This is a genomic window from Sediminibacterium goheungense (assembly GCF_004361915.1).
GTDB lineage: Bacteria > Bacteroidota > Bacteroidia > Chitinophagales > Chitinophagaceae > Sediminibacterium > Sediminibacterium goheungense.
Window position 1 is genome coordinate 1 of the sequence record NZ_SNWP01000011.1, and the last position, 115,343, is coordinate 115,343.

Annotated in this window: 98 protein-coding genes and 1 tRNA gene (1 of these 99 running past the window's edge); 83 read left to right on the plus strand and 16 right to left on the minus strand. The window is 40.9% G+C overall.

Annotation, left to right across the window (positions count from 1 at the left end; genetic code table 11):
* Nucleotides 1-285: 285 nt before the first annotated feature.
* The 6 genes from BC659_RS07535 to BC659_RS07560 all read left to right on the plus strand — a co-directional run bounded on the left by BC659_RS07535 (nucleotide 286) and on the right by BC659_RS07560 (nucleotide 4,936).
* Nucleotides 286-867, plus strand: a complete 582-nt coding sequence (locus tag BC659_RS07535) for a PhnA domain-containing protein (RefSeq protein ID WP_133474110.1) — start codon at nucleotides 286-288, stop codon at nucleotides 865-867.
* Nucleotides 868-1,184: 317 nt separating this feature from the next.
* Nucleotides 1,185-1,258: transfer RNA gene (locus BC659_RS07540), tRNA-Ile, on the plus strand.
* A gap of 260 nt (nucleotides 1,259-1,518) precedes the next feature.
* Nucleotides 1,519-1,896, plus strand: a complete 378-nt coding sequence (locus BC659_RS07545; RefSeq protein WP_133474111.1) for a VOC family protein — start codon at nucleotides 1,519-1,521, stop codon at nucleotides 1,894-1,896.
* Nucleotides 1,889-2,740 (plus strand): helix-hairpin-helix domain-containing protein, encoded by an 852-nt coding sequence (locus BC659_RS07550; RefSeq protein WP_133474112.1) that lies wholly within the window; start codon nucleotides 1,889-1,891, stop codon nucleotides 2,738-2,740. Before BC659_RS07545 ends, BC659_RS07550 begins: the two co-directional genes overlap by 8 nt.
* 201 nt (nucleotides 2,741-2,941) lie before the next feature.
* On the plus strand, nucleotides 2,942-3,595 hold the full coding sequence (locus tag BC659_RS07555) for a hypothetical protein (RefSeq protein WP_133474113.1): 654 nt from the start codon (nucleotides 2,942-2,944) through the stop codon (nucleotides 3,593-3,595).
* A 378-nt stretch (nucleotides 3,596-3,973) separates the two neighbouring features.
* Nucleotides 3,974-4,936, plus strand: a complete 963-nt coding sequence (locus BC659_RS07560; protein WP_133474114.1) for a sodium-dependent bicarbonate transport family permease — start codon at nucleotides 3,974-3,976, stop codon at nucleotides 4,934-4,936.
* Between the two features lie 512 nt (nucleotides 4,937-5,448).
* On the opposite strand, the gene bglX is transcribed toward BC659_RS07560, so the two are convergent.
* The 3 genes from bglX to BC659_RS07575 form a co-directional block, all read right to left on the minus strand.
* Nucleotides 5,449-7,725 carry a beta-glucosidase BglX gene (gene bglX, locus BC659_RS07565; RefSeq protein ID WP_133474115.1) on the minus strand — a complete coding sequence of 759 codons (2,277 nt, stop codon included), beginning with the start codon at nucleotides 7,723-7,725 and terminating at the stop codon, nucleotides 5,449-5,451.
* A 167-nt stretch (nucleotides 7,726-7,892) separates the two neighbouring features.
* Nucleotides 7,893-9,143: a S41 family peptidase gene (locus BC659_RS07570; protein WP_133474116.1), complete on the minus strand. Its 1,251-nt coding sequence runs from the start codon at nucleotides 9,141-9,143 to the stop codon at nucleotides 7,893-7,895.
* Between the two features lie 184 nt (nucleotides 9,144-9,327).
* Complete coding sequence (locus tag BC659_RS07575; RefSeq protein WP_133474117.1) at nucleotides 9,328-10,368, minus strand: LacI family DNA-binding transcriptional regulator; 1,041 nt, start codon at nucleotides 10,366-10,368, stop codon at nucleotides 9,328-9,330.
* Nucleotides 10,369-10,567: 199 nt separating this feature from the next.
* Here BC659_RS07575 and BC659_RS07580 point away from each other — a divergent pair, with 199 nt between their 5' ends.
* From BC659_RS07580 to BC659_RS07660, 17 genes are all read left to right on the plus strand, one after another.
* Nucleotides 10,568-10,753, plus strand: coding sequence for a hypothetical protein (locus BC659_RS07580; RefSeq protein WP_133474118.1), 186 nt, complete (start codon nucleotides 10,568-10,570; stop codon nucleotides 10,751-10,753).
* Nucleotides 10,754-11,106: 353 nt separating this feature from the next.
* Complete coding sequence (locus tag BC659_RS07585) at nucleotides 11,107-11,295, plus strand: hypothetical protein (protein WP_133474119.1); 189 nt, start codon at nucleotides 11,107-11,109, stop codon at nucleotides 11,293-11,295.
* A gap of 114 nt (nucleotides 11,296-11,409) precedes the next feature.
* A complete protein-coding gene (locus BC659_RS07590; RefSeq protein ID WP_211340749.1) occupies nucleotides 11,410-14,511 on the plus strand; it encodes a SusC/RagA family TonB-linked outer membrane protein in 3,102 nt (1,033 codons plus the stop codon).
* An 18-nt stretch (nucleotides 14,512-14,529) separates the two neighbouring features.
* Complete coding sequence (locus BC659_RS07595) at nucleotides 14,530-16,317, plus strand: RagB/SusD family nutrient uptake outer membrane protein (protein WP_133474121.1); 1,788 nt, start codon at nucleotides 14,530-14,532, stop codon at nucleotides 16,315-16,317.
* Nucleotides 16,318-16,806: 489 nt separating this feature from the next.
* Entirely contained in the window at nucleotides 16,807-18,297 is a 1,491-nt protein-coding gene (locus BC659_RS07600) for a vanadium-dependent haloperoxidase (protein WP_211340750.1), read from the plus strand.
* 18 nt (nucleotides 18,298-18,315) lie between these two features.
* Nucleotides 18,316-21,657, plus strand: a complete 3,342-nt coding sequence (locus BC659_RS07605) for a VCBS repeat-containing protein (protein ID WP_162847388.1) — start codon at nucleotides 18,316-18,318, stop codon at nucleotides 21,655-21,657.
* Between the two features lie 18 nt (nucleotides 21,658-21,675).
* On the plus strand, nucleotides 21,676-23,790 hold the full coding sequence (locus BC659_RS07610) for a thioredoxin domain-containing protein (protein WP_133474123.1): 2,115 nt from the start codon (nucleotides 21,676-21,678) through the stop codon (nucleotides 23,788-23,790).
* Nucleotides 23,791-23,796: 6 nt separating this feature from the next.
* A complete protein-coding gene (locus BC659_RS07615) occupies nucleotides 23,797-25,737 on the plus strand; it encodes a glycoside hydrolase family 97 protein (RefSeq protein WP_133474124.1) in 1,941 nt (646 codons plus the stop codon).
* Between the two features lie 41 nt (nucleotides 25,738-25,778).
* Nucleotides 25,779-26,672 carry an alpha/beta hydrolase gene (locus BC659_RS07620; protein WP_133474125.1) on the plus strand — a complete coding sequence of 298 codons (894 nt, stop codon included), beginning with the start codon at nucleotides 25,779-25,781 and terminating at the stop codon, nucleotides 26,670-26,672.
* Between the two features lie 29 nt (nucleotides 26,673-26,701).
* A complete protein-coding gene (locus tag BC659_RS07625; RefSeq protein WP_133474126.1) occupies nucleotides 26,702-28,621 on the plus strand; it encodes an alpha/beta hydrolase-fold protein in 1,920 nt (639 codons plus the stop codon).
* A gap of 30 nt (nucleotides 28,622-28,651) precedes the next feature.
* Nucleotides 28,652-29,497: a sialate O-acetylesterase gene (locus BC659_RS07630; RefSeq protein WP_211340751.1), complete on the plus strand. Its 846-nt coding sequence runs from the start codon at nucleotides 28,652-28,654 to the stop codon at nucleotides 29,495-29,497.
* 11 nt (nucleotides 29,498-29,508) lie between these two features.
* Nucleotides 29,509-31,923: a glycoside hydrolase family 127 protein gene (locus BC659_RS07635; protein ID WP_133474127.1), complete on the plus strand. Its 2,415-nt coding sequence runs from the start codon at nucleotides 29,509-29,511 to the stop codon at nucleotides 31,921-31,923.
* A gap of 7 nt (nucleotides 31,924-31,930) precedes the next feature.
* On the plus strand, nucleotides 31,931-34,387 hold the full coding sequence (locus tag BC659_RS07640) for a glycoside hydrolase family 95 protein (RefSeq protein WP_133474128.1): 2,457 nt from the start codon (nucleotides 31,931-31,933) through the stop codon (nucleotides 34,385-34,387).
* A 50-nt stretch (nucleotides 34,388-34,437) separates the two neighbouring features.
* The gene (locus tag BC659_RS07645; RefSeq protein WP_133474129.1) at nucleotides 34,438-35,394 is read left to right on the plus strand and encodes a glycoside hydrolase family 43 protein; all 957 of its coding nucleotides are present in this window, start codon (nucleotides 34,438-34,440) and stop codon (nucleotides 35,392-35,394) included.
* A gap of 31 nt (nucleotides 35,395-35,425) precedes the next feature.
* Nucleotides 35,426-36,997, plus strand: coding sequence for a glycoside hydrolase family 43 protein (locus BC659_RS07650; RefSeq protein ID WP_133474130.1), 1,572 nt, complete (start codon nucleotides 35,426-35,428; stop codon nucleotides 36,995-36,997).
* A 1-nt stretch (nucleotide 36,998) separates the two neighbouring features.
* Nucleotides 36,999-38,363, plus strand: a complete 1,365-nt coding sequence (locus BC659_RS07655) for a family 43 glycosylhydrolase (protein WP_246027096.1) — start codon at nucleotides 36,999-37,001, stop codon at nucleotides 38,361-38,363.
* Between the two features lie 206 nt (nucleotides 38,364-38,569).
* A complete protein-coding gene (locus BC659_RS07660) occupies nucleotides 38,570-39,448 on the plus strand; it encodes a PfkB family carbohydrate kinase (protein WP_133474131.1) in 879 nt (292 codons plus the stop codon).
* 117 nt (nucleotides 39,449-39,565) lie between these two features.
* Here the strand turns inward: BC659_RS07660 and BC659_RS07665 are convergent, their stop codons facing one another.
* Nucleotides 39,566-40,960 carry a DUF6055 domain-containing protein gene (locus BC659_RS07665; protein WP_133474132.1) on the minus strand — a complete coding sequence of 465 codons (1,395 nt, stop codon included), beginning with the start codon at nucleotides 40,958-40,960 and terminating at the stop codon, nucleotides 39,566-39,568.
* 408 nt (nucleotides 40,961-41,368) lie between these two features.
* Here BC659_RS07665 and BC659_RS07670 point away from each other — a divergent pair, with 408 nt between their 5' ends.
* On the plus strand, nucleotides 41,369-42,574 hold the full coding sequence (locus tag BC659_RS07670; RefSeq protein ID WP_162847389.1) for an erythromycin esterase family protein: 1,206 nt from the start codon (nucleotides 41,369-41,371) through the stop codon (nucleotides 42,572-42,574).
* A 23-nt stretch (nucleotides 42,575-42,597) separates the two neighbouring features.
* Nucleotides 42,598-43,218, plus strand: coding sequence for an HAD family hydrolase (locus tag BC659_RS07675; protein WP_133474134.1), 621 nt, complete (start codon nucleotides 42,598-42,600; stop codon nucleotides 43,216-43,218).
* Between the two features lie 51 nt (nucleotides 43,219-43,269).
* Here BC659_RS07675 and BC659_RS07680 read toward each other — a convergent pair whose 3' ends face one another.
* Nucleotides 43,270-43,506 (minus strand): hypothetical protein, encoded by a 237-nt coding sequence (locus BC659_RS07680; RefSeq protein ID WP_133474135.1) that lies wholly within the window; start codon nucleotides 43,504-43,506, stop codon nucleotides 43,270-43,272.
* Between the two features lie 170 nt (nucleotides 43,507-43,676).
* Between BC659_RS07680 and BC659_RS07685 the strand changes: the two genes are divergently transcribed.
* The 35 genes from BC659_RS07685 to BC659_RS07850 all read left to right on the plus strand — a co-directional run bounded on the left by BC659_RS07685 (nucleotide 43,677) and on the right by BC659_RS07850 (nucleotide 79,304).
* A complete protein-coding gene (locus BC659_RS07685) occupies nucleotides 43,677-44,147 on the plus strand; it encodes an LSm family protein (RefSeq protein WP_133474136.1) in 471 nt (156 codons plus the stop codon).
* A gap of 68 nt (nucleotides 44,148-44,215) precedes the next feature.
* On the plus strand, nucleotides 44,216-45,466 hold the full coding sequence (nusA, locus tag BC659_RS07690; protein ID WP_133474137.1) for a transcription termination factor NusA: 1,251 nt from the start codon (nucleotides 44,216-44,218) through the stop codon (nucleotides 45,464-45,466).
* A gap of 135 nt (nucleotides 45,467-45,601) precedes the next feature.
* Nucleotides 45,602-48,517: a translation initiation factor IF-2 gene (infB, locus tag BC659_RS07695; protein WP_133474138.1), complete on the plus strand. Its 2,916-nt coding sequence runs from the start codon at nucleotides 45,602-45,604 to the stop codon at nucleotides 48,515-48,517.
* Between the two features lie 197 nt (nucleotides 48,518-48,714).
* Nucleotides 48,715-50,106 carry a peptidylprolyl isomerase gene (locus tag BC659_RS07700; RefSeq protein WP_133474139.1) on the plus strand — a complete coding sequence of 464 codons (1,392 nt, stop codon included), beginning with the start codon at nucleotides 48,715-48,717 and terminating at the stop codon, nucleotides 50,104-50,106.
* Nucleotides 50,107-50,655: 549 nt separating this feature from the next.
* Nucleotides 50,656-51,114 carry a MarR family winged helix-turn-helix transcriptional regulator gene (locus tag BC659_RS07705; RefSeq protein ID WP_133474140.1) on the plus strand — a complete coding sequence of 153 codons (459 nt, stop codon included), beginning with the start codon at nucleotides 50,656-50,658 and terminating at the stop codon, nucleotides 51,112-51,114.
* A 51-nt stretch (nucleotides 51,115-51,165) separates the two neighbouring features.
* Nucleotides 51,166-51,882: a pirin family protein gene (locus BC659_RS07710; protein WP_133474141.1), complete on the plus strand. Its 717-nt coding sequence runs from the start codon at nucleotides 51,166-51,168 to the stop codon at nucleotides 51,880-51,882.
* A 1-nt stretch (nucleotide 51,883) separates the two neighbouring features.
* Entirely contained in the window at nucleotides 51,884-52,756 is an 873-nt protein-coding gene (locus BC659_RS07715; protein ID WP_133474142.1) for a pirin family protein, read from the plus strand.
* Between the two features lie 128 nt (nucleotides 52,757-52,884).
* On the plus strand, nucleotides 52,885-53,412 hold the full coding sequence (locus tag BC659_RS07720; protein WP_133474143.1) for a YceI family protein: 528 nt from the start codon (nucleotides 52,885-52,887) through the stop codon (nucleotides 53,410-53,412).
* A 147-nt stretch (nucleotides 53,413-53,559) separates the two neighbouring features.
* Nucleotides 53,560-53,943, plus strand: coding sequence for an OsmC family protein (locus BC659_RS07725; RefSeq protein ID WP_133474144.1), 384 nt, complete (start codon nucleotides 53,560-53,562; stop codon nucleotides 53,941-53,943).
* Nucleotides 53,944-54,286: 343 nt separating this feature from the next.
* Nucleotides 54,287-54,850, plus strand: a complete 564-nt coding sequence (locus tag BC659_RS07730; protein WP_133474145.1) for an NADPH-dependent FMN reductase — start codon at nucleotides 54,287-54,289, stop codon at nucleotides 54,848-54,850.
* Between the two features lie 54 nt (nucleotides 54,851-54,904).
* Nucleotides 54,905-56,752, plus strand: coding sequence for an amidophosphoribosyltransferase (locus tag BC659_RS07735; protein ID WP_133474146.1), 1,848 nt, complete (start codon nucleotides 54,905-54,907; stop codon nucleotides 56,750-56,752).
* Nucleotides 56,753-56,933: 181 nt separating this feature from the next.
* The gene (locus BC659_RS07740) at nucleotides 56,934-57,500 is read left to right on the plus strand and encodes a Crp/Fnr family transcriptional regulator (protein WP_133474147.1); all 567 of its coding nucleotides are present in this window, start codon (nucleotides 56,934-56,936) and stop codon (nucleotides 57,498-57,500) included.
* A 67-nt stretch (nucleotides 57,501-57,567) separates the two neighbouring features.
* On the plus strand, nucleotides 57,568-57,993 hold the full coding sequence (locus BC659_RS07745) for a DUF2141 domain-containing protein (protein WP_133474148.1): 426 nt from the start codon (nucleotides 57,568-57,570) through the stop codon (nucleotides 57,991-57,993).
* Between the two features lie 4 nt (nucleotides 57,994-57,997).
* Nucleotides 57,998-58,450 carry a DoxX family protein gene (locus BC659_RS07750; protein ID WP_133474149.1) on the plus strand — a complete coding sequence of 151 codons (453 nt, stop codon included), beginning with the start codon at nucleotides 57,998-58,000 and terminating at the stop codon, nucleotides 58,448-58,450.
* Between the two features lie 250 nt (nucleotides 58,451-58,700).
* Nucleotides 58,701-58,898, plus strand: coding sequence for an alpha/beta fold hydrolase (locus tag BC659_RS16835; protein WP_162847386.1), 198 nt, complete (start codon nucleotides 58,701-58,703; stop codon nucleotides 58,896-58,898).
* A 376-nt stretch (nucleotides 58,899-59,274) separates the two neighbouring features.
* Entirely contained in the window at nucleotides 59,275-60,399 is a 1,125-nt protein-coding gene (locus BC659_RS07755; protein WP_133474150.1) for a Fic family protein, read from the plus strand.
* 158 nt (nucleotides 60,400-60,557) lie between these two features.
* Nucleotides 60,558-60,977 (plus strand): hypothetical protein, encoded by a 420-nt coding sequence (locus BC659_RS07760; RefSeq protein ID WP_133474151.1) that lies wholly within the window; start codon nucleotides 60,558-60,560, stop codon nucleotides 60,975-60,977.
* A gap of 268 nt (nucleotides 60,978-61,245) precedes the next feature.
* Complete coding sequence (locus BC659_RS07765; RefSeq protein ID WP_133474152.1) at nucleotides 61,246-61,878, plus strand: hypothetical protein; 633 nt, start codon at nucleotides 61,246-61,248, stop codon at nucleotides 61,876-61,878.
* A 179-nt stretch (nucleotides 61,879-62,057) separates the two neighbouring features.
* Complete coding sequence (locus BC659_RS07770; protein ID WP_133474153.1) at nucleotides 62,058-62,387, plus strand: nucleotide pyrophosphohydrolase; 330 nt, start codon at nucleotides 62,058-62,060, stop codon at nucleotides 62,385-62,387.
* A gap of 2 nt (nucleotides 62,388-62,389) precedes the next feature.
* The gene (locus tag BC659_RS07775; protein ID WP_211340752.1) at nucleotides 62,390-64,594 is read left to right on the plus strand and encodes a DNA/RNA helicase domain-containing protein; all 2,205 of its coding nucleotides are present in this window, start codon (nucleotides 62,390-62,392) and stop codon (nucleotides 64,592-64,594) included.
* Between the two features lie 906 nt (nucleotides 64,595-65,500).
* Nucleotides 65,501-66,445, plus strand: a complete 945-nt coding sequence (locus BC659_RS07780; protein WP_133474155.1) for an alpha/beta hydrolase — start codon at nucleotides 65,501-65,503, stop codon at nucleotides 66,443-66,445.
* A 237-nt stretch (nucleotides 66,446-66,682) separates the two neighbouring features.
* Nucleotides 66,683-67,216, plus strand: a complete 534-nt coding sequence (locus BC659_RS07785) for a GrpB family protein (protein WP_133474156.1) — start codon at nucleotides 66,683-66,685, stop codon at nucleotides 67,214-67,216.
* Nucleotides 67,213-67,683, plus strand: coding sequence for a hypothetical protein (locus tag BC659_RS07790; protein ID WP_133474157.1), 471 nt, complete (start codon nucleotides 67,213-67,215; stop codon nucleotides 67,681-67,683). The genes BC659_RS07785 and BC659_RS07790 overlap by 4 nt, the downstream gene beginning before the upstream one ends.
* A 167-nt stretch (nucleotides 67,684-67,850) precedes the next feature.
* A complete protein-coding gene (locus tag BC659_RS07795) occupies nucleotides 67,851-68,390 on the plus strand; it encodes a helix-turn-helix domain-containing protein (RefSeq protein ID WP_133474158.1) in 540 nt (179 codons plus the stop codon).
* A gap of 97 nt (nucleotides 68,391-68,487) precedes the next feature.
* The gene (locus tag BC659_RS07800; protein WP_133474159.1) at nucleotides 68,488-69,960 is read left to right on the plus strand and encodes a serine hydrolase domain-containing protein; all 1,473 of its coding nucleotides are present in this window, start codon (nucleotides 68,488-68,490) and stop codon (nucleotides 69,958-69,960) included.
* Between the two features lie 149 nt (nucleotides 69,961-70,109).
* Nucleotides 70,110-70,964, plus strand: coding sequence for a methylated-DNA--[protein]-cysteine S-methyltransferase (locus BC659_RS07805; protein ID WP_133474160.1), 855 nt, complete (start codon nucleotides 70,110-70,112; stop codon nucleotides 70,962-70,964).
* A gap of 152 nt (nucleotides 70,965-71,116) precedes the next feature.
* The gene (locus BC659_RS07810; protein ID WP_133474161.1) at nucleotides 71,117-71,839 is read left to right on the plus strand and encodes an alpha/beta fold hydrolase; all 723 of its coding nucleotides are present in this window, start codon (nucleotides 71,117-71,119) and stop codon (nucleotides 71,837-71,839) included.
* Between the two features lie 51 nt (nucleotides 71,840-71,890).
* On the plus strand, nucleotides 71,891-72,379 hold the full coding sequence (locus BC659_RS17085) for a response regulator transcription factor (protein ID WP_133474162.1): 489 nt from the start codon (nucleotides 71,891-71,893) through the stop codon (nucleotides 72,377-72,379).
* Nucleotides 72,380-72,581: 202 nt separating this feature from the next.
* Nucleotides 72,582-73,118 (plus strand): DUF4199 domain-containing protein, encoded by a 537-nt coding sequence (locus tag BC659_RS07820; protein WP_133474163.1) that lies wholly within the window; start codon nucleotides 72,582-72,584, stop codon nucleotides 73,116-73,118.
* A 2-nt stretch (nucleotides 73,119-73,120) separates the two neighbouring features.
* Nucleotides 73,121-73,510 (plus strand): DUF1801 domain-containing protein, encoded by a 390-nt coding sequence (locus BC659_RS07825; protein WP_133474164.1) that lies wholly within the window; start codon nucleotides 73,121-73,123, stop codon nucleotides 73,508-73,510.
* An 87-nt stretch (nucleotides 73,511-73,597) separates the two neighbouring features.
* A complete protein-coding gene (locus tag BC659_RS07830; RefSeq protein WP_133474165.1) occupies nucleotides 73,598-74,842 on the plus strand; it encodes a voltage-gated chloride channel family protein in 1,245 nt (414 codons plus the stop codon).
* Nucleotides 74,843-74,885: 43 nt separating this feature from the next.
* Nucleotides 74,886-76,181 carry an amidohydrolase family protein gene (locus BC659_RS07835; protein ID WP_133474166.1) on the plus strand — a complete coding sequence of 432 codons (1,296 nt, stop codon included), beginning with the start codon at nucleotides 74,886-74,888 and terminating at the stop codon, nucleotides 76,179-76,181.
* A gap of 86 nt (nucleotides 76,182-76,267) precedes the next feature.
* Nucleotides 76,268-77,146 (plus strand): TolB-like translocation protein, encoded by an 879-nt coding sequence (locus BC659_RS07840; RefSeq protein ID WP_133474167.1) that lies wholly within the window; start codon nucleotides 76,268-76,270, stop codon nucleotides 77,144-77,146.
* A 47-nt stretch (nucleotides 77,147-77,193) separates the two neighbouring features.
* Nucleotides 77,194-78,015, plus strand: a complete 822-nt coding sequence (locus BC659_RS07845) for a LytR/AlgR family response regulator transcription factor (RefSeq protein WP_133474168.1) — start codon at nucleotides 77,194-77,196, stop codon at nucleotides 78,013-78,015.
* A 77-nt stretch (nucleotides 78,016-78,092) separates the two neighbouring features.
* Complete coding sequence (locus BC659_RS07850; RefSeq protein WP_133474169.1) at nucleotides 78,093-79,304, plus strand: dioxygenase family protein; 1,212 nt, start codon at nucleotides 78,093-78,095, stop codon at nucleotides 79,302-79,304.
* 15 nt (nucleotides 79,305-79,319) lie between these two features.
* On the opposite strand, the gene BC659_RS07855 is transcribed toward BC659_RS07850, so the two are convergent.
* The 3 genes from BC659_RS07855 to BC659_RS07865 form a co-directional block, all read right to left on the minus strand.
* On the minus strand, nucleotides 79,320-80,390 hold the full coding sequence (locus BC659_RS07855) for a 3-oxoacyl-ACP synthase III family protein (RefSeq protein WP_133474170.1): 1,071 nt from the start codon (nucleotides 80,388-80,390) through the stop codon (nucleotides 79,320-79,322).
* Between the two features lie 130 nt (nucleotides 80,391-80,520).
* The gene (locus tag BC659_RS07860; protein WP_133474171.1) at nucleotides 80,521-81,603 is read right to left on the minus strand and encodes a mannose-1-phosphate guanylyltransferase; all 1,083 of its coding nucleotides are present in this window, start codon (nucleotides 81,601-81,603) and stop codon (nucleotides 80,521-80,523) included.
* Between the two features lie 122 nt (nucleotides 81,604-81,725).
* Nucleotides 81,726-82,688, minus strand: coding sequence for a KpsF/GutQ family sugar-phosphate isomerase (locus BC659_RS07865; RefSeq protein ID WP_133474172.1), 963 nt, complete (start codon nucleotides 82,686-82,688; stop codon nucleotides 81,726-81,728).
* A 340-nt stretch (nucleotides 82,689-83,028) separates the two neighbouring features.
* Between BC659_RS07865 and recQ the strand changes: the two genes are divergently transcribed.
* The 5 genes from recQ to BC659_RS07890 all read left to right on the plus strand — a co-directional run bounded on the left by recQ (nucleotide 83,029) and on the right by BC659_RS07890 (nucleotide 87,737).
* On the plus strand, nucleotides 83,029-85,320 hold the full coding sequence (recQ, locus tag BC659_RS07870) for a DNA helicase RecQ (RefSeq protein WP_133474173.1): 2,292 nt from the start codon (nucleotides 83,029-83,031) through the stop codon (nucleotides 85,318-85,320).
* Nucleotides 85,321-85,452: 132 nt separating this feature from the next.
* A complete protein-coding gene (locus BC659_RS07875; protein ID WP_133474174.1) occupies nucleotides 85,453-86,181 on the plus strand; it encodes an endonuclease/exonuclease/phosphatase family protein in 729 nt (242 codons plus the stop codon).
* A 44-nt stretch (nucleotides 86,182-86,225) separates the two neighbouring features.
* Nucleotides 86,226-86,714, plus strand: coding sequence for an ExbD/TolR family protein (locus BC659_RS07880; RefSeq protein WP_162847390.1), 489 nt, complete (start codon nucleotides 86,226-86,228; stop codon nucleotides 86,712-86,714).
* Nucleotides 86,715-87,135: 421 nt separating this feature from the next.
* Nucleotides 87,136-87,342, plus strand: a complete 207-nt coding sequence (locus BC659_RS07885) for a hypothetical protein (protein ID WP_133474176.1) — start codon at nucleotides 87,136-87,138, stop codon at nucleotides 87,340-87,342.
* A 140-nt stretch (nucleotides 87,343-87,482) separates the two neighbouring features.
* On the plus strand, nucleotides 87,483-87,737 hold the full coding sequence (locus BC659_RS07890; RefSeq protein ID WP_133474177.1) for a hypothetical protein: 255 nt from the start codon (nucleotides 87,483-87,485) through the stop codon (nucleotides 87,735-87,737).
* A gap of 334 nt (nucleotides 87,738-88,071) precedes the next feature.
* Here BC659_RS07890 and BC659_RS07895 read toward each other — a convergent pair whose 3' ends face one another.
* The gene (locus BC659_RS07895) at nucleotides 88,072-89,109 is read right to left on the minus strand and encodes a DUF3089 domain-containing protein (RefSeq protein WP_133474178.1); all 1,038 of its coding nucleotides are present in this window, start codon (nucleotides 89,107-89,109) and stop codon (nucleotides 88,072-88,074) included.
* 126 nt (nucleotides 89,110-89,235) lie between these two features.
* On the opposite strand from BC659_RS07895, the gene BC659_RS07900 reads away from it, so the two are divergent.
* The 9 genes from BC659_RS07900 to pdxH all read left to right on the plus strand — a co-directional run bounded on the left by BC659_RS07900 (nucleotide 89,236) and on the right by pdxH (nucleotide 100,632).
* Nucleotides 89,236-90,180, plus strand: a complete 945-nt coding sequence (locus BC659_RS07900; RefSeq protein ID WP_133474179.1) for an isopenicillin N synthase family dioxygenase — start codon at nucleotides 89,236-89,238, stop codon at nucleotides 90,178-90,180.
* Between the two features lie 216 nt (nucleotides 90,181-90,396).
* On the plus strand, nucleotides 90,397-91,656 hold the full coding sequence (gene chrA / locus BC659_RS07905; protein ID WP_246027097.1) for a chromate efflux transporter: 1,260 nt from the start codon (nucleotides 90,397-90,399) through the stop codon (nucleotides 91,654-91,656).
* Nucleotides 91,657-91,869: 213 nt separating this feature from the next.
* On the plus strand, nucleotides 91,870-92,613 hold the full coding sequence (locus BC659_RS07910; protein ID WP_133474180.1) for a ParA family protein: 744 nt from the start codon (nucleotides 91,870-91,872) through the stop codon (nucleotides 92,611-92,613).
* 112 nt (nucleotides 92,614-92,725) lie between these two features.
* A complete protein-coding gene (locus BC659_RS07915; protein ID WP_133474181.1) occupies nucleotides 92,726-93,457 on the plus strand; it encodes an esterase family protein in 732 nt (243 codons plus the stop codon).
* A gap of 165 nt (nucleotides 93,458-93,622) precedes the next feature.
* A complete protein-coding gene (locus BC659_RS07920) occupies nucleotides 93,623-94,402 on the plus strand; it encodes a peptidase associated/transthyretin-like domain-containing protein (RefSeq protein ID WP_133474182.1) in 780 nt (259 codons plus the stop codon).
* A gap of 157 nt (nucleotides 94,403-94,559) precedes the next feature.
* Nucleotides 94,560-95,477 carry a hypothetical protein gene (locus BC659_RS07925; RefSeq protein ID WP_133474183.1) on the plus strand — a complete coding sequence of 306 codons (918 nt, stop codon included), beginning with the start codon at nucleotides 94,560-94,562 and terminating at the stop codon, nucleotides 95,475-95,477.
* Between the two features lie 233 nt (nucleotides 95,478-95,710).
* Nucleotides 95,711-96,760 (plus strand): efflux RND transporter periplasmic adaptor subunit, encoded by a 1,050-nt coding sequence (locus BC659_RS07930; RefSeq protein WP_133475103.1) that lies wholly within the window; start codon nucleotides 95,711-95,713, stop codon nucleotides 96,758-96,760.
* A gap of 51 nt (nucleotides 96,761-96,811) precedes the next feature.
* A complete protein-coding gene (locus tag BC659_RS07935; protein ID WP_133474184.1) occupies nucleotides 96,812-99,886 on the plus strand; it encodes an efflux RND transporter permease subunit in 3,075 nt (1,024 codons plus the stop codon).
* Between the two features lie 104 nt (nucleotides 99,887-99,990).
* A complete protein-coding gene (gene pdxH / locus BC659_RS07940; RefSeq protein WP_133474185.1) occupies nucleotides 99,991-100,632 on the plus strand; it encodes a pyridoxamine 5'-phosphate oxidase in 642 nt (213 codons plus the stop codon).
* Nucleotides 100,633-100,634: 2 nt separating this feature from the next.
* On the opposite strand, the gene BC659_RS07945 is transcribed toward pdxH, so the two are convergent.
* Nucleotides 100,635-101,198 (minus strand): hypothetical protein, encoded by a 564-nt coding sequence (locus BC659_RS07945; protein ID WP_133474186.1) that lies wholly within the window; start codon nucleotides 101,196-101,198, stop codon nucleotides 100,635-100,637.
* Nucleotides 101,199-101,380: 182 nt separating this feature from the next.
* On the opposite strand from BC659_RS07945, the gene BC659_RS07950 reads away from it, so the two are divergent.
* Nucleotides 101,381-101,980 (plus strand): Crp/Fnr family transcriptional regulator, encoded by a 600-nt coding sequence (locus BC659_RS07950; RefSeq protein ID WP_133474187.1) that lies wholly within the window; start codon nucleotides 101,381-101,383, stop codon nucleotides 101,978-101,980.
* On the opposite strand, the gene BC659_RS07955 is transcribed toward BC659_RS07950, so the two are convergent.
* On the minus strand, nucleotides 101,977-102,609 hold the full coding sequence (locus BC659_RS07955) for a hypothetical protein (RefSeq protein WP_133474188.1): 633 nt from the start codon (nucleotides 102,607-102,609) through the stop codon (nucleotides 101,977-101,979). The two genes, BC659_RS07950 and BC659_RS07955, sit on opposite strands and share 4 nt — an antisense overlap.
* Before the next feature lie 139 nt (nucleotides 102,610-102,748).
* Here BC659_RS07955 and BC659_RS07960 point away from each other — a divergent pair, with 139 nt between their 5' ends.
* A complete protein-coding gene (locus BC659_RS07960; protein WP_133474189.1) occupies nucleotides 102,749-103,210 on the plus strand; it encodes a DoxX family protein in 462 nt (153 codons plus the stop codon).
* 56 nt (nucleotides 103,211-103,266) lie between these two features.
* Here BC659_RS07960 and BC659_RS07965 read toward each other — a convergent pair whose 3' ends face one another.
* Nucleotides 103,267-104,229 (minus strand): transketolase family protein, encoded by a 963-nt coding sequence (locus BC659_RS07965; protein ID WP_133474190.1) that lies wholly within the window; start codon nucleotides 104,227-104,229, stop codon nucleotides 103,267-103,269.
* Between the two features lie 113 nt (nucleotides 104,230-104,342).
* On the minus strand, nucleotides 104,343-105,989 hold the full coding sequence (gene carB / locus BC659_RS07970) for a carbamoyl-phosphate synthase large subunit (protein WP_133474191.1): 1,647 nt from the start codon (nucleotides 105,987-105,989) through the stop codon (nucleotides 104,343-104,345).
* A gap of 170 nt (nucleotides 105,990-106,159) precedes the next feature.
* Between carB and bcp the strand changes: the two genes are divergently transcribed.
* Both bcp and BC659_RS07980 read left to right on the plus strand, forming a co-directional pair.
* Nucleotides 106,160-106,624: a thioredoxin-dependent thiol peroxidase gene (bcp, locus tag BC659_RS07975; RefSeq protein WP_133474192.1), complete on the plus strand. Its 465-nt coding sequence runs from the start codon at nucleotides 106,160-106,162 to the stop codon at nucleotides 106,622-106,624.
* A gap of 167 nt (nucleotides 106,625-106,791) precedes the next feature.
* Nucleotides 106,792-107,652: a serine hydrolase gene (locus BC659_RS07980; RefSeq protein ID WP_133474193.1), complete on the plus strand. Its 861-nt coding sequence runs from the start codon at nucleotides 106,792-106,794 to the stop codon at nucleotides 107,650-107,652.
* A 42-nt stretch (nucleotides 107,653-107,694) separates the two neighbouring features.
* Here the strand turns inward: BC659_RS07980 and feoB are convergent, their stop codons facing one another.
* On the minus strand, nucleotides 107,695-109,809 hold the full coding sequence (feoB, locus tag BC659_RS07985) for a ferrous iron transport protein B (protein WP_133474194.1): 2,115 nt from the start codon (nucleotides 109,807-109,809) through the stop codon (nucleotides 107,695-107,697).
* Nucleotides 109,810-109,975: 166 nt separating this feature from the next.
* Between feoB and BC659_RS07990 the strand changes: the two genes are divergently transcribed.
* The 4 genes from BC659_RS07990 to BC659_RS08005 all read left to right on the plus strand — a co-directional run bounded on the left by BC659_RS07990 (nucleotide 109,976) and on the right by BC659_RS08005 (nucleotide 113,292).
* The gene (locus BC659_RS07990; protein WP_133474195.1) at nucleotides 109,976-111,619 is read left to right on the plus strand and encodes a M28 family peptidase; all 1,644 of its coding nucleotides are present in this window, start codon (nucleotides 109,976-109,978) and stop codon (nucleotides 111,617-111,619) included.
* 40 nt (nucleotides 111,620-111,659) lie between these two features.
* Nucleotides 111,660-112,130: an IPExxxVDY family protein gene (locus BC659_RS07995; RefSeq protein WP_246027098.1), complete on the plus strand. Its 471-nt coding sequence runs from the start codon at nucleotides 111,660-111,662 to the stop codon at nucleotides 112,128-112,130.
* Nucleotides 112,131-112,208: 78 nt separating this feature from the next.
* Nucleotides 112,209-112,439 carry a 4a-hydroxytetrahydrobiopterin dehydratase gene (locus BC659_RS08000; RefSeq protein ID WP_133474196.1) on the plus strand — a complete coding sequence of 77 codons (231 nt, stop codon included), beginning with the start codon at nucleotides 112,209-112,211 and terminating at the stop codon, nucleotides 112,437-112,439.
* Nucleotide 112,440: 1 nt separating this feature from the next.
* Nucleotides 112,441-113,292 (plus strand): arginine deiminase-related protein, encoded by an 852-nt coding sequence (locus tag BC659_RS08005; RefSeq protein ID WP_133474197.1) that lies wholly within the window; start codon nucleotides 112,441-112,443, stop codon nucleotides 113,290-113,292.
* Between the two features lies 1 nt (nucleotide 113,293).
* Here BC659_RS08005 and selD read toward each other — a convergent pair whose 3' ends face one another.
* Both selD and BC659_RS08015 read right to left on the minus strand, forming a co-directional pair.
* Nucleotides 113,294-114,346 (minus strand): selenide, water dikinase SelD, encoded by a 1,053-nt coding sequence (gene selD, locus BC659_RS08010; protein ID WP_133474198.1) that lies wholly within the window; start codon nucleotides 114,344-114,346, stop codon nucleotides 113,294-113,296.
* A gap of 16 nt (nucleotides 114,347-114,362) precedes the next feature.
* Nucleotides 114,363-115,082, minus strand: a complete 720-nt coding sequence (locus BC659_RS08015) for a biotin--[acetyl-CoA-carboxylase] ligase (protein WP_281277239.1) — start codon at nucleotides 115,080-115,082, stop codon at nucleotides 114,363-114,365.
* A 149-nt stretch (nucleotides 115,083-115,231) separates the two neighbouring features.
* Here BC659_RS08015 and rsfS point away from each other — a divergent pair, with 149 nt between their 5' ends.
* Nucleotides 115,232-115,343, plus strand: partial view of a ribosome silencing factor gene (gene rsfS / locus BC659_RS08020; RefSeq protein WP_133474200.1) — the 5' portion only. The gene runs 290 nt beyond the window's last position; the window shows 112 of its 402 coding nt (coding positions 1-112); its start codon is at nucleotides 115,232-115,234; its stop codon lies beyond the right edge, outside the window.

A 115,343-nucleotide genomic window follows, 5' to 3' on the forward strand; every position in this document is an offset into this window, starting at 1 on the left:
TTGGACATAACTATCATGCGGGCAACTACTTTGCCGAACTGGTACAGGGTAACCGCAGAAAAACCATTCAGCTGATCAAAGTGCGATGAGTACATAGTCCGGGGGGATTACCAACGAATTGCACTTTTTAAACCCCCCAGCTGGATACAACCCGGACCCGCTTCACAAGGAAGCGGGTCTTTTTGTAATGATGAACAGAGAAATGTCGAATAATGAATTTTGAAGTTGGACATTCAACATTCTGCTGTTCAACATTTCTTTACCTTGCCGCCCTAACCCTATAACATGAAACTGGAAGAAATTGTATTGAACAGGTCTGGAAACAGCTGTGAATTATGCGGGGCAAAAGAGTCGTTACGAATGTACAAAGTACCGCCGCAGGAGCATGCCTATGAAGAGAACAGCTTGATGATCTGTTCTAAATGTGAGGCACAAATAGAAAAAAAGGAACCGCTGGATCAGGAACATTGGAAAAAACTTACTGAAACCATGTGGAGCGAAGTACCGGCTGTACAGGTAATGGCCTGGCGAATGCTGAACCGTTTGCGTAAAGAAAGCTGGGCGGTAGACCAGTTAGATATGTTATACCTCACCGATGAAAACCTGGCCTGGGCCAAAGCCACCGGCGACCATGAGTTTGATGGGGAGGCAGAACTGCATACCGATGCCAATGGCAATTTTCTGCAGGAAGGCGATACCGTGCTGCTGGTAAAAAACCTGGATGTAAAAGGTACCAGTTTTACCGCCCGTCAGGGAACCGTGGTAAAGAATATCAGGCTGGTAAAAGACAATACCGAACAGATAGAGGGGAAGATAGAGAACCAGATGATCGTGATATTAACGAAGTATGTGCGGAAGCAGGGGTAGTATTGGGCTATGAGCATTGAGCCATGAGCTTCGAGCCAGAAGCCGTGATATTATTTTTAGCATTGTTTCTGAGCCAATATTTTTAGAAAGAATCAATCTCCATTGGTTCTAAAATGCCCATAGCTCACAGCTCGCGGCTCAAAGCCCGTAAACTTCAATTAGCTTTCAAAAATTAGTTCTAATTCATTATTTTTGCCGCCCAAGAGTAATCCGAAAAGGGTTCTCTTGGCCTATAGCTTCCGCCTAAGGCGGAGTAAGAGCATCTTTTTGGTGTTTTTGATAGGTGAAATTTTTTGAGAACAACAATAGTTGTTTTCGGGCCTATAGCTCAGTTGGTTAGAGCACCTGACTCATAATCAGGGGGTCCCAGGATCATGCCCTGGTGGGCCCACAAAGCGAAGATGAAAGTCTTCGCTTTTTTATTTTGTTACGCTCAGTAGGTTATAGCATCCCGACTAAGGTCGGGAGGGTCCCAGGATCAAGTCCCGATTTTAATCGGGATGGGCCTACATCTTTACTTAAAAGGACTCCATTGATATGGAGTCCTTTTTTGTTTTTATTAGTTTCCTAGAAATGAATATTAGCAATTTCAGCACATTTACTCACTCGGCATTCATATAGTTTTGAGTGAATCAATTACGCATTCATTTTATGAAATCCATCTCACCAAACATTTTTGTCAAAGACATACATGCAACCATCAACTTTTATACTAAACTTGGCTTTACAGTATCTGATGAAGTAACAACCCCTGAAGGTGAAAAAATATTTGCCTTGATGACGAACGGAACTGTGGTCTTCATGTTTCAGACCTTTGCCAGTATTGAAGATAAGCTGCCGATGGTGAGCCGTGCCGATGGAGGCTCGCTTTTGATGTACATTAGTGTAGAAAACATTCGTCAGTATTACGATACTATCAAAGAACAGGTAACCCTGCTCACCGGTCTGGAAAAAACTTTTTATGGAGCAACTGAATTTTCGCTCTGCGACAATAATAATTACCTGCTAACTTTTGCAGAACATGACTAAAGAGGAACTCAATCCACTGGAAGTAACACCTGCAGAACTGAGAAAGCTGCGTGCACTGAAAATTAAAAAGAGTGAAATGCACCTACACAAAGTAGAAGTATTGCAGAAATTGCTTGATACATCCAGCATAAGGGCGATGGAACTGTTTGCGTTATCAGAGTTTCAAAGTATTCCCTCGGTCGGGATAAGGTTTGCACATGACCTGATCGGCATGGGCTATTATTCCCTGCAGGATCTAAAACGAAAAGACGGCGCAAAGCTCACCGATCAATACGAATTGCAAAAAGGGGTATGGGTAGATCCATGTGTTGAAGACCAGTTTCGGCTTGTGGTACATTTTGCTAACCACCCAAATAGTAAACTTAACTGGTGGAACTTTACACCCGAGCGCAAGGCATTCCGCGAAAAAAATGGCTATCCTTCTACGCGGCCAAAGAAGCCCTGGTTTGAGTCACCGCAATATCAAACAGCGAAACAAATACCAGCGGTACATGCAGCCACCCGGGAAGACCTGCATAAAAAACTGAAACTCGCATTGGCCTATATGAACAAGCATCTTGAAGAAAATATCACCATCGCTCAACTGGCTAATATAGCTCACCTCTCTCAATATCATTTCATACGATCCTTCCGCAGTGCTTATGAATTAACCCCATTGCAATACCTCACACGATTAAGATTAAAGCAAGCCTCTTTACTATTGAAGAAATCAGATGCCAGTGTTGGCAGTATTGTTCTGCAGTGTGGCTTTGAGAACGAAAGTTCTTTTATACGGTTGTTTAAAAAAGAATTCAGGATGACACCCGTTGCTTACCGAAAGGAGTTTGGGAAAAATCGTACATAACGCCGGTTGCAAACAATTCATGTCTTTTGTTGCAGTAAAAATTCCAATATTCAAGTTTGTCTGCGACAGTTTTGAGAATTTTTATGATGTAGGTATGGTAATCAATTGGTTATGTCAACTTTAATCCACTCATATTCAGGTGTAAGTGCCCCTAACAAAAAAACAAACTTTAATTTTAGTATTCACTATAAATGCTATATTATGTCAGAAGAGATAAATCTAGAACAAACCTTACTGGAGACAATTGAAAAGGCAGATATAAGAGATGAAATATTTGATTTAGCTGATAAGGGGTTTAATCAGTTTATCAAATCAAAAAGTATATTAGAAGAAATACCATTTGTAAGAAGCCTTTTTGCAATTGGAAGATCAACAATGGCTATAAGAGATTTTTTATTGATTAAAAAACTAATTCATTTTCTAAAAGCAATAAATACAATCAGTGACGACGATAAGACAGAAATATGGTGGGATCTTGAATATGATTATGATAAACGTAAAGTAATTGGAGAACATTTGTTAACTCTTTTAGATAGGGTGGAGAGTACAGAAAAAGCAGATTATTTAGGGCGATTAATGAAAGCGTACATCTTAAAAAAGATTAAATATTCAGAATTGCTCCGTTTAACATTAATTGTTACTAATTTATTTACTGAAGACCTAAAGGCACTTCCGATTTTCCACAAAGAGCAGAGATCTATATTTTATTCCCGTTCGTTACACACAATGGGATTATTGGTTAAAACTGCAACCTGTGATAATAGAGGTAATGATGTCGAAGACGATGGATATGAAATATCCTTACTAGGAAAGAAATTAGTTGATGCTCTCGAATTAACATATCCGTCTCTATAAAAAACTAAAGTTTTTTGTTATAAATAATTTAAGAAATCATTCTGTTGAGACCATCCCGACCAAGTCGGGAGGGCCCCTGGTTCAAGTCCCGATTTTAATCGGGATGGGTCCACAAAGCGAATATGAAGCTTTTTCTTTTTTCATATACTCCATCGCTATCAAATAAAAGTAAAAGGGTAGTGGTTTTATAACTCATAAAATTTGTTTATGTATTTTATTAAAAACATAAATAAATAATTATGAATGAAATATCCTCTATTTGCACCCGCTTACAGTAAAGGGAAAGAGTCTGTAAAAATCCGGATAACCAGAAATGTCTGTATGCCAGCATACCTAATAGAAGTAACCCTGTTTCCGGTACGATAATAACAACTGAACATGAATTTTAGCTTACTGATCGATAACCTTACCAATCCGGCACTGCTTTTTTTTGTGCTGGGCGTTGCGGCTGTGTATCTGAAGAGTGATTTACAGATACCGGATAACTCCTCGAAATTTATTTCCCTCTACCTGTTATTTGCCATTGGCTTTAAAGGCGGACAGGAACTATCGCACGAGTCCTTTACCATGGAAGTAACCTGGTCGATGGTATTCGGCTTTTTTCTTTCTGCCGCAATACCGCTGTATACTTTTTTTATCCTGAAGAAAAGGGTGGGCATATTTAATGCGGGTGCCATTGCCGCAGCTTATGGATCGGTAAGTGCGGTAACTTTTGTTACATCGGTAACCTATCTGGAATCGCAGCAATTAAATCTCCATGGTTATATGGTGGCTATAATGGCGCTGATGGAGTCGCCTGCCATCATCATGGGGCTCTTACTGATTTCCATCTTTAATAAAAACAGTGAGGAAAAAATAACAAAAAGAGTAGCCATTAAACATTCATTTACCAATGGCAGTGTGTTGTTAATCATCGGTAGCCTTATTATCGGTTACCTGGCCAATGCAAAACAGGCAGAAGGCATCAAACCCTTTACCAATGATTTATTCAAAGGCTTTCTGGCCATCTTTCTGCTCGATATGGGTATCACCAGCGGGCGAAAGTTGAAAGCTTTTTTCTCATTCGGATGGTTCCCGATTCTGTTTGCCATATTTATTCCGCTGATAAATGGCTCTGTGGTAGCATTGGTGAGTGGATTTGTAACGCATGATATTGCCAACCGTTTCATCTTTGCCATACTGGCTGCCAGTGCTTCTTATATTGCCGTGCCGGCTGCTATGAAAATTTCGGTACCGCAGTCCAACCCGGGCCTATTCCTGCCCATGGCGCTGGCGGTAACATTCCCCATTAACATCACTATTGGCATGCCGACCTATTTTCTCATTGTACAGAATACCTGAAAACTGTTATAGACTTCGCTATACTTATAGAAAATCTCCGGACCCAATAATACCGGAACCTGTCAATCAGACAGCACTCGCTGCTGCCCTTCGTTAACCGGTTACCAAAGTGCTTTGCCAGGGGTTTGGTTTTGGGTAACAACACAGGAACAACACAGTTTAACACTGTTTTTGTGTTGAAGACTGTTCGAGATGTGATAGCATAGTGTAGTTAAACCGAAGATATGCTGAGTAATATTGATGGTAAATGGGGTTATTAAAATAGAATGAATGACAGAATTACATAGCTTTAGAGAGGTGGTTCGCGGAATGAAATATTAGCGATTGTATTAAGTACATATGGTTGGATTTCTATTGAAGCTTAAGGTGAGTATGGCTTTACTTGGTTTAAGGAGATCATTTGGTAAGTTAGTGTTTAACGGACCAGTAATTATTATACAAAATAAAAAAGCGAAGAAAAAATCTTCGCTTTTATACTGCCAAAAAATTCACCATTCACCATTCACCATTCACTACTTCAATTCAAACTTCTTCTCCTTCACATTTTGTGAATCCGTTCCCACCATTACCATAAATTCACCCGGCTCATGCACCCATTGCAAATTGGCATTGTAAAACTTCAGGTCATCGGGAGTAATGACAAAACTTACGGTTTTGCTTTCACCTTTTTTCAGGAATATTTTCTGAAAAGCTTTCAGTTCTTTCACAGGGCGGGTAACAGAACCTACCATATCTCTGGTGTACAACTGTACGGTTTCTTCACCATCATAATTACCGCTATTGGTAACGGTGATGGTAGCCGTAATTTTTTCACCCTTACGAAGTGTTGTACTGCTAAGTGTAAGATCGCTGTATTGGAAACTGGTATAACTTAACCCATAACCAAAAGGAAAAAGAGGCTCATTTTCTACATCGAGATAATTCGATTTGAATTTGGCAAATGCTTCCTTATTAAAAGGACGACCCGTATTCTTATGACTGTAATACACAGGAATCTGTCCCACATTTTTAGGGAATGTCATACTGAGTTTGCCTGAGGGATTGTAATCACCCAGCAATACATCGGCAACGGCATTACCGGTTTCGGTACCACCAAACCATATATCGAGCAGGGCATCGGCATTGGCAGCTTCCCATTCCAGGGTAAGCGGACGCCCATTGAGTACTACGATTACGAGAGGCTTACCTGTTTTTTTCAGTGCGCGTAACAATGCCTGCTGGCTTTCCGGAATACCAATATATGAGCGGCTGGAGGCTTCTCCACTCATATCGGCAGCTTCACCTACCACAGCTACCACAATATCTGATTTAGCAGCAGCGGCAACGGCTTCTGCAATCAGTTCATCGGGTTTACGGCTGTCTTTCTCTATTTCAACACCCAACGCATTGGAACGCGCTACTTCAAAAGAATCGCTGCTGATATCGGCACCTTTGGCATAGTGAATGGTAGCGTTGCTACCCATGGCTGCTTTCAATCCTTCAAGAATACTAACAGATTGTTTCCAGTCGCCTGAAACAGACCAGGTGCCGAGCATGTTTCTTTTGTTATCTGCCAGCGGACCTACCAATGCAATCGAACGGTTCTTTTGCAAGGGCAGTGTCTGCGCATTGTTTTTTAATAAAACAAAAGAACGGGTAGCGGCTTCGCGCGCCTGCCGGCGGGTGGTGGCCGTCATGATTTCTGCTGCCGTGCGGGCCTCACTGGTATTGCGGTAAGGAGAAGTGAAGAGTCCGAGTTTGTATTTGGCTTCCAGTATTCTTCTGCAGGCGGCATCGATTACCTGCATGGTAATCTTTCCTTCCTGTAATGATTTTTTTAGTGTGGTAAGAAAACCTTCACCTACCATATCCATATCGAGACCTGCCTTCAATGATAAAGCAGAAACCGTTTGCAGATCGCCCATACCATGTGCGATCATTTCATTTACAGATGTATAATCCGATACTACAAAACCTTTGAAGCCCCATTCTTTGCGGAGCAGGTCGGTGAGTAACCATTTATTGGCCGATGCCGGAACGCCATCAATTTCATTAAAGGAACTCATTACACTGGCAGCACCTGCATTCACTGCGGCACGGTAGGGTGGCAGGTAATCCTGGTACATACGCAGGCGGCTCATATCAACGGTATTGTAATCGCGGCCGGCTTCTGAAGCACCATAAAGGGCAAAATGTTTTACGCAGGAGAGCACCGCATCTTCTTTGGCAAGATCATCACCCTGGTAACCCTGCACCATGGCAGCAGCAATCAGCGAACCGAGGAAGGGATCTTCACCCGATCCCTCTGCTACACGGCCCCAGCGCGGATCGCGGGCAATATCAACCATCGGAGAAAATACCCAGTTGAGTCCGTCAGCAGCCGCTTCCTTAGCGGCTGTACGGGCGAGTTTTTTAATCATGGCTGTATCCCAGCTGCAGGATAAAGCCAGCGGTATGGGGAAAGTGGTTTTATGTCCATGAATCACATCCGAACCCATTAACAGGGGAATACCCAGACGTGAACTTTTCAGTGCCAGTTCCTGTGCCTTACGTACTTTATCCTGACCCACCACACCAAATAAACCACCTACTTTTCCTTCTTTGATTTTTTGTTCTACATCCTTACTCACAACAGCACCGGTGGCCACACCACCGCCGGGAGTAAGGAGGTTGAGCTGACCAATTTTTTCCTCCAGCGTCATTTTTTTCATGAGCTGGTCTACAAAGCGGTTCATATCCGCATCCTGTTTTTGCGCAAACACAGTCTGAACCATTCCTAGTGCTGCAACAACTAAAAATTTCTTTACCATGATATTTGATTGATTAATATGGCTGGAAAGTTAGTTGTAAATAATGGTAGCTAAAGAGATTTTTGGAACGGAAGAACAGAGAAACAGAGGAACAGGGGAACAGAGGAACAGAGAAATGTCAACTTTCGAAGTTGGACATTTCTCTGTTTCTCTGTTCTTCCGTTTTCCTACCTCTCAGCATATTTTTTAAGAACAGCTTCCAGCAGGGGGTCGCGGTTGCCGAAATAATCTTTTGAGCTGATGGAAAGTCGGAGTGCTGGTTCTATCCATTTTCTTTTATCGCCGGGAAAGTTTTCATGGTAGCGGTTGGAGATGCTTCCTATGGCGCCGCTGAAGGGAAGTGTAAATCCGTTTTCTTCTCCTACAAAATTGGGAGAAGAACTGCTGGGTTCACCGGCAAATATTGCCTTTGTATCTCTGTTTACTTTTGTAATAAAAATCTGTGCCGCCGAAAAAGTATTTCTTCCGGTGAGTACTACTATTTGTCCTTTCTGGTTTTGTTCAAATGCTTTGATCACATGCAGTAAGGGACCGAGGAGGTCAGCATTACCACCATTATTATGCCGCACATCAATAATAAGGAGAGAAGCTTTTGTGAGCAATAAGGAATCTTCCAGCTTTTTGGCAAAGGCAGACAGACTTTCAGTAGGCGTATTCATTACCTGGTTAAACTGTAAATAGAGAGCATGATCAGATGGAATAGATTGTAACCAGTAAGGACTTTGTATATTTTGCAGATAGCGTACAGGCTTTGAACTGTGAAAGGGCGCAACCAGTTTGGGTATACCTCTCAAACGGGGTACCGGAACAAAATCAACCGATACTTCTTTTTCTTTTCCATCCACGTCCCTAAGGCTCAGACTAACAGAGGATGCATTTTTTGGGAGACCAAAAAATTCAAGCATGCCCCTGAAGCGGAGAAAAAAGGGTCCGATCCAGGTGGCACCCATGGTATTATCCTGGCTAACAAAGCTTACCATTTTCTGCATCATATCCTGAACCTCAAAACGATCTATTTTTTTTATGCGGGCGCCTATTAAATGCTGGTGTTTTTCATCAGCATCAATGATATACATACCATCTGAAAAAGCATAGAGTTGAACAGGCAGGTAATACACCGACCCCAATTGATAACCAAAAGGAAGCATATAGGTATGACCATCGCCAAGATGATAGAGGAGTTGCTGTAATTCAATCAATATTCTTTCATCAGAATAAGAGCCAATATGCTGCTTAATAGAACTGAGTTGTTGCTGAAAGGAAGAGGGAAATTCCCTGTTTTTATAGATATAATGTTCCTGCTGAATTTTATGAACGAGCCAGTTAATATCACTCAGCCAGCGTTGGCTTTTATCATCCTGGCCATCGCACATACAGAAACTGCATGTGAGCAAAAGCAGATAGCATATTTTTTTCATACCACAGATTTACATGATAAGTAAATAGAATACTTCTGATAAGAAGCTTGTGGCTGAAGTGGGAAAAACCAAATGGAAATACTAATATACGAAGAGTTTCGGTTGTCTGCAAATAGAGCTTGTATATAATTTGTTAAAGCCGATGCGTAATTCTTCAGATGTCCGGGGCTCGCTTCACAGCGAGCTAATTTTTTTTGTTTCCTTTCTTCAACGACGATTTCCTGATCAGCAATTCAGACCTCACCACAATGGTTTGTGTGTGTTTGAGGTTAGAAATACCTTTCAGGTGATTGATCAGGTTGCGTGCAGCAATTTCACCCACATCAATACCTGGGTAATGAACAGTGGTGAGCTGGGGTTCTACAATCTTACTGATGGCATCATTGTTAAAACCTACGATGGCGATATCTTCCGGAATGCGAACGCCATGTTCCTTAAGTGTTTTCATACATACGGCTGCAGAGAAATCGTTCGTGATGAAAGCACCATCAGGTAAAGGTTTCATTTTTAAGATTTCCATGGCCGCTTCCCGTCCGCCCTGCTCACTCAGGTCTTTTATCAGTACCAGACTTTTATCGTAAGGAATATGGTTATCGCGTAAAGCATCCAGGTATCCTTTGTTACGTTGAGCATATACGTTACGTTGCAGGTTACCGGTAACCATCACGATTCTTTTGCAACCTTGTTGAATCAGGTGCTGCGTGGCTTCGTATCCGCATTTGTGGTTATCGATGATTACTTTGGTGTTCTCACTTTTTTCTTCCACACGGTCAAAGAACACAACGGGTATTCCTTTGTCGTTGAAAGGCTCAAAATGTTCCAGGTTTTTGGTATTAAAGGAGAGAGAGGCAATCAGTCCGTCGACCCTTTTATGAAAAAGGTTCAGGGCATTGGCTGCTTCTTTCTCATAGCTTTCAGAAGAGTGGGCAATAATAATATCGTAACCGGCTTCTGTGGTAATCTTTTCTATACCAGCCAGTACCGACGACATGAAGTTACTGTTGAGTTCATGCATCATGATACCAATGGTATTGGTTTTCTGTTTGCGCAGGTTACTGGCAAAATTGTTATGCCGGTATCCGAGTTCTTTGGCGGCAGTCTGTATTTTCTTTTTGGTATTCTTGTTGATGGCAGGGTGGTCCTGTAACCCACGGCTTACGGTGGCAGAAGAAAGATTCAGGTACGCTGCAATATCATAGATGGTCGTCTCTTTTTTGGGCTTCATTTGCAATCGGTTGCGATGGAAGTTGATATAAAATACAAGTTACAAAGTTTTCAATGAAAGAAATACCGCTTTCTTTTCAGGCAAAGCGCTTGAACAGCAAATGCCTTGCAGCACTGGATGGAGCTACTTGAAAGCACCTGCTGAAATCCTGTCGGCATATTTTTACTGCAATTGTTTTTGGGTTGAAAAGGAAGCTTGCATGAGTAAAAAAAACAGTGCAACGGCCGTTCAGGTTAGAATCTGTATAGGTAGGGTTAAGTTTTGTATAGCTGCCGGTGGGTATAAGCCGTTGCGAAAGCCCTCACTTTCTCATTGGGTTACTGATGTGCCCCGGGAGGCTGCTGATGGCAAAATGCCTGTCGGCAAGACCCACAAAGGATTTTAAGGGTCGGCTAATTACAGCTGATGGCGGTGAAAGCCCCCGGGGACTGCTGAAAATGAGGAAAAAGGTATTTTTTTTTGAATTTTATGCAAGCGATTGCATTTTTTTAGAAAATTTATTTACATTAGTCTTACGAAAATCAAAAGCAAAGACGGGAAAAAGCGATAAAAAAGCTGTAAAACCCTTATTCTGATTGCATTTGAAGGTCATACCCCACGGATCGGGTATTGATTTCAAAAGAAACCGGAAAAGACCTGAAAAGGCAATCAGCACGGGAATAAATGTTTTTTTTACACTTTTGCAACGGATTGCATAAAAACTTTGTCTGACAAAGTTCTACGACCAATTGCTGCTATATGATGAAAAGAATGAACTTGCCACTTTCTCTTCGCTATACCCTGCGCGTGTCTGCGCAAGGAGGCCAGGCAGTTCTGTTTCCCCATCCTTATTACATACATAGCACCAGTGCCCATACGGTACTGATATCCTGTTTATTTTCTATCAGAGACAGGCATCCATTCAAGTTTAATATCCGCGACGGATAGGCAGCTCTCGCTTAACAACACTGAATATCTAATTATGTATACTTCTCAAAGCGATAAATAAATATGAAAAAGCCTCTAAACAAAACAAAACAAATCTTACAGAGCTTGTTTAGAATGAAAGCATGGGCAATGACGGGAGTGATTCTGCTGGGCCTGCTTACCATTTCAGACAATGCTTTGGCACAGGCCGCTACGGTACGCGGGCGTGTAACCAATGCCTCAGGCGAACCTGTAGTTGGTGCCTCCGTACAGGTAAAAGGTACACAAACAGGTACCACTACCGACAACGGTGGTAATTTCAGCATTGCCGCAGCCCGTGGTGCGGTACTGGTAGTATCTAGTGTTAACTACGCTACAACCGAAATGACGGTAGGTACTAGTAACACAGTAAACATTACCCTGGCCGCATCAACTGACGAACTTAATGAAGTAGTGGTAATTGGTTATGGTACACAGAAGAAAAAAGATGTAACCGGTTCTACCATTACCATTAAAAGTGAAGTGCTGAATGAAATCAAGGCACCAAATATCTTCAACCAGTTACAGGGCCGTGCTGCGGGTGTAGACATCGTGAGCAACAGTTCTCAGATTGGTGCAGGTGGTGAGATCCGTATCCGTGGTAACCGTTCTATTACCGGTAACAACAACCCACTCATCGTAGTAGATGGTATGGTGTACGGTGGTAGCATCAATGACCTGAACCCAGAAAACATTGCTACTGTTGACATCCTGAAAGATGCTTCGGCAACGGCTATTTACGGTTCACGTGGTGCGAATGGTGTAATCATTGTTACCACCAAGCGTGGCTCTTCAAGAAAACCAGTAAATACTTATAGTGGTTTTGTTGGTATGGTTAGTGCGTTAGGTACCTATGATCTGTTTAATGGTGCAGAATATGCAAAATTCAAAGCCGATGCAGCTGCAGGTAACTCTACTTCAGCAGGCGCCAACCTGTATGCACTCCGCCCGATTGAGCAAACCAACCTCGCAGCTGGTGTTAGCACAGACTGGCAGAAACTTATGCTTACCACTGGTGTGAGAACCAGCCATGATCTGGGTGTAAGTGGAGGTAATGACAGAACCCAATACTTTTTTGGTATTGGCTACTATAATGAAACAGGTATTATCCATGATCAGAAACTGGAGCGTTATTCATTCAATGTAAACATCGATCATAAAGTATCTGAGCGTATCAAAGTTGGATTTACCAGCTTCAGTACTTTATTAAGATCCAATAGACTTGGTACCAATGCTTTTGGCGCTGCTACCCGTCTGGGTCCATTGTTCAAAGCATATAATGATGATGGTAGCATCAACTTCAAACCCGCTATTACACAGGGTGTTGACGACCAGCAGATTAGTCCGCTCACCGCTATCGGTAATAACGACCTGATCAAAGCTTTCCAGCGCAGGTATCAGGTACAGCATAACTTCTATGCGGAAGTAGGTATCATCAAAGACCTGAAATTCAAATCAACTTTTGGTTTCGGATGGTCACAGACTTTCAACAGCAACTATACAGGTCCGAACACCGTATTCAACATCAATACCAACGTAGCAAACGCTGGTCTTAGTACAGCCAACTCTGAAGGATGGCAGTATACCATCAACAACTCTTTAGAGTATAATAAAAACATCGGTACCAAACATAAATTACAGGTACTGGCCCTTCAGGAAGTACAGAAAAACCATTTCCGTGCACAGCAGTTCAATGGTGTGGGTATACCGGCAGATTTTATGCAGGATTATAACTGGCAGCAGGTAAATACGGTTACACCGCAGGGTGGTAACTTCAGTGAGTCTGCGGTAATTGGTTATATGGGCCGTGCTCTTTATACCTTCGATAACAAATACAGCCTCACCGCTACAGTAAGAACAGATGGTGCATCTGTACTGGCTCCGGGGAACCAGTGGGTAACATACCCTGCGGTATCTGCTGGTTGGAACATAGATCGTGAGAAATTCATGGAGAATGTAAAATTTGTAAGCAGTCTGAAACTGAGAGCAGGTTATGGTATCAGCTCAAATGCAGGTATCAACCCCTATACTACACTGGGTAGTCTGGGAACCAGCTTCTACAATTTTGGTCAGGGAACAACCATTGGTACCAACTTTGTAAATGGCTATACCATCAATACAAGTCCTAACCCGAACCTTACCTGGGAAAAAACAGCAGGTTTGAATATCGGTGTTGACTTCTCTTTATTCAAAAACAGACTCACTGGTACTATCGAGTATTATAATACTAAAACAACAGATATCCTGTTACAACGTCAGTTACCTCGTAGTAATGGTACCAACTCAATTCTTACCAACGTAGGTGCTACTTCATCATACGGTATGGAATTTACCCTGAGCAGTGTGAACGTGAGAAACAGGAAAGGTTTCACCTGGACATCAGATTTGAATATGTTCTTTAACAGAGAAAGAATTGATGCTTTACAGAATAACCTGCAGCAGGATCTGGGTAATGGATGGTTTGTGGGCCAGCCTATTACAGTAATCTTTGATTACAAAAAACTTGGCATCTGGCAAACCAGTGAAGCTACTCAGGCAGCAGTTTATGGTGCAAGACCTGGTGATATTAAAATTGAAGATCTCGATAAGAACAATTCAATTACTGCAGCAGACAGAAGCGTAATTGGTAATTTCCAACCAACATTGGTTGCGGGTTTAAGCAATCGCTTCGAGTATAAAAACTTCGATCTGAACATCGTAACCTTTGGTCGCTTTGGTCAAACAGTAGTAGCTACTTACTTATCAGCTGATGGTGGTGGTGCCGGTTATCCGTTCTTTATGAACAGCCGTGTGAACCAGCATAAAGTTGATTACTGGACACCTACCAATCCAACCAATGCATTCCCTGAGCCGGATGCAGGTGTAGATGGTTTGCCTTACACGTCTACGCTGACTTACAGAGACGGATCATTTATCAAAATCAGAACCATTGATCTGGGTTATACTTTCTCAGCCAAGTTCCTCGGTAAAACAGGTATCAGTTCACTGAGAGCGTATGTATCTGCACAGAATCCATTTATCTTATGGGCACCCCTGGTAAGAGATGGACTGGGTATTGATCCGGAAGGTAATGGTAATGGTAATGCCGTAGGTACACAAGGTGGTGGTGCCACTGCAGTAGCAGGTAGAGCGATCACAGTGGGTATGGGTGTGCCGCCTACACGCCAGATCATTTTTGGAGTAAACGTGAGATTTTAATTTTTAAAACCTATTTCAATGAGACATAAAATTTTAAAATACAGCCTTTTCCTCGGCATCATATTGGTTACAGCCAGTGGTTGTAAAAAGTTACTGGAAGAGCAGCCCAGAACAGGTTTTACGCCATCATTCTTTACTACGAATGACGGTATCCAGGGTGCTATAGCTGGTATATATTCCAGCTTCAGGGGGCAGTGGGCCACTCAGATCTGGACCCAGTTATTCAACAGTGGTACCGATGAAAGTTTACGTGGTGGTTCGGTAGACAATGGAGCCGTACACTGGTTTGTGTATAATAACCCGGTTATCAGAGCAAATACCAATAACTACGAAGGTTTCTGGAACACATTGTTTATTGATATCAATACAGCCAATGGTGTACTGGAATATGGTGCGAAAGCAGATATTCCTGCAGCTACCAAAACCCAGTTACTGGCACAGGCCAAGTTCCTGCGTGGTTTCTGTTATTTCTACCTGGTAACCACATTCGGTCAGGTGCCTTTGCAAACAGCCTTCAGTACTACGGCATCTGCATCTGCAGCACCTTCTCCTTTAGCGGATCTGTATGCACAGATGATCAAAGACTTTACTGAGGCTGCTGCTGATTTACCCAACCTGCCTGCTCCCGGAACAGGTAAGCCGGCTACAAAATCAACAGCTCTTTTCCTGTTGGCAAAAACATATCTCTGGAGAGGATGGTCAGCTGCTGCACAGCCCAACGATTATCAGCAGGCATATACCATTTCTAAAAGCATCATCGATAATAAAGCTACTTATGGTTTAGACCTGTTGCCTTATTTCGGTAATGTGTTCAGAGAAGGAAACGAATACAGTTCAGAAGTATTGATGGTAATTGATCATACCAAAGACCTGAAATTCGGACAGAACTCAGCAGTGGGTTCAGGTGCTACCAGCTTTAGTGAGAACAAAGCGAACTTCTTCTGGAGACCTAACTATCCAACCATTCCGGCCAACTGGCCAACCAACTCTGGTGCGAACGTAACCGTACGCGATATCAGAAATGGTCGTCCTTTCGTACGTCTCAGACCTAATACCAAATATGTAATGGATGTGGCGTTTGCGAACAGAGCAACCGACTCTCGTTATGAAGGTACTTTCCAGACCGTATGGTTATCGAATAGTACAGCTGAATCAGCAACAGGTACAACAGGTGCAACTACACCAAGAGGTACACTGATCAATGGCGTGGATACCTCTATCTGGATGGCAGACCGTGTGGTAACGCCTGCTGAAAGAGCTAGATTCAAAGGCATCATTTTCGAACCCGATCATTTACCCGGTGCAACGGTTCGTTATACAACCGCATACTATCCAAGTGTTAGAAAATTCGATGACTCTACCAGAGGTCATATGAACGATTACTCAGACAGACCTTATATACTCTTCCGTTTTGCAGAAGTTTACCTGATTGCAGCAGAAGCAGCTTTAAGAGGTGGTGCTACTTTACAGGATGCAGCCAACATGATCAATGTACTCAGAACAAGAGCAGCATTGAAAGCTGGTCAGACACCTGCTGAATATGCAGCTGCTGTAGTTGCTCAACAGATAACAGCCGCGCAGGTTACGCTCGACTTCCTGTTGGATGAACGAAGCAGGGAACTGTACGCAGAAGACTGCCGTTGGTGGGATCTGTCGAGAACCAAGAAACTGGTGGAAAGGGTACAACTGCACAATGCTGAAGCAGCAGCAGGGGTACAACCATTCAATATGCTGAGGCCAATACCGCAATCGCAAATTGACCTGGTAACAGATGGACCAAAATATCCGCAGAACACAGGATATTAAGATTTTCATATGTAAGCAAAATGAAAACCGGTGTGATGCAAATCCCCGGTTTTCTTTTTAGTAAAACTGCTATCGTAATCGGCTGATTATTCTTTGATAGATATTAGTTATTGAATTAGCTTAAATGTTCTCATACCCTAACTTATGTTGGATAGAACTTCTGGCCTTAGAAAAAAAGCGTTAAGAAATTTGCGTAGTGAAGCGTTAAGCAATGGATGATGCTGGGCTTGTGTAAAAAGTTGAATCACAGCTTCGTTTCATCAATGAATTTCAGGCTCGGCGTTAGACTTCATCCATTGTAGCGTAACGAAGAAAATTTTAGCTTTTTTCGACAGCCTTGACTTTTTTTGTTACTTTTTTGTGTCAAGACAAAAAAGTAAACGGTGGGAAAACCTTTTGTGGCCATGCCTAGAGATTATAATACTAAATCCTGTGATGGTTATTAGTAAATGAATCAGTAACTTTTATCAAGTATAAAACCATTAACATATGAAATATCGATACTGGTTTTATAATTACACGGAACTCAATATGAAACACGTTTTCAAAATTTTATTCTTTTTCCTGTTTTCATTAAGCTGTAATACTGATCAGCAGCGTTCTGATGAACCTAAAGGCGAAAATAACCTGGCATATAAGTGGGGTCGCATTGCTTTGGAAGCAACGGCAAATGATACTGAAAAATTCAGACCACGCCCAACTGTTACCTCCAGAATGCTGGCATTGGTACAAACAGCTGTTTTTGATGCATGGTCGAGATATGATAATACTGCCATTCCTGTTTACCTGCAAAATGTAGCACGTGTTCCGGAAAAAGAAAGAACACTGAAAAATAAAGAAATTGCGATCAGCTATGCTGCATACAGAACGATGCTCACTTATTTTTTCTCAGACTCACTCATGCTGAGAAATAAGATGGATTCACTGGGTTTTGATCCGGATAATTACTCACTCGATCCTACAACACCCGAAGGCATTGGAAATCTAGCTGCCAAAACCATTATCGAAGCAAGATTAAACGACGGTTCCAATCAGCTGGGTACGATGGCGGGTTCAAATGGTAAGTTGTACGCAGATTATACAGGCTACCAACCCGTAAACAGTGCAGATACATTAAACGATATTAAACGCTGGCAACCCAAATATTTTTCTGATGGAAAAGGGGGTCGGTTTGCACCAGCCTGTCTTACACCTCATTGGGGAAAGGTGAAACCACTTTTACTCGACTCAGGTAGTCAGTTCAGAAGTCCGGCACCACCAGCCATCGGTTCAGCACAACTTGCGAAAGAAATCAAAGAAGTAATTGATCTCCAGGTTGCATTATCCGATAGCCAGAAAGCATTGGTAGAGTTTATGCGCGACGGACCAAAATCTGTTCAACAAGCAGGTCACTGGCTCATGTTTGCACAGGATGTATCTGTTAGGGACAAACATACACTTGATGAAGATGTGAAAATGTATTTTGCTGTGGAAGCGGCAGCAATGGATGGCTTTATTGCCTGTTGGGATACAAAAATGAAATATGATTTTGCGCGCCCTTACTCACTCGTGCATTACTATTATAAAGACAAGAAAATAAAAGGATGGGGTGGCCCCGGTAAGGGAATGATAGAAATGATGGGTCAGGAATGGAGACCCTATTCACCGGAAACTTTTTTATGTCCACCCTTTCCCAGTTATATCTCAGGCCACAGCAGCATCAGTGGTGCCTGTGCAGAAATACTACGGCTGTATACGGGTAGTGATAGCTTTGGTATTGCTATAAAAAGAATTCCGGGTGCTATGACAGAACCCGGTTTTGAAGGAGCTGAAGTAACCCTTCAATTCCCCACTTTTACAGCCACCGCAGAAATGGCGGGTATGTCTCGTGTATTGGGTGGTTACCATATTCAATGCGAGAATATAGAAGGATTAAGATTAGGAAGAAATGTAGCAGCAGCTGTCTGGAAAAAATACCAGTACCATATAAACGGGAAGTAATTATAAAATATGTGCCTTATGTCGAAAAGAACTGCTTTTGTATTATCATCTATAGGGATTGCAGCCAGCATTATGATGATCATGACTGGTTGTAGGAATACAACCACAATAACAGAAGACCCTGTTTTCAAAAAAGTATCATCTGCTGAAAGTGGTGTAAGTTTTAGTAATAGGGTCGATGAAAATTACCAGCGTAATTACTTCGACACATTCGCATACGTGTACAATGGCGCAGGTGTGGCAACAGGCGATTTCAACAATGATGGACTGATCGATATTTATTTTACAGGGAATGAAGTAGCCAACAAATTATACCTGAATAAAGGAGGCATGAAATTTTCTGATATCAGCAAAACAGCAGGCGTAGAAGGAACCAGCAGTTGGGATAATGGTGTTTCGCTGGTAGATATTAATAATGATGGCTGGCTGGATATTTATATCTGTAAAGGTGGTAGCATAAAAGAAACAGAAGAAGAAAGGAGAAATCTTTTATACATCAACCAGGGTAATCTCACATTTAAAGAAGAAGCCAAACAGTATGGATTGGATGATGCAGGCTATTCGATGCATGCCGCTTTCTTTGATATGGACAATGACAACGACCTTGATATGTACCTCACCAATCGTCCGAAAGATTTTTACCTGGGTTTGTCACAGATGGTGGCAGGGAAAAGAAATCCACCCGATGATGCCAGAGATAAGTTGTACCGAAACGATAATGGAAAGTTTACTGAGATAGGTAAACAGGCTGGCATTACCAACAACTTTGGTTATGCCCTTTCGGTAGTAACAGCTGATCTGAATAATGACGGCTACACAGACATCTTTGTATCGAACGACTATGCAGATAATGATTATTTCTACATCAACCAGAAAAACGGCACATTCAAAGATGAAGTAAAGAAGATGACCAATCATCTCTCCCTCTTTTCAATGGGTGCTGATATTGCCGATATCAATAACGATGGTTTCGAAGACATTATGGTGATGGAGATGTTACCTGAAAATTATAAAAGGTCAAAAGTATCAATGCCCCGTATGGATGTAGATGGTTTCTGGGCCATTGTAGACAGTGGTTTTCAGAAGCAGTATATGCACAATGCCTTACACCTGAATCATGGCAATGGTTTTTTCAGTGATGTATCGCAAATGGCAGGTATTTCTAAAACAGAGTGGAGCTGGTCTACCATTGCCGCTGATTTTGATAACGATGGTAACAGAGACATTTTTGTGGCCAACGGTTACCGCCGCGATTTATTTGATGGAGACTTACAGCAGAAACAGGATATGTACATTCAGGCCAATGCACATAAGTATGCCTCTTCAGAAGAAATGTTTACCAAAGGCTTCAAAGAGTATATGGATATATACAGTCCGATCAAAGCAAGAAATTACCTGTTTAAAAACAAAGGAAGCCTTCAGTTTGAAAATGTATCGGAGGCCTGGGGTTTTAAAGACAGTACCTTCTCAAATGGTGCTGCTGTAGCTGATTTTGATAATGATGGTGATCTTGACCTGGTGATTAATAACCTAGACGGAGAATCTGACTTATACGAAAATGTAGTGAACAACAAGAACAATCATATACGTATAAAGCTGGAAGGTCCCGAGAAAAACATAGATGGTATCGGAGCAAAAGTTTCCTTGTATTATGATGGAAAACAGCAACAGTTTTTTCAGCAGAAACTGGTACGAGGGTATCTTTCAACGAATGAACCTACCGTTCATTTCGGTCTGGGAAAAACTGCCAAAGTTGATAGTGTAGTAATTGTATGGCCCGATGGTAAATCGAATACCATATCCAATCCCGCTATTAATCAGGTAGCAAAAGCGAATTATAAAAATGCAGTAGCAGGTATTAATTATGCTGCTATTTATAATCCATTATTTGCTGAAGCTACAGACTTGTTACTAGCAGCCCCCTTTGTACATAAAGAAAACAAAGTAGATGAATATGCCGATCAGGTACTACTGCCCCATGAGTTTAGCCGCAGTGGTCCGTTTGTAACCACGGGCGATGTAAATGGTGACGGGCAGGAAGATTTTTATGTAGGTGGTGCCAAAGACCAGTCGGGCAGTTTGTACCTGCAGCAGAACGGAAAATTTATTCCGAAAACAATAACTGTATTTGAAGCCGATAAGAAGTATGAAGACATGGGAGCCGTATTTTTTGACGCGGATAAAGATGGTGATATGGATTTATATGTGGTGAGTGGCGGTAGTGAGTTTGAAGAAGGTTCGCCTATGTATAACGATCGCTTGTACCTGAACGATGGTAAAGGAAACTTCACCAAAGCAACACAGGCACTACCGGTGACGGTGAGTAGTGGCTCCTGTGTTACGGTAGCTGATATAGATGGTGATGGCGATATGGATATTTTCCGTGGTGGTGAAATAGTACCCCATAAATATCCGCAGGCGCCATTGAGTTATCTGTTTATCAATGAAAAAGGAACTTTTGTAGACAGAACCAATGATCTCTTACCCGGATTGAGTAGAGTTGGTATGGTAAAATCTGCAGTATGGGCCGACCTGAATGCAGATAAAAAGCCTGAACTGATTTTAGCAGGTGAATGGATGCCGGTGAAAGTATTTGAATACAGCAGCGGTAAACTGAAAGATGTATCTAAGCAATATGGTTTTGAAAAAACAGAAGGCTGGTGGGATAAACTGGTAGCAGATGATATAGATGGTGACGGTGATATAGATATTGTTGCAGGTAATCTTGGTGAGAACTATAAATTCAAAGCTTCCGATAAAAAACCGTTTGAAGTGTGGGCAAAAGATTTTGATGGCAATGGAACGAATGATATTTTTCTCGCACGTCATTTAAACGATAATACCATTGTACCCATACGTGGCCGTGAATGTACTTCGCAGCAATGTCCGATGATTGCCCAGAAATTTCCCACTTATTTATCTTTTGCAGAAAGCGATCTTACCGGTATACTGGGTGAAGCGGAAATGAAAACCGCACTTCATTACCAGGCCCATCTTTTCTCAACAGTGGTATTTCTGAATGAAAAAGGAAAATTCACTCCGAAAAGATTACCTGTGGAAGCACAGTTGTCAACCGTTAACGGCATCATTGTAAAAGACTTTGATGGAGATGGGAAAAAAGACATACTGCTGGCCGGTAATAAATTCGATGTAGAAGTAGAAACCACACCAGCAGATGCTTCGCCGGGTTTATTGCTGAAAGGTCTGGGTAATGCAGCGTTCAGAAGTTTGAAACCGATGGAGAGTGGCTTTTTTGCACCACAGAATGTAAAAGATATTCAAATGATCCGTCTGACAAATGGTTGGGGTGTATTGGTAACCGCCAATAATGACAGACTACGTTTTTATTCAGGCAAGTAAAAAAGTGAATTAAGAAAGATGTTGCAAAAAAATCAGAAATGGCAAACAGTGGCAGCTGCTGTAGTGATTTTTTCTGCATGGCTGCTGGTGGCCTGTTCTGGTATTACCGGAAAGAAAAACAGGTTACAGTATGCATCAAGTCCCTATTTACAGGAACATGCCGATAATCCGGTAGACTGGTATGAATGGGGCCAGGAAGCATTGGACAAAGCAAAGAAAGAAAATAAGCCCTTGCTCATCAGTATCGGGTATGCATCCTGCCACTGGTGCCATGAAATGGAGAAAGAATCGTTTATGGATACGGCAGTGGCCCGCATCATGAATGAAAAGTTTGTGTGTATAAAAGTAGACAGGGAAGAACGACCTGATATTGACAATATCTACATGAATGCATTACAATTAATATCAGGGAATGCAGGATGGCCGCTGAATGCTTTTGCATTACCGGATGGTAAACCTTTTTTTGCAGGTACGTATTACACCAACAAAAGCTGGAAAAGTTTATTACAGAGTATCAGTAATACCTATGCTACCAAAAATCAATTGGTGATTACACAGGCGAATGCATTGGTAAATGGTATGGTTACAGATGAGTTCAGATTAATTGATACAGCAGCTGCAGTGGCCAAAACAAAAAAAGAAACCTATGCACAACTCTTTGATAGTATTTATACACAGGTGGATCTGCGAAATGGTGGATTGAAAGGCACACAAAAATTTCCTACCCCGGCCCTTGCAGAATTATTACTGCAACATTTTTATGTAACCGGAGAACAACGAGCCCTGGAAGCCGCCCGTACTATGTTAAACAAAATGGCTATGGGTGGTATTTATGACCATATAGGCGGTGGCTTTGCTCGTTATACAACGGATAGCTTATGGCGCATTCCCCATTTTGAAAAAATGCTGTATGATAATGGTCAGCTCATCAGTCTGTATGCACATGCTTATCAACTTACCAAAGACCAGTTATATAAAGATGTGGTTGCAGAAACGATTGCTTTTGTAGAAAAAACCTTACTGGCGCAGGGCGGCGGCTATTATAGTTCAGTAAATGCAGATGCAGAAGAGGGTGAGGGCGAATATTATGTATGGAAAGCGAATGAACTGAAAAAGATCGTGGGTACCGATAACCAGTTGTTACTGGAATATTTTAATGTAAGCGAAAAAGGAAACTGGCAACAACCAAAAAATATACTTTATATCAATCAAACCGCATCCACATTTGCCATCAGGAAGAAAATGCTGATTGAAGATTTCAGAAAGTACCTGGCCAATGCTAAAGCAAAAATATTAAGCGCCCGAAACGAACGTAAGAAACCAACTGTTGATACAAAAATTGTTACCGCCTGGAATGCCATATTGCTGAAAGGATATGCAGATGCCTATGCTGCTTTTGGAGATCCTGTGTACCTGCAGAAAGCAATGGCCTGCGCTGGTTTTATAGAAAGAAATATCCTGGGTAAAGATGGATCGCTGAAACGCATTTATAAAGATGGTAAAGCAAATATTGAGGGCTTTCTGGATGATTATGCATGGACGGCCACGGCATTTATTCGCTTATATGAAGTGAGTCTTGAACAGAAATGGATAGATGTGGCAAAAAACATTACCCAATACGCAACGAATCATTTTTTGGATAAAAAAACCGGTTTGTTCTACTATGCTGATCCTCAAAAGAATGATCTCATCATGCGTAAAACACCAATTACAGATGATGATCTTCCAGCTGCCAATGCGGTAATGGCAAAAGTACTGTACACAATAGGTACCATATATAATCAGGAAGACTACAGCAATCAGGCAATACGAATGGTGGCATCGGTTGAGAAAAGAGTAAAAGAATTTCCCAGGTACCATATTCAATGGGCTGCCATGACGGGTTTTTTTGCAGCCAATACGTATGAAGTAGTGATTACCGGAAAAGATGCCCTGGTTCAAAACATGTTATTGCAGGAATATTACTTGCCAACCAGTATTACCATGGGTAGTACCATCGGTGAACCCTTGCCGTTAATGCAACAGAAACAAGTGAACGGGAAAACATTGATTTATGTGTGTACGAATAAATTATGTAAAAGACCGGAAGAGGAATTGCCCAGAGCCATAGATCAGATAAAGCCCAACAATTAATATAAAATGAAAAAAACAGCTTCTCTGCTTTTACTGTTATGTCTGTTCTTTATTTGTAAGGCGCAGCAGAAAGAAATAAGGATACAGAGCCCGGATAAAAAAATAGAAGTTACCTGTACCATTGGTACGAGTGTTGTGTATGCCATATTTTATAATGGAGAGCAGGTAATGCAGTCTTCGAAATTGGGCCTTGTACGTAATGATGAAAATTTTGTTGAAAATATTCGTTTTGTCAGTGCATCAAAACCCGTAGAAGTAAGGGATCGGTACAGCATACTTACGGGAAAGAAAAAAAATATCAGTTATAAAGCTAACAGAAGGGTCGTGAAATTATTGAGTGCCGGCGGTAAAAAAATGAATATCAATTTTCAGGTATCTGATGATGGTGTTGCCTTCCAATATGAATTTCCTGATAAAGACTCAACCGTAAAAAAAATTACTTCGGAAGCTACCAGTTTTCATTTTTTCAAAGAAACAAAAGCCTGGTTACAACCAAAAACAGAAGCACAAACCGGATTTGAACATACCAATCCATCTTATGAGGCACATTATATGATGGATATTCCGGTAGGCACACCAGCACCGGGAAAAAATGGTTGGGTATACCCGGCATTATTCAGGTATAACAATACCTGGTTACTGCTTACCGAAGCCGGACTGGGAAGAACCTATTGCGGAACCGCATTGCAGCAAAATGCACCGGATAATAACTACGGCATTAATTTTCCGCAGGCACCTGAAGTGTTTACCAATGGAATACCCACAAGGGATCCTGAATCATCATTACCCTGGAAAACACCCTGGCGCATAATTGTAGTGGGTAATCTAAAAACCATTTCAGAGTCAACACTCGGAACGGACCTTGCTTTCCCGGCAAAAAAAATGGATATGTCATTCATTAAACCCGGAAAAGCATCCTGGAGCTGGATCATTAAAAAAGATGATTCCACTGTTTTCAAGGTGCAAAAAAAGTATATCGACTTCGCAGCAGATATGAAATGGCAATACTGTTTGATGGATGCAATGTGGGATAGACTGATTGGATATGATTCGGCAGCGATTCTTGCAAAATATGCAAAAGAAAAAAACGTAGGGCTACTGGTATGGTATAATTCTGCTGGTAGCTGGAACACCGTAAAATTTACACCCAAAGACAAACTCCTCACACATGAAAGCAGGGTGAAAGAATTCGCGCTGCTTCAGAAAATGGGTATTAAAGGCATCAAGGTAGATTTCTTTTCAGGCGACGGTCAGTCAATGATCAATTATTATCAGGATATCCTGGAAGATGCAGCAAGCTATCAACTACTGGTAAATTTTCATGGAGCTACATTACCCAGGGGCCTGCACAGAACCTATCCGAATCTGATGACGGCAGAAGCAGTACAAGGATATGAAATGATCACTTTCAACCAGCGGGATGCAAATCTTTATCCATCTCATGCAGTCATGTGCGCATTGGTAAGGAATGCTTTTGATCCGATGGATTTTACACCTATGAACCTGTACCGCATTCCCAGAATTAAAAAAGTTACTACTGCTGCTTTTGAACTGGCAACTTCCGTATTGTTTCTTTCCGGTATTCAACATTATGCCGAAAGCCCGGAAGGCATGCAGCATGTTTCAACTGAAGTTAAAAATTTTCTCCGCGCTTTACCGGATAGCTGGGATGATGTAAAGTTTGTAGATGGTTACCCAGGCAAGTATTATGTAGTAGCAAGACGGGCTGGTAATAAATGGTATGTGGCGGGTATTAACGGAGAAAGTACGCCTAAAGAAATAACACTTGATCTGTCGTTTATAAAAGACAGGAAAGGAATGATGATCGGTTCAGGTGATAGCGATCAAACAGAACCTTCTTTTACATGGAGCAAAAAGGAACTGGCTACAGGTAAATTAACCGTATCAGTAAAAGCCAATGATGGGTTTATCATCGTTGTTGAATAACACTATCAGACAAAATGATGAAAATACTTTCTCTTACATATATGAGACCATCTATACCGATGCTGATGGTTTGCATAGTATTGACCCGATTTGTAGCGGCACAGGAAATTATTCCAATATATACGATGGCTATACCCGGAGCAAAAGCCAGTAAAAAAACAGAATCGAAAAGCGATGGTATGTTCAGAAATGTAACTATGCCAACACTTGAAATCTATTTACCCGAAAAAGAAAAAGCAACCGGTACGGCTGTTATTATTTGTCCGGGTGGCGGTTATAGTGTTGTGGTATATGATGGAGAAGGGATCAATACTGCAAAAATGCTTCAGCAAAAAGGCATTGCTGCATTTGTCTTGAAATATCGTTTACCCGATGATTCCATCATGGCAGATAAAAGGTATGGTCCTTTGCAGGACGTACAACAGGCGTTTAAACTGGTGAGAGAACAAGCTGCCCGTTGGGGAGTGAATCCCGCCAAGATCGGTATCATGGGTTTTTCGGCGGGTGGACATTTGGCGGCTACAGCAGCCACTCATTTTGCAAGACCCCTGATTTCAAATCCGGAAAATACCAGTCTCAGACCCGATTTCCAGGTACTGGTATATCCGGTAATCAGCATGCAGGATGGCCTTACACATAATGACTCGAGAAGAAAATTACTAGGTGAACAAGCCACTAAAGAAGATAAGGACCGTTTTTCGGGAGAGTTGAATAGTACAGCACAAACACCACCCTTATATATCACACATGCATCTGATGATAAGGTAGTGAATGTGCGTAACAGTATTCGCTATTATGAAGCGATACAGGAAAAAAATATTCCTGCAGAAATGCATATCTACCAACAGGGTGGACATGGATTTATATTCCGGCACAAAGAATGGATCGAGCCACTGTTTCAATGGATGCGTTTGAACAAGTGGATAGAAAAATAACAGACCATAAAACCTACAAAGCAATCATCATGAAACCAATCTTAGTTACACTCTTCCTCGTGCTGAATCTTACCTGTTTTGCACAAGGCGTAATCAAGCCAGCTTCTGCAGGCTTTGATGTATGGAAAGAAAATATTCTTCATGGAAAAATTGATTCGGTAGCATATCCATCTACTACCGTGGGGAACGATCGAAAAGTATTGATTTATACCCCGCCGGGTTATACGAAGAATAAAAAATATCCGGTATTATATCTGCTGCACGGTATCGGCGGTGATGAGAAAGAGTGGTTCAGCGGAGGTCAGCCTCATCATATACTGGATAACCTATATGCTGAAGGAAAAATAGAACCGATGATTGTGGTTATGCCAAACGGCAGAGCCATGAAAGATGACCGTGCCACCGGCAATATTATGGCACCCGATAAAGTACAGGCATTTGCCACTTTTGAAAAAGACCTGCTGAATGATTTGATTCCCTATGTGGAGAAAAACTATGCAACGCTTACAGACCGTGAACACCGTGCTATTGCAGGTTTATCGATGGGTGGCGGACAGTCTTTGAATTTCGGACTGGGTAATCTCGACAGGTTTGCCTGGATTGGCGGCTTCTCTTCTGCCCCCAATACAAAAACCCCGGAAGAGTTGTTGCCGGATATTACAGCAGCCAAACAAAAAATAAAACTCCTCTATATGTCATGTGGTGCGAGCGATGGATTATTGAGGTTTAGCACACGTCTGCATGAATATGCCAGAAAGAATGCGGTTCCACATATTTACTTTGTAGAACCGGGTGTACATGATTTTAAAGTCTGGAAAAATGGCTTATACATGTTTTCTCAGCTCTTATTCAAAACAGTGGATACCACTTCTTTTTCAAAATATCCGGTGGCGGGTGCACCGGCGGCCAGCAATGTGAGAAATGCAGCCTATCCTCAGATATTACCTGATAATCGTGTCATCTTCAGTTTAAAAGCACCCGACGCAAAAAAAGTACAAGCCGACCTCGGAAAGAAATATGATATGATAAAAGATGAAGAAGGTAATTGGCGCGTAACCACCGATTCTATCGGAGAAGGATTTCATTATTATTCCCTGATCATTGATGGTGTTCCTGTTGTTGACCCCGGTAGTCAGACTTTTTATGGAATGAGTCGAATGGCCAGCGGTATTGAAATTCCATTTGCAGGAGGTGATTATTATGCTTTGAAGAATGTACCACATGGAGACCTGCGTATCAACCGATACTTTTCAAGGGTTACCAATTCGTGGAGACAGATGTATGTATACACACCGCCCGGTTACGATTCGAGCCAGCAGGACCGCTATCCTGTTTTATACATTTTACATGGAGGTGGAGAAGACCAGACCGGTTGGGCCATGCAGGGTAAAACAGATTTGATCATCGATAACCTGATTGCAGCAAAAAAAGCAAAACCCATGCTGGTAGTAATGATGGATGGTAACCTCAGCAGTGGTGGTATCGGTGGTTTTGGTGAACAGGCACTTAAGAATTTTGAAAATGAATTAAAGCAGTCTGTGATTCCTTTTGTAGAAAAAAAATTCAGGGCCCTTACCACACCCGATCAGAGAGCATTAGCCGGGTTATCGATGGGTGGACTGCAAACCTTATATGCAGGTGTTCGCAACCATACGATGTTTTCATACCTGGGCGTATTCAGTTCAGGATGGTGGGGTAACCAGCCCGCATTATCAAATCCGCAGTATCAGTTTATGAAAGAAAATGCGGCAGCTATCAACAGTAATATTAAATCATTCTGGATTGCCATGGGTGGCAAGGAAGATATCGCCTACAACAACTGCAAAGCCATGATGGGCAAATTTGATGAAATGGGTATTAAATATACCTACAGTGAATATCCGGGTGGACATACCTGGCCGGTATGGAGAAACAACCTCTTCAATTTTGCGCAATTGTTGTTCAAGTAAACGAAAACTATTATGTTATCAACTCTGCATATGGCAAAAAGAATAAGAATCCTCAGTGTCGCGGTCATTATGCTGTTCAGTATTACTGGCTATGCACAGGATAAAAACTTTCATATCTACCTCTGTTTTGGTCAGTCGAACATGGAAGGCAATGCAAGGTTTGAACCGCAGGATACCATTGTAAACAGCAGGTTTAAAGTGATGGAAGCAGTTGACTGTCCTAATTTGGGAAGGGCTAAGGGGCAATGGTATACAGCAGTACCACCTTTATGCAGATGCCGAACCGGGTTAACACCGGCAGATTATTTCGGCAGAACCCTTGTTGACAGCCTTCCTGAAAAAATTAAAATCGGTGTTATCAATGTTTCTATTGGTGGCTGTAAAATTGAGTTGTTTGATAAAGCCAATTACCAATCCTACATCGCAACGGCACCCAGCTGGATGCAGGGTATGATCAAAGAATACGATGGTAATCCATACCAGCGACTGGTTGATATGGCCAGACTTGCACAAAAATCGGGTGTGATAAAGGGAATATTATTACACCAGGGAGAATCCAATACCAATGATTCAACCTGGCCCTCAAAAGTAAATATTGTGTACACGAATCTTTTAAAGGATCTGAACCTGAAAGCAAAAGAGGTACCACTGCTGGCAGGTGAAACGGTGAATGCCGATCAGGGCGGGGTTTGCGCCAGTATGAATGCCATCATAGCAACACTACCTAATACCATACCCAATGCGCATGTAATTTCATCGAGCGGTGTGCCTGATGCACGTGATAATTTACATTTTAATGCAGAAGGTTATCGAATGTTGGGAAAACGTTATGCCGAAAAGATGCTGGAACTACTCAATAAAAAGAAAAAGTCTTAAGTGAATACACCATGCGTTCGGAAAAAAATACTATATACCTTTTCATAAAACTTGCCTTTGCATGTTTAATTGCTTTTTACGCTAAAATCAATCCTGTTGCTGCACAAAACCAATTATACAGTAATAGTTTTCCTTTAAGTGATGTAGTAGTAAAAGATCAAAGATTTGCCCATGCACGTGATCTTAATATCCAAACATTATTGCAATACGATGTGGATCGCTTATTGGCTGGTTACAGAAAAGAAGCGGGCTTACCGGCCAAAGCTGTTATTTATACTAATTGGGAAGGTTTAGACGGACATGTTGCAGGACACTATCTCTCTGCATTGGCCATGAATTATGCCGCAACGGGAAATACAGTCTGCCGTGATCGTATGTTGTATATGCTCACTGAACTAAAAGCCTGTCAGGATGCGCACAATACCCGTCATGCCGATTGGGGTAAGGGTTATCTCGGTGCCGTACCGGAAAGCCAGAAAATATGGAGCGCATTACTGAAAGCAGATCTGAGCGCATTACGTAATGCATGGGTACCCTGGTATAATGTACACAAAATGTATGCTGGTCTTCGTGATGCCTGGTTATATACCGGAAATGAGACTGCAAAAGCCCTGTTTATAAATTTTTGTGCCTGGGGAATAAATGTCACAAGTACACTTAATGAAGAACAGATGCAATCCATGCTCGATATTGAGCATGGAGGCATGAATGAGATATATGCAGATGCCTACCAGATGACCGGAGACAAGCAATACCTGCAGGCAGCCAAAAGATTTTCGCACAGAATGCTCCTTGACGCGATGGCACAGCGAAAAGATAACCTCGATAATAAACATGCCAATACACAGGTGCCCAAGGCCATCGGTTTTCAGCGTATTGCCGAACTAACGCATGATACAACCTATACAACTGCCGGACAGTATTTCTGGGAAACGGTTACGCAAAACAGAACATTGGCATTTGGTGGTAACAGCCGGAGAGAATTTTTTCCAAGCATTACAGCAAGCACAGATTTTATTACAGAGGTAGAGGGGCCGGAATCCTGTAACTCTTACAATATGCTGAGATTATCTGCAGACCTTTTCAGGGTGAGTGCAGATGCACGGTATATGGATTATTATGAGCGTACCATTTATAATCATATTCTATCAACACAACATCCTGACCATGGCGGCTATGTATATTTCACACCGGTAAGACCAAGGCATTATCGTGTGTATTCAGCACCCAATAAAGGAATGTGGTGTTGTGTAGGTAGTGGTATGGAAAACCATGGCAGGTACAATGAATTGATTTATACGCATCAGCAGGACTCACTGTACATTAACCTTTTTATGGCGTCTGTTCTTCAATGGAAGGCAAAAGGTATGGTGCTGGAACAGCAGACTCTTTTTCCGGAAGAAGAAAAAACCAGACTGCTGATCAAAGAAGGGAACAATCGGTTTACCATGATGATACGCTACCCCTCATGGGTAGCAAAATCGGCACTGAAAATTAAAGTAAATGGGAAACCTGTTGCATACCAAAACAATCCATCATCTTATATAGCTGTTCAAAGAACATGGAAGAAAGGTGATCTGATCGAGATTCAACTGCCAATGCAGAATAGCATTGAGCAAATGCCAAACGTAGCCAATTATGTAGCAGTGCTGCATGGGCCGGTAGTATTGGCAGCCAGAACGGGAACAGAAGAAATGAAAGGACTGATTGCCGATGATAGCCGATGGGGTCATATTGCCAGTGGTAAACGTTTACCGGTGAATGAGGCACCCATACTCATAGCAGATAACCCATCTGCTATACTCAAAAGCCTCGTACCTGTAAAAGATAAACCGCTCCATTATACTTTTTCTAACCTGAAAATGGGGAATGCTGCTCCTCTGGTGCTGGAGCCTTTTTACCAATTGCATGATGCGCGATACATGTTATACTGGATGACGCTGACAAATACAGCATACCAATCCTATGTAGATTCTCTGGCAAAAATGGAGACGGCGAGACTGGCTTTACAAAAAAGAACAGTAGATGTAGTAATCGTTGGAGAGCAGCAACCGGAAGCGGATCATTTAATACAACAGAAAAATACGGCTACCGGAAATCGTTCAGATGAATTCTGGCGTGAAGTAAGAAATGGAGGTTTATTGAGTTATACATTAACCACCCAACAGACAATAGCCTTATCGCTCAGAATCCGTTACTGGGGTGCAGAACGGGGCAACAGAAAATTTGATATCTATATTGATGACCAGCTTCTCCTGACAGAAAACCTGACAGATAAATGGAACGAACAAAGCTTTAAAGAAATAGAATATGTAATTCCGGACAGTATGCTGAAAGATAAAAAGCAGATAAACATAAGTTTTAAGCCACAGCCAGGTAATACAGCAGGTGCACTCTATCAGATCAGGTTAGTAAAACAACAATAGTTTACAGATGAGAAAACTATGGTCCATATTTTTTTGTGTACTGTCGGTGAATGTGCTGGCACAGAACCAGGTACTGAAACTCTGGTACAAACAACCCGCAGGTAATACCTGGGAAAATGCCTTGCCTATTGGCAATGGCAGGCTCGGTGCCATGGTATATGGTAATGTAAACAAAGAAACCATTCAGCTGAATGAGCACACATTATGGAGCGGTAGCCCTAACAGAAACGATAACCCGGTGGCCCTGGATTCACTGGCTGTTTTGAGGCAGCTCATTTTTGAAGGAAAATATAAAGAAGCAGAAAAGCTGGCCAATAAAACCATCATTACCCAAAAGTCGCATGGACAAATGTTTCAACCATTGGGAGAACTACAACTTGTTTTCAAGGGCCATGAATCTTACACCGATTATTATCGTGAACTTGATATTGCAAAAGCTGTAACAAAAACCACTTATCAGGCAAACGGAATACAATACCAGCGCGAAGCCATCGCTTCTTTTCCTGATCGGGTAATTGTGTTGCGCCTAACAGCCAGTAAAAAAGAAAGTATATCTTTTTCAGCTTTTTTCAGAACGCAGCAACCCAAAGCCATCATTGCCACTAACCATGATCAGGAACTTACTATTGCTGGCACCTCAATGGATCATGAAACGGTAAAAGGTTTATTGAAGTATAAAGGGATTGTTCGTATCGTGACAGAAGGTGGTAGTATAGAACGAAATGATACTTCTCTAATTATTAGTAAAGCAGATGCAGCTACTATTTTTATTTCTATTGCCACCGGTTTTAATAATTATCAGGATATAAGCGGGGATGAAAATAAACGAGCACGCGATTACCTGACAGGTGCTTTCGTAAAACCCTACGCTGCCATCAAAACAAAACACAGTGCATACTACCAGCAGTTTTTTGATCGTGTGAAATTAGACCTTGGTACTACAGAGGCCGCCCAACTACCTACTGATGAAAGATTACGGCAGTTTAACAAAGTGCAGGATCCGCAACTGGTAACGCTCTATTACCAGTATGGGCGTTACCTGCTGATCTGCTCATCGCAACCCGGAGGAGAACCTGCCAACCTGCAGGGTATCTGGAACAATAAAATAAGACCACCATGGGACAGTAAGTACACCATTAATATCAATGCGGAGATGAATTACTGGCCGGCAGAAAAAACGAATCTGCCAGAACTGCATGAACCTTTTTTAAGAATGGTGAAAGAGTTGTCGGAAACAGGTAAGCAAACAGCAAAGCAAATGTATGGTGCCAGAGGTTGGGTGGCACACCATAATACAGATATATGGCGAACCAATGGAGCTGTTGATGGCGCTTTATGGGGCGTATGGAACGCAGCCGGTGGCTGGATGAGTCAACACCTGTGGGAACACTATCTCTATAGCGGCGATAAAAAATTTCTTAGATCGGTTTATCCGGTACTAAAATCTGCTGCTACTTTTTATGTAGACTTTTTAGTGCCGCACCCTGTAAAAAAATGGCTGGTCATCAATCCGGATATGTCGCCCGAAAATTCACCCAGGGGCCATCAGGGTGCATCAATTGATGCAGGTACTACCATGACCAACCAGATTGTGCTGGATATTTTTAATACCACCATCAGGGCAGCAGGTATACTGGGGATTGATAAAAAATTTACCGATACGCTTACATCTCTGCGTAAACGTTTACCACCGATGCAGATTGGTAAACATGGACAATTACAGGAATGGCTGGAAGACCTGGATGATCCGAATGATAAACACAGGCATATTTCTCATCTGTATGGTTTGTTTCCTTCCAACCAGATATCACCATACCGTAATCCCGAATTATACAGTGCGGCCAAAAATACTTTATTACAGAGAGGCGATATATCTACCGGTTGGAGTATGGGATGGAAAGTAAACTGGTGGGCCAGAATGCTCGATGGTAACCACGCCTATCAACTTATACAAAACCAGTTAACACCGGTAGGTAAAGGTGAAGGAGGAACGTATAATAATCTTTTCGATGCCCACCCACCCTTTCAGATCGATGGCAATTTCGGATGCACATCAGGGATCACTGAAATGCTGATGCAAAGTGCCGACGGAGCTCTTCATCTATTGCCGGCACTGCCCGATGTTTGGAAAGTAAAAGGAAGTATCAGCGGACTAAGGGCCATCGGTGGTTTTGAGATTGTGGCGATGGAATGGAGGGAAGGAAAGCTGGTGAAGCTGATCATCAGATCAACACTGGGTGGTAATCTACGACTGAGGGTTCCCAATGAGATACAGGCTGAAAAAAGAATCAACTTAAAACTGGCTGGAGGGGAAAATAAGAATCCTTTTTATGCTACCCATGCTAACACGGAACCGTTTATTTCACCTCAGGCCATTATTCAAAAGCCGGTTTTGTCTCAAACCTGGTTATATGATATTACTACACAGAAAGGAGGCTATTATCATTTTTCTATCAAACAATAAATCCAGATAATATAAATCAATCCATATTCATTCATCTTGAAATAAAACCCATGAAAAAAACGATTCTGACCAGTGTTGTATTATGTATGGTTCTTGTGTCTGTTGCACAAAACCCCATCATCAAACACATTTTTACTGCCGATCCATCACCCATTGTTTATAAAGACACACTATTCCTGTATACCGGGCATGATACCGCATCGGTAACCGCTACCAATTATAAAATGCCCGACTGGCATGTTTTCTCCACCACCGATATGGTAAACTGGAAAGACCACGGTGCCTTACTCTCTCCAGCTACTTTTTCATGGGCCACCGGTGATGCCTATGCTGCCCAGTGTATAGAACGTAATGGAAAATTCTATTGGTTTGTATCTACATTTCATAAAAAAGACAGTAACAGCAACGGCGGAGCAGCCATAGGTGTGGCAGTGTCTGACAGGCCAACAGGCCCTTTTAAAGATGCGATCGGCAAAGCGCTCATCACCAATGAAATGACCAAAGACAAACCACATGCCTGGGACGATATTGATCCCACCGTTTTTATTGATGATGACAAACAGGCTTACCTGTATTGGGGTAACGGAAGTTGTAAATGGGTAAAGCTGAAAGAAAATATGATTGAAACAGAAGGACCTATAACAGTAACAGAAGTAAAAAATTTTATCGAAGGACCATGGTTGTATAAACGCAAAGGACTGTATTATCTGGTATATGCCGGTAGAGGAACCAAGCCAGAGATGATTGAATACGCTACATCGAATAGTCCCACTGGTCCCTGGAACTATCAAGGTATTATTCAGGAAAATGTACCGAATAGTTTTACTACCCATCCGGGTATCATAGACTATAAAGGCAAATCTTATTTTTTCTACCACAATGGAAGCTTACCAACCGGTGGTAGTTACAGAAGATCGGTTTGTGTAGATTATATGTATTACAATGCAGACGGAACCATTCAGAAAATTATACAGACCGTGGAAGGCGTAAAACCGGTATCGAAATAATACCTATTCCCTCATTTATAAAAGTTATGGAATGAAAAATCGACTGTTAAGTGTAACGATTTTACTGATATCAGGAATGGGTTTTTTATCGGCACAACCCAAAAAGGCAACCAACCCCATTGTATTTGCAGATGTGCCTGATCTATCTATGATACGGGTAGGTGATACCTACTACATGAGTAGTACTACCATGCATATGAACCCGGGTGTACCTATCATGAAATCAAAAGATCTGGTGAACTGGAAAATGATTGGCTATGCGCATGATACCCTCGCCAGTATGGACGAGCTAAACCTTACCAATGGTAAAAGTACGTATGGCCGGGGTTCATGGGCCAGCAGTATACGTTATCATAAAGGCATATTTTATGTAACCACTTTTGCACAAACAACAGGCAGGACACATATTTACAGCACAAAAAATATTGAAAAGGGTCCCTGGAAATCCTGGTCGTTTAAACCTAGCCTGCACGATCATTCCTTATTTTTTGATGATGATGGCAAAGTGTACATGCTGTACAGCAATCGTAAACTTATACTGGTTGAACTCAAAGAGGATCTTACCGGTATAAAAGAAGGGGGCGTTAACCAGACAGTCATTGAAGATGTAACAGCACCGAGTCAGTCAGTAGGTAATAGTGGTTTGGGTGAAGGGTCACAATTATTTAAAGTCAACGGGAAATATTATCTCTTCAATATTACCTGGCCCCGTGGCGGTATGCGCACAGTGGTGATACACAGGGCAGATAAACTCACCGGTCCCTGGGAAGGAAAGCTGGCCCTGCAGGATTTAGGTGTGGCACAGGGTGGTTTGATAGATATGCCTGATGGCAGATGGTTTTCTTACCTGTTTCGTGATTATGGTGCTGTGGGTCGCATACCCTATCTGGTTCCTGTTGAATGGAAAGACGGATGGCCGGTACTGGGTGTAGATGGTAAAGTACCAGCCACACTTGACCTGCCTGCGAGCAAAGGATTGATTCCACGTATTGTTGCCTCTGATGAATTTACGCGCCGGAAAGGAGATGCCGATTTACCATTGGTTTGGCAATGGAACCATAATCCTGATAACAGGCTTTGGTCTGTTACGGAAAGAAAAGGATACCTGCGCTTGAAAACAGGCAGAACCGATACCAGTTTTTTATTAGCCAGAAATACACTCACCCAAAGAACCATTGGTCCTGTTTGTACCGGATCAACCTTACTTGATATAAGTAATATGAAAGATGGTGACTTTGCCGGATTGGGTCTGTTACAGAAAAATTTTGGTCAGGCAGGCGTACAGATAACAGGCGATAAAAAAGAAATTGTGATGATTAATGCCAGCTCTGGCAAACCTGTTGAAGAGGCAAGAATACCACTCACACAATCAACCGTATACCTGAAATCCGAATGCAATTTCACGGATAAAAAAGACATCGCTTTTTTCTTTTACAGTCTCGATGGAAAGCAATGGATGCCCTTAGGTAATCAATTAAAGATGGCTTATACCATACCACAGTTTATCGGCTATCGTTTTGCCTTGTTCAATTATGCAACCAAAACCATAGGAGGTAGTGCTGATTTCGATTTCTTTCATATTGCGGATACCATAACTAAATAAGATGAAAAAATTATTCAACATACCATCGAATCAATCGCTGATACTACTGATCGTCATGATCAGTTCTATTACTACAACTGTAAAAGCGCAGAATCCTTTTATCAGAAACCAGTTTACAGCCGATCCTACGGCAAGGGTTTTTGGCGACAGGTTATATGTATATCCTTCACACGATATACTGGCGCAACCCGGCAAAGGAAGAGTGGGCTGGTTTTGTATGGAGGATTACCATGTGTTTTCTTCGGCGAACCTTACCGACTGGACAGATCATGGAATGATTGTAAGCCAGACAAAAGTACCCTGGGCCAATCCTGCAGGTTATAGTATGTGGGCGCCTGATTGTATTGAAAGGAATGGAAAATATTATTTCTATTTCCCTACATTACCCAAAGACACCCTTCTATATGGCAGGAGTTTTGGTATCGGTGTAGCTGTAGCAGATAAACCTACAGGTCCGTTTGTACCGGAAACAGAACCCATCAAAGGTGTGAAAGGCATTGACCCGAATGTATTTATTGATAAAGATGGACAGGCCTATCTCTATTGGTCGCAGGGAAATATTTATGTGGCAAAGTTGAAGGAAAATATGAGGGAGCTGGCATCAGAAGTAGTTACCATTCCGAATCTTCCAACAAAGGGATTAAAAGAGGGCCCCTTTGTTTTTGAAAGGAATGGTCTTTATTATTTGACCTTTCCGCATGTAGAAAATAAAACAGAAAGACTGGAATATGCCATAGGAGATAACCCGATGGGTCCTTTTAAAATGACGGGTGTCATCATGGATGAATCTGCAACCGGCTGCTGGACCAATCACCATTCGATTATACAGTATAAAAAGCAATGGTATCTTTTTTATCACCACAACGATTACTCCCCGAAGTTTGATAAAGCAAGATCGGTACGCCTGGATAGTTTATCGTTTAATGCAGATGGAACTATTCAGAAAGTAATCCCTACTTTACGTGGCGCAGGTATTACCAATGCAAAAACAGAGATTCAGATAGACAGGTACAGTAAAATAGGAGAACAGGCTGCTATTTCATTTATAGATACGGCGGATACATTCAAAGGATGGAAAACAAAGTTTACTGAAGCAGGTGCCTGGGTTCAGTACAATACGGTTGATTTTGGTAGTCGACCCGTTAAAAAATTGATGTTTAAAATGCTGGCAGAACAGGATGGTACCCTTGAAATCAGAACAGGTAGCCTTACAGGGCCGTTACTGTGTAAGGTAGACATTAAAAAAACAAATGAATGGATGGTGGTTGGGTCAGGTGATATCAAAAAAATAACCGGTATTCAAAATCTTTTCGTTGTATTGAAAGAGGGTAAAGGAATAGAGATCGACTGGCTTCGGTTTGAGTAAATCAGGCTTTATTTTTTGTATTAAAGTATACCTGAAACGCAGGGAAATTCTTTATAATCGTTCATGATAAGCCACAGATTCACAGATTATTGTAAAACTAATCTGTGAATCTGTGGCTTATTATATTTATTTGATGCTAGATCTTTCAACACGTCCATATCAAAAACTTCTTTGAAGTTTGTAACTTTCGATACTAAGGATAAAACATGTACGATCTCACCTGCATAGGCCACCTCACACACGATAAAATTGTAACACCCGCTCATACGGTTCATATGACTGGTGGTACTTCTTTTTATTTTTCGCATGCCATCAAATCAATGCCCATTCGCTATCAGTTGATAACGACACTGGCTGAAGAAGATATGGTTTTTGCAAATGAACTGAAGCATAATAATATTGACATAACGGTTTTGCCCAGCATACATACCGTATACTTTGAAAACATCTATCCTGATACATCAGACCACCGTATACAAAGAGTATTACATGAGGCAGATCCCTTCAATCCTAAAGACCTGAAAAATGTACGGTCGAAATATATTCATCTTGGGCCCTTATTGGCCAATGATATAGTAACAGAACTGATTATTAATCTGGCTGCACAAACGGTGGTTTCTCTGGATGTACAAGGATACCTGCGGAGCGTAATCAATAAACAGGTAGTAGCCATTGACTGGAAAGACAAACAAAAAGTACTTCCTTATATCACTATGTTGAAAGCCAGTGAAGAAGAGGCACAAACGATAACCGGTGAAACAGATATGCGGAACGCTGCAAAAAAATTAGCTGACTGGGGTGTGAAAGAAGTGGTTATTACCCTGGGTGCCAAAGGTTCTATGATTTATGATGGAAGAGAATTGTATAGAATACCGGCATTCAAACCAACTGTTATGGCAGATGCTACCGGTTGTGGCGATACCTATATGGCGGGTTATCTCTACCAGCGAATAAAAGGGGCAGGCATAGCATATGCCGGTGCTTTTGGTGCAGCCATGGCCACTATTAAAATAGCCGCTTCCGGTCCCTTTAACGACACAGAAGCGGCCATTGAAAAAATTATAAAAGCAAATGATGTTCTATAAAATAACCCTGCGAAACCTCTGTTAACTCCTTTCTCTGCGATGGGGTTCCTAACGTCACCCTGATGAAGGAAGGGACGGCAGAGAACATGCGGACACAGTGTTTTCGCAGAGGATTGATTATTTGATAATTGAATCTACCAAACTGGTTCCTGTTAACTTAATTTGATAAGGCCATTGTTCTTCCAGTACCGGCGCAGCATTGGGTGATGGGTTTCTGGGTCTGCCGGGAATGGGCCAGTGTTCTGTGGGGGCACCCATTACGGTTAACCATAGAAATTCAGTGTCTTTGGGAATGGTAAATCGCAAAGATCCGCTGGCCTCTTTTCCTGCATCACTATATACACGTTTGCCGTTTTTCTGATAGGCCACAAAACCATAGCGCCATCCTGCCTTATCGGTTTTAACAGCATTAAATCCCGTACTGCCAACAACACCTTTGAAATCCAGTGAAATGGTTGTGCCAGCCTCAGGTACTTTTAGTTGTATACCATTATAACCATAGTTCTGCGGACAACGGGTGCTATCAATTCTGAACCACCCATCTTTCAGGTCATTCATGATGGTTACATGCTGGTTGGCATAAGGTTTTGCAACCTGTTCAATGCGTTTCATATCCCAGGTAATAAACCTCCGTGAAGCATCAAACATTTCGTCGTTGAATTGTTCCTGGGTAAGGTTGGTGATGCGTTTATAAGTAGTAACAGGATCTTCTCCGTTGAGTGTGGCGCGAGAAAATTCACCAAAAAATTCAATACCATGTTTATTCGACCAGTATTCAAATACATAGGGTGAATGATACATATTGGTGGGATGCAGAAAAGCAAAATGCGTTTTCTTCATAAAATCTTTCAGGTGATAATTTTCAAAAGTCATCCACTCCGGATATACCTGCCATAACATATACTGGGCCGACATTTCTGAAATAGGTCCACCGGGCCCCTTACCATTATCCGCACGTATCATATATTGAAAGGAGTGCCCAAGTTCGTGTGCCAGCGCGCCATAGGGTGCTTTGCTCATACGTACTGCCGGTGTCCATAATAAACCGATTTTATTTTCTGTACCGCCACCAAAAGCAGTAGCACCCTCACCGCCGATTACATATAAGATCATCTTGTATTGATCGGTAAAAGATTTTCCTTTTACCACCAGCTTTAATTTGTTTACATAGAAATCATAAAATCTTTCGAGTTCCTTAATAGCATCCTGTACGTTAAAACGTTTCGATTCAACAGGATTACTCATAGGATCCTTGCCAAACTCTTTTGACCAGAATACGACTATATTTTTCGATTCTACCATGCGTGAATAACTGAATTCACTGGTATCGCTGTTGTAGTTATTATTATCAGGAATACGAAAAACCTTTCCGGGTATGTACAATTCCTTTTCACCGGGTTTCTGAATTCTTGCAAAAGGTTCCGGAGGAGGCGTGTTATTACCGCCCTGCGCTAAAACAGCAGCCGGTAGTAATAACAGAAATAATGTTTTCAGTAATGGTTTGTGTAACATGGTTGGCTTGTTTTGAAGATGAATCTCCGGATGAAATATCAAAATAATCAGCTGACACATCCGGCATCAGAAAATGAATGTACTGTTTCTGATTGCTGTGTTTTACAAAATAGCCTCCGGGGTTAAAATATGTATGAACTTGGTTAAATCATTTGAAGGATAAAAACGTTTTCCAAAACGAAGGGGATATGAAGTACACCCGTACGAATAAGCAACTGTCATTTTTTTACGTTTCAAATCATACATATCAGGAGCTCTTTTTTTCTGCACCATTTATCAAAATCACAGAAAACATTTTTTGCAACATTTTATTTTGCCCGCTCTTTTTTAATGAAAACAGCAACCGTTAAAACCAGAATCGTGAAAATAAATATCAGAAAGCTAATATTAATAAGTGTATGTGTATGTATGTTTCTGATAGCATCCAAAGCACAAAATAAATGGATCGCAGACATGAAACCGTTTGATGTGAAAACGGAAAATCTGTCTGATCTGAATTATATAGGCAAGGCTATTGGCGATAGCCGGATTGTAATATTGGGCGAACAGGATCATGGTGATGCCACCAGTATGCAGGCGAAAAGTAAAATAGTACAATACCTGATAGAGAAAAAAGGCTTTACGGTTTTACTATGGGAAAGTGATTTTTTTCCTTTTAATGAAATAAGTACAATCGATAGTTGTAAAACAGTTGTACACCCGCATTGGTCAAGTCCGCAAGCCATGCAGCCGCTATGGAATTATCTGTCAGAAAAAACAACAAAAGCCGAATCTGTTATCATGCATGGTTTTGGTACTACGTTTAGTTCGCCTTATGCACAACGTAATATTCGTTTGCGGTTAGAAGCTTTACTGAAAGAAAAACAACTCAGCCTGGAAAAAAGTGCAGACAAAGTATGGTTTCTTTCAGTAGTAGATAGTCTGGTCATGAATAACAGTAACAGATTTGATACAGTTGCGCAGACGAAGTTTTATAGCTGGTGCGATCGTTTACAGAAAGAACTAAGGGGTAAACCAAGATCTGTTGTTTCTTTTGAAGAACAACTTATCTATAATATCAGGGCGAAAGCAGAACAAACATGGTTAAGGCAATACCGTGTAAAACATATGGCAGCCAATGCACACTGGTTATTAGAGAACAGGTATAAAAATAAAAAGGTGATTATATGGACCGCCAACTATCATGCAATAAAAGATTATGGCAAAGCGGTAGAGAATCACCCTATATCGGGGGCCATCTATCAAAATGCAGTTGATAAGGATACGGTAAAATCATTTACACAGTTGCTGCTAGAAAAAGGACATGAATCTGTGTATTCATTGGCCTGTATTTCTCTTTCGGGCACCTATACGCCAAGGGCCTGGATAAACCTCGACAATCCGGTTGAAAAAATTGATCCGCCCAAGGGAAATATAGAAACACTGTTGAATCGTGAAACGGATAAATCTTTGTTTGCAGATCTGAAAACATTACCCGGCGATCATTTGCTGAGAAGCCCGCTGTATATGATACCGGTTTCTCATACAAGGTCTTTAATGAGTCAATGGGAATATGTATTCGACGGAATCTTATTTATTAAAGAGCAAAAAGGATTGAAGGAGCCGATTCAGTGAGTGATGATGCATAGTTTTGCAGCATGACAAATGTTAAAAACATTCTCTTCGATCTCGGTGGCGTTTTTCTTGATATCAATTATCAGTTAACCGAACAGGCTTTTATTGATCTGGGCATCACAGATTTTGGCCAGCGTTTCAATCAGCAGTTCTCCAATACCCTTTTTGAAGACCTGGAAACGGGTAAAATAGATCCGGAGACTTTTTATGAGGCATTTCGTAAAGAAACGGGTACAAATCTGAGTAACCAGGCCATTGAAACAGCATGGAATGCGCTTTTACTGGATTTTCCAACCGAGCGACTGGAATGGCTGGAAGCCATCGGTAAGAAATACGCCGTATACCTGTATTCAAACACAAATATCATTCATTATCAATGCTTTATGAAGATGTTTGAAGAGCGTTTTGGGGGCAGATCCTTCAATGAATATTTCCGCACCGCTTATTATTCGCACGAACTGGGTATGCGCAAGCCCTATCCGGCATCCTATACCAGAATCATGGAGCTGGAACAATTAAATCCTGCAGAAACACTTTTCATAGATGATACGTTGAAAAATATCGAAGGCGCCCGGGCCGCCGGACTCCAGACCCGCTGGTTACAGCCGGGGATGCTGGTGCAGGAAATAGTGAGTAGTGAGTAGTCAGTACTGAGTAGAAAACGAATACACTCACTACTCACTACTCACTACTGACTATCTCACCTCCTCAAAATCAATATAATCATCGCTTTTCTTTGCTTCAGCAGCTTTCTGGGCCTGTTGCTGGTATTGCTGTTGCTGTTCAAATTGTTTGCGTGCTTCTTCCTGCTGGGCCTGCATTTCACGTACTTTATCCTTCATCTGTGAAGCTACTTTGGTGGCGGGAACCACAATCTTAAAAACCAGGTTGTACAGAAAGTAAATCAGTAAACCCCATAAAATAATCTTCATCCCGCAAAAATAAAACATTCTCCTCACCCCGGCTCGCCACCCCTCTCCACAAAGTGGAGAGGGGAAGGGGGTGAGGAGGAAATTTGGAATATTCGCTTATTTAATCGTATGTTTGCAGAAGGAAAAGAACAATAGAAGGGAACGGAAGCGTTCCCTTCTTCTATTTAGATATGTCAACAGAAACAGAAATTTCAAGGATTGAAGGGCTGATTACCACGATGCTGGCGGAAGAACCCGCCTATTTTCTGGTATCAGTACGCATTAAGCCGACCCATAACGTAAAAGTGTTCCTGGATGGAGATGAGGGTCTTGCCATTGAAAAATGCGTGTCTTTCAACAGAAAACTATACAAGCTGATCGAAGAAACCGGCATGTATCCGGAAGGCGAATTTTCACTGGAAGTATCCTCACCCGGTATTGATGAACCCTTGAAATTACACAGACAGTATACAAAGAATATAGGTCGTTTTATTGAAGTGCTGTTTCTGGATGGCAGCAAAAAAGAAGGTAAACTGCTGGAAGTAGCCGAAGCCGATATTATAATGGAGCATACGGAAGGCAAAGGCAAAAAAGCAGTCACACAACAACTGGTTATTCCATTCAATCATATAAAATCAACAACCGTTCAAATCAAATTCTAAAATCCTATTGCTCACAGCTCATAGCTCACGGCTCATAGCTTTCAGCAGGAAATATTAAAACTAAAGACATGGCTAGTATCAACCTCATTGAAGCGTTCCAGGAGTTTAAAGACGCAGAAAATATTGATCGTCCCACGATGATGAAAGTCGTAGAAGACGTATTCAAAACCCTGCTCCGTAAGAAATATGGCAGCGACGAAAATTTCGACGTAATCGTAAACGCAGAGAAAGGTGACCTTGAAATCATCCGCCGCCGTATGATTGTAGAAGATGGCGAGGTAATTGATCCATTGGCAGAAGTAGGTTATACCGATGCTGTTAAAATAGAACCTGACTTTGAAGTAGGGGAGGAATTGTATGAAGAGGTTGATATGGTTGACTTCGGTCGCCGTGCTATCCTGGCCGCCAAGCAAACACTGGCAAGCCGTATCAGCGACCTGAAGAAGAATGTACTGATTAAGAAATATGGTGACCGCATCGGCGAAATCATCAGCGCTGAAGTATACCAGGTATGGAAAAAGGAAGTTTTATTACTGGATGAAGAAGGTAATGAACTGATTCTCCCTAAATCTGAGCAGATTCCGCAGGATTATTTCAAAAAAGGAGAGAATATCCGTGCGGTGGTTGAGCGTGTAGACCTTAAAAACAATACACCGGTTATCATTCTTTCCAGAACCAGCCCCACATTCCTGGCCAAGCTGCTGGAAATCGAAGTACCTGAAATCTTTGATGGTTTGATTGCCATTAAGAAAATAGTTCGCGATCCGGGAGAGCGCGCGAAAGTGGCGGTTGAATCTTATGATGACCGTATTGATCCGGTTGGTGCCTGTGTGGGTATGAAAGGAAGCCGTATTCATGGCATCGTGCGTGAACTGAAAAATGAAAATATCGACGTAATCAATTTCACTACCAATATCCAGTTACTGATTCAGCGTTCTCTTACGCCTGCTAAAATCAGCTATATGGAGCTGGATAATGATAAAAAACATGCAGAAGTGTACCTCAAAGCCGATCAGGTATCACTGGCCATTGGCCGCCGTGGTGTAAACATCAAGCTGGCCTGTGAATTAACCGGTTATGAAATTGATGTGTTCCGTGAAGATGAGGAAGTGGTAGATGAATTTGATATTGATCTGGATGAATTCAGCGATGAGATTGAACCATGGGTAATTGATGAATTCAAACGTATCGGTTGCGATACCGCCCGTAGTATCCTGAATCTGACCGCCGAAGAACTGGAAAGAAGAACCGATCTGGAGAAAGAAACCATCGGAGAAGTAAGAAGAATATTACAGGAAGAATTCGACAGAGAGGAATAAGCAGCTATTAAGGCGCTATATTTGTCCGGAACTTAAACATTGCCCGGTCAGATTGTAGCCATAAAATTCGTCCATGGACAATTGTCCATAGTCCATGGGCCAACGACTATGGACCATTGGACCAAAAAAATTTGAATGTCAGAACTGAAATTACCAAGACTGTTAGCAGCCGCCAAAGAGTTTAATATTGGTCAGGATACCCTGATCGACTTTTTGGTGAAGAAAGGATTTAATAAAGATGACCTGAAGCCTACCGCCAAGCTTTCGGAGGACCAGTACTATGCCCTTCAGGCAGAGTTCCAGAGTGATAAGGTAGCTAAGAACAAGGCCGATCAGGTAGAAATACCCAAAGCAGCACAGGCCGAAGCGAAAAAGAAAAAAGACGAGGAAGAAATTTCCTTTATCAAGAAAGAAGAGAAGAAAGCAGCCCCGAAAGAAGAGCCCAAGCCAGAAGTAAAAGCAGAACCGGTAGCAGAACCCACACCTGTAGCAGAACCAGCACCAGCACCGGTAGCAGAAGTAAAAGCAGAGGTACCGGAACTTATAAAAGTGGAAGCACCCGAGATCGAGGCACCAAAAGTGATCAATAAGATCGATTTGTCAGCTATCGATTCTTCTACGCGTCCTAAAAAAGCAGCTAAGAAAAAAGAAGAAACGCCGGCAGCAGAACCCGCTCCCGCTCCAAAAGCAAAGAAAGAAGAGCCTGCTCCTGTTGTTACCCCTGAACCTCCTGCTGTAATACTGCCTGCTGCTCCTGAAGAAATAGAAGCGCCCCCTGTTATTGAAAATATCAGAGCAGAAAAACTGGAAGGTCCCAAGATTCTTGGAAAAATTGAATTGCCCGTTAACAGCGATACCCGTCCGAAACCCATTGCCAGAGACGAAAAACGTAAACGTAAACGTATTCCGGTAGACAAGAAAGAAGGCGGCGCACCACCACCACAGGTGGGTCCGGATGGACGTCCGTTAACCGGTCCGAATCGTCCGATCGTTCCTGCCAATAACAGGAATAACCAGGGCGGTGGTGGCGGATTTAACCGCAACCAGGGTCAGGGTGGCGGAAACAGACAGGGCGGAGGAAACCGTGGCGACAGAAACAGAAGAGGTGGCGGACCTGTTGAAGAAAAAGAAATAGATCAGAAAGCCATTCAGGAGAAAATCCGTGAAACACAGGCCAAACTGGCCGGAACAGGTGGTCGCGGAAAGAGCCTGAAAGCCAAATACAGAAGAGCCAAGCGCGATGAAGCCGCTGAAGCCATGGGTAATGAAATGAATGACGACAACAAGCTGCAGGTAACAGAATTTGTTACCGTGAGTGAGTTGGCCAACCTCATGGATGTAAGCTTTGCCGATGTAATCGGTAAGTGTATGAACCTGGGCATCATGGTATCTATTAACCAGCGTCTGGATGCAGAAGTAATTGAACTGGTTGCCAGTGAATATGGTTTTGAAGTAGAGTTCATTGGTGTAGATGAAACAGATGAGTTTGATGATGAACAGGATGAAGACAGCGAAGAGGACCTGGTACCAAGACCGCCGATTGTAACCATCATGGGTCACGTAGACCACGGTAAAACATCCTTACTCGATTATATCCGTAATGCCAATGTGGTAGCGGGCGAGGCAGGGGGTATTACCCAGCACATTGGTGCCTATGAGGTAACACTGCCCAATGGAAAAGCCATCACCTTCCTCGATACACCTGGTCACGAAGCGTTTACCGCGATGCGTGCCCGTGGTGCGAAAGTGACGGATATCTCCATCATTGTGGTAGCTGCCGATGATGCGGTGATGCCACAAACCCGTGAAGCCATCAGCCACTCACAGGCTGCCAATGTGCCGATGATTTTCGCGGTGAACAAAATTGATAAAGACGGAGCCAATCCACAGAAAATATACGAGCAGTTATCGCAGATGAATATCCTGGTAGAAGCCTGGGGCGGTAAGTTCCAGAACCAGGAACTCTCGGCGAAACAGGGTTTGAATGTAGACCTGCTCCTCGAAAAAGTATTACTGGAAGCCGAATTACTCGATCTCAAAGCCAATCCTGAAAGAGAAGCGGCGGGTACCATTATTGAAGCATCGCTCGATAAGGGTCGTGGGTATGTAGCTACTATTCTGGTACAGAACGGAACCCTGCGTCAGGGCGACCTGATCGTATCCGGTCAGTACTATGGTCGTGTAAAAGCCATGTTCAACGAACGTAACCAGCGTATTGAAGAAGCGCCACCTTCTACACCGGTAGTAATACTGGGTCTGAACGGTGCACCACAGGCTGGTGAGAAATTTAAAGTGTATGAAGACGAAGCTGATGCAAAAGAAACAGCTACCAAACGTGCACAGATATTACGTGAACAGGGTCTGCGTGCCAGAAAACATATTACACTTGATGAAATCGGTCGCCGTCTGGCACTGGGTAACTTTAAAGAACTCAATATCATCATCAAAGGTGATGTGGATGGATCGGTAGAAGCCCTGAGCGATTCCTTACAGAAACTGTCTACCGAAGAAATTGCGGTACGTGTTGTACACAAAGGTGTGGGTCAGATCTCTGAAAGTGATGTGTTGCTGGCTACCGCATCCGATGCCATTATCATTGGCTTTAACGTACGTCCTTCCATGCAGGCCAACCGATTATCTGAAACAGAAGGCGTGGAAATTAAACTCTACTCTATCATCTATACAGCCATCGACGAAATCAAGAGCGCGATGGAAGGGATGCTAGAACCGAAGATTCAGGAGAAAATTACGGCCAATGTGGAAGTACGTGAAGTATACAAATTCGATAAGGCAACCGTTGCCGGATGTTTTGTACTCGAAGGAAAGATCAGCCGTAACAGTAAGATCCGTATCATCCGCGATGGTATCGTTGAATATCCGAAAGGTGAAGGACAGGCAGCTGAACTGGGCAGCCTGAAACGTTTCAAAGACGATGTGAAAGATGTGGCATCGAATATGGAATGTGGTCTTACCATCAAAAACTTCAACGACCTGAAAGTAGGTGATATCGTAGAGGCATTCGAAGAAGAAGAAGTGAAGAGAACATTATAAGCTACGAGCCATGAGCTGCGAGCTTCGAGCCAGATAATTGTAAGAAAGGATTGAAAGCTCAATAGATAGCTTTCGATCCTTTTTTTTAGTGTAAGGCTCACGGCTCATAGCCCAAAGCTCACAGCTTTTTGTTAAAACCCTTGCCAGCCTGAGAAAACAGGGGCCGATTAACTAAATTTGGAACTCATAGAATAGATATGAAAAAGGTATTGCTGATTGTTATTATGCTTTGTGCCGGACTGGTATCGGTTATGGCACAGACCAAAAAAGTGGTGGCCGATAAAATTGTGGGACAGGTAGGCGACAGAATCATTCTGCGTTCAGATATCCTGAATGCCATCTCCGATATGAAGCGCCAGTATCAGGGACAGGAAAATGTAATCATACCAACGGAGTGCCAGGTACTGGAAGGTCAGCTCATACAGAAAGCATTGATCTTACAGGCAGAAAAAGATTCACTGAGTGTGACCGAAGAGGAGATTGACGCCACCATCGATAACCGTATCCGTGCTGCTATTCAGCAATACGGTTCAAAAGATGTATTGGAAGAAATTGCAGGTAAAACCATCTATCAGCTCAAAGAAGATTTCAGGATCACTTTCCGTGAACAGAAACTCGCAGAGCAGATGCAGAATAAAATCATTGAAACGGTAAAGATCACACCCACCGAAGTAAAAGCCTACTACAATAAAATACCAAAAGACAGTTTACCATTTTATGAAAGTGAGGTAGAACTGAGCCAGATCGTGATCATACCCAAAGCCAACAGAGATGTGGAAGAGTATGTATCGAAGCAGATGTATGACTACAAGCGGCAGGTAGAAAATGGTACACAGAAATTTGAAGCCCTGGTAAAACTATATTCTGAAGATCCAGGTAGTAAAGATGCAGGCGGACAGTACAACTTAAACCGAAACGATAAAAACTGGGATCCCGCTTTTCTTGCTGCCTCTTTCCGTTTAAAAGAAAATCAGGTATCGCAGGTAGTTAAATCAAAATTTGGTTTGCACATCATTCAGTTGATGTCGCGTTCGGGTGATGAAGCCGTGGTACGCCATATTCTGCGTATACCTCCGGTAACAGATGATGAAGTAAAAGAAGCAGTAGCCAAACTGGACTCTGTACGCAAACAGTTAAAAGCTGGTACCATTGCTTTTGGGGAAGCTGTAAGTAAATACAGTGATGATGAAAACAGCAAGTTCAATGCGGGTGCCATTACAGCTGGTCAGGATGGAAACATTTTCCTGAGCATCGATATGCTGGATAAGGATATGGTGGTAGCATTAAAGGACCTGAAGCCCGGCGATTTTTCAGCACCACAGGTATATACCGATGAAAGAGGCCGTAAAGCGGTTCGTTTATTATACCTGAAACGCAGAACCGAACCCCATCGTGAAAACCTGATGGATGATTATAACCGTATTGCACAGCGTGCCCTTGAATTCAAAAAGAATGAAGCGCTGGAAAAATGGTTCAAAGAACATATCCCTACTTATTTTGTATCCATCGATAAAGACTTCACCGGTTGTGATAGCATCAAAGACTGGAAAGCAGCGGCTGATAAAGCAGACAAGGCGAGGAAAAACTAGGGAATAAGAAATAAGGAATACGGAACAGAGAAAGTAGTGTTGACAAATAGTGAAAGAATGTGGATCACCATGATTATCATGGTGATCTTTTTTTGTGGTATATCTAAGTAGTAAACTTAAATCTGTAAACAATCGTAATGTTCAACCTTGCACTAACGATATTTCGGCCTTCGAAAAAAAGCGTTAAGAAATTCATGGAATGAAGCGTTAAGCAATAGATGATGCTGGGTTTTATTGAATTGCCGAAGCGCAGTTACGATCAATCAATGAACTAAAAGCTTGGCTTTAGACTTCATCCATTGTAGCTGAATGCAATGAATTTTAGCTTTTTTTCGACAGCCTTGACTTTTTTTGTTACTTTTTTGTGTCAAGACAAAAAAGTAAACAGCGGGTAATTGTATAGTAACGCTGCCATAAAACTTGCCTAGTAATCGATACATCTAATTTTCATTCCTTACTTAATACTTTTAAGTAATTGATAATTAACGATTTAGAAACAAGGTAAAAATAAATTTGGAAATTATATGTACATACACGTATATTTGTGTTGTGAAACTGGAACAAGCCATACAAAGTACAAAATTCAAAAGCGAAGTGCAGAAGGCAGGATTGAATATACTGTACACAGCCTGGTGGCTTAAGACAGTAATGAGCAGGGAACTGAAGGAGTTTGGATTAACGCATGAGCAGTACAATGTATTACGCATACTGAAAGGAAAACATCCGGAACTGATGTGTGTAAAAGATATTGCCTGCCGCATGATTGAAAAGAATTCAAATGTTCCCAGGATCATTGACAGACTGGAAATTAAGAAATTGGTGAAGCGTGCTACGTCGGAAGCAGACAAAAGAGAAACAGTGATTTCACTTACCCAAAGTGGCATTGCCGTACTGGAAGCCAGTACCAAACAACTCGATGCAGCCTACGCAGATACCATTACCATCTGCGAAGCGGATGCGGCCAGCATCAATGAACTGCTCGAAAAAATACGGGAAAACGAAAACTAAAATTTTTTAAACAAATACATGTATGTACATGTATTATAAACCGAAAAGCATATGAAAACGATCTTACATAAAGCAAATACCAGGGGTCATGCCAACCACGGCTGGCTCAATAGCTACCATACCTTCAGTTTTGGTCATTACTATAGTCCCGACCGTATACATTTTGGTGCGCTTCGCGTACTCAATGACGATACAGTGAAAGGTGGTATGGGTTTCGGTAAACACCCACACGACAATATGGAAATCGTTTCGATTCCCTTGTCTGGCGATTTGCATCACCAGGACACTACCGGTAGAGATGAGATCATCCGTCAGCACGACGTACAGATCATGAGCGCAGGTAGCGGTATTGCGCACAGTGAAACCAATGCCAACAACGACAAAGAAGTAAAATTTTTACAGATATGGGTTTTCCCAAAAGAAAGGGATATTGAACCCCGCTACCAGCAAAAATCTTTTAAACCCGAAGATCGGGTAAACCAGGTACTCACTGTGGTGGCACCCGATGATGAGAATGCCGTATGGATTAACCAGGATGCCTGGTTTTCACTCGCCAACCTCGAAGCGGGTATTGAAAAAACCTATGAAATCAAAAGAAAGGAAAACGGTGTGTATGTATTTGTCATCAGTGGTGATGTGACCATTAACGGGCAGCAACTGAATGAAAGAGACGGATTGGGTATTACCGAAGTAAGCACACTCGATATCAAAGCCGATACCGCCGCAGAAATTTTATTGATCGATGTTCCTATGATAAAGGAGGCATAAGATGAAAGCGAACAGAACGATTAAAAGTATATTATACGCAACACCGATGGATATGGGTGGTATGCCCATCAGGCAACCCTTTCCATCACAGAAAGCGGAAAGAATAGATCCTTTTCTGTTATTGCACCATGCAGACATCAAAGTACCTACCCATGTAGCAACCAAACATGCAGGCGTAGGTCCGCACCCACACCGTGGTTTCTCACCTGTGAGTTTTATATTCAAAGGAGGTGTACATCACCGCGATAGCAGGGGTAATGATAATGTGGTATATGCAGGTGGTACACAGTGGATGAATGCAGGAATGGGCGTAATACACAGTGAAAGACCTCCCGTAGATATCCACGAAATAGGAGGTCGCCAGGAACTGATTCAGTTATGGGTAAATACACCCGCCAAACATAAAATGGATAAGCCCACATATCAACCACTTACGGCAGAAGATACACCGGTGGTGAAAACGGAAGATGCACGCGTAAGCGTAAACATCATTGCAGGTGAGTTGAATGGCGTGAAAGGTCCGATCCATACTTTATCAGATGTAAACACATTCACCGCTACATTCAGCAAAGGAGGAAAGTTCTTTTTTGAAATACCAGCTACACACAATGCCTTCATCTATGTGTTACAGGGAAAAATCAATGTAACGGGTGATGGTGAAGTGGAGGGGAAATATGTGGCTGTATTTAATAACGATGGTACAGGTTTTGAACTGGAAGCAACAGAAGACAGTGTGGTATTCATCGGAACCGGAGAACCCCTGAATGAACCCGTAGCCTCACACGGCCCCTTTGTGATGAACAACCAGACCGAACTCATGGAAGCCTTCCGCGACTACCAGCTCGGGAAAATGGGGGTGCTGATTGAGGAATAGCGAGTAGTGAGTAGTGAGTAGTGAGTAACGATTTTTTTATAACCACTCACTACTCACTACTGACTACTCACCCGATCCAACACAGTCAACTATTTATAAACTATTATCAAAATAAAAAATCAAACACAATGGCAACTTACAAAATCGACGCAGCACACAGTGAAATTACCTTTAAGGTAAAACACCTGATGATTACCAATGTTACTGGTAGCTTTACCAGATTTGATGCTACTATGGAAAGTGAAGCCGCTGATTTCAGCGATGCTAAAATTTCTTTTGAAGCAGATGTAGACAGTGTAAGCACCAACAACGAACAGCGCGACGGGCACCTGAAAAGCGACGACTTTTTCGCAGCAGAGAAATTTCCGAAACTCACATTCGTATCAAAAAGCTTTACCAAAAAATCGGATGATGAATATACACTCACCGGCGATTTAACCATCCGTGATGTAACCAAAACCGTAGACCTTACAGTAGAATTCGGTGGTAATATGGTTGACCCATGGGGTCAGGCAAAAGCCGGTTTCGAAATCAACGGAAAAATCAACCGTAAAGAATTCGGTCTTGGTTGGGGTGCAGTAACAGAAGCAGGTGGCGTAGTGGTAAGTGATGAAGTGAAGCTTCATTTAGCAGTACAGATGATTAAGCAAGCGTAATAGTGAGCAGTGAGTAGTCAGTAGTGAGTATAGGTCTGAGCGATCTTTCAGGGTTGCCTAATTACAAAGTTTTCTAAACTTTACAATACCTTAATCACTCACTACTCACTACTCACCCCTCATCCCTCACTTATAAAATCAATCAGTATGACAACAGCCAGCATTGCAACAACAAAATACCGGGTACAGCTGGATAACGGCAGGCATTTATTTGGTGCGGATGAACCCGTGGAAAAAGGCGGACAGGATACAGCTCCGGCACCCGATGAATTGTTGGAAGCATCGCTGGCCAGTTGTACTGCCATAACCTTACGCATGTATGCCGACAGGAAACAATGGCCAATGGAAAGTGTAGACGTATCTGTGAAACTGGAAAGAGTAGAAGGTAAAACCATCTTTACACGTGATATTACATTGCATGGCAACCTGGACGCCGAACAGAAAGAAAGGCTGCTCCAGATCGCCAAACTCTGCCCCGTCTCAAAAACACTCAGTGGCAGTAGTGAAATCAATACATCCATAAGTCAATAAATCCCTGCGAAACCTCTGCGCTCTCATGTTCTCTGCGGTGGGGTTTCTCACGTCACCCTGACAAAGGAAGGGAACGCAGAGATCACGCAGGGAAAACTTCTCAGGTTTTCGATAAACGAAAGAATCTCACAGAATTCAGCTGTATCAGCAACCTGAGCAGCATAGAATAGTAGCTTGCATACTGAACCGGAGAGAAAGAATATTGTTAATAGCTTATAGTGAATAGCTAATGGCGTATGGGGAATAGCATATAGAAGAAGGCATAGCGCTTTAGAAAAGCACTATCAGCCATATGCCATGAACCATTAGCTATCAGCCATCACTAACCCCAAACTTGCAAAAAATGAATATAGAAATCATAACTGGGAGTCCCAGAACAAACAGTGTAACCCATAGAGTAGCACTGTTCTTACAAAAACACCTGACAGCCACCACCCAGCACCAGGTAAATATCATCGATGTGCGCGACTGGAAACTGCCGCTGTTGGAAAAAGTATTCAATTCAGTAGAAAACACACCTGAAGAGTTTAAACCCCTAGCAGAAAGAATGTTTGCGGCAGATGCCTTTATACTGGTAACACCGGAATACAATGGCAGCTATTCACCAGCCTTACAGAACCTGATGGATCATTTTCCCAAACAAAGCCATAAACCCTTTGGTTTAGTAACGGCATCAACAGGGGCCATGGGTGGTATGCGGGCCAGTCAGCAGTTGTTATTACTGGTGCCTGCTTTATTTGGCATTCCATCACCTTATATGCTGGTAACACCCTTTGTAGATAAGAAATTCAATGAGGAGGGTGAGCTGATAGATGGATCTTTTAGTAAGTCTATTGATCTGTTTACCAATGAGTTCCTCTGGCTGGCAGAGACCCTGAGACCGGAAATGAGTACATCTTACAATTAACTTTATAAAACGTGGCGGAGTTGTTAACTTCGCCACTTCTTTTTAAAATATATCATGAGCGACGAGATCAAACACGAATGTGGGCTCGCCTACATCCGACTCCGTAAACCTTTCTCTTATTATCTGCAAAAGCATGGAACGGTAACCTACGGCCTCAATAAGCTGTACCTGCTGATGGAAAAGCAGCACAACCGTGGTCAGGATGGTGCCGGTATCGCCGCCGTGAAACTGAATACCGAACCCGGAAACCCCTTTCTCTACCGCCAGCGAAGCAGCGCACCCCAACCCATCGCCGATATCTTCTTTAAAATAGGTCAGGAAATACAGGAACTGGAGAAATACCAGCCCGATATTAAACAGCATCCCGGACTCATGAAGGGCCATCTGCCTTTTATGGGAGAACTGTTGCTGGGTCACCTGCGGTATGGTACACAGGGTAAGAACAATGTAGAGTTTTGTCACCCCTTCATCAAGCGCGACCTCATGCCGGGTAAAAACCTGGCACTGGCAGGCAACTTTAACCTGGTGAATACGGATGAGCTCTTCGACCTCATCAATATGAGTCCCGGTGATTTCCAGAAACAGAGCGATCTCGCTGCTATGATGGAAGTGATCCATCATTTTCTGGCGAAGGAAGATGAACTGAATCCGAATGCTGCCGAGGTAAAAAAAGTACTGGAGAAAGCCACTCCTTTATTTGATGGTGGTTATACCATTGGAGGCTTACTGGGTAATGGATCGAGTTTTGTGATGAGGGATGCACATGGTATACGCCCCGCTTATTATTATATTAATGATGAAGTAATAGTGGCAGCGAGTGAACGTGCTGCCATCAGAACCACTTTTAATGTAGGTGAGAATGAAGTGATGGAGCTCATGCCCGGCATGGCCATTATTGTGGATGACAAAGGAAATTACGCGATTGAAAAAATACTGGAACCCAAAGAAAGAAGGGCCTGCAGTTTTGAACGCATCTATTTTTCACGCGGTAGTGATGAAAAAATTTACAGGGAAAGAATTGCACTGGGACATCACCTGAGTCAGACGGTGCTGGAACGCATCAACAACGATTTGCGAAATACCATTTTCTCTTATATACCCAATACTGCCGAAGTAGCTTTTTACGGACTGGTAAAAGGCATGGAGCAATACCTGAATAAAATTAAGGTAGAACGTATACTGAGCTGGGGTAATGATTTTACACCGGAGAAATTGGAAGAAATGGTGAACCGTAAAATTCGCCAGGAAAAAATAGCCATCAAAGATGTAAAGCTCCGCACATTCATTACCGAAGATGCCAATCGGAATGAAATGGTACAGCACGTGTACGATATAACTTACGGAACGGTACGTGCAGGAGAAGATACGTTGGTGGTAATAGACGATAGCATTGTACGTGGTACCACGCTCAAAGAGAGTATTGTAAGGATGCTGGCCCGTTTAAAACCGAAGAAAATCATTGTGGTATCATCTGCACCGCAGATCCGTTACCCCGATTGTTATGGTATTGATATGAGTAAGCTGGGTGATTTTATTGCCTTCCGCGCCGCTATTGCTCTGTTGAAAGAGAGAAATATGGAACATGTACTCACGGAAGTACATGAGAAAATAAAAGAACTGACACGCAATGGACAGCTGCATACGGAGAATGTGGTGCGCCAGGTGTACAAGCCTTTTACCACAGAAGAGATATCCGATAAAATTGCACAGCTCATAACACCGGCTGAAATAGATACACCGGTAGAAGTTATTTACCAGACCATTGAAGACCTCCACGACAGCTGCCCCACCAATACGGGCGACTGGTATTTCACTGGTAACTACCCCACACCAGGAGGTAACAAAGTGGTGAATAAGGCTTTCCTGAATTTTATTGAGGGGAAGAATGTGAGGGGCTATTAATCTTATAAGTAAACCTGATTTATTTACCATGCGCCTCAGCAATGAGGCGCATTTTTTCTGTATGCTGTTTTTGGAAAAGTGATATTGGTTTTTAATAGATTTTTTTAATATACACATATTGTGTTTCGTATATTCATGAGTTAGCGGTAAGGTAATATCAACCAAATACTAAGTGTAAGTCATGGAACAAATCAAAGAGTATTTTAAACAAGCATTTACAATAACCGATAAAGACTGGCAGATTTTTTCCTCAAAACTTTCAAAAAAAGAATTCGCCAAAAAGACACAAATTCTTTGCGCGGGAAACATAGAAAATTATCTTTCATTTATTGAAAAAGGGATTGTTCGTTTTTATATTCCTGATGAAGATAATGAAGTGACATTTTCCTTTGCTTTTGAAAAAGTATTTGTAAGTGGTTATGATTCTTTTTTGACCAGAAGTCCATCTGTTTACAATATAGAAACTTTAACGCCCACTACTGTTTGGAGACTTTCTTTTGATGACCTGCAAAATATTTATGAAACAACTCATATTGGAAATACAATTGGGCGTAAAGCTTCCGAAGATTTGTTCATCAAAAAATCGAAAAGAGAACTGTCGTTATTGACACAAACTGCTGAGGAGCGTTATTTAAATTTATTTACAGAGCAGCCCCATCTATTACAACTAATTCCTCTTAAATACATTGCCTCTTACATCGGCATAACGCCACAGGCATTAAGTAGAATCAGAAAACGAATTTCTTAACCTGGGTTCATTGTTTACTTCTAAGTAAACGGTCAATTTTGCGGTATATAATTAAACGAACCCGGTGATGAAAAATTTAATACTACTTGTGATTGGCATTTCTGGCAGCCTTATTTGTTTTAGTCAAGATAAACGACAAACAGTAATAGTTACTAATCTTGAAAATATAAAAGGGGATCTTTATATTGGCTGGTATAATGAATCTTCTACTTTCAGGATCAACGAAAAAGCTATTTATCGTGAAAAAATAAAGGTTTATAATCAAAAAGAAATATCTGTTGATTTCATAGATATTCCCAATGGAAAGTATGCAATAGCAGTTTTTTTAGACGAGAATAATAATTATAAACTGGATAAGAACATTTTTGGAATTCCCAAAGAAAAATATGGCTTTTCAAATAATATTTTACCGGCATTAAGAGCTGCTACTTTCGAGGAATCTGTTTTTGAATTGAAGCAGCAACGTTCAGCTATAAAAATTAAATTGAAATAAAACAATGAAACCATTAGTCGTTTTAGTCAGTGTTTTTTTGATTTCAATTTTTGCAATAAGATTACTAACCCAAAAATATGATCCTTATTTATCTGCGAGAATTGGGATGTGCGCAATGTTATTTTTTACAGCAATAGGCCACTTTGTATTTACAAAAGGTATGGTTTTAATGATACCTCCGGTAGTACCTTTAAAAACGGAGATTGTATATTTTACTGGTTTTTTAGAGATATTATTGGGTATTTGTCTACTGATTCCAGGATTGCATACGTACACAGGTTGGGTATTAATTGTTTTTTTTATACTGCTGATCCCTGCAAATATTTACGCTTCCGTAAAACATGTGGATTACCAAAAAGCATCTTTTGACGGTAATGGCTTAGATTACTTATGGTTCAGAATTCCATTACAATTTCTGTTTATAGTATGGACATATTTTTCGACTGTTAGAAGCTAATATAGAAATACCCAATACTGCAGATTCACCTGGCCCCTTTTGTAGTTAAGCCCATGCCTGAAAAGTCGATGAAAAAAGCCAGACTAAAGTGTTTAGTAAAGCGCATCCCCCGTTAAAAGTGTTCTTACATGAAACATGAAAATTGATATCCACGAATAATGGAATTTCAATGTTGCTAAAGCGTATTCGCTATATAGAAGAACGAAAAGTATAAAGGGAATGTTGGGTTATGCCCCTGCTAAAATTCATTGTGCCTATACGATTAATCAATGGAATAGATGATCCGATCTCGGGTAAACATCTGGCAGATCGCTTTGCCGAACTCTTTCCCAATGCTGATATTGTATTATTGAAAAATTGCGGACACTATCTACATGTAGAAACACCAATACCGGCTACTGGTATTTCACCGGCAACTACCCCACACTGGGTGGTAACAAAGTGGTGAATAAGGCTTTCCTGAATTTTATCGAGGGGAAGAATGTGAGGGGGTATTAATCTTATAGGTAAAACTGATTTATTTACCATGCGCCTCAGCAATGAGGCGCATTTTTTTGTGTCTTTCTGAGTGCTCTGTGGCATTCAATTGCCACTGAAAGCACAGTAGTACACAGTCAGGGTGTTTTACCATACCGGGCGCATTTGTTACTAAAAAAACCACCACAAAATCGTTTGTTACTAATATTTCGGCATTTTTTAGTAACAAAAACTTTTGTCACTAGTATACTTACTACAAACCCATTAGTATATAAAATTTCGTCAAATAATATATACAAATATCTTTGTTTATAATAAATAGTTTAATTTTATTAACAAATCAGTATATGGTTGATTTTAAAATTGATAATGCCGTCAGGTATCATTACGATCAATTTCCTCCTAAGTCACTGGATTACAATAGGTTGGTTAAGAATCTAATTAGTGCTACAGATGCATTAAGCAGATATGATCAAATGTTGAAAAACCTGCATAACAATGAAATATTGCTGGCTCCCTTGAGAAGTCAGGAAGCTGTTATTTCATCAAGGATAGAAGGAACGATCAGCACCATAGATGAAATCATGCAATATGAGGCGGAGAGCGATGAGGGCGACGATAGTGCTTTGCCGGTAAGAGCTGATATTATTGAAACGGTATTGTACCAGCGGGCGTTAAAAAACGCGCAAAAAGCATTGGAAGAAGGTTACCCTATCTCAGCCAGTTTTATAAAACAACTGCACCAGCAGTTATTGTATTTGGGAAGGGGTGCATCTAAGTCGCCTGGTGAGTTTAAAAAAGAACAAAATTTTCTGGCAGATCAGATCCGGAAAACCATTCAGTTCATACCTGTTAGTCCGGAAAAACTCACAGACGGATTGGATAATTTATTTAATTATTTGGATCATAGTGACGACCCTGTATTAATTAAAACAGCATTGATGCACCTGGAGTTTGAAGCACTGCATCCTTTTCAGGATGGTAATGGAAGAATTGGAAGGATGCTGATTACTTTGTTTTTGTGGAAACAGGGGGTTATTTCAGAGCCGCACTTTTATATCAGTGGATTTCTGGAGGAACATAAAGATGAGTATATTGATATTATGCGGAATGTTTCTGCAGCTGGTAATTGGAATGAGTGGTGTATTTTTTTTCTACAGGCAGTAGAGAAACAAGCCATCAGAAACTTACAGATAGCTGAAAAAATTAAAATCTTGTATGATGAAATGAAAATTAATTTTTCAGAAATACTGTCATCAAAATACAGCTTGCAGGCATTAGATTTTATATTTACCAATCCCGTTTTCAGGAATAGTAAGTTTACCAGAAGTTCAGGTATTCCTGCACCTACCGCATCAATTTTTACAAGAAGGTTATTAGAAGCCGGATATATAACAACTCGTCAGGAAGCAGCAGGCAGAAGACCTGCCTTGTATTCTTTTGAGCCACTGATGCGGCTGGTAAGAATTTAATGACACTGTTGATAGCATTACTTTTAGAACTTTTGAGAGTGTACACCAGGTGCTGCAAGTTGGCATAACGCTTGTTCCCTGTAAAATTCTCCGCTCGTTTTCCAAATAGTGTTAGTTTGTGCTGATAACTAAACCAATCAACAAGCCGATACCTTAAAATGACATTGTTCCAAAATAAAAAAACCAATCTTTTTTTAGCTTTTCTTTTTCTGGCAGTTTCTATTATTGGCTTTATGGTAAAATTGCCCTCGGCTTTCAGGCATTATGATAAGGAGTTACATTCATTATTTTATTTTTTAGCAGCCGCATTTCTCAATGTATTGTTCGCTAAAAAAAGATTTAGCAGACATATACTCATATTTGCTTTCCTGTATTTGCTGGGCATGTCTATAGAATATGCGCAGGAATATTCCAATCAGTTTTTCCGTAAACGAATACATGGCCGTTACGATAAGGAAGATATTCTCTCGAATTTGAAAGGACTGATTGCGTTTTCGGTTTTGTGGATTGTATATGTTGGGGTGGTGTCATTTATAAAGAAACCCTCAATTCGTAACGAAGCTGATGATCGTCAGTAGTAAAGCTCAATAATAAATAATAGTGGGTAAGCTTTTAAATTTTACCGAGGGGGAATATGAGGGGGTATTAATGAAAATTGATTTTGCTGATAGAACGGAAAGCATCTTATGAATAATAAGGTGCTTTTGTTTTTTACTAAGTAATGGTTTATTGGAATTTGGGTAGGATATAGATTTTCAATGGTATTTATATATTGTATATATGTGGGTAGTTGTGTATATTTATGAGTTAGGGATAATCTTAGATAATACACAAATAGACAAGTTCATGTCAGAAAAAGAACTTAGAGATATACTATTTCAAAAATTAAAAGATATTGTTAAGTCCCCATACTTAATTGAAACGGAGGTTCCTGTTCCATATAAACATATTTATATACCAACGGACGGCGAGACAAAACTTGAAATTTGGTGCTTTAAACAAGATATCACCATATACAAAATTCTATTCGACAAAACTGTTAAGCAAAAGGACAGTAAAGTCATGAAAGAAGCTAAAACTTTGATTGAAGTTGTTCTTGAAAAAGATAGTGGTCAAAATTCGCATCATGCTGGGCTTCCATTTGTCATTCTTGAACTAAAAAAAGGGCAACCAAACACTCATGAAATATTGACTTATTCACAAAAAGCGGAAATGATAAAAACTATTTTTCCTTACTGTCAATTTCTGTTTTTAATACTTGGTGATGTTTCTGCGAGAAGTTACAGGCATGGGATAAATTTTGATCAAGTGATTTCTTTAAAAAACCCGAATGATGACGATGAAATCAAAGGCTTGAAAAAGATATTAAAGGAACACTTTAATATTGCAAAAACAAGACTGAAACAATTAACCGAAACAAATCGTAAACGAAAGATTAAATCAAAGGGCGCTGCTAATCCTAGCCTACCAAAAACTTAGTGAGTGAATTTCGCCCATCGGCTGTTGAAATTCAAGTTGGCTTTTGCAATTTGACTAAGTTGCTTCAAAGCGTGTCTGAGTAATTTGTTGGTTCACAGATTATCAACTCTTTGCAACAAGAACGAATATTACACGTAACCATACAAAAACAACTAGCTATAAATAAAAATTATTCAAGCATGAAAGAAATCGAAGAGATAATTCAAGAACTTTTGAAATTCAGAAATGAAAGAGACTGGGAACAGTTTCATAATCCGAAAGACTTAGCCCTTGCGATCAATGTTGAAGCAGGAGAATTGCTAGAACTGTTTTTATGGAAGAATTATGATGGGGTAAGCAAAGAGAAAATTAAAGAAGAATTGGCAGATGTATTCGCCTATGCTTTTTTATTAGCTGAAAAATACAATCTTAATGTCAAAGATATTGTACTCGAAAAGATAAAAAAAAATGGAGAAAAATATCCTGTTGACAAGTCAAAAGGGAATGCAAAAAAGTATAATGAATTATGAGTATGTCTTTTGAATTAGCAATAGAAGTTTCAGAACAATATCCTTTTCATAAAGATTCTCTCAATAGGATAGAACAGAATCCTTGGGTAAAAAATCAATGGCCACTTGTTTATTTTATACGAAACGACAATATAAAAGTTGCTTATGTTGGTGAATCAACAAATGCACTTAGTAGAATAAAAAATCATTTAGGAAATCCTCAACGTTGCAAGCTTGACACAATTTCGATAATCGGTTCTGATAAATTCAATAAATCTGCAACTCTTGATATTGAATCAAAGCTTATTCAGTATATAATAGCCGAAGGGGCTTACAAACTTCAAAATGGTAATTATGGGTTGATAAACCATAACTATTACCAACAAGATCTTTATAAAAATCTTTTTAAAGAAGTATGGAATAAGCTAATAGAACGAAGAATCGTAACTAAATCATTAGCAGAAATTGAAAACTCTGAATTATTTAAATACTCGCCCTATAAAGCCCTAAATCAGGATCAATATGATTCTGTTTTAGAAATTTTAGAGGGTTTAACTTCAAAGAAATATAGCAGGATATTTATTAGCGGAAGTGCTGGGACTGGAAAAACTATTCTTGCAACTTATTTAATCAAACTATTAAATACAAATAGCGATGAGTTACAAACAGATGACTTCAATGAAGATGAATTAAAAGAAATAGAGTTTGTAAAAAATTTTAGAGCCAAGTACCCAAATGCAAAAATAGGATTAGTAGTGGCGATGACATCTCTGAGGGAATCTCTTGAGCATGTTTTTAGAATGATTCCAGGATTAAAACCGTCAATGGTGATAAATCCCTCAGATACATTCAAGCTTCGTGAAAAGTATGATTTATTGGTTGTTGACGAGGCTCATAGACTGAGAAAATATAAAAATATCAGTTGGATGGGAGCCTTCAAAAAAAATAATGAAAAACTGGGGTTAGATGACACGGGAACTGAGTTAGATTGGATAATCGCAAATAGTAAAAATCAGATATTCTTTTACGACTCAGCTCAATCGGTAAAGCCATCTGATGTTGATTCAGAACGTTTTAATTTGCTTTTAAACGATGATAATTCAGTGTGTCTTGAATTAAAATCTCAAATGCGTGTAAAAGGAGGTAATAATTACATTCAATTTGTTGATGATTTACTTCAAGTTAACAGAGTTGAAAAAGATAGATATCAAGATGATAAATACGAGTTATTATTTTTCGATGATTTTAATGTCTTGCGCAGAGAATTAATAAAAAAAGAAAATGAGTTCGGACTTTGCAGAATGATTGCTGGTTATTCTTGGCCATGGGTCTCTAACCCAAAATTAAACCCAACTCCACATTCTGGCACAACTGATATTGATTTAGATGGTTTAAGTTTTAAATGGAATTCAACTGATAAAGATTGGATAAATTCAGCAAACGCGTTTAATGAAGTTGGATGTATTCATACTACACAAGGCTATGATTTAAACTATGCGGCAGTAATATTTGGTAAGGAAATCGATTATGATAAAAAAAGTAATACAATTCTGATTTATCCAGAGAAATACTTCGACTTGAATGGTAAAAAAGGGGTGCCTGATATAAATGTACTTAAGTCGTACATAATAAATATTTACAAGACTATTATGTACAGGGGCATAAAAGGGACGTATGTTTATGCAAGTAACCAAGGCTTAAGAGATTATCTTAAAGATCATATTGTAACATATAAGAACGAATTTCCTTTCCGAATTTTAAGTGATCAAGATATTAAACCTTATATTAATTGTATTCCATTAATTGATATATCAGCTGCTGCTGGTAAGTTCAGTGATTTACAATCACATTCTGAGTTGACCTGGATTGAACCTCCTTTTTCTATTTCAGCTAAAAAAGGATATTTTGTTTGTAAAGTTGTTGGTGAATCAATGAATAAAATAATTCCCAATGGTTCTTATTGTTTATTTAAACAAGATGAAGGAGGTTCTAGAAATGGCAAAATAGTGTTGGTGCAGTCAACTTCAATTAAAGACCCAGCTTTCGGATCAGGCTATACAGTTAAAGAGTATAATAGCAAAAAAGTGATTTCCGATGAAGGATGGAAACATGAATCTATCGTACTTAAGCCATTATCGACAATGGATGAATATGAAAACATAGAGTTGTCAGAAGATGACTTGTTGAATTTTAAGGTTGTTGGGGTATTTGATAGAGTAATTGCATGATAAATAAGCTAAATCACTAAAATGATAAAAATATATGTTGCATCATTTTTATTTTCTTTATAGAGTTCTGTACTTTGGAGTCTAGCATGAATAATAACTTCTAAACAGTCGGATGAATTTAATAATGTCAGTCAATATTTTTTATAACAAATAGACTAAGCTCGCGTACGACGGATTATTACCTTGAATATATAGGGGAATCTGTCTTTTTGGATTTTAACTAATTAGATGATGGTTGTATTTATTTATAACGAATCTCAGTTGATGGTTACGGGTGTTGCAGACTAGCATCAAATATTGCTGTCTTTAAAAAAAATTGAATTGGATTAGGTTAAAATACAGGAAAATGACATTCTCGACCAATCTGGATTAACTAAGATTGTAAAAACGGTAGTGCTAAATTAAAGTTTGATTTTGAAGGAAGCCTTTAATGTGTGTCAGCTTTTGTAGACTAATGCTAAATGCTCAAAAGCTCTGATAAGGAAACTTACAACGCGAAGTAGTCCCGGGTAGATCGTGTCTTAGCTTTATTATCAGCCAAGCTGTGAGATCACACTATCAAAATCTCGCAAAGCCTTTAACTTGCGCCCAATATATGTAATGAACATGAAGAATACCAGAACTACTTTCACCAAACTAATCCAAATGCATTGTATAAACTAAAAGAAATTTCAGAACAATAAAAGGCAAACAGAAAGCTGGTAATCAATCCTCCGCATGATTTTCAGCTGGGACAAGAAAACTAAAAACCACTTTATTAATTGTATTTTTTACAATTAATTTTAGTATTTTGGTCAATACTAATCAAGGTCTATTAACGATTGAAACTTGCCACCCTTCTTCGCATAGTCCTCTTCATTAGTGCAAAAAAGACTGACCTTCTTTTAATCATAAAACAACACTAACATGACTTGCAATCTTAAAACCTTTGCTAAAACCTCTTTTTTAGCAACTGCCTTACTGATCTTTTCAGTTTCTGCGAAGGCGCAGGATGGAACCATCTATCCCTTAAAAGCACCTCCCGAACCCAATGCCATATTACTGGGTACCGGTGGTGTAAAGGATCAGCCGGCATCTGAATCATGGTTTCGTCAGTGGGGCGATCCCATGGCAAGAAATATTACCACCGCAACACTCACACCTTTTCTACCGAAACCGGGTACAGCCAATGGTGCAGCCGTGATTGTAGCACCAGGTGGTGGTTTCCGCTGGCTCTCACTGGGTAACGAAGGTTGGGAAGTGGCCCAGGCACTGGCCGATAAAGGAATAGCTGCTTTTGTATTGAAGTACCGTCTGCATCCTACTCCGGATAAACTGGAAGACTTCTCCGCCTGGATGAACCGCCCACGCACCCCGGCACCAGCTCCTGCAGACACATCCAAAACAAATACACCCGCACCTCCACAGCAGATGGATCTTTCTAACCAATTGGCAGACGCGGAAGCTGCTTATGCACTGATTGTGAAACGTGCCAATGAATGGGGTGTTGACATCAACCGGATAGGCATGATTGGCTTTTCAGCCGGCGCAGGTTTAACCATGCACTCCACACTCAATTCAAAAACCATGAAACTGGCTTTTATTGGTCCGATCTACGGTGGCATGGGTCCGGTTACTGTACCCAAAAATGCACCACCCATGTTTAATGTAATTGCTTCTGATGATTTTCTTTTCAGGGGACAGTTTGGTGTCATTGATTCCTGGTTTAAAGCCGGTATACCGGTTGAATTTCATCTTTACCAGAATGGTGGTCATGGTTTCGGACTGGGTAATCCCGACAGAACCAGTAATCGATGGTTTGATGCATTTATTCACTGGCTCGATGTAAATAAGTTTTTGAAAGCAAAATAAAGCTCAGGTATAAGTAAATACCGCATGCTATTTTACCATCCAACAGCCCCTCACAGGGGCTGTTGGTATTTAAGACCAATATGTAACATTCGTTCCCGGAACGCTCATCTAAATATTATATTCACATTGTATCTTCAGAAAACCTGTTTATTTTATGGTAAGAACAGAGATTGGTTGTAGGGTTTCTTCTTTAGATTGCTTTATTCCATTTCGGAAAGTAAATAATAGCTATTCAATATGCTGATCGAAAAATACAATCCTGATTGGATTCAACAATTTGAAAATATCAAACAGGCAATCAGCAATGCATTAGATGGTGCCACCCATACCATTGAACATGTAGGCAGCACAGCAGTTCCTGAGCTGGATGCCAAACCCATTATAGACCTCGATATTATCTATACAAATGAAGAAGAATTTCTAAGCATTAAAACAGCACTCGAAAAAATAGGCTATTTCCACAATGGCAACCAGGGTATTGAAGAGAGGGAAGCATTTAAAAGAAACGGAAAACTGTTACACCCAATACTGGATACCATACCACACCATTTGTATGTTTGTCCCGCACACAGCAAAGCACTGGAACGCCATTTGTTATCACGTAATTATTTACGCAAACACGAATGGGCCAGAATACAATATCAGCAAATGAAATACGAAATAGCAGAACGGGCGGGTCAGGATAGAAAAAAATACGCAGCTTTGAAAGAACTTACTGTGAACGATTTTATTGATACCATCATAGCCGAAGAAAAAAATAAAACGACATGAAACGAATCGTACTATATATGTTGTTGATGAGTTGTATAAGTACTGTTGCACATGCACAGGGCTATATCGACCAAACCAAAGAAAAAGCACGTAAAAAATTAGAAAAATCAAGGGCGCACAATGCAGGCGTCAATATCCTTATCGAAGAAACTGATTCAACACTCAGCTATCTGGTGCGTGATAAAGCGGTTCAAAACCTGGACATTCTTCTTTTCTTCGACAACAAAAACCGCTGTTATAAGGAAAGAAAAGTATTAACCTGTGATAGCTGTTACCAAAAGTTTTTAAATAATATGCTAGCTGATAAATATTACCGTTGGACAAAAATTAACGACAGTACCTACTATGCCCGTTTTCCCTATCGTATTATTCTCGATACGAGACTGGCAGGCGAGTACACCCTTGAACTCAAACGAAGCGATATGCCCGGAAATGAGTACCGTAAAACAGTGCGTCAGGGTTTATAATAATTTTTATTTTTCAAGGCAAGAAGAGTAAGTGTCAAGAAATCAAGAAATCAAGAAATCAAGAAATCAAGGAATCAAGCATTCAAGGAATCAAGAAATCAAGAAATCAAGAAATCAAAAATCCCCCCATACTTATCTATTTTGCAGGCGTAAAAGCAGCGATCAAAATGTCGAAATTAAAAGCAGCCCGAGAGAAAGTAAATCTAACCCAGGAAGAGCTGGCCGAACAATCGGGTGTATCGGTAAGAACCATACAACGCATTGAAGCCGGTACCGATCCCAAAGGGTATACCCTCAAAGTATTGGCCAAAACCCTGGGTGTAGAACAGGACGAACTGCTAAAAGCAGTTGCAAAGCAGGAACCGCTGCCGCTGGGTTTTCTGAAACTGGTCAACCTGTCATCCCTCCCCGTAGCTTTTTTACCACCCCTGAATATTATCATACCATGGGTTATCATGCTCCTGAAGAAAGAGCTTGTTCCCATGGCGAAGCAATTGGTCTCCGTTCAGATACTTTGGACGGTAGCAGCTTTTGTACTTTTTATGCTATCGGCGTTTCTGAGAAACTGGCTGTCGATGAGTAACGGATTTACCCTGGTGGTGATGATACTACTGGCATTGAGTAATATTGCCCTCATTCTCTGGAATGCCATTACCCTCGATAAAAAGAAAGCACCTGCCATCAGGCTGAAATTTAGCCTGGTATAAGCCTGACAGGCTTTTGACGGCTTATTGGCGGCCTATTGGCGGGCCGTTTTTTGGGAAAACAGCTGTTCGGTTCCCAATCTTTGCCGTAAAATAATTCATGATGTACAGGCAGCTTCTAACCCTGATTTTTACCATTTTCGGCACTTGCCTCGGCTATACACAGGTAGCCAAAACCTCAGAACTGTTTTTGCAGCTGAAAAAGCAGGACAGTGTTTTTTTTGAACGAAGCTTCAATCTTTGCGATCTGGACTATCTGTCTACAGCTACCCATCAGAACCTGATCTTTTTCCACGATAAGGGAGGCATACAGAACCGGCAGGCTTTTCTGGAATCTGTGCGAAACAATATCTGTGGTAATCCCAACCAGAAACCCATCCGTAAACGAACCGAAAACAGCCTCGAAGTATTTCCCCTGTACAAGGATGGTACACTCTATGGGGCCATTCAAAACGGGGTACACGATTTTTATATACGGGAACCCAATAAAGCAGATCGCCATACCAACAGGGCCAGGTTTACCCATGTTTGGTTATTGGAAAACGGAACATGGCTATTGAAAGAAGTGTTAAGCTACGACCATCAGGAACCCAATGCATCAACAGCAGTCATTCCGGTAGAAAAGGAAATCGAGTCATGGCTCAAAGCAGAAAATGTACCTGCTTTAGGAATGGGTATCATTGAAAATGGTCAATTACAGAAAATAAATGTGTTCGGAACCCTCGATAAGAAAAACCCTGCACCTTACAATGCCATTTTCAAAGTGGCTTCTCTTACCAAACCCGTTACTGCCATAGTGGCTTTGAAATTGGTGAGTGAGGGAAAATTAGGTCTCGATGAACCCCTGGATGCTTATTGGAAAGACCCCGATCTGGGAAATAACCCCTGGATGCATAAGCTCAGTCCCAGAATTATTCTTTCGCACCAAACCGGTTTTCCTAACTGGCGATACCTGAACGAATCGAAAAAACTAAGTTTCGCATTTGAACCGGGAACCAGGTTCCAATATTCCGGAGAAGGGTTCGAATACCTGCGCAAAGCCATGGAAGCGAAATTTGGGAGAAGTCTTGAGCAATTGGCAGACAGCCTCGTTTTTACACCAGCCAAAATGAAAGACACCCGTTTCTGGTGGGATAACGCTATGGATACAACCCGTTATGTGCAGAATTTCGATAAGTACGGGAATGCACATGAAACGGTAAGGTATTACAAAGCCAATGCATCAGCCAACCTGCTCACCACTGTTGAAGACTATGGAAATTTTCTCGTCTATGTTCTACAAGGCGCCGGTTTATCGCAAGCGGTACAGGATGAAATGCATAAAAATCAGGTGAAGCTTAAAGAGCAGGATTATTTTGGTCTGGGCTGGGAAAAAATAACCGGGTTCAGTAATGATGAATATATATTACTGCACAGCGGCAAAGATCCCGGTGTGAGTACACTGGCTGTTATATTTCCGAAAAGCAAAAATGGCTGGCTTATTTTTCTGAATGGTGATAATGATATGAAACTGATTGAAAAACTGCTGACAGAAAAACTCTACCTGGGAGCAGAACTATGGAATAAAAAATAAGCTTCCTCTTTCTGTGTTCTTCTGTGCCTTCAGTGGCATTTATTTTCGCCACAGAAAGCACAGATTTTTTTGCTGATCTTCATATTCCGCAATTTTCGGGTTGTGCAAGGGTTGGCCAACCCAGAACTTCGCTTTATATAATAATAGGTATGAAGGAACAAGAACAGCTCAATTATAATCGTATCGCAAAAGCGATAGAATATATTAATGCTAATTTTAAACAACAACCCCGTCTGGAAGAGCTGGCAGAACAGGTGCACCTGAGTCCTTTTCATTTCCAGCGCCTCTTTAGTGAATGGGCGGGAACTACCCCCAAAAAATTTCTCCAATACATCAGTACAGAACATGCCAAGAAATTACTGAAAGAACAACAGGCTACTCTTTTTGATACAGCCATGGAATTGGGTTTGTCAGGAACAGGAAGACTACACGATCTTTTTATCAATATCGAAGGCATGACCCCCGCTGAATATAAAAACGGTGGGCAAGCGCTCCATATAAATTTCTCATTTGCAGAAAGCCCATTCGGCAGCCTGATGATTGCATCTACATCCAAGGGTATTTGTCATATGGCTTTTGAAGAAGATGAAACAAAAGCCTTGAACAACCTGAAAACAAAATTTCCCCATGCCAGTTATCAGCAAAAACTGGATCTGTTGCAACAAAATGCCCTCTTCATTTTTCAAAACGACTGGTCTGGATTATCGGATATCAAGCTGCATTTGAAGGGAACGGAATTTCAATTGAAGGTCTGGGAGGCTCTTTTAAAAATTCCGATGGGAAAACTTGCTACCTATGGAAGCATTGCCGAACATATTGGAAACACCGGCGCTTCCCGCGCAGTAGGTACTGCTATCGGTAGTAACCCTGTTGCTTATCTGATACCCTGTCATCGTGTGATACAATCCACCGGACACATAGGCAGCTACATGTGGGGCCCAACAAGAAAAACCGCCATCATAGGCTGGGAAGGCGCAAGAATGGAGGATGGGAATATTGAATAATGAATATCCAATTTTGAAGGTTTCAAAATCAATAAAGATCTTTCCTGTCTCATAGTCTGATACCCAATCTGGTTAGTTAATAAGATAGCAATTTTCGGGTTGCCATACAGGATGCAGAAATTCATCTTCGCACAGAAAATAACCTGACAATCATGAAAACATTCATTCTCGTTCACGGTTCCTGGCACAGTGCCTGGAACTGGCATAAACTAATCCCTATGCTCGAAGCACAGGGTCATAAGGCCATAGCCATCGATTTGCCAGGTATGGGAAGAGATAAAACACCCATACAGGAAGTAACATTAACTATGTCGGTTGATAAATTATGTAAACTGATCGATGAGGCTGAAGAGAAGGTGATTCTTGTCGGACATAGCAAAAACGGTATTGTTATTTCGCATGCAGCAGAAAATCGCCCGCATAAAATAGAAAAACTGGTTTACCTGGCTGCCTACCTCATTCCCAATGGAAAAACGCAGGCCGAATATTCGGCGCAGGATATACACGGCGTATTGAAACCTTATGTTACGCGTTATCCAGAAACGGGGTCACATACTTTGCAAGCGGAAATTTATAAAGAAGGTCTCTACCACGATTGTGAAGACTATATTACAGAACTGGCTAAACTTTTACTGAGTCATGAAAGTGTGGCAACAGGGATTACACCCATGGTATTGAGTGATGAGCATTTTGGATCCGTTCCCCGTTATTATATTGAATGCACAGAAGATCGTGCGGTGACGCCATTTATTCAACAGAAAATGTATACAGAAACGGTTTGTAAAAAAGTATACCGCATGGCAAGCAGTCATTCTCCTTTTTTCAGTAAGCCGGAAGAACTCTGTAATATTTTAGAAGAGATAGCTGCTGATTAGTTACGTAAGTTTTGGGAATTATTTATCTTCGGATCGAACCGTTGATCGATCATGAAAACAATCGTATTTATCAGGCAAAAGCTGAAATCAGCGAAATCTGTTTTTCTATATGCTGTACTGATGGCATTATTGGTATTTGCTTTGAAATGGATGCAGTGGAAATACCTGATTGTAGATCATTCCGTTGATATATATGTAGGTCTGATAGCGGTATTCTTCACACTATTGGGTATCTGGGTAGCGTCGCAGTTAACCAAACCCAAAATAGAAACGGTGGTGGTAGAGAAACAGGTGTATGTGGTTTCACCGGAGTCATTTGTGCTGAATGAGGTGGAACTTGCAAAACTCAACCTTACTACCCGTGAGTATGAAGTGTTGCAACAGCTGTCGAAAGGATTGAGTAATGCAGAAATAGGTGAGCAATTATTTCTATCGCTGAGTACGGTAAAAACCCATGTTTCAAACCTGCTCTTCAAAATGGACGTAAAAAACCGCACCCAGGCCATCGAAAAAGCCAAACGCCTTAGATTAACCCCTTAATATATAAAGAAAGACCCTGCGCAACCCCTGCGCGTTCCGGTTCTCTGCGGTGAATAGCAAATACTGTTCATTCTTTAGAACAGAGCCTGCATAGTAATACATCCTACTTAAGTATGAAATTCACCCCCTTTAATGCAATTTGGTACTTTAGTATGAGATGGGAGTTTGCAGGTGCGGATAGATTTGCGTAAAATTATACACGATGAAAAAGAATGTTTTCATTTTCGGACTCATTTTAGGCGCCCTTCTCCTTGGCCATATGTTCTATATGGTACACCTGCTTTACACAAAACCCGATCTGCAAACCAATGATATTGTAGGTTATGCCGCCATGATTGTGGTATTCTCTCTTACCTTTTTTGGCATCAGGAACTACCGTAACAAAGAACTGGACGGAATTATAAGTCTGGGAAAAGCATTTAAAACAGGCGCATTCATTGCCCTACTCGGTTCAACCATGTATGTGCTGGTATGGTTGTTTTATTATTATCTGTTTGTGCCAGATTTTATAGATGTGTATTCAGCACATGTAATCAATACCTGTACACGCAATGGAGATACCGCAACAATCATTGCTGATAAAACAGCTCAAATGAAACAGTTGAAGGAGATGTATAAAAGTCCGTTTTTTATCATACTCATGACTTATGCTGAAGTGCTTCCCATTGGTTTGGTAGTGGCATTTGTGAGTGCATTGGTATTACGGCGAAAAGAAAAATCAGTTGAAAACAAATTATAACCATGCAAAAAGACATTCAAAACTACCACCGGGCATTGGCTGCAGATGATAAAGCTATTTGTGATACTTTGTTTGAGGTTATCAGCGAACAACTACCCGATGCCGAAAATAAAATCTGGCACGCGCATCCTGTATGGTTTCTGGAGGCTAATCCAATCGTAGGGTACGACAAATTAAAAAACTGTGTTCGTTTATTGTTCTGGAGTGGTGGAAGTTTTGAGGAAGAGGGCCTTACAAAAGAAGGAAAATTTAAGGCGGCAGAAAAAAGGTATACAGCCTTAGACCAGATCAATAAAAAAGATTTAAAACGCTGGCTCAAAAAGTCGCGTGATATTCAGTGGGATTATAAAAATATTGTAAAACGTAAAGGGGTATTGGAGCGGTTGAAATAATTTTTAGCCACAGATACACAGATTTTAATAATCTGTGTATCTGTGGCTAAAAAATCCTGCTGATTATGTTTTACTTTTATACAGGAAATGAAATCAGCCACCCATATCGTTCGTGTTTTTTTCAGGTGGGCGCTTATATGCTGTATCATTGGATTAGCTGCGGGTACCGCTTCAGCCTTCTTTCTGCAAACCCTTGATTGGGTAACCAACTTCCGTGAAACACATCTTTGGATCATCGCTCTGCTACCGATAGGTGGTTTGGGTATTGGTTTGCTATACCATTATTACGGAAAAGAAGTAACAGCAGGTAATAATCTGTTGATTGATACCATTCATAAGCCGGCGAAAAAGATACCCTTTCGTATGGCACCCTTTGTATACATCGGTACTATGGTAACGCATCTGTTAGGTGGTTCTGCCGGTAGGGAGGGTACCGCTTTGCAGATGTCGGGTGCTATGGCAGACCAACTGAGTACTCCATTTCGCTTATCGGAAGATGAAAGAAGAATACTGATCATTGCTGCTATCGCCGCAGGTTTCGGTTCTGTATTCGGCACACCGCTGGCAGGTTTGGTATTCAGTCTTGAATTATTGCGGATAGGGAAACTCAGATACACAGCTTTCATCCCTGCCTCGGTATCTGCATTACTGGCAGATCAGGTTACCCGCTTATGGCAAACACCCCATACACACTATACCATTTCTACTGTGCCGGATATTACAGGCATGAATCTTGTATATGCGGTAATAGCCGGTGTTACTTTTGGACTTTGCGCTATGATTTTTTGCAAGGGTATGCATTTCAGTAGTCAGCTTTTTAAGAAAATAATTCCTTATGCACCGCTAAGACCACTAACAGGAGGTTTGCTTATTGCAGTTGCAATATGTTTTATGGGTACTACAAAATATATCGGGTTAGGTATTCCCACCATTGTTCAGTCATTTGAAACAGCATTGCCCTCTTACGATTTCGCACTTAAAATAGTGTTTACCATTGTAACATTAGCAGCAGGGTTTAAAGGCGGAGAAGTAACACCCTTATTTTTTATCGGTGCTTTGTTGGGTAATGCCTTATCTGTTATGATACCACTTCCTTTATCTCTTCTTACCGGAATGGGTTTTGTAGCTGTATTTGCCGGTGCCACCAATACGCCGATTGCCTGTACGGTAATGGCCATTGAATTATTTGGTTTTGATAGTACCGTATATGTGCTCATTGCCTGTGTAATGGCATACCTGGTTTCAGGTAACCATAGTATATATGAAGGGCAACTCAAAACAGGATCAAAATACGAACGTTGGAAAGTAAATTTTAACTGGGATAAGCTATAACAAAATATAATAATGAGTAAATTGCTTACTCATCTATTTTGTTATGACAGGCTTACCATTCAAGAGAATCCTAACAATTGTAGTTCTTCTGTTTTTTACTGCCATCGATGCCAAAGCGCAGCCGGTAAAAAAATACCTGATAAAAGCGGGTAAACTCTATGATGCGGTTAATAAAAAATTCCTGCTCAACCAGTATGTTTTTGTGGAAGGTGATAAAATCCTGAACCATCAGCCGGCAGATACAAAAAATTATCCGGGTTATGAACTGATCGATCTCTCTGGTTCTACCGTAATGCCAGGTTTAATAGATGCCCATACCCATTTTTTGTTTATGCAGAAAAGTGGAGCACCCATGGAGTCAGATATTATTGAACATAGTGATGCAGATCGTTTATTAAGAGGTGGTAATATTGCCGAATCATTTTTAATGGCTGGCATCACCACAGTGCGTGATTTGGGTAATTCAGGACAATATCTCGATGTTACCTTGCGGAATGCGATTCAGAAAGGATGGGTGAAAGGTTCTCGGATGCTGGTGTCGGGTCCGATTATTAGTCCACCCGGCGGACAGTTCGGTAAATTAGCCGAAGAAAATAAGCACTTGCCGGAGAAGGAATACAGCATTGTACGATCGGAAGAAGAAGCCAGGCAGGAAGTGAAGAGACATAAGGAAAAAACGGTGGATCTCATTAAAATCTGCGCTACCAATGACAACGGTCTGAACTTCTCGATAGATGAGATGAAAGCCATCGTAGAAACAGCACATTCATTCGGTATAAAAGTAACGGCTCATGCCACTTACGATCAGGTAGTGAGAGATGCGGTATTAGCCGGCGTAGATGGTATAGAACATGGATATGGTATTTCGGATAGTACACTTGAGCTGATGGCTAAAAAAGCTGTATACCTGGTGCCAACCGACGGCACTTTTGAAGGGTATAAAGAAATTGTAGACTATGCGAAAAGTAATATCTCTGATGAAGATATCCGTGGTTTTGTAGCATCTACTAAAGAGAGAATAATACGAGCTTATAAAATGGGCGTAAAAATTGTTTTTGGCTCAGATCTATATCTGTATATACCTCGTCCGATAGGTGTGGCAGCAAAAAATGCATTGGTTTCTTATGTCGAAGCAGGTATACCGCTGAATGAAGCATTACAGTATGGGACTCTTAACGCAGCTGAGGCATTGGGCAAAAAAGAAAAGCTGGGGGTTATAAAAAAAGGAGCATATGCAGATATCATTGCTTTTAAAGGGGATCTCGAAAAGAACTTTAAACAGTTGATTTATGAGAAACTCTCATTTATTATGAAAGAAGGTGTTATTTATAAAAAATAACGATCAAATAGTTTTACGACCGATCAGCAAATCCTGGCAGCTATTCTTCTGTTATTGCGATACTTTGATATACATAAAAGTAACCAATGCTGAAAACAAGTATTTTTTTATTCGCAATGCTGGTTGTTATGAACTGCTATTGTCAGCAAGTACCACAACTATTTGAACCCGGATTCATTTCAAATGGTGGTGTATTCGGGCTCGCCATTTCTCCCGATGGTAATACAGCTTTGTGGGTAAGATCGAATGGAAAACGGGATACACTGGTAATATTGCAATCCAGTAAAATGAATGGTAGCTGGACAAAACCGGTAATAGCTTCTTTTTCAACCACCGATGCCCAATGGAAAGATATTGACCCGATATTCAGTCCGGATGGTAAAACGGTTTTGTTTCAATCCACACGTCCGGTTCCCGATCGGCCGAACAGAACAGGTTTTGATATCTGGGCGGTTGGTAAAACCGCGACTGGTTGGACGGCTCCCTATCATTTAGGTAATGTGATTAATACAGATGCTTCCGAGTCATATGCTTCTGTTACAAGAAAAGGAGATATCTATTTTATGAAAGAAAATCCGACAAAGGCGGGTAATTCAGATATTTATGTTTCCAGAAAAGTGAATGGTGTTTATCAGGAGCCGGAAAATATAGGACTGCCGGTTAATACAGAAAAATTCAGGGAATCGAATCCGTTTATTTCACCCGATGAAGATTATATACTTTATTTTTCTTCTGATTCAACCGGTTATGGGGAAGTTGATATCTACATTAGTTTTAGAAAAAATGATAAGTGGTCGTCACCCAAAAATCTCGGTGCAAAAATAAATTCAGCATTGGCGGAGTTTTGTCCCTTTTATCATGAAAAAGAAAAACGGTTGTATTTTTCAAGACAGAAAAAAGGAGAGGGCAGGATGTATGAGGATCTGTATTTTATAGATTTTGATCTCAAAAAATACAATGATTAATATCATCATAAGGTTACCCGTTAGGTTTTTAGAGAAAATTAAAATATATGCAAACTCCGGTTTTTTATAATGATAATATCCTGCCAGGGAAAAAACTTAGTGTCCTTTTTCTGCTACTCGTGATCGTAACAATGTTGCAGGATTTATTATCGACAGTTAGAAATAATAGCAGTTATTACTGGACAGAATCACTTCTATTCAATAGCTACTGGCTCTGGTTTATTCCCGTAATCTTTTTTATAAGGAGAAAGCCGTTCTTACAAATGGTGGCAAAACAGAACAGTATTGTTCTTCGATTTACCACAATCATTATTACAGGGCTGTTGTTGCATATAAGCTTATATGCCATTATGGTAACAACCCTTTCGTTTTTTCTTTTTGATCATACTTATACCCTGTCTAAAGTATTTACGTATACACTCTCGAACGATTTATATAAATATCTCATGGCTTATGGATTGCTGGCATGGATCATTTATAAACAAAAAGCCACGGAAAAAAATATCCCGGCAACACCAAAATACGCAGCACTAAAAGAGCTGATGCTGCAACAGGGTAATGAACATATACTGGTTTCAACTGAAGAAATCATTCTTATTTCTTCAGCCAGTCCATACATAGCAATTCATACTGAGAAGAAAAAATACCTGCACACAGCTACGCTACGGAATATTTCCTTACAGCTCGATCCCAAGGTATTTGTGAGGGTACATAAAACCACCATTATCAATAGCCATTTTGTGCTTTCTTACCGATCAAGGTTAAACGGTGATTATGATATATTACTCAAAAACCAACAGGAAATCAGATTGAGCAGGAACTATGTACAGGCTTTCAGGCAAATCATGAGCAGCAGGTCATCGGCTTAGACCATTTTTTCATCAGGACAGCCTATTTGATTTCATGATCCTTTGCGTTAACAGGAATTTTGCCCTAAAAATCTGTTATGCGCTTAATGGTTAATCGTTTCTTACTGAGTTGTTTTCTTTTTTCATTTTTTGTTTCCTGTGCAGGCCAGCAAAATGACAAAGCCGAGCGGAAACATTCTCCTGCCGGGAAAGTTGGTGGTAACTGTGAGGGCTGCGATATTATGTATGTTGATATGCCGGCTCAGATAAACCATACTGATACCAGCGCAGGTTGGTTTGAAAAAGGCCAAAAGCTGGTGTTAACCGGTATTGTTTTTAAGAAAGATGGTAAAACACCTGCCGCCAATGTATTACTCTATTATTGGCAAACGAATGCGCAGGGGTATTATGTAGCATCAGAAGGGCTCAGCACCAAAGCTAAAAAACATGGACATATCCGTGGCTGGGTAAAAACCAATGAAAAAGGGGAGTACAGCATATATACGATTCGACCCGCTCCTTATCCAAATGACATTTTTCCTGCACATATCCATATGCTGGTGAAAGAGCCGGATTTAGCGAATGAATATTATGTTGATGATTTGGTTTTTGATGAAGATCCATTGCTCATTCCTTTTCAGAAAAAATACCCTATGGAAAACAGGGGCGGAAGTGGCGTATTACGTGTACTGCTGCAGGGCGATATTCAGATAGCAGAACATGATATCATACTCGGATTGAATATTCCTGATTATCCTGATAATACAAAGGGTGTGAATAGTTCCGGCTTACCTATTGGATATGATCAGCCATCTTTCATGCCATATCATGCTTACGGGCCCGATAAGGGTTCAAGGGCCTGTCCGGTTTGTAAATATGGTCGTTTCCATGGCCTGCTTTATTTTGTAGGGAACCAACCAGACTGGATAGATATCAAACGCTGGTTATTCTTTCTGGAAAAAGAAAGTAGGTTACGAAAAACATACCTGAAAGTCTATTTTGTGTATGGCAATGAAAAAGGGTATAATCATGACAAGCGTCGTATGGAGTTGGAAAAACTAGGTAAGGAACTGGGGATAGAACAGCTGGCTTTGTGTTTTGTGCCTTCATTCAGTGATACAGCATCGGAGGCAAACCTGAACAGGATTGATCCTTTTGTGAAGAATACTTTTATTCTTTATAAGAACAGAAGGATCATTGATAAACGAATCAATCTCTCAGCTTCAGAAAAAAATTTTGAAGCAATCGTTAATATGCTTAATTCAGGTAATCAAGCTTTATTTAAACTGAAAAGCCTGCCTCATGATTAAAAGTATGTAGTATGCTTATACCCTGTAACAAACGGCATTAATATTCATCCCGGCTCCAACGGAAGCAAACATAACAATATCACCTGTTTGTAAGGAATGATCATCGAGAACGCCTCTTTTCACCAGGTCATACAAAGTAGGTATGGTAGCTACCGAACTGTTGCCCAGCTTATGTATACTCATCGGCATAATATGCTGGGGTACTTCTTTTAAACCATAGAGTTTATACAGCACTTTGATAAAGCCTTCATCCATTTTTTCATTGGCCTGGTGAAGAAAGAATTTTTTTACTTCCGTTACATGCACTCCACATTTGTCTAAGCAGTCTTTCATAGCTGCAGGTACATTTTTAATGGCATACTCATATACTTTCCGACCCTTCATTTTTATGTAACGGATTCTTGGATCAGATTCCGGGAAGTTGGATTTACCCATATAGAGATAATAGGCTTCATCTATACAATGACTTTGTACGCTGGCAGCAAGTATACCACTATCACCTTCTTTTTCTTCAATAATACAGGCTCCGGCGCCATCACTGAAAATCATACTGTCGCGATCGTAATGGTCAATTACACGACTTAATGTTTCAGTTCCGATAACCAGACATTTTTTTGCAATACCGGCTTTTATATATGCATCGGCCTGGATTACACCCTGTATCCAGCCCGGACATCCGAAAAGAATATCGTAAGCAACACAGGAGGGATTACGGATCTGCAATGCCTGCTTTACCCTGGATGCGAGTGCGGGTAGTACATCGGTTTGAATGGTATGTTTTACCACATTGCCGAAATTGTGTGCTACTATAATCTGGTCAAGCGTTTCCGGATCAATACCCGCATCTTCAATAGCATGCTTGGCCGCAATAACAGCCATATCTGAGGCATTGAATTCAGTGCCTACATATCTTCTCTCTTCAATACCGGTAATATCGCGAAACTTTTCAATGATATCATTGGGGGCAGCTACAATGCGCTGATGATCTTCAGTATAAAAATCCTGAACAGTAAAATCGCGGTTGGTCTTAATGTGCGGTGGAATATAACTTCCGGTTCCCGTAATAACTGTTTTCTTTTCTGGCATTGCTATTAGAATGAGGGGTAATGCCAAATCTACTGATTCTCAGGGAACTTCAGTGAAATTGTATGGAGAAAATTAAACTACTGAAGAATAGATTTTAAACCAGCAATCTTGTTACTTGTAGCTCTATTCCTTATAAATATTTATCGCCTTTATTTCTCTTTACTTCAGCTACATATTCTTTAATGGATTGCTCTTTCTCTTTTTTGCAGATAAGCAATACATCTTTGGAATCCACTACAATAAAATCGTCCAGTCCCTGCAGTACCAGTAACTTTTCCTTGGGTGCCGATACCATGCATTTGGTGGCATCAATCACAATTACATTATCGCTGGCAACAGCGTTACCGAGATAATCTTTTTCCAGGTTATCATAAGCACTGTTCCAGGTACCAAGATCACTCCAGCCAAAAGAGGAAGGAATTACATATACATTATCTGCCTTTTCCATAATGGCCACATCAATAGAAATATTGGTACATAATGGATAAATGCGGTCGATAGCTGCTTTCTCTTCAGTAGTATTATAGCTGTCTTTGATACCTGCAAAAAGTTCAAACATCTCCGGTTGGTGCTGTTCAAAAGCTTTAATTACATTTTTTACCTGCCACACAAAAATGCCTGCATTCCATAGAAAATCACCACTGCTGATGAAAGTTTTGGCCAGTTCCAGATTGGGTTTTTCTGTGAAGGTTTTTACTTTATAAATACCTTCAGCTACAGTCATACTATCGTGCTGTATATAACCATATCCGGTGTTGGGATGAGTAGGTGTGATACCCAGCGTTACCAATGATTTGATATGGCTAACAAAATCAAGCGCCTTTACCGTAACAACCCTGAATGCTTCATTATCCAGGATCATGTGATCGCTGGGTGCTACAATCAGCGAGGCTTCGGGATCTTTCTGTATTAATTTAAAAGAAATATAGGCAATACAGGCGGCTGTATTTTTTCGGCTGGGTTCAGCTACAATATTTTCAACCGGCAAACTTTTTAATTGCTTTTCAACAATGGGTACATATTCTTCAGAAGTAACGATAAAAATATTTTCATTCGGTATAAAACTGGCATACCGCTCATAGGTCCATTGCAATAAGGATTTACCTGTATGTAAAATATCAAGAAACTGTTTCGGATAGGCTGTTCTGCTCATTGGCCAAAAACGACTTCCAATTCCACCGGCCATAATGGCAACATAATGATGTTTGTTCATTCCTGATAAATTTGATCCCCATTAAACCTGCAATATTACAGGCTAATTCTACAGTACCATAAAATAGTTTTAAGCTTCTTCCCGCTTTTACTTTCTTATTATCTCGCTCACCCTGATCTCATTTATATAATCCCTTCTCTCACAAGATCATGTATATGTAAGATGCCGGCATAACGACCATCTTCCACTACAATGAGTTGACTAATATCATTTTTTCTCAAGAGTTCCAGTGCTTCCACCGCAAGCATCGATGGTTCAATGGTTTTGGGCGATGGTGAAAAAATATCTTTTGCTGTTATATTACTCAGGTCGTTCGTTTTTTCCAGCATTCTGCGCAGGTCGCCATCGGTAATAATACCGGTTACTTCATTGTCGTTATTTACCACAGCCGTAACACCCAGTCTTTTTTCTGTGATTTCAACAATTACCTGTTTGAGTCCGGTATCGGGGAATACTTTGGGACTTTCATTGTTTTTATATAGATCGGCCACTCGCAGGTATAAGCGTTTACCGAGATTACCACCCGGATGGTAGCGTGCAAAATCATGATCAGAAAAACCATTGATTTGCATCAAACATACTGCCAGTACATCTCCCATTACCATTTGTGCAGTAGTGCTGCTGGTAGGTGCGAGGTTATTCGGGCAGGCTTCCTGACTTACAGTTGTATTTAAGATAATATCAGAAGATCTGGCCAGATAACTATCTGTATTACCAACCATTCCAATCAGTGTATTACCAAAGTTTTTGATAAGGGGAACCAACACTTTTATTTCAGGGCTCTCGCCACTTTTGCTGATTAACAGCACTATATCATCCTGTTGAACCATACCCAGATCGCCATGAATGGCATCTGCAGCATGCATGAATAGAGCAGGAGTACCTGTAGAGTTGAGGGTGGCTACTATTTTTTGTGCAACGATGGCACTTTTACCTACACCACTGATCACAATCCTGCCTTTACAATCAGCAATCTCCTGGATAACAGCATCGAAACCTTCATTGATAAAAGAAGAAAGCCCCGAAATAGAAGCAGCTTCTAATTGAATGGTTTCTAATGCCGTCTGTACAATCGTTTTTTTCATGTGTTCAGTTCTATTGTCTCGGGTCACCTGGAACCTGCCTGGCGGCAGACAGGTTCGCTAATAAATATTTCTGTTGGTATCAAACTTTGATATGGCATATTTCATGCGGCACAAAGGTAAACTTTAACAGCAAACTCTATGTAATCAGCCCATTCTTCGTTAACTTCGCCATCCTTTCGAAAAAAGCAGGTAGCTTCCTTAGAAGGGGCACCATGAACCGGTTCCGCCGGAAACACTTCCTCGTAGGCCGATTGGCAAATATTAAGTGAAAATTCCGGTAAAATGATTAACTTATATGGTTATAAGGGTTCCGCAGGTGCGGTAAACTGATTGTATATACATGGCAACAAGCACAAAGAAAGCTCCCGCAAAGAAGGGCGCAACATCAAAACCAGCTACGGTTGGCAAAAAAACAGACATCAAAAAGCTGGCAGAAGCCGGTTACGATATTCATGGGGCATTGGAAACCTATTTTGGTTTCAGGGAATTCAAAGGTACACAGGAACAGTCGATCCGCAGCTTATTAAGCGGCAAGGATACATTTGTTATCATGCCCACAGGTGGTGGTAAAAGTTTATGTTACCAATTACCGGCCATGATACTGGATGGCTGTGCCATCATTGTATCGCCATTGATTGCCCTGATGAAAAACCAGGTTGATCTGGTTCGCGGATACAGCGAAAAAGATGATGTAGCGCATTTTCTGAACTCATCACTCAATAAGGGGCAGATTAAAGCGGTGAAAGAAGACCTGGATAGTGGTAAAACCAAATTGCTCTATGTGGCTCCGGAAACCTTAACCAAGCAGGAAAACCTTGAATATTTTGCCGATCTGAAAATATCTTTTTTTGCAGTCGATGAGGCCCACTGTATTTCTGAATGGGGACACGATTTCAGACCTGAGTACCGCCGTTTACGGGAAATGATGGATATCATTAATCCAGATGTGCCGGTAATTGCGTTAACCGCAACCGCTACGCCAAAAGTGCAGAGTGATATTGTGAAAAACCTTGGATTAAGAGAGCCCAATATTTTTATCTCCTCTTTTAACCGTACCAACCTGTATTATGAAATACAGCCCAAGATTAAAAAAGACCAGACGGTAAAACATATCGTAAAGTTTATCAGCCAGCATAAAGGCAAAAGCGGTATCATTTATACGCTGAACCGTAAAACAACGGAAGAACTGGCTGAACTACTGGTAGCCAATAATATTAAAGCAGTTGCCTATCATGCAGGACTGGATCAAAAACTGAGGGCCGAAAGACAGGATCAGTTTCTGAATGAAGATGTACAGGTAATTGTAGCCACCATTGCATTTGGAATGGGTATTGATAAACCCGATATCCGTTTTGTGATACATTTCAATATACCTAAGTCGATTGAAAATTATTACCAGGAAACAGGCCGTGCAGGCCGTGATGGACTGGAAGGTATCTGTGTACTGTATTATTCACATAAGGATGTTGCCAAACTCGAACACCTGATGCGCGATAAGCCTTTGAGTGAAAGAGAAGTAGGCGGACAACTGATTGATGAAACAGTGGCTTATGCTGAAAGTTCTGTGTGCAGAAGAAAAATTCTACTTCATTATTTTGGGGAAGACTGGGGTGAAAGAAATTGTGGTAACTGCGACAACTGCCGCAATCCGAAAGAAAAAATAGAAGTGAAGGAAGAAGTGGTACAGGTACTGAAAACCATTAAGGCACTTGATGAAAGATTTGTGACAGATTATGTGATCAGTGTACTGATGGGAAGACTTACCCCACAAATCAATATGTTCCGGCACGATCAGCTGGAAGTATTTGGTATTGGAAAAGATAAGGAAATTCATTTATGGAATAGTCTGGTTCGCCAGATGATGCTGGAGAACCTGATCAGAAAAGATATTGAAGAGTATGGTTTGCTGAAACTCACTGAAAAAGGTGAGAAGTTTCTGAAAAAGCCGGTATCTTTTAAAATTGTATTGAATAATCTTTTTGAAGATGCCAATGCCGATGATGAAGAAGGTGATGGTGGATCGCAAACCGGTGCTGCTGCTGATGACAAGCTTTTTGAAATGCTGAAAGAGTTGCGTCAGAAAGAAGCCAAGCGTAAGAACCTGCCGCCTTTTGTTATTTTTCTCGAAACCTCTTTGCAGGATATGGCTACCCTGTATCCAACTACGCTTGCCGAACTGGAAAAATGTCAGGGTGTAAGTAAGGGAAAGGCATTGAAATATGGTAAGCCCTTTGTGGAAATGGTGGCCAAATATGTAGAAGAAAATGAGATAGAAAAGCCGGATGATTTTGTGATGAAAAGTGTGGCCAATAAAGCCAACAATAAAATCTATATCATCCAGAATGTCGATAAGAAGATTCCCCTGGAAACCATTGCACGTAATAAGAACCTGCGTCTTGATGAGTTACTGGAAGAAATGGAAACCATTGCTGCCAGTGGTACCAAACTCAATCTTGATTATGCTATTGATGAATGGCTGGATGAATATGACCAGGAAGAAATTATTGAGTATTTCAAAAACTGTGAAACATCTTCATTGCAGATTGCCCAGCAGGAATTAAGCGAGAACGATTATACCTGGGAGCAACTGAAAATTATGCGGATTAAGTTTTTGAGTGTGTATGGTAATTAGCGGGTCTGAAAGATCGAGAGACCGAAAGTCCGGAAGACCGAAAGAAATATAATTATAAAATTGCTGTGTTATTTTTATGGCTGTTATGCATAGAAAAACACAGCATTTTTTTTGATTGAAAATCTATAAGCGATGAACAGGTTTTTATTGGGATTGCTTTTTGTTGTTTTTACATCCTTTTTCCCCGATGAGCCGTTACGTTTGCTCAGCTATAATATCCGCAATGCGAAGGGTATGGATAATATTACCGACTATCAACGAATTGCTAATATTATAACGCAATCAAAAGCCGCTGTCATTGCTTTACAGGAGCTGGATAGTGTTACACAGAGAAGCAAAGGCAAAGATGTGTTGAAAGAATTAGCTGAAGCCACCGGACTCCATGCCAGTTATGGCGCTGCTATTTCTTTTCAGGGAGGTAAGTATGGCGTTGGCGTATTATCAAAAGGAAAACCATTGTCGCAGAAAACCATCCCTTTGCCGGGATCGGAAGAAGCAAGGGTGTTACTGGTTGTTGAGTTTACAGATTACCTTGTTTTTTGTACCCACTTTTCACTTACTGAAAAAGACAGACTCAGTTCCATTAAAATAATCGAAGAGGAATTAGCGGCCAGTAAAAAACCTGTGTTATTATTAGGTGATCTGAATGACAGGCCCGGCAGTGAAACCATGCAAAGACTTCAGCAATCTTTTCAATTATTAAGCGCTAACGAATTCAGCTTTCCTGCTGACAAGCCTGATCGTTGCATTGACTATATCCTGGCTCATAACCGAATAAAAGTAAAAGTTATTACAACTGCAGTACTGGATGAGCCGCTGGCATCAGACCACCTTCCGCTATTCGTTGAGATGAAGTTTTAGTGTATGGAATTTTATGTTATCATCATCTTATTAAAAAGATGGTTATGGCAGAGATACAAACAACGGAGAGCAGAAGCCGAAAGTCGCTGCACCGAAATAAAAAACTATCAACCCGTGTTGATCTTACACCGATGGTTGACCTGGGTTTTCTCCTGATTACTTTTTTCATATTTACCACTACTATGCATGAGCCTTCAAGTATAGTTATGCCATTACCTGATGAGCGGGATACAGAAAATCCATCGCTGGCAGGGGAACGGAAAACCATTTCCTTACTGCTTGATGGCAATAATAGTATTCTGTATTATGAAGGAAGCAATGAAAGAATTCGGCAGCAAACTGATTATAGCAGTAAGGGATTAAGAGCTGTGTTACTGGCCAAGATAAAACAGGTGAAAACTGAATTTGGTAATGACGCAGAGCCCATTGTACTTATCAGACCCCTGGCTTCATCCAACTATGGCAACCTGATAGATGTGCTGGATGAGATGATGATTAATGGAGTGAAGAAGTATATGTTGTTGGAAGAGTAGAAGCCTTATTAATAAAAATAGTATTAAAAGGCAGATGCAATAGGCATAAATACATTGTTTTCAGATGAATTAATACGCTATTTATGGTCATATGGCCTTTCTATGGATTTGTATATCGAATTTTGATTTACAAACCTGAAATTGAGTACCGATAACGCGGCCATACGAATTCAGAATCGAAAAGTTGAGCTAAAGCTCACATTTGAATACGCTGATCATATGATGCATAACTTCATGCACTATAATCCACCACATGATGTTTGCTTTCTTGATATACAACGTATTGCAAAGATGGCGGTATTTCAAAAGGAACACGGTAGAATTTGGACCGGAGCGGCCCAGTTTAAGGGCAAAATTTACAGGGTTGTAATTATTTTAATAAGTAAGTTTGCTGTAGTAAAGACATGCTATTATTATAAATATGCGGAAGGAAAAGAAAACGATATCAGAGCAGCAAAATGATTTTGTGATAGGATTATTTGGCATTAAATATCCTAAGAACTATCGCTATCGAATATCCTCTGAATGGGAGCTTGCAGAAGTGAAATGGCTGATTAGTGAGGGGGATTTTAAAAGTATTGAAGAGTATGAGATATCGACAACCAGATTGTTACTTAGTCAGGCATAAAGCTATATATCCTTTACCCTTTATTTTAGCCTAAAATTCGATTCAGTTTTAATTATTTATGCAGCACTGGCACCATATTTGGTGTCATTATTATACATCCCCCTGGGTCATTATTCCGTAACTGTTAAAAAAGGAGGGTTATGTATATCCAGCACTTACAACCAAATATCATCCGCGAAGACAGCTACCTCACGGTTATATCTGAACGTGCAGGTAACCTGATACTCAAAGTATTGGATGTGGATGGACATATGGCCAAAACCATGGTGGAAGATGTAACCGAGGGGTTGCAACAGTTGGTGATTAACCTTGGCGACTTAGCCAGTGGTAATTATATACTCAATGCATTTAATGGCGATACTTTTATCAAGGCCATTCGTTTCAGCAAACAATAATATTGGCAATTTTATGTGTCGCCGGACAGAAGTCCGGCGCTGGGATTCTCAATAGCGAATGTATCAGTGTTGTTTTTCAATCAAAGCATCAAACATTGCACCGGACTTCAGTCCGCTGAATCCGATAAAGTGTCGCCGGACAGAAGTCGGGCGCTAGTAAAAGAAATAGTGACAGGTTTGTATCGTGGTTCAATGGAAGCACCAAACCTTGCACCGGACTTCAGTCCAGTGAAGCTTTTAAAATGTCGCGAGATTGAAGTCGGGTGCTAGTAAAGCTAATTGCGAATGGATCGGTGTTGTCTTTGAATCAAAGCACCAAACCTTGCACCGGACTTCAGTCCGGTGAACCATTTTTATAGGCTTTGATTCTTTCTTTCACATTTTCCCGCACACTCAGGTAGTATAGATTATAATCACCAATATGGTAATTCTTTGTGGTGAAGAAAATATTACCAAAAAAGCGCGGCTTAGGGGTCCAGATAACACCACCGGCATTATTGGCTTCGGCTACTTTTTTTACCAGACTATTGAAACCGGTAACCACACTTCCCATATTTATTTTTCGGGGTGCTATCGTATCTGTGCGGCTCCAGGTGAGCGGATTGGTAACAATGGCAGGTACTTTTTCATGTAGTACATAATCCGGTTTATAGCCTTCTTTAAAGGTTCGCCAGCTTAATATACATCCGGTTTCGTTAGCTGTTTCGCAGGCTTTAAGTTGTGTAAACCAGTTTTTTTCTACTGGTATACCCACCAGATAAGCGGCTACCAGTTTTTTTTGCAAAGCGGTACCATCAAAAAATTCTTTTACCAGTCTTTTACCATGTGTGGTACCCTGGCTATGCGTTGCAATAATGATGGGGCGACCATTATTATAATGACTGAGATAATAGGAGAAAGCAGCTTTTACATCTGCATAAGCGATTTCAAATGCCTGTAATGCTGCAACCGTATCTGCTGCTGTAACCGGGAAATAGGCCCCAAGGTTAGCCTGCCTGTAGCGGGGGGCAAATATGCGTCCGGATGCATTGAAAATACTCGCCTGATACAGAATGGTACTATAATCTGTTTTTGCCGCCAGTGCAGCATTTTCAATGGGTGCATTCCATCCGAACGGACGGGCGTTATCGGTATAGGTAGTTGGATGAATAAAAAAAATATCGATCGAAGAGTCTGCCAGGTACATTTTGCGTAAGGGTCTGGGAATACTGTCTGAGGGATCTTTTTTATAGGGATGCGCCGCCCAATACTCCAGATTACCATAATCCGGCACAGATGAGGGTAAAGCATACTGTGATTCGAACTTATGGTAGCCATTACTGCAGCCATACAGTAAAATCAGAATAAGACTTGCAAAACGGGTGTATTTCATCCTTTAAAGTTGATAAAAATACCTGAAACATCTGCGTTGTCTACATACTACCATAAATCAGACTAGTTTTGTAATTTTCCAGACGGTTCAGTAACCGTTTTTTATTATTCATTTAAAATGCACGTTATGGCCATACCCGTAGTAGATCTGGCAGAATTTTTAAGCGGCGACCCTGCACGCAAATCTGCTTTTGTACAGGAGCTTGGTAAAGCTTATGAAGAAGTAGGTTTTGTAGCCGTTAAAAACCATGGTATTCCCGATGAACTGATTGCTCATCAGTATGAATATGTACAACAGTTTTTTGCTTTACCACTGGAGAAAAAATTACAGTACGAAATACCCGGTCTTGCCGGACAACGTGGTTATACCAGCTTTGGCCGTGAACATGCCAAGGGTAGTGAAGCACCGGATTTGAAGGAGTTTTTCCAGTATGGTCAAACCGTGGAAAATGATGATCCGATTAAAAGTGAATACCCGGACAATGTTGCCGTAAAAGAAGTAGAACCACTGAATAAAACACTTTTTAACGCTTACCGCAATTTTGAGAAAAGCGGTCGTGCATTATTACAAGCCATTGCCCTTTATCTCGGACTGCATGAAAATTATTTTGATGCGCATATTGCGAATGGTAATTCTATCCTCCGTTGTATTCATTACCCTCCTATTACACAGGAACCCAAAAGTGCCATTCGCGCTGAGCAGCATGAAGATATCAACCTGATTACCTTATTGGTAGGGGCGTCGGCAGATGGCTTACAGATACTCACCAAACAGGGTGATTGGGTAAATGTAACCTCTTTACCCGAGCAGATTGTAGTGAATGTGGGTGATATGTTACAGCGTTTAACCAATAATAAACTCCGCAGTACCACGCATCGTGTGGTAAACCCACCAAGAGAACACTGGCACACAAGTCGTTTCTCTATGCCTTTCTTCCTGCATCCACGAAGTGAAATGAGTCTGGCCTGTCTGGAAAGCTGTATAGATGAAGCACATCCCAAAGCTTATCCGGATGCCACGGCAGGCGAATACCTGGATGAAAGACTGAGAGAAATCGGACTGAAGAAATAAGAAATACGAAATAAGGAATAAGGAATAAGAAAGTAATACTACAATAGCCAAAACGCAGGTTGTTATGAAATACATGATAATCTGCGTTTTTATTTGGTACGAAATGATACTCACTGCTCACTACTGACTACTCACTATTCACGACTCTCTAAAACAGTCTTGTTGACTTTTAAGGGATTTTATTAATTTTCAGGTTCAACAATCCATCTGTTATCCTTGATACTCTTACGCCATATACCTTTTCTGCGTGCAGTGTTGTGGCATAGCATAACGGCATTTGGCGGGCCACAGGGGCATATGGGTATGATGATGAAAACCTTTGTGCACCAGCGGAGAGATGTAACAGAATCGGAATTGATGGAGTATAATGCATTCTGCCAGCTTTTACCCGGTGCTTCATCTACCCAGACACTAACATTGATCGGGTACAAACGAGGGGGAATTCCCCTGGCCATTCTTACCTTACTCATATGGATTACACCGGCCTGTACTTTAATGGGTGGTCTGTCTTTTTTGATGGGTTATTTTGATGAGCGATCTATTCGCCCTGATTTCTTTTCTTTTATCCAGCCAATGGCCATCGGCTTTATTGCCTATTCCACCTACCGGATATTCGGACTCGCAGTACATAATACGATTACTAGGGTTATTATGGCATTGGCTTCACTCGCTACTTTTATACTGTTTAAAACACCCTGGATCTTTCCTGCCCTGATTATAGCTGCAGGTATTGCCACTAATTTCAGTGATAAACGAATTCCGGATAAGAATCAGCCCAGAAAGAAAATCAAATGGGGTAATATCCTCATATTTTTTGTGCTATTTGGTACTGCCGGATATATTTCAGAAACCGCTACCAGACAAAACTGGGAGAACAGAAAAGCCATTAACCTTTTTGAGAATGCTTATCGTTTCGGCAGCCTCGTTTTTGGTGGTGGAGATGTAATGATGCCCCTGATGTATGAGCAATATGTAACCCGTCCCGAATCGAAGAGGATAAAAGAAACAGGCCGTGATGTATTGAAGATGAGTAAAGAGGATTTTCTTACGGGTTCAGGAATGGTAAGAGCCATCCCCGGACCTGTTTTTTCGATTGGTGCTTTTACCGGCGGGATGGTGTTAAAAGAAGAAGGTGCCTGGGGGCAGCTGATGGGCTGTATCATTGGTGCCATTGCTATTTTTCTGCCCAGTGCCTTGCTGGTGCTCTTTTTTTTCCCGGTATGGCATAACCTGAAACGTTATGTAGTGATATTCAGATCACTGGAAGGTATTAATGCCGCAGTAGTGGGTATTATGGCCGGCGCTACTTTCTATCTGATGAAAGACACTTTCCTGATTGCCCTTTTTGAGGGTCGCTATGTTGCCATTTTGGATGTTCTCATCATCGCTCTCACTTTTTTCCTCCTCCAGTTAAAACGCATACCTGCTCCTCTGATTGTACTGGGATGTTTGTTGTTAGGGTATCTGTTGCATTGAGGCTTGAGGTACTAGCTACTAGCTATTAGCTACTAGCCATTAGCCATTAGCCATTAGCCATTAGCAAACAAAAAGACTTTAAGATAGATTATAATTGGGTGATAAAATCAATATACTTGATTACTAATAGCTGGAAGCTTACAGCTAGCAGCTCATAGCTCATAACTCGCAGCTCAAAACCACAGGCTTTCCAAAAAAAACGTATATTAGAGCATGGTCACATTAGCAATCTACAACCTCAAGGGTGGAGTGGGCAAAACAGCTGCATCCATCAATCTGGCATATTTGTTTGCCAAAGAAGGATATAAGACACTGGTATGGGATCTTGATCCGCAGGGTTCATCCTCTTTCTACCTGGGTGCCAGCGCAACGGTGAAAAATGAATCCCGCAAACTACTCAATAGCGAAATGGAACTGGCCGATGCCATTCAGTCAACACCGTATGAAAACCTCGACATTATCCCGGCTGATATATCTGCAAGACATGCAGATATATTACTGAATGAAATGAAACAGTCACGCCGTAAACTGCTTACGCTCCTGGCGCCACTGAAAAAAGAGTACGATATCGTAATACTGGATAGTCCACCTGGCATATCTGTTTTACATGATGCCGTATTTATTGCTGCCGACTGGGTACTGATGCCGAATATACCAACTACCTTATCTATCCGTTCATATGAAACAGTAGATGGCTATTTTAAGGAGAATGATCTCGATCGTGGTAAGATCAAGTGTTTTTTCAGTATGGTTGATCACAGGAAAAACCTGCACCATGAAGTGATGAATGCGTTTTATAAAGACAAATTTTTCCTGAAAAGCTATATACCCTATCTGAGTGATGTAGAGAAGATGGGTGTACATGGGGCGCCATTGGAAACCTATGCTGCCAGTAGCTATGCAGCAGAATGCTATCGTGGCCTTTGGAAAGAAATCAGAAAAACCTGTATTGAATAAAATCGCTCCGAAACCTCTGTGAGCCCTCTGTTTCTGCGGTGATATTTCTGATGAAAGAAGTAGCCCAAGTGATTGTAAAGGTCACTCAGCGTTTTAAGTTAACCTATAGAATATGGAAAGACATTTGTCATCTTGGTATAGCCCTGCACTGGGTAAAGAAATGCCGATTGCATCTTATGGTCATTATGGTTTTGCCCTTTTATTAATACCTACGGCTGCGGCAGACTACCTTGAATATGAGAGATTTCAGCTGATAGATGCATTGGCACCTTATATTAACAGCGGTAAGCTTCGTGTATTCAGTATCGATAGCATGAACAAGGAAAGCTGGATGAACAATGAGATGGAACCATCACATAAAGCTATTCGTCATAATCAGTTCAATGAATATGTATTCAATGAAGTGGTTCCTTTTATACGAACCCATACCAGTAATGAAACCATGGTTTATACCTGTGGAGCTTCTTTCGGAGCACTGCATGCCATGAATCTTTTTCTGAAACGTCCGGATATTATCAATGGTGCCATCAGTATGAGTGGCGTTTATAATTTAACTGAATATACCAAGGGTTTCTGGGATGAGCAGGTATTCTATAATAGCCCGGAACATTATATACCTACATTAAATGATCCCTGGTATCTCGATAAAATAAAATCTAGTCACCATATACATATTTATACCGGCAGTGGTTCTTATGAAGATCCCGAAGCATCCAAACGTTTTGCGGGTATACTGTATAATAAAGGCATCTGGTATGATCTGGATGTATGGGGTGCCGATATCAATCACGACTGGCCCACCTGGCGCACAATGTTACCCTATATTATTGATGTGAAGTTTTAGTGGATGGCTTATGGCTGATAGCCTATGGTAAAATATTTTCTATAAGCTATTCACCATAAGCTATTTGCAATCACCTATCTACCCACTGCAAAAACCTCGTTAATTCCCGGCAAATTTGAGGCAGTATGCTGTTCCTGTTTTAATATTACAGTTCAATTGATGGATTTGACTAAAAAGCTACTGTTTTTTCTTTGTTGTTTTACCGCTTGCATTTTTTGGAGTAGCAGGGATTTGTGCGCGCAGTTTGTTACCATTTCGGGTAATGTGTATGATATAAGTGCCAGAAGACCACTGGAAGCAGTGGCTGTATTGAGTACATCTGGCAGAGGCACGGTTACAGATTCATTGGGTCGTTACCTGATCATTGTTCCGAGAACTGACTCTATCTGGTTTTCAATGATCGGTAAATCAACCATGAAATATCCGGTAGACACAATTATCAATGTAGATAACTTCAATGTGATGATTCATGTACGGGCTGCTGATTTACCCGAAGTGAAAGTTCGGAATAATTACTACAAACTCGATTCAATTCAGAACAGAAAAGATTATGCCAAAGCTTTTGATTTTAAAAAACCCACACTCAGGTTAAGCAATAACCCCAATTATAATCCCGGAGGCCTAACGGTAGGTTTCGATCTGGTGGAATTGATCAATATGTTCAGAACCCGTCGTAACCGAAATATGGAATTCCTGCAAAACAGGTTATTGGAGCAGGAGCAGGATAAATACATTGACCGGCGTTTCAGCAAAAAATTCGTTCGGGAAATAACTTTACTGAACCCACCCGAGATCGACACATTCATGAAAAGATATCGACCCGAGTATGCATTACTTACGCAGATGAATGATCTTGAACTGGGCTACTATATCGGTAAATGTTATGAACAGTTTAAGTCGCTCAGGTATAACTGGCGCGGTGGTTTACGCAGGCGTGATGATTAAATCAGCCGGGCTTATCTGAGGTACCAGTTAAACAGAAAAGCTTAGGAGGGTTTATAGAAATTTAGTATATTTATAATATATATGTTTCCTCATTTATATCCTTCAAATGCGGATTAGCCTATTTTTCATTTGCACAATATGGCTTCTAACACAATCGGTGTCAGCGCAACAAAAAACGGGTGTGTGGAGAGGTGTAGTGGTATTTGGTTTGTCGCAACCTTATTTTAATAGCAATTCATTACCCAGTATTCAAAATGAAACAAGGTTTGGGCGTTTAAATCTGAATAATGCTTCTTCGGCTCTATACCTCAATGGAAGTCCTGAACGTGCTACAAAAGCCCGGCTTGATATAGTTGAAGCAGATGAGCGAATGCTGGCACAGCTTACTTCTTACAGTGATGATTATAAGCTGGCAACCATGTATCAGTTTTATGTAAGACCTACTCCCAAAGAATTTTATAAATATCACTTACAGGCCAAGTCAGTGCTCGTAAATGAAACCATACGGAAAGCTGATTTATTTGATTTAAGAGGTAGTTTTATTCATACAGATTCAGGTACAGTTTTTCGGGGTATATGGGAAGATCCATTTGGGAGAAAAAAGTTTGGCAATTTTGTTTTTGTTGTATCAGATGAACCTGTTGCTATTAATCCGGAGTTATGGTATGGCTTCCTGAAGAAAAATCATATTGAAGAAACATCACTGTTACCGCAACGGCAGTTTAAACCAGAACCAATTTTTGATACTATTCTCACAGAAGCGCCAGCTATATACGGTAATCTGGTAGATAATGGTCTCATAGATCAGGACACACTAAGCATATGGTTGAATGGTCGGCTGATTGAGGATAATATTGTGCCTGGTAAAAAGCCGTTTCATTTCCGGGTAAACCTGGGTGAACAGGAATGGAATTATTTATCTATCCGCTGCAAAAATGAAGGGAAAGAAAAGGGAACAGGTGTTCATCTCAATCTACAACTGCAGGATCTGCAAATGAAATACAACCTCGCACTCTACCAGTATGAGCAGGCAGAATGGGTCATACTACGTAAAAATTCGGTGAAAAGCAAATAGTTCCCGGCGTAGAAGGGAGGCTATGAGCTATGAGCCATGAGCTGCGAGCGATTAGATCTGGATTTTTCAGAAATTTTTCTATGATGATATGGTATTCGCTCACAGCCCATAGCTCGTGGCTCAAAGCTTAAAATACCGACAGAAAACATACCCCGGCCATTCATCCTTCGATGCACCAACAGAGGCTATTTAGTTTTATCTTTAACCGCTATAAATTTTACGCTTTGAAAAGAATGTATCCATTGCTGATTGCCGGGTTGTTTGTCATTTCCTGCAAAAGCAAAAAAGAAGAACCACGCCAACAGAACAGCGGTCCCCAGTCAGTCATTGTAGATGTTATCATAGCCGGTAAAAGCAGTATTTCCAATATTGTGGAAGTAAACGGATCAGTGGTAGCCAACGAAGCTGCCAATCTCCAACCAGAAGTGAGTGGTCGGTTGGTGTATCTGAATTTACCGGAAGGCACAAAAGTGTCGCAGGGTACTGTGCTGGCGCGCATCAATGACGCAGACCTGCAGGCGAATACACAGAAGATAAAAGTGCAGCTCGATCTGGCAGAAAAAAATGAGCAGCGTTTACGTAAACTATTATCCATTGGTGGGATTAACCAGGCCGATTATGATGCGGTACTGAATCAGGTAAATACTTTAAAAGCGGATCTGGATATTTTTAAAGCCCAGATTGATAAAACCGTTTTAAAAGCGCCGTTTACCGGCGTATTGGGTTTGCGGATGATTAGTCCGGGAGCCTATGTTACACCGGCTACTGTACTGGCAACTTTGCAGGAAACAGACAGGGTTAAAATAGATTTTACCATTCCGGAAGCCTATACCGGGTTGATTGCAAAAGGTAAAACCGTTACCATTAAAACAACCGGAAAAGAAGGCACACAAAAAGCGGTCATCATCGCCACCGAACCACAGATAGATGCAACCACCCGAAACCTGAAAGTAAGGGCTCAGTTAAACGGATCAAATATTAACCCCGGAAGGTTTGTAAAGGTGTTGATTGAAACAGGTGGAGAAAGCACCAGTATCCTGGTACCTACCAATGCTATTATTCCGGATGCAAAGGCGAAAAAAGTAGTAGTGGTAAAAGATGGGAAAGGTAAACTCACAGATATTGAAACCGGGCTGCGTGTGAATGGAATGGCTGAAGTATTGAAAGGCCTTGAAGTAGGAGACAGCGTTGCTGTATCAGGTGTATTATTTGTTCGTCCGAATTCACAATTAAAAGTAAGAAGTGTAAAAAAGATTGAAGACTTCGCAGGTGCTCAGCAGTAAAAGTTGGCAGTACCTCTATTCATCTTTTCACTTTTTTAACGTGGCTATACCATGAATATTTCAGAACTATCATTAAAACGACCCATCCTGGCAACGGTGATGAATATTCTCATCGTACTGTTTGGTGTGGTTGGATATACATTTTTATCTGTACGCGAATACCCCGCTATTGATCCGCCGATTGTAAACGTGCGTACGGCCTATGCAGGTGCTAACTCCGATATTGTGGAGAGCCAGATTACAGAACCGCTTGAAAAATCAATTAACGGTATTCCCGGTATCAGAACCATTACCTCATCAAGCTCAAACGGATCCAGTAATATCACCGTAGAGTTTAATATCAATGAAGACCTTGAAGCAGCCGCCAATGATGTGCGCGATAAAGTGAGTCAGGCAGCCAGGAATTTACCACAGGATATTGATGCACCACCTGTAGTAAGTAAGGCAGATGCCAACAGTGATTTCATTGTAATGATGGCTGTGCAAAGCCGTACCAAAGGGTTACTGGAACTGAGCGATTATGCAGAGAATGTACTCGTGGAAAGATTACAAACCATTCCTGAAGTAAGTGCCATAAATATATTCGGACAAAAACGTCCGGCCATGCGAATCTGGATTGATCCGGATAAGTTGAATGCATATAATATTTCATTTGCAGATATTCGTAATGCACTCAATAGAGAGAACGTAGAAATTCCTTCAGGAAAAATCTATGGTGAGAATACAGAAATGACCATCCGTGCATTGGGACGCTTACAAACAGAAAAAGATTTCCGTGATCTGATCATTTTTGAAGATACAAGAGGTATTATCCGATTGAGTGATCTGGCAAAAGTAGAAATAGGTCCGGAGTCGGAAGAGTTTAGCTGGCGTTTGAATGGGGTGAATGCGGTAGGACTTGCCATCATTCCCCAACCCGGTGCCAACTATATTAAAATTGCGGATGAGTTTTATAAGAGAATTGAAGAAATCAAAAAAAGTCAGAAAGGTGATTTCGAAATGACTACTTTGATTGATCAGACGAAAAATGTTCGTCGATCGATTAAAGAGGTAGAAGAAACATTACTGATTTCTTTTAGTCTGGTTGTATTGGTGATCTTTTTCTTTTTCCGTAACTGGCTCATTGCAATACGTCCGCTGATTGATATCCCTATTTCACTGGTAGCTACTTTCTTTATCATGTATATCGCCGGGTTCTCCGTGAATGTATTAACCCTGTTGGGTATTGTACTGGCAACAGGCTTGGTAGTGGATGATGGTATTGTGGTAACAGAAAATATATTCCGTAAGCTGGAAGGCGGTTTGCCGATTCGAAAAGCAGCATTGGAAGGGAGTAAGGAAATTTTCTTTGCAGTTATCTCAACATCTATTACCCTGGCAGTAGTTTTCTTACCGGTAATTTTTCTGGAAGGATTTGTAGGAAGCCTGTTCCGTGAATTTGGTATTACGGTTGCAGCTGCGGTACTGGTATCGGCATTTGTATCCTTAACCATTACGCCGGTATTGAATGTGTACCTGAATAAAAAAGATGCCGGTCATGGTAAGTTTTATGAAATGACAGAACCCTTCTTCCGTGGCATGGAGAATGGCTACAAAAGAATGCTCACTGCTTTTCTGCGTGTTCGATGGATGGCCTGGGTAATTGTAGCTGCCTGTTTAGGTGGTATTTACCTTGTAGGCAGTAATCTCCAGAGCGAACTGGCACCGCTGGAAGACAGAAGTAGTGTGCGTTTCCAGATGTCGGGTCCTGAAGGTGCGAGTTATAGTTATATGGTGGATGTTGGGAATAAACTGATCGACTATCTGTCAGATTCCATACCAGAAAAAGACTTTGTATTTGCTGCTGTTCCCGGTTTTGGTGGCGGTGGCGGTATAAATAGCGGTACGGCAAGGATTGCCTTTGTTGACCCTGATAAAAGAAAAAGAAGTCAGAGTGAAATAGCGAGGGCCATCAGCAAAAAATTACCGCAATTTAACAATGCAAGAATATTCCCTGTGGAAGAACAGACCATTTCGGTAGGCCTGGGCTCAAGAGGTTCATTGCCGGTACAGTTTATTTTACAGAACCTGGACTTTGAAAAAATAAAAGAAGTCATTCCAAAGTTCCTGGACGAAGCCAGAAAAGATAAAACTTTTGCCAATGTTGATGTAAACCTAAAATTTAATAAACCAGAATTACAGCTTACAATCGACCGTATCAAGGCCAAAGACCTGGGGCTTTCTATTTCAGATGTGGCCGATGTGGTATCCAGTGCATTCAGTGGAAGAAGACTGGCTTATTTTATCATGAATGGTAAGCAATATCAGGTGATTTCGCAGGTTGAACTGAAAGACAGGCAGGAGCCGGGTGATATATCAAATCTCTATGTAAGAAATAATAGAGGTGAGAATATACCGCTCACTTCTGTGGTGAAGCTGGAAGAGAATTCAAATCCACCAACCTTATATCACTATAATCGTTTCAAAGCAGCTACCATATCTGCTTCACTGGCTGAAGGTAAAACCATCGGTGACGGTGTAAAAGCCATGCAGGCGATTGGCGATAAATTATTAGACGAAACGTTCCAGACAGCATTAAGTGGAGCTTCACGCGATTATGCAGAGAGTTCATCCAATACAAGCTTCGCATTTGGACTTGCGCTTGTGCTTATTTACCTGGTACTGGCAGCACAGTTCGAAAGCTTCAAAGATCCGTTTACTATTATGTTAACCGTACCGCTGGCATTGGCAGGGGCATTACTGAGTTTATGGATTTTTGATCAGACGCTAAATATCTTCTCGCAGATTGGTATGATTATGCTGATTGGTCTGGTAACCAAAAACGGTATCCTGATTGTTGAGTTTGCCAATCAGAAAAGAGAATTCGGTCTCAAGAAAAGGGATGCTGTAATAGAAGCATCGGCACAAAGGTTACGTCCGATCCTCATGACCAGTCTGGCAACTGCACTGGGTGCTTTACCCATTGCTTTAAGTATCGGTGCTGCTGCCACCAGCCGTATGCCACTGGGTATTGTTATTGTGGGGGGTATTATGTTCTCATTGATACTTACTTTATTTGTTATCCCGGCTGTATATACTTTTATCTCAGGAAAACATGAGGCTAAAAAGATTGATATCGCAGATTAATAGCTAAATAATCAACAGAAAAGGATGGAGGTGAAAATCTTCATCCTTTTTTATTGATGGGTATGCACGCCGACTATTGTATTTTTGCAATAGAATTATACACCATGAAACAGTTGATAGCAGATATCAGGAAAGATTACCGGCAACACTCACTTGATGAGGCAGATATAGCAGCAGACCCTTTTGCTCAATTTGAACGTTGGTGGAATGAGGCACTGGCTTCTGAAATTGATGAAGTAAATGCTATGACACTCGCTACCGCCAGCAAAGAAGGTATACCATCTGCAAGGATTGTTTTGTTAAAAGGGTATGATGAAAGAGGGTTTGTATTCTTTACCAACTATGAAAGCACCAAAGGAAAAGAGCTGCAGCAGAACCCACATGCAGCACTCGTGTTTTTCTGGAAAGAGTTGGAAAGGCAGGTAAGGATTGAAGGAAAGGTAGAGAAAGTGAGTGACGCAGAAAGTGATGAATACTTTCATTCACGTCCGGAAGGAAGCAGGATCGGTGCCTGGTCATCTCCGCAAAGTGCCATCATTGCCAACAGAAAAATTATAGAAACCAATGTAACCCAATACACAAAACGTTTCGAAAACCAGGATATTCCCCGGCCTGCTCATTGGGGTGGCTACAGAGTAATGCCTGCTTCATTTGAATTCTGGCAGGGAAGGAGCAGCCGTTTACACGACAGATTCAGATATACACTTGGGAATGGAAACTGGAAAGCGGAAAGGCTGGCACCCTGATTTTATTTTTCTATTGATACCAGTTTAATACGTTTTGTATTCGGATCGAAAATGAGCTCGATCAATAAGTCTTTTTTTGCATAGAGCAGATATGGAGCTAAGGTTTTGAAAAATGGCTTTTCTCCATTTTTAATCAGCTTGTCTTTACTTATCATTGCCAGTGCCTGACTATGCGTGGTGGAACTGTCAATTAGAATATCTCCATCTGCAAAGCTGTTGGGGTAAACGACTTTATTATTTTTAGAAGGCTTTTGATGGCTAGATCTGAACTCCAGGAAAATACTGTAGATGCCTGGCTCTTTTGCATAATACTGAAAGCTGATACCAGATTGTTTAAAGCGGTACGATCTTCTTTTAATACTGCTCTCTTCCTTTGTCGAAGGATTATAGGAACCAACAATGTAACCATAACTACTTTTTGTACCAATCAGCCCTTCCAATTCAGCTCTCGCAGGCTCTTTAGAAACTGAGGACCCATTTACCAGGATATCTTTTTCTTTCAACGAAACTGAAACCTGCCCGGATACAACCGTATGTATAGACAGTAGGATAAGTATAACTTTCATGTAAATAAACATAAATAAAAGTAATTGTTTTTTATAATATGTTAAACAGAAACTTATTGATAATCCTTGCTTTTATACAGAAGAAATAGGTGTATGGGTAAGAAGAATAAAATTTTGGGCTAGCCAAATTATAAAGAAGGGGGTATCTGTGATGTGTATTTTAGTAATCAGTAATTTTAGCTATGCCCGATTTATTACTTAATCATCTAAAAAAGCATATCCAACTTACAGAAACGGAAGAGCATTTGATTTTATCATCTATTCAGATGCGGAGATTTAAGCGGGGAGATTTTTTAACCAAAGAAGGAGAAGTGAATCGTTACACCAACTTTATTGTAACCGGCTCTGCAAAAGTATATTATATAGATCAGCAAGGTCAGGAGCATATTATACAGCTTGGGATCAAAGAGTGGTGGATAGGAGATTTTAGTAGTTTTATTACACAAACAAAAGGTATTCTTTATACAGAAGCGCTCACAGTTACTGAGACAGCGTCTTTTTCTTACGACATATTACAGGAACTGTATAATAAAGTACCGGCACTTGAACGCTTTTTTCGCCTGCTTACTCAAAAAGCTTATGCAGCTTTTCACAGAAGAGTGCTTGAATCCTTAAGTATGGATGCGGAACAGCGGTATATTGCTTTCCGAACATCATATCCTGAAATGGATCAACAGCTATCACAAAAAGATATTGCGGCTTATCTGGGAATTTCAGCAGAATTTCTGAGTAAAATCAAAAAACGAATTGTTGAGAAACAAAAAACAGAATATAATCGTTAAAGTATTTTTCTGATGAATATACCCGTATTGCTTGTGCTTGTAAGAGCCAGGCCATACTGGTCGAGAGTGGTTCCCAAACCCAGCTGAACCTTTTTAGTTTCCAATCCTAATCTGAGTTGCTGATAACTTCTGTTATGACCGTTTGTAGAATGGTTTGTCATAAACTGAAACCTGCTATACAGATGTAAATCGTTGGTAATGGCTGGACGAATTTCAGCTAAACCAAATAATTCGTATGTAAATTTTTCACCCATATCAAACCGGGGGTTAACAATTAGTAATAACTTTTTTGTTCGATATAAATATTGTCCGGCGAAAGAAATTTTCATGTCTGTTGCCGGTGTGAAGAATAAGCCGCCCAATAGCATAAATTTATTACTCAGTTGCGTTGTAAGGTAAACCTGGTTCATGATTTCGTTGGGTCTTCCTCCCTTTTCAGGTTTTATTAAATATTGTCTCATTATAGTGGCAATATGTGTCCATCCAAATTTGCTGGTTGTATTGAACTTTCGATGAAAGCTATGTTGATAATGTAAATACTTATCTCCTATCATCATTTCTACTGGGGTAAACTGTGCTTTTGTACTTGTGTATATGAGCATGTAAATGAGCACGGTATATTTTTTCATACAGAATTATTTAAAACAAAATTCAGTATGTACAAGTCTGTGAAAAATGAACTGGTTCAAGAAAACAGAGATAAAATCTTGAACCAGTTCATTTTTCAGGAATTCCCTGTATTGAATTTTTGCATCCTAAAAAAACAATATGAAAAATTTGCTCTTTTTATTTGATAGCCCGCAACAGTATACCGGGTTCGTACTCAGATTAACACTCGCAATGGTTATTTTACCTCATGGGTGTCAGTTGTTATTGGGTTGGTTTGGTGGTTTTGGTTTTTCAAATACCATGAAATTTCTTACCGAAACCGAGCGCCTGCCATGGATAGTTAGCTTTATGGTTATTATGTTGCAATCATTTGGTGCATTACTCATTCTGATCGGTTTTGGCAGCAGAATACTCGCTTTCGGAACAATGATAATGTTTGTAGGAATGATAATTACCTCTCACCTGAAATTTGGATTTTTTATGAACTGGTTTGGCACACAAAAAGGAGAAGGGTATGAATATCATCTTCTGGTAATTGGGCTTTGTATTGCAATGATATTTTCAGGATCTGGTAAATTTTCTCTTGATCGCTTATTCGTTTTGCGGTATAGTAAAGCATAAAAAAGGGCGCATTTTATTGCGCCCCTTTTTTATCTTATGTTTCAGATAGTTCTGTTTTATTTTCTGCTCATTGCTTTTTCGGCAGCAGCAACTATAAACGGTGTGTCCAATCCGTATTTTGCCAGCAGTTCGTTTGGTTTGCCACTTTCACCAAAAGTGTCGTTGGTGCCAATGTACTCAATAGGTACAGGACAATTTTTAGCAGCTACCTGTGCAATGGCATCACCCAAACCGCCTATGATATTATGCTCTTCAACGGTAACAGCACATTTTGTTTTGCTGATAGAAGCAATAATAGCTGCTTCATCAAGAGGCTTAATGGTATGAATATTGATCAGTTCAACGCTAATACCTTTTTCTTCGAGTATTCTTCCGGCTTCAATAGCTTTCCATACCATATGGCCGCAGGCAAAAATGGAAACATCTGTTCCTTCGCTCATTTTCTGTGCCTTACCGATTACAAAATCACTGCCATCTTCTTTGGTAAAGTTGGGCCATTTAGGGCGTCCAAAGCGTAGGTAAACCGGTCCATGCAGGTTTGCAATAGCTTTGGTAGCAGCTTTAGTCTGGTTAAAGTCGCAGGGCACAATAACCGTCATGCCAGGTAACATTTTCATCAGTCCGATATCTTCCAGTATCTGGTGGGTAGCGCCATCTTCACCCAAAGTTAAACCGGCATGTGAAGCACAGATTTTTACATTCTTATCGCTGTATGCCACACTTTGGCGAATCTGGTCATAAACACGGCCGGTGCTGAAGTTGGCAAAAGTAGTGGTATAAGGAGTTTTACCACCGATGGTTAAACCGGCAGCAATACCAATCATATTGGCTTCCGCAATTCCACATTGTATAAAACGGTTAGGGAAATCTTTGATATAAGGTCCGAGTTTGAAAGAGCCTGCAAGGTCGGCTGTGAGTACCACTACATTCTCATTTTCTTTTCCTAATTCATGGATGCCTTCACCAAAACCGGCGCGGGTTTCTTTTTCGTTAAGCACCTGGATGTCTTTCAGTTTCATACTAGTGTCTTGTTTTTGGTATCGCAAAGAAAAGGTATAAAAGTGAGTAGTGAGTAGTCAGTAGTGAGTAAGGGTATAATTTTAACTCACTACTGACTACTGACTTCTCACTATCATCCTTCAAACGTACTATAGAAATAAGGTGTTTTTGCTTCAAACTCGGCACTACAGGTGTCTACCATTTTGTATACACGGGTAATGCCAAGTGCTTTTCTCTTCTCATATACCTCTTCATCTGTACAATCGCCATGCAGAATATTGGCAATCTGCGCATCACTGAAACCGTTTTTCTTGGCTTCTTTCAGTAAATCGTTGGGTATAGTATCGATACTGTATTTGGCAATTTCTTTTTCCATTACACAGATCTGCTGAATCTGGTAAATGAACCAGCGGTCGATTCCCGTTGCCTGCGAAATAGATTTTACGGTAGAGCCCTGCATGAGCGCATCTTTAATTCGGAAAATGCGATCCCATTTCGGTGTTTTAATATATTCAACCAGTTCTTCGCTCTTCATCAGGCTTTTGCCATAATAACCCAGTCCAACCGCTTCATTTTCGAGGCTTTGGCAGGCTTTCTGAATAGCTTCCGTAAAGCTGCGGCCGATGGCCATTACTTCACCTACGCTTTTCATCTGCAGACCGAGTGTATCATTGGCACCTTTGAATTTATCGAAGTTCCAGCGGGGTACTTTTACAATTACATAATCCAATGCAGGCTCAAAATAAGCTGAAGTGGTTTTGGTGATTTGGTTTTCCAGTTCATCAAGTGAGTAGCCAATAGCCAGTTTAGCAGCAATTTTCGCAATCGGGTAACCAGTTGCTTTAGAGGCTAAAGCAGATGAACGGCTTACACGTGGATTGATTTCTACGGCAATCAGTTCTTCGGTTGCAGGGTTCAGTGCAAACTGAACATTACATCCACCGGCGAAATTGCCCAGTGAACGCATCATCAGCATGGCTTTGTTGCGCATTTCCTGAAAAGCAGTATCGCTGAGTGTCATCGCAGGAGCCACGGTAATGGAGTCACCGGTATGAACACCCATTGGGTCGAGGTTTTCAACGGTACAGATGATCACCACATTATCATTCATATCGCGTAACAATTCCAGCTCATATTCTTTCCAGCCCAATACTGCTTTTTCAACCAATACCTCGTGAATAGGAGAAGCTTTCAGGCCACGTTCCAGTGCTGCATCAAGATCATCCTTACTGTGTACAAAGCCTCCTCCGGTACCACCAAGGGTAAAAGAAGGACGTATTACCAGCGGGAAACCGATTTCCTGTGCAAATTCTTTTCCTTCGAGAAAACTGTTAGCTACACGGCTGGGGGCAACGGCCATTCCGATTTTCACCATCAGCTGACGGAATTTCTCACGGTCCTCTGCCGTATCAATGGCAGCAACATCCACACCAATCATACGAACGCCGTATTTTTCCCAGATACCCAGTTCATCAGCCTCCTTACAAAGGTTTAAAGCCGTTTGCCCACCCATGGTTGGCAAAACAGCATCGATCTGCGTTTCCTGTAGTATCTGTTCAATACTCTCCACAGTTAGGGGAAGCAGGTAAACCTTATCCGCCATCATCGGATCGGTCATGATGGTAGCCGGATTACTGTTGATAAGGATCACTTTAATGCCTTCTTCACGTAAGCTACGGGCAGCCTGAGAGCCAGAATAATCGAATTCACAAGCCTGTCCGATAATGATGGGGCCTGAACCTACAATGAGAACGGATTTGATGGATTGATCTTTGGGCATAGGGACAAAAAAATAAATTGTGCAAATGTAAGGAAGGAAGGGTTATGGGGGCATTATTTTTTGAAGATGCTAATGGGTGTTAGTGCGGAATAGCGCAATACTGGCTTTTAATAGCATTCATTGAACAATATTCTTTCTATACCGTTTTACCTTTGCACAAAAATTAGACCATGGCATTACCACAGGAAGGCAAAAAGGCACCGGTTTTCAAAGGTGTTGATCAGAATGGTGAAAAGATAGCACTGACAGATTTCAAAGGACAAAAAGTAGTATTGTATTTCTATCCACATGATAATACCCCTACCTGTACCGATCAGGCCTGTAACCTGAGAGACAATTATGCTTTGCTGAAAAAGAAGGGTTTTCAGGTTGTGGGTGTGAGTAGTGATGATATTAAATCACATAAAAAATTTGAAGCCAAATACAAACTCCCCTTTCCTTTAATAGCCGATGAAGACCTGAAGATTCATGAGCAGTATGGTGTATGGCAGCTGAAAAAGTTCATGGGAAGAGAATTTATGGGAACCATCCGTACTACTTTTCTGATTGATGAAAACGGAAAGATTAAGAAAATCATACAAAAGCCTGTTTCCAAAAAGCATGCAGAAGAGGTGTTGGCGGCATGGGGTGAATAATCATTATACATACCGAATTTTTCTGCATTACCTCTTTTTCTTTCGTTCTTTGCGATTTATTTCTGCATCAGGATTAGGTTAAGGGTCCTGCTCCGGAATAAGAGAAAACAGAGATTGGACAGAGGAGTATGCTTTTAATTTCTATCTTGTTGCATCAATATCCCGCTATGCAACGTATTCTCATTATTTGTCTGTTGATTTGTTGTGCGCAGTTGAATGCCCAGAAGACTGATAAAAAACTACAGCAAAAAATCTCCCGGCTCATCCAGGGTTTTAATGGTGATATAGGGGTGTATGTTCATGACCTGAAGAAGAATAAAATAGCAGTCATCAATGCAGACAGTATTTTTCCCACGGCCAGTATGGTGAAAGTACCGATACTGGTAGGTATCATGGATAAAATAGGTAAAAAGGAACTGGACTATCACCAGACACTTACTTATAAAGATTCCCTGCTCTATGAAGGAGTTGATATACTAGGCTCATTTAAAAATAATGAAAAGATAGAGCTGAGTAAAGTAATAATGCTAATGCTCAACACAAGTGATAATACAGCCAGTTTATGGTTACAGAGTTTGGCTGGCACAGGTACGCGTATTAATCAGATTATGGATAGTCTCGGATTTAAAGATACCCGTGTAAATAGTAGAACACCCGGACGTGAAGCCAACAGAACCCAGTATGGATGGGGGCAGACAACCCCCAGAGAAATGGCCGCATTATTTGAAAGAATCGCCGGTAAACAGTTGCTCAATGATTCGGCAAGTGAAAAAATGCTGAAACTGCTGGGCAGAAACTATTGGGATGAAGAGGGTTTGTCAGCGATACCTGCCGGTATTTTTGTGGCCAGTAAAAATGGTGCTGTAAATGCAAGCAGGAGTGAAGTTATATATGTAAATGGTGGAGGGGCCCGTTATGTATTCTGCATCTGTACCAAAAATAATAAAGACCAAAGCTGGGGCGTAACCAATGAAGCCTGGGTTTTGACGAGAAAATTATCTGGTTTATTATGGGATCGTTATAAGTAAAACGGTTCACCTGAGAGAAAAGAACTTACAGGGAGAGCAACGTTAACTGAAAATAATATAGGTGATCCAGCTCATGGTATAAGCCAGAACGGTCATATACACCAGTTGGAATATGGGCCATTTCCAGCTTTTCGTTTCTCTTTTTACAACGGCAAGGGTACTCATACACTGCATCGCCAGCACATAAAATACCATTAGTGAAAGCGCGGCTGCAAGCGTATATACTTTAGAACCATCTGCGTGTTTGGCTGACTGAAGCTTTTCCCTTAAAGAACTGTCGTCACTTTCTTCAACACTGTACAGGGTGGCCATGGTACCCACAAATACTTCTCTGGCCGCAAAAGAGGTAATTAAGGCGATACCAATCTTCCAGTCGTAACCGAGAGGCTTAATCGCAGGCTCAATCCACTGTCCTAAAATACCCGCATAAGAGTTTTGTAATTTTTCAGTAGAAGCGAGTCTTTCGAGTGAATCTTTTTTCTCAGGATATTGCTGTATGAAGTTTGCATACTTAGCTTCTGTTTGCTCAATACGGTCACCTGGCCCATAACTGCTCATAAACCAGAGTAGAAGGCTGATCACCATAATTACCTTACCTGCATCGGTTACAAAGATTCTTGCTTTTTCTACCATGGTAATACCCACATTTTTCCAGCGGGGCGCACGATAAATCGGCAGTTCGAGAATAAAGAAACTTTTCTCACTGATTTTGATAAACCATTTCATTACATAACTTACTATCAATGCCATAACGGTACCCAGTAAGTAAAGTGCCATCATCACCAGACCCTGTAAGCTTAGAAAGCCAAAATAATAGGTATCATCAATCACAAGTGAAATGAGGATGGTAAATACCGGTAAGCGAGCGCTGCAACTCATCAAAGGTGTTACCAATATGGTGAGTAATCTTTCTTTTCTGTTTTCTATGTTCCTGGCACTCATAATGGCTGGCACAGCACATGCAAATCCACTAACCATGGGCATTACACTTTTTCCGTTAAGCCCCACTTTACGCATGAGCCTGTCACTAAGAAAACTGATACGGGCCATATAGCCGGTGTCTTCCAGAATCGTAATCAATCCGAAAAGAATCATGATCTGTGGTACAAATACAAGTATGCCACTAAGACCGGCAACCAGTCCATTGATAATCAGATCACTCCACCATACTGTGGGTAAATGAGCCCCCAGCCAGCTACTTATTTCAGTAAAGGCCCACTCAATGCCATCCATTGGAAAAACAGCAAGCCAGAAAATACTCTGAAAAAGCAGGAATAGAACAGATATTAAAATTACATAACCCCATACATGATGCAGCAGTAGGTTGTCGAGCTTATCGGTAAATATTTTTTTCTCGAGTGGTCCGGGTTCCAGCACATTCTGTTTCATCAGTTGCCTGATGCGTGTGTACCGCTGCATGATTTCTTCTGCCTGGGTTTTGGTAGGATTGAAGTTGAAATCCTTTTCAATTTTTTCAATTTTCTCCTGTTGGGTATTTCCGATCGGAAAATGTTCATGGTTAATGAGAAAATGAACAGCAGCGTAATCACTTAACTGGCTATTTAGTTCCTGAACAGCAGGTATAGCCTGTGGTGCGAGCTTTTTGTTCTCGATAAAATCGCGTGGGCTGGTATTATTGCCTAACCTAACTACCTGTGCCAGTACTCTTTTTAGTTCAGACAGCCCTTTGTTCTTGCGTGGATTAACAGCTACTACCGGAATGCCCAGATCGGCTTCAAGTCCGCTGATATCAATTTTAATATCTTTTTTGGCCGCAATATCATTCATGGTCAGGGCCATTACTACCGGTACTTTCAGATCGATGATCTGACTGCAGAAAAGAAGGTTTCTTTTGAGGTTACTGGCATCAGCAACCAGCAGTACAACATCGGGTTTTACCTCGGTATCAGCACCCATCAATACTTTGTAAGCCACCCATTCATCTGCACGACGTGGGTATAAGCTGTAAGTACCGGGTAAATCAATCAATTCAGCCCGAGTGCGATCGTCAAGAGTAACAGTACCTGTTTTTTTGTCGACAGTAACACCCGGAAAATTTCCCACTTTCTGGTTCAGTCCTGTTAGACTGTTAAAAAGGGAACTTTTTCCGCTGTTGGGGTTACCTACAAGGGCGATATGTATGGCTTGTTGACTCAAAAGATTAGCTGCAAAAGTAATAGCAAAGGATAGCCGGTTGTTACGAGATCGGGAAGAGAATGGGTATCTGTGTATTTAGCTCCAACAGAAAATTAAACATTATTTATGAAACAGCTTGTTATACTGCTGTTGCACAACGTACTTTTGTCCCAGCTAAGCTGATATTATGAAGAAACTATTGATTTTGTTGTTATTGGTACCTGTACTTTCCTGGTCGCAGAGTAAACGCAAAAAGAGAATTGCGGAAGAAAAGGCTAATGCAACTTTATTGGCTAACCTGAAAACTCATGTAGCTTATCTGGCTGATGATAAACTGGAAGGGCGCTTAACAGGCAGTAGAGGGGAAGAACTTGCAGCACAATACATCATTCAACAGTATGAACAGCTGGGTATCGGAGCAAAAGGTACAAAAGGTTATGAGCAGGTATTTGATATCAATGAAGGTAAACAAATAGATGCCACAACAAAGCTGATTATAGATGAGAAAATATTAGCAGTAGGTAAAGACTATTTCCCGCTTGCATTTAGCCCCAATAAAACAGTGAAAGGCAAACCTGCCATGATATTGAGCGAAAAAAACCAACCCTGGTTTTATGATGTTAAAGAAATACTGGAAGAACAAAAGAACAATCCGCATTTCGATATTGAAGCAGCTATCAAAAAACAGGTTGAAACAGTAATCGCTAAGGGGGCTACGGCTTTATTTGTATATAATAGCGGTACTGTAACAGATAATATTCAGTTTAATAAGAATGATCGGTCTTCCTTATTGCCTATACCTGTCGTTTATCTTACGAAAGAAGGCGTAAAAAAATATTTTGCTGATGAGGAAGCCAGTCTGGATATTTCATTAACAGTATCCCTGTCTGACAAAAAAAGAAAAGGTAGAAATATCATTGCCTTTATTGATAACCAGGCTGCCAATACAGTAATTATTGGCGCGCATTATGATCACCTCGGTTATGGAGAAGATAAGACCGCATTGGATACTTTTCATGCCATACACAATGGAGCCGATGATAATGCAAGTGGAACGGCAGCATTGCTGGAACTGGCCCGCCTGCTGAAAGAAAAATCGCCCGTTAATAACAATTACCTCTTTATTCATTTTTCAGGAGAAGAACTTGGGTTATTGGGCAGTAAATACTGGCTTGAAAACCCAACCATAAAAGTGGCGCCTAATTACATGATTAATATGGATATGGTAGGCCGTTACGATACTGCGCACAAATTAACCGTTGGTGGTTATGGCACATCACCTGCATGGGCCGAGGTCTGGAAAAACCTGAAGACCACACTGATAACCAAATTTGATAGTACAGGTAGCGGCCCCAGCGATCATGCAAGTTTTTATCGCGCCAATATACCAGTACAGTTTTTCTTTACAGGAAGTCATCCAGATTACCATAAAGTGAGCGATGATGCCGATAAAATAAATTACACGGCACAAGGTGATATTGTAAAGCTGATTTATGATTTGATTACACAGACGGATACCAGGGGCAAATTAAACTTTGCAAAAACAACAGAACCGCAAATGGGACAAACACGTCGGTTTACGGTATCGCTGGGTGTGATACCCGATTATGGATTTACAGGTACAGGTATGCGTATTGATGGTGTAAGCCCTGGAAAACTGGGTGAAAAAATCGGTCTGCAGGCGGGTGATGTACTTATTCAACTGGGCGAGTTTAAATTTGTAGATGTAATGAGCTATATGCAGGCACTGAATGGCTTCAAAGCAGGCGATAAAACCAAACTGCGGATTAAAAGAGGAACAGAAGAGAAAGAATATGATATTCAATTCTAACAGAAATAGTTCATAGCACATCAATTATGGCCCATAAGCCATGAACTATGTACCATCGACTACCACCATGGCAACAACGAAACTCAGACTGAACATTGAAGAACTCAACGAAGATTTCTTTGATGATACCCGCTTACTGGGCATAACCGCACCGGTAAAAAATTACCAGTTCTGTTTGCAGTTGAATAATTTGCTGGGCTACCAGTTCAGGTTGAATCCAGGATTGGAAATACATCTACGCAGAAAAGAAAGAAGCTACTATTTCAGTATTTATGAGTCAAAAGAACCGAATAGCTTTTTGGTTCATTATTTATACCATAACCAGTTTGATGGAGAATATCTTTTGCCTGAGTTTAAGCATATGGATTTTTTGTGGCTGATGAAAGGCGATTTGGTAGATGATGCCAGATGTAGCTGGATCAAACAATCTGTCAGAAACCTGTCGGGTGTTCAGTTGGTAGCCGAACTTACCAATGAGCAGATAAAAAATAAAGGGAATATGGTTTTTTAAAAACAGCAGAACAGAGAAATATTCAACTTCAAAGTTGGACATTCCTCTGTTCATTATTCATCATTAAAACAGTGTTGTATGTGGACAGAAGAGAACAATAAGCTTTACCGGAAATTTCAGTTTAGTAATTTTTCAGAAGCTTTTGCTTTTATGACAAGGGTAGCGATTGAAGCGGAGAAAATGAACCATCATCCTTACTGGAGTAATGTGTGGAACACTGTTGAAATATGGTTAAGTACACATGATGCCGGAGATCTGGTAACAGAACTGGATCATACCCTTGCCAAACGAATTGATAAATTGCTGTAGTATGGCAACTTTGCCCACCACCGTTATGCTGATGAAACCCCATGCAAAAATGGGGAAACCGGTAGCCAAAGCATTTCAATCTTTGTATCAGGTATTACTGGAACAGGGAGTAGATAATATTCTTGTGAATCAATCTGCTGAAAGTACCATTGGCGCCTTGTATCCTGCCTGTTGGTTAACTACTTTACCGGAAGGTATTGTACTGATATTACCTATACACAGGAGAGAAAGGAGACAGGAAAAGAGAGATGATATTCTCGAAACACTTGAAAAGAAATACCTGTTAAAAGATGTGGAAGACTGGAGTGAGTTCGAAGTGGAAGGGTTTTTTCTGGAAGGTACCGCGAGTATGGTCATAGACCACCAGCATAAGTTGATTTACGCCTCTCATTCCCCGCGTACACATACTGCCATACTTGAAAAACTATCTTCTGCACACAAATACAAAGCCATTACTTTCAATGCCAGAGATGGTGCCGGAAAAATACCCTTACATACGAATATGCTCATGCATTTCGGTGAAGATTTTGTGCTTTTATGTGAAGAAGCATTTACCGATGATATGGATCTGATGGCTGTTAAGCAACTGCTTTTATCTACCGGTTACCGGATTATACCTTTTACCCTCGATCAGCTGGCATTGTATATGGGGAACAGCTTTTCCTGCAAAAGTAAAGATGGAAAGTCCCTGTTACTAATGGGTGAGCCGGCGGTAGCTTCATTAACGCAAGAACAACGCAAACAGCTGGGTAAACAGGTGAAGATTTTTCCCATTTCAGTGGAAGCGATCGAAACAATAGGAGATGCAGGATTAAATGCAATGCTGGTGCCGATATGGTTGCAGACAAAATAACTCAGGCATTTACCAGTACTGTTTTCTCTGCTTTTGCTATCATTTTTCCGATAGGCGTAAGGAAATGATTCAGTTCATTTTCCATGAGAATATGCTGAATTTCTTGCAGAGCCTCGGGATCAGCAGCAATCAGTAACCCACCATTGGTTTGCGGATCGGGTAATACATTAAATGCTTCCATTACATTTACGCCCTGCCCGAAGCCTGTTTTTGTGCTATAACTGTTCCAGTTGCGATAAGTGGCATCAGGTATAATTCTTTGTGCGAGATATTTTTTAGCAGCTTCGAGAATAGGCACAGCTGTATAACTGATTTCAGCAGATAAGCCACTCCCTTCCGCCATTTCGATCAGGTGACCCAATAAACCAAAACCGGTTACATCTGTCATGGCATGAACAGCATCTGTTTTTCCGAGAACAGTACCCACTTTGTTCAATAACATCAGTTGATTCAATAATACAGACTGGTCCTCTTCTTCCAGTACATTTCTTTTTTGTGCGGTAGATAAAATACCCACACCCAAAGGTTTGGTTAAAAACAGCAAATCACCTTCTTTGGCAGTATTATTTTGTTTTAGCTGGGTTTTGTTGATGAGACCATTTACCGATAAACCAAAAATGGGTTCCGGCGAATCAATGCTATGCCCTCCCGCTAATGGAATACCCGCTTCATGGCAAATGGCCCTGGCTCCTTCAATTACCTGTTGTGCCAGTTCAGGGGGTAATTTGTCGATGGGCCATCCTAAAATAGCAATGGCCATAATGGGTGTTCCCCCCATAGCATATACATCACTGATGGCATTGGCACCAGCTATTTTTCCAAATGAAAAAGCATCATCCACAATCGGCATAAAAAAATCGGTTGTACTGATGAGAGCTTGTCCATTTCCCAGATCGTAAGCAGCAGCATCGTCTTTACTGGCATTGCCTACGAGTAGTTGCGGAAATATTTTTTGTGATACATCTGTTTTCAGAATGGTGTCCAATACAGCCGGGGCAATTTTGCAACCACAGCCGGCGCCATGCGAAAATTGGGTGAGTTTTACAGTTTCCATACAATTGCAAGATAAGTTACTCAATCATCCAACTGACTTCGCCAAACTGAAAACGATCGGTTGGGCCATTTTCTACCAGCAGTTCCCCCGATTCATTAACAGCTTTTAATACACAGGAAAAGCGGGTATTGGCTTTTTTCAGGTGAATAAGTTCTCCTTTTTTGAATAAATGATTATTATATGCATCCAGTAATACACTGAAAGGAACCCGGTTTACTTGCAAAAGCCGATTATTTATGTAACTGCATAGTTCTTTAGCCAATTGAACAGGGTCAAAGCTTTTGCCCGTGATCTGTTTCAATGAAACAGGATTCAATAAGGCAGGATCAAATACAACCTGATTAATGTTAATGCCTATTCCTGCAACAGACCACTGCCATTTATGACCTCGTAACTGATTTTCAATAAGAATGCCACCTGCCTTTCTGTCACGCCAATAAATATCATTGGGCCATTTAATGGAGGTTTCTTCTCCGGCATAATGGCTAAAAAAATCGTGGCAGGCCAGTGCGATAATTACGCTTAAATGGAATTGCTGACCATGAACGAGGGGGTTAGGATCGATTACAGCCGACATAATCAGGTTCTGACCCGCTTCTGTTACCCATTGTTTTCCATGCTGCCCCTTACCAGCCCATTGCCGGTGCGCAAAAAAAACCGAACCATGTGTTGCCATATTGTGTTGAATATGGGTCATGGCATAGATGTTGGTGCTATCCGTTTCAGATAATTCCACAAACGGTTGCCCAATTGGTGCTTTAACGTTCTCTGATGGCAAAGAATTACTATTTTTGACGAAGTTACCGTTAGGACCAATAAGCAAGCGTGTTTATTGTGGAAAAGCATACTATGGGTCATTGTTAAATTTTTAAATCATATCTATTATTGGAACCACTTTCTGTTTTACAAGGCCGTACTAAAAGCCCGGTAACGAGGCTTACACGCAACTCGAAAATTTTCAAGGCCATTATTAAGGCTGTTCAGGATAAAAAAGCAG

Excerpts from the sequence above, each read along its gene's own strand:
- BC659_RS07875 (WP_133474174.1), top strand. The coding sequence starts at position 85,453 with ATGAACAGGTTTTTATTGGGATTGCTTTTTGTTGTTTTTACATCCTTT.
- BC659_RS17085 (WP_133474162.1), top strand. The coding sequence starts at position 71,891 with ATGAAAACAATCGTATTTATCAGGCAAAAGCTGAAATCAGCGAAATCT.
- BC659_RS07680 (WP_133474135.1), bottom strand. The coding sequence starts at position 43,506 with ATGAAGATTATTTTATGGGGTTTACTGATTTACTTTCTGTACAACCTG.
- BC659_RS07935 (WP_133474184.1), top strand. The coding sequence starts at position 96,812 with ATGAATATTTCAGAACTATCATTAAAACGACCCATCCTGGCAACGGTG.
- BC659_RS07900 (WP_133474179.1), top strand. The coding sequence starts at position 89,236 with ATGGCCATACCCGTAGTAGATCTGGCAGAATTTTTAAGCGGCGACCCT.
- BC659_RS07625 (WP_133474126.1), top strand. The coding sequence starts at position 26,702 with ATGAAACCAATCTTAGTTACACTCTTCCTCGTGCTGAATCTTACCTGT.
- BC659_RS07615 (WP_133474124.1), top strand. The coding sequence starts at position 23,797 with ATGAAAAAAACAGCTTCTCTGCTTTTACTGTTATGTCTGTTCTTTATT.
- infB (WP_133474138.1), top strand. The coding sequence starts at position 45,602 with ATGTCAGAACTGAAATTACCAAGACTGTTAGCAGCCGCCAAAGAGTTT.
- BC659_RS07880 (WP_162847390.1), top strand. The coding sequence starts at position 86,226 with ATGGCAGAGATACAAACAACGGAGAGCAGAAGCCGAAAGTCGCTGCAC.
- BC659_RS07995 (WP_246027098.1), top strand. The coding sequence starts at position 111,660 with ATGAACTATGTACCATCGACTACCACCATGGCAACAACGAAACTCAGA.
- BC659_RS07685 (WP_133474136.1), top strand. The coding sequence starts at position 43,677 with ATGTCAACAGAAACAGAAATTTCAAGGATTGAAGGGCTGATTACCACG.
- BC659_RS07645 (WP_133474129.1), top strand. The coding sequence starts at position 34,438 with ATGAAAAAAACGATTCTGACCAGTGTTGTATTATGTATGGTTCTTGTG.
- BC659_RS07535 (WP_133474110.1), top strand. The coding sequence starts at position 286 with ATGAAACTGGAAGAAATTGTATTGAACAGGTCTGGAAACAGCTGTGAA.
- BC659_RS07640 (WP_133474128.1), top strand. The coding sequence starts at position 31,931 with ATGAGAAAACTATGGTCCATATTTTTTTGTGTACTGTCGGTGAATGTG.
- BC659_RS07890 (WP_133474177.1), top strand. The coding sequence starts at position 87,483 with ATGTATATCCAGCACTTACAACCAAATATCATCCGCGAAGACAGCTAC.
- BC659_RS07710 (WP_133474141.1), top strand. The coding sequence starts at position 51,166 with ATGAAAACGATCTTACATAAAGCAAATACCAGGGGTCATGCCAACCAC.
- BC659_RS07660 (WP_133474131.1), top strand. The coding sequence starts at position 38,570 with ATGTACGATCTCACCTGCATAGGCCACCTCACACACGATAAAATTGTA.
- BC659_RS07620 (WP_133474125.1), top strand. The coding sequence starts at position 25,779 with ATGAGACCATCTATACCGATGCTGATGGTTTGCATAGTATTGACCCGA.
- BC659_RS07605 (WP_162847388.1), top strand. The coding sequence starts at position 18,316 with ATGTCGAAAAGAACTGCTTTTGTATTATCATCTATAGGGATTGCAGCC.
- BC659_RS07910 (WP_133474180.1), top strand. The coding sequence starts at position 91,870 with ATGGTCACATTAGCAATCTACAACCTCAAGGGTGGAGTGGGCAAAACA.
- BC659_RS07590 (WP_211340749.1), top strand. The coding sequence starts at position 11,410 with ATGAAAGCATGGGCAATGACGGGAGTGATTCTGCTGGGCCTGCTTACC.
- BC659_RS07755 (WP_133474150.1), top strand. The coding sequence starts at position 59,275 with ATGGTTGATTTTAAAATTGATAATGCCGTCAGGTATCATTACGATCAA.
- BC659_RS07845 (WP_133474168.1), top strand. The coding sequence starts at position 77,194 with ATGCAAACTCCGGTTTTTTATAATGATAATATCCTGCCAGGGAAAAAA.
- BC659_RS07650 (WP_133474130.1), top strand. The coding sequence starts at position 35,426 with ATGAAAAATCGACTGTTAAGTGTAACGATTTTACTGATATCAGGAATG.
- BC659_RS07945 (WP_133474186.1), bottom strand. The coding sequence starts at position 101,198 with ATGAAAGTTATACTTATCCTACTGTCTATACATACGGTTGTATCCGGG.
- BC659_RS07915 (WP_133474181.1), top strand. The coding sequence starts at position 92,726 with ATGGAAAGACATTTGTCATCTTGGTATAGCCCTGCACTGGGTAAAGAA.
- BC659_RS07750 (WP_133474149.1), top strand. The coding sequence starts at position 57,998 with ATGAAACCATTAGTCGTTTTAGTCAGTGTTTTTTTGATTTCAATTTTT.
- BC659_RS07785 (WP_133474156.1), top strand. The coding sequence starts at position 66,683 with ATGCTGATCGAAAAATACAATCCTGATTGGATTCAACAATTTGAAAAT.
- BC659_RS07840 (WP_133474167.1), top strand. The coding sequence starts at position 76,268 with ATGCTGAAAACAAGTATTTTTTTATTCGCAATGCTGGTTGTTATGAAC.
- BC659_RS07790 (WP_133474157.1), top strand. The coding sequence starts at position 67,213 with ATGAAACGAATCGTACTATATATGTTGTTGATGAGTTGTATAAGTACT.
- BC659_RS07965 (WP_133474190.1), bottom strand. The coding sequence starts at position 104,229 with ATGAAACTGAAAGACATCCAGGTGCTTAACGAAAAAGAAACCCGCGCC.
- BC659_RS07715 (WP_133474142.1), top strand. The coding sequence starts at position 51,884 with ATGAAAGCGAACAGAACGATTAAAAGTATATTATACGCAACACCGATG.
- BC659_RS07610 (WP_133474123.1), top strand. The coding sequence starts at position 21,676 with ATGTTGCAAAAAAATCAGAAATGGCAAACAGTGGCAGCTGCTGTAGTG.
- bglX (WP_133474115.1), bottom strand. The coding sequence starts at position 7,725 with ATGGTAAAGAAATTTTTAGTTGTTGCAGCACTAGGAATGGTTCAGACT.
- BC659_RS07775 (WP_211340752.1), top strand. The coding sequence starts at position 62,390 with ATGTCTTTTGAATTAGCAATAGAAGTTTCAGAACAATATCCTTTTCAT.
- BC659_RS07545 (WP_133474111.1), top strand. The coding sequence starts at position 1,519 with ATGAAATCCATCTCACCAAACATTTTTGTCAAAGACATACATGCAACC.
- BC659_RS07585 (WP_133474119.1), top strand. The coding sequence starts at position 11,107 with ATGATGAAAAGAATGAACTTGCCACTTTCTCTTCGCTATACCCTGCGC.
- BC659_RS07930 (WP_133475103.1), top strand. The coding sequence starts at position 95,711 with ATGTATCCATTGCTGATTGCCGGGTTGTTTGTCATTTCCTGCAAAAGC.
- BC659_RS07665 (WP_133474132.1), bottom strand. The coding sequence starts at position 40,960 with ATGTTACACAAACCATTACTGAAAACATTATTTCTGTTATTACTACCG.
- BC659_RS07950 (WP_133474187.1), top strand. The coding sequence starts at position 101,381 with ATGCCCGATTTATTACTTAATCATCTAAAAAAGCATATCCAACTTACA.
- BC659_RS07800 (WP_133474159.1), top strand. The coding sequence starts at position 68,488 with ATGATGTACAGGCAGCTTCTAACCCTGATTTTTACCATTTTCGGCACT.
- BC659_RS07760 (WP_133474151.1), top strand. The coding sequence starts at position 60,558 with ATGACATTGTTCCAAAATAAAAAAACCAATCTTTTTTTAGCTTTTCTT.
- BC659_RS07740 (WP_133474147.1), top strand. The coding sequence starts at position 56,934 with ATGGAACAAATCAAAGAGTATTTTAAACAAGCATTTACAATAACCGAT.
- BC659_RS07635 (WP_133474127.1), top strand. The coding sequence starts at position 29,509 with ATGCGTTCGGAAAAAAATACTATATACCTTTTCATAAAACTTGCCTTT.
- BC659_RS07675 (WP_133474134.1), top strand. The coding sequence starts at position 42,598 with ATGACAAATGTTAAAAACATTCTCTTCGATCTCGGTGGCGTTTTTCTT.
- BC659_RS07770 (WP_133474153.1), top strand. The coding sequence starts at position 62,058 with ATGAAAGAAATCGAAGAGATAATTCAAGAACTTTTGAAATTCAGAAAT.
- carB (WP_133474191.1), bottom strand. The coding sequence starts at position 105,989 with ATGCCCAAAGATCAATCCATCAAATCCGTTCTCATTGTAGGTTCAGGC.
- pdxH (WP_133474185.1), top strand. The coding sequence starts at position 99,991 with ATGAAACAGTTGATAGCAGATATCAGGAAAGATTACCGGCAACACTCA.
- BC659_RS07885 (WP_133474176.1), top strand. The coding sequence starts at position 87,136 with ATGCGGAAGGAAAAGAAAACGATATCAGAGCAGCAAAATGATTTTGTG.
- BC659_RS07990 (WP_133474195.1), top strand. The coding sequence starts at position 109,976 with ATGAAGAAACTATTGATTTTGTTGTTATTGGTACCTGTACTTTCCTGG.
- BC659_RS07595 (WP_133474121.1), top strand. The coding sequence starts at position 14,530 with ATGAGACATAAAATTTTAAAATACAGCCTTTTCCTCGGCATCATATTG.
- BC659_RS07830 (WP_133474165.1), top strand. The coding sequence starts at position 73,598 with ATGAAATCAGCCACCCATATCGTTCGTGTTTTTTTCAGGTGGGCGCTT.
- BC659_RS07960 (WP_133474189.1), top strand. The coding sequence starts at position 102,749 with ATGAAAAATTTGCTCTTTTTATTTGATAGCCCGCAACAGTATACCGGG.
- BC659_RS07655 (WP_246027096.1), top strand. The coding sequence starts at position 36,999 with ATGAAAAAATTATTCAACATACCATCGAATCAATCGCTGATACTACTG.
- BC659_RS07805 (WP_133474160.1), top strand. The coding sequence starts at position 70,110 with ATGAAGGAACAAGAACAGCTCAATTATAATCGTATCGCAAAAGCGATA.
- BC659_RS07765 (WP_133474152.1), top strand. The coding sequence starts at position 61,246 with ATGTCAGAAAAAGAACTTAGAGATATACTATTTCAAAAATTAAAAGAT.
- BC659_RS07835 (WP_133474166.1), top strand. The coding sequence starts at position 74,886 with ATGACAGGCTTACCATTCAAGAGAATCCTAACAATTGTAGTTCTTCTG.
- BC659_RS07725 (WP_133474144.1), top strand. The coding sequence starts at position 53,560 with ATGACAACAGCCAGCATTGCAACAACAAAATACCGGGTACAGCTGGAT.
- BC659_RS07955 (WP_133474188.1), bottom strand. The coding sequence starts at position 102,609 with ATGAAAAAATATACCGTGCTCATTTACATGCTCATATACACAAGTACA.
- BC659_RS07700 (WP_133474139.1), top strand. The coding sequence starts at position 48,715 with ATGAAAAAGGTATTGCTGATTGTTATTATGCTTTGTGCCGGACTGGTA.
- BC659_RS07580 (WP_133474118.1), top strand. The coding sequence starts at position 10,568 with ATGAGTAAAAAAAACAGTGCAACGGCCGTTCAGGTTAGAATCTGTATA.
- BC659_RS07555 (WP_133474113.1), top strand. The coding sequence starts at position 2,942 with ATGTCAGAAGAGATAAATCTAGAACAAACCTTACTGGAGACAATTGAA.
- BC659_RS07600 (WP_211340750.1), top strand. The coding sequence starts at position 16,807 with ATGAAATATCGATACTGGTTTTATAATTACACGGAACTCAATATGAAA.
- BC659_RS07570 (WP_133474116.1), bottom strand. The coding sequence starts at position 9,143 with ATGAAAAAAATATGCTATCTGCTTTTGCTCACATGCAGTTTCTGTATG.
- BC659_RS07720 (WP_133474143.1), top strand. The coding sequence starts at position 52,885 with ATGGCAACTTACAAAATCGACGCAGCACACAGTGAAATTACCTTTAAG.
- BC659_RS07850 (WP_133474169.1), top strand. The coding sequence starts at position 78,093 with ATGCGCTTAATGGTTAATCGTTTCTTACTGAGTTGTTTTCTTTTTTCA.
- BC659_RS07560 (WP_133474114.1), top strand. The coding sequence starts at position 3,974 with ATGAATTTTAGCTTACTGATCGATAACCTTACCAATCCGGCACTGCTT.
- BC659_RS07980 (WP_133474193.1), top strand. The coding sequence starts at position 106,792 with ATGCAACGTATTCTCATTATTTGTCTGTTGATTTGTTGTGCGCAGTTG.
- BC659_RS07795 (WP_133474158.1), top strand. The coding sequence starts at position 67,851 with ATGTCGAAATTAAAAGCAGCCCGAGAGAAAGTAAATCTAACCCAGGAA.
- BC659_RS07895 (WP_133474178.1), bottom strand. The coding sequence starts at position 89,109 with ATGAAATACACCCGTTTTGCAAGTCTTATTCTGATTTTACTGTATGGC.
- BC659_RS08005 (WP_133474197.1), top strand. The coding sequence starts at position 112,441 with ATGGCAACTTTGCCCACCACCGTTATGCTGATGAAACCCCATGCAAAA.
- BC659_RS07865 (WP_133474172.1), bottom strand. The coding sequence starts at position 82,688 with ATGAAAAAAACGATTGTACAGACGGCATTAGAAACCATTCAATTAGAA.
- BC659_RS07825 (WP_133474164.1), top strand. The coding sequence starts at position 73,121 with ATGCAAAAAGACATTCAAAACTACCACCGGGCATTGGCTGCAGATGAT.
- BC659_RS07550 (WP_133474112.1), top strand. The coding sequence starts at position 1,889 with ATGACTAAAGAGGAACTCAATCCACTGGAAGTAACACCTGCAGAACTG.
- BC659_RS07820 (WP_133474163.1), top strand. The coding sequence starts at position 72,582 with ATGAAAAAGAATGTTTTCATTTTCGGACTCATTTTAGGCGCCCTTCTC.
- bcp (WP_133474192.1), top strand. The coding sequence starts at position 106,160 with ATGGCATTACCACAGGAAGGCAAAAAGGCACCGGTTTTCAAAGGTGTT.
- selD (WP_133474198.1), bottom strand. The coding sequence starts at position 114,346 with ATGGAAACTGTAAAACTCACCCAATTTTCGCATGGCGCCGGCTGTGGT.
- BC659_RS07855 (WP_133474170.1), bottom strand. The coding sequence starts at position 80,390 with ATGCCAGAAAAGAAAACAGTTATTACGGGAACCGGAAGTTATATTCCA.
- BC659_RS07630 (WP_211340751.1), top strand. The coding sequence starts at position 28,652 with ATGGCAAAAAGAATAAGAATCCTCAGTGTCGCGGTCATTATGCTGTTC.
- recQ (WP_133474173.1), top strand. The coding sequence starts at position 83,029 with ATGGCAACAAGCACAAAGAAAGCTCCCGCAAAGAAGGGCGCAACATCA.
- BC659_RS07745 (WP_133474148.1), top strand. The coding sequence starts at position 57,568 with ATGAAAAATTTAATACTACTTGTGATTGGCATTTCTGGCAGCCTTATT.
- nusA (WP_133474137.1), top strand. The coding sequence starts at position 44,216 with ATGGCTAGTATCAACCTCATTGAAGCGTTCCAGGAGTTTAAAGACGCA.
- BC659_RS07575 (WP_133474117.1), bottom strand. The coding sequence starts at position 10,368 with ATGAAGCCCAAAAAAGAGACGACCATCTATGATATTGCAGCGTACCTG.
- BC659_RS08000 (WP_133474196.1), top strand. The coding sequence starts at position 112,209 with ATGTGGACAGAAGAGAACAATAAGCTTTACCGGAAATTTCAGTTTAGT.
- BC659_RS07780 (WP_133474155.1), top strand. The coding sequence starts at position 65,501 with ATGACTTGCAATCTTAAAACCTTTGCTAAAACCTCTTTTTTAGCAACT.
- BC659_RS07670 (WP_162847389.1), top strand. The coding sequence starts at position 41,369 with ATGTTTCTGATAGCATCCAAAGCACAAAATAAATGGATCGCAGACATG.
- BC659_RS07860 (WP_133474171.1), bottom strand. The coding sequence starts at position 81,603 with ATGAACAAACATCATTATGTTGCCATTATGGCCGGTGGAATTGGAAGT.
- BC659_RS07735 (WP_133474146.1), top strand. The coding sequence starts at position 54,905 with ATGAGCGACGAGATCAAACACGAATGTGGGCTCGCCTACATCCGACTC.
- BC659_RS07810 (WP_133474161.1), top strand. The coding sequence starts at position 71,117 with ATGAAAACATTCATTCTCGTTCACGGTTCCTGGCACAGTGCCTGGAAC.
- BC659_RS07730 (WP_133474145.1), top strand. The coding sequence starts at position 54,287 with ATGAATATAGAAATCATAACTGGGAGTCCCAGAACAAACAGTGTAACC.